The organism is Pseudoxanthomonas sp. UTMC 1351 (assembly GCF_040948865.1).
In the GTDB taxonomy this organism is placed as follows: domain Bacteria; phylum Pseudomonadota; class Gammaproteobacteria; order Xanthomonadales; family Xanthomonadaceae; genus Pseudoxanthomonas_A.
Genome location: NZ_JAVGJT010000014.1, coordinates 1 through 115,343 on the forward strand (window position 1 = coordinate 1; position 115,343 = coordinate 115,343).

General features: G+C 62.3%; 100 protein-coding genes and 2 tRNA genes (1 of these 102 running past the window's edge). 58 read left to right on the forward strand and 44 right to left on the reverse strand.

The window, feature by feature from the left end:
* Positions 1–297: 297 nt before the first annotated feature.
* The 3 genes from AB6O04_RS11120 to AB6O04_RS11130 are packed head-to-tail and all read right to left on the reverse strand — an operon-like array spanning position 298 to position 3,396.
* A complete protein-coding gene (locus AB6O04_RS11120; protein WP_368563972.1) occupies positions 298–1,560 on the reverse strand; it encodes a heme biosynthesis protein HemY in 1,263 nt (420 codons plus the stop codon).
* Positions 1,557–2,588 (reverse strand): uroporphyrinogen-III C-methyltransferase, encoded by a 1,032-nt coding sequence (locus AB6O04_RS11125; protein WP_368563973.1) that lies wholly within the window; start codon positions 2,586–2,588, stop codon positions 1,557–1,559. Before AB6O04_RS11125 ends, AB6O04_RS11120 begins: the two co-directional genes overlap by 4 nt.
* Before the next feature lie 37 nt (positions 2,589–2,625).
* Complete coding sequence (locus AB6O04_RS11130) at positions 2,626–3,396, reverse strand: uroporphyrinogen-III synthase (protein WP_368563975.1); 771 nt, start codon at positions 3,394–3,396, stop codon at positions 2,626–2,628.
* Positions 3,397–3,412: 16 nt separating this feature from the next.
* Between AB6O04_RS11130 and AB6O04_RS11135 the strand changes: the two genes are divergently transcribed.
* The 5 genes from AB6O04_RS11135 to AB6O04_RS11155 all read left to right on the forward strand — a co-directional run bounded on the left by AB6O04_RS11135 (position 3,413) and on the right by AB6O04_RS11155 (position 6,581).
* Positions 3,413–3,871 carry a YiiD C-terminal domain-containing protein gene (locus AB6O04_RS11135; protein WP_368563976.1) on the forward strand — a complete coding sequence of 153 codons (459 nt, stop codon included), beginning with the start codon at positions 3,413–3,415 and terminating at the stop codon, positions 3,869–3,871.
* A 33-nt stretch (positions 3,872–3,904) separates the two neighbouring features.
* Positions 3,905–4,327: a hypothetical protein gene (locus tag AB6O04_RS11140; protein ID WP_368563978.1), complete on the forward strand. Its 423-nt coding sequence runs from the start codon at positions 3,905–3,907 to the stop codon at positions 4,325–4,327.
* Between the two features lie 104 nt (positions 4,328–4,431).
* Positions 4,432–4,875: a rhodanese-like domain-containing protein gene (locus AB6O04_RS11145; RefSeq protein ID WP_368563980.1), complete on the forward strand. Its 444-nt coding sequence runs from the start codon at positions 4,432–4,434 to the stop codon at positions 4,873–4,875.
* A 113-nt stretch (positions 4,876–4,988) separates the two neighbouring features.
* Positions 4,989–5,507 (forward strand): protein-export chaperone SecB, encoded by a 519-nt coding sequence (secB, locus tag AB6O04_RS11150; protein ID WP_368563981.1) that lies wholly within the window; start codon positions 4,989–4,991, stop codon positions 5,505–5,507.
* Positions 5,508–5,558: 51 nt separating this feature from the next.
* Positions 5,559–6,581, forward strand: coding sequence for an NAD(P)H-dependent glycerol-3-phosphate dehydrogenase (locus AB6O04_RS11155; RefSeq protein ID WP_368563984.1), 1,023 nt, complete (start codon positions 5,559–5,561; stop codon positions 6,579–6,581).
* A 213-nt stretch (positions 6,582–6,794) separates the two neighbouring features.
* Here the strand turns inward: AB6O04_RS11155 and AB6O04_RS11160 are convergent, their stop codons facing one another.
* On the reverse strand, positions 6,795–7,376 hold the full coding sequence (locus AB6O04_RS11160; protein ID WP_368563985.1) for a diffusible signal factor-reguated Ax21 faimly protein: 582 nt from the start codon (positions 7,374–7,376) through the stop codon (positions 6,795–6,797).
* A gap of 502 nt (positions 7,377–7,878) precedes the next feature.
* Between AB6O04_RS11160 and AB6O04_RS11165 the strand changes: the two genes are divergently transcribed.
* Both AB6O04_RS11165 and AB6O04_RS11170 read left to right on the forward strand, forming a co-directional pair.
* Positions 7,879–8,367, forward strand: a complete 489-nt coding sequence (locus AB6O04_RS11165) for a transposase (RefSeq protein ID WP_368563987.1) — start codon at positions 7,879–7,881, stop codon at positions 8,365–8,367.
* Between the two features lie 485 nt (positions 8,368–8,852).
* Entirely contained in the window at positions 8,853–10,931 is a 2,079-nt protein-coding gene (locus AB6O04_RS11170; protein WP_368564150.1) for a TonB-dependent receptor family protein, read from the forward strand.
* Positions 10,932–11,120: 189 nt separating this feature from the next.
* Here the strand turns inward: AB6O04_RS11170 and nhaA are convergent, their stop codons facing one another.
* The 9 genes from nhaA to AB6O04_RS11215 all read right to left on the reverse strand — a co-directional run bounded on the left by nhaA (position 11,121) and on the right by AB6O04_RS11215 (position 22,171).
* Positions 11,121–12,365 (reverse strand): Na+/H+ antiporter NhaA, encoded by a 1,245-nt coding sequence (nhaA, locus tag AB6O04_RS11175; protein WP_368563988.1) that lies wholly within the window; start codon positions 12,363–12,365, stop codon positions 11,121–11,123.
* A 251-nt stretch (positions 12,366–12,616) separates the two neighbouring features.
* Positions 12,617–14,191 carry a BCCT family transporter gene (locus tag AB6O04_RS11180; RefSeq protein WP_368564152.1) on the reverse strand — a complete coding sequence of 525 codons (1,575 nt, stop codon included), beginning with the start codon at positions 14,189–14,191 and terminating at the stop codon, positions 12,617–12,619.
* A 255-nt stretch (positions 14,192–14,446) separates the two neighbouring features.
* A complete protein-coding gene (locus AB6O04_RS11185) occupies positions 14,447–14,956 on the reverse strand; it encodes a hypothetical protein (RefSeq protein ID WP_368563989.1) in 510 nt (169 codons plus the stop codon).
* A 374-nt stretch (positions 14,957–15,330) separates the two neighbouring features.
* Positions 15,331–16,359 (reverse strand): NADP-dependent oxidoreductase, encoded by a 1,029-nt coding sequence (locus tag AB6O04_RS11190; protein ID WP_368563990.1) that lies wholly within the window; start codon positions 16,357–16,359, stop codon positions 15,331–15,333.
* A 319-nt stretch (positions 16,360–16,678) separates the two neighbouring features.
* The gene (locus AB6O04_RS11195) at positions 16,679–17,290 is read right to left on the reverse strand and encodes a TetR/AcrR family transcriptional regulator (RefSeq protein ID WP_368563991.1); all 612 of its coding nucleotides are present in this window, start codon (positions 17,288–17,290) and stop codon (positions 16,679–16,681) included.
* Between the two features lie 525 nt (positions 17,291–17,815).
* A complete protein-coding gene (locus tag AB6O04_RS11200; protein WP_368563992.1) occupies positions 17,816–18,250 on the reverse strand; it encodes an Hsp20/alpha crystallin family protein in 435 nt (144 codons plus the stop codon).
* 752 nt (positions 18,251–19,002) lie between these two features.
* The gene (locus AB6O04_RS11205; protein ID WP_368563993.1) at positions 19,003–20,058 is read right to left on the reverse strand and encodes an ROK family protein; all 1,056 of its coding nucleotides are present in this window, start codon (positions 20,056–20,058) and stop codon (positions 19,003–19,005) included.
* A 485-nt stretch (positions 20,059–20,543) separates the two neighbouring features.
* Entirely contained in the window at positions 20,544–21,584 is a 1,041-nt protein-coding gene (locus AB6O04_RS11210) for a pyridoxal-phosphate dependent enzyme (protein ID WP_368563994.1), read from the reverse strand.
* Positions 21,585–21,694: 110 nt separating this feature from the next.
* Positions 21,695–22,171, reverse strand: coding sequence for an Lrp/AsnC family transcriptional regulator (locus AB6O04_RS11215; RefSeq protein WP_368563995.1), 477 nt, complete (start codon positions 22,169–22,171; stop codon positions 21,695–21,697).
* 134 nt (positions 22,172–22,305) lie between these two features.
* Between AB6O04_RS11215 and AB6O04_RS11220 the strand changes: the two genes are divergently transcribed.
* Complete coding sequence (locus AB6O04_RS11220; protein WP_368563997.1) at positions 22,306–22,938, forward strand: glutathione S-transferase family protein; 633 nt, start codon at positions 22,306–22,308, stop codon at positions 22,936–22,938.
* Positions 22,939–23,194: 256 nt separating this feature from the next.
* Here AB6O04_RS11220 and AB6O04_RS11225 read toward each other — a convergent pair whose 3' ends face one another.
* The 4 genes from AB6O04_RS11225 to AB6O04_RS11240 form a co-directional block, all read right to left on the reverse strand.
* On the reverse strand, positions 23,195–24,136 hold the full coding sequence (locus tag AB6O04_RS11225; protein WP_368563998.1) for a YbhN family protein: 942 nt from the start codon (positions 24,134–24,136) through the stop codon (positions 23,195–23,197).
* Complete coding sequence (gene clsB, locus AB6O04_RS11230; protein ID WP_368563999.1) at positions 24,133–25,380, reverse strand: cardiolipin synthase ClsB; 1,248 nt, start codon at positions 25,378–25,380, stop codon at positions 24,133–24,135. The genes AB6O04_RS11225 and clsB overlap by 4 nt, the downstream gene beginning before the upstream one ends.
* Positions 25,377–26,117 (reverse strand): endonuclease/exonuclease/phosphatase family protein, encoded by a 741-nt coding sequence (locus AB6O04_RS11235; RefSeq protein ID WP_368564000.1) that lies wholly within the window; start codon positions 26,115–26,117, stop codon positions 25,377–25,379. Before AB6O04_RS11235 ends, clsB begins: the two co-directional genes overlap by 4 nt.
* Before the next feature lie 939 nt (positions 26,118–27,056).
* Entirely contained in the window at positions 27,057–29,501 is a 2,445-nt protein-coding gene (locus AB6O04_RS11240) for a vitamin K epoxide reductase family protein (RefSeq protein ID WP_368564002.1), read from the reverse strand.
* Positions 29,502–29,902: 401 nt separating this feature from the next.
* Between AB6O04_RS11240 and AB6O04_RS11245 the strand changes: the two genes are divergently transcribed.
* From AB6O04_RS11245 to AB6O04_RS11255, 3 genes are all read left to right on the forward strand, one after another.
* A complete protein-coding gene (locus tag AB6O04_RS11245) occupies positions 29,903–30,343 on the forward strand; it encodes an EF-hand domain-containing protein (RefSeq protein WP_368564003.1) in 441 nt (146 codons plus the stop codon).
* A gap of 201 nt (positions 30,344–30,544) precedes the next feature.
* A complete protein-coding gene (locus AB6O04_RS11250) occupies positions 30,545–31,087 on the forward strand; it encodes a GIY-YIG nuclease family protein (protein ID WP_368564004.1) in 543 nt (180 codons plus the stop codon).
* Between the two features lie 91 nt (positions 31,088–31,178).
* Positions 31,179–35,522 (forward strand): DEAD/DEAH box helicase, encoded by a 4,344-nt coding sequence (locus tag AB6O04_RS11255; protein WP_368564006.1) that lies wholly within the window; start codon positions 31,179–31,181, stop codon positions 35,520–35,522.
* A 12-nt stretch (positions 35,523–35,534) separates the two neighbouring features.
* Here AB6O04_RS11255 and AB6O04_RS11260 read toward each other — a convergent pair whose 3' ends face one another.
* Complete coding sequence (locus AB6O04_RS11260) at positions 35,535–36,260, reverse strand: helix-turn-helix domain-containing protein (RefSeq protein ID WP_368564007.1); 726 nt, start codon at positions 36,258–36,260, stop codon at positions 35,535–35,537.
* 97 nt (positions 36,261–36,357) lie between these two features.
* Between AB6O04_RS11260 and AB6O04_RS11265 the strand changes: the two genes are divergently transcribed.
* The 20 genes from AB6O04_RS11265 to AB6O04_RS11360 all read left to right on the forward strand — a co-directional run bounded on the left by AB6O04_RS11265 (position 36,358) and on the right by AB6O04_RS11360 (position 65,154).
* Entirely contained in the window at positions 36,358–36,564 is a 207-nt protein-coding gene (locus AB6O04_RS11265; protein WP_368564008.1) for a hypothetical protein, read from the forward strand.
* 9 nt (positions 36,565–36,573) lie between these two features.
* Positions 36,574–37,542, forward strand: a complete 969-nt coding sequence (locus tag AB6O04_RS11270) for a proline racemase family protein (protein ID WP_368564009.1) — start codon at positions 36,574–36,576, stop codon at positions 37,540–37,542.
* Positions 37,539–38,639: an NAD(P)/FAD-dependent oxidoreductase gene (locus AB6O04_RS11275; RefSeq protein WP_368564011.1), complete on the forward strand. Its 1,101-nt coding sequence runs from the start codon at positions 37,539–37,541 to the stop codon at positions 38,637–38,639. The genes AB6O04_RS11270 and AB6O04_RS11275 overlap by 4 nt, the downstream gene beginning before the upstream one ends.
* On the forward strand, positions 38,636–38,887 hold the full coding sequence (locus AB6O04_RS11280; RefSeq protein ID WP_368564013.1) for a (2Fe-2S)-binding protein: 252 nt from the start codon (positions 38,636–38,638) through the stop codon (positions 38,885–38,887). The genes AB6O04_RS11275 and AB6O04_RS11280 overlap by 4 nt, the downstream gene beginning before the upstream one ends.
* A complete protein-coding gene (locus AB6O04_RS11285) occupies positions 38,880–40,202 on the forward strand; it encodes an FAD-dependent oxidoreductase (RefSeq protein WP_368564014.1) in 1,323 nt (440 codons plus the stop codon). The genes AB6O04_RS11280 and AB6O04_RS11285 overlap by 8 nt, the downstream gene beginning before the upstream one ends.
* Positions 40,199–41,104 (forward strand): dihydrodipicolinate synthase family protein, encoded by a 906-nt coding sequence (locus AB6O04_RS11290; RefSeq protein ID WP_368564015.1) that lies wholly within the window; start codon positions 40,199–40,201, stop codon positions 41,102–41,104. Before AB6O04_RS11285 ends, AB6O04_RS11290 begins: the two co-directional genes overlap by 4 nt.
* A gap of 1 nt (position 41,105) precedes the next feature.
* The gene (locus tag AB6O04_RS11295; RefSeq protein ID WP_368564016.1) at positions 41,106–42,704 is read left to right on the forward strand and encodes an aldehyde dehydrogenase family protein; all 1,599 of its coding nucleotides are present in this window, start codon (positions 41,106–41,108) and stop codon (positions 42,702–42,704) included.
* Positions 42,671–43,906 (forward strand): M24 family metallopeptidase, encoded by a 1,236-nt coding sequence (locus tag AB6O04_RS11300; RefSeq protein ID WP_368564017.1) that lies wholly within the window; start codon positions 42,671–42,673, stop codon positions 43,904–43,906. The genes AB6O04_RS11295 and AB6O04_RS11300 overlap by 34 nt, the downstream gene beginning before the upstream one ends.
* An 85-nt stretch (positions 43,907–43,991) precedes the next feature.
* Positions 43,992–45,782, forward strand: coding sequence for a DUF885 family protein (locus AB6O04_RS11305; RefSeq protein ID WP_368564154.1), 1,791 nt, complete (start codon positions 43,992–43,994; stop codon positions 45,780–45,782).
* A 77-nt stretch (positions 45,783–45,859) separates the two neighbouring features.
* Entirely contained in the window at positions 45,860–47,431 is a 1,572-nt protein-coding gene (locus AB6O04_RS11310; RefSeq protein ID WP_368564019.1) for an APC family permease, read from the forward strand.
* 223 nt (positions 47,432–47,654) lie between these two features.
* Positions 47,655–50,012 carry a Tat pathway signal protein gene (locus tag AB6O04_RS11315; RefSeq protein WP_368564020.1) on the forward strand — a complete coding sequence of 786 codons (2,358 nt, stop codon included), beginning with the start codon at positions 47,655–47,657 and terminating at the stop codon, positions 50,010–50,012.
* Positions 50,013–50,648: 636 nt separating this feature from the next.
* Positions 50,649–53,489: a TonB-dependent receptor gene (locus AB6O04_RS11320; RefSeq protein WP_368564155.1), complete on the forward strand. Its 2,841-nt coding sequence runs from the start codon at positions 50,649–50,651 to the stop codon at positions 53,487–53,489.
* A gap of 94 nt (positions 53,490–53,583) precedes the next feature.
* On the forward strand, positions 53,584–55,953 hold the full coding sequence (locus AB6O04_RS11325) for a beta-L-arabinofuranosidase domain-containing protein (protein ID WP_368564021.1): 2,370 nt from the start codon (positions 53,584–53,586) through the stop codon (positions 55,951–55,953).
* 90 nt (positions 55,954–56,043) lie between these two features.
* Positions 56,044–56,664, forward strand: a complete 621-nt coding sequence (lexA, locus tag AB6O04_RS11330; RefSeq protein ID WP_368564022.1) for a transcriptional repressor LexA — start codon at positions 56,044–56,046, stop codon at positions 56,662–56,664.
* Positions 56,664–57,284 carry a translesion DNA synthesis-associated protein ImuA gene (imuA, locus tag AB6O04_RS11335; RefSeq protein WP_368564023.1) on the forward strand — a complete coding sequence of 207 codons (621 nt, stop codon included), beginning with the start codon at positions 56,664–56,666 and terminating at the stop codon, positions 57,282–57,284. The genes lexA and imuA overlap by 1 nt, the downstream gene beginning before the upstream one ends.
* Positions 57,285–57,294: 10 nt before the next feature.
* Complete coding sequence (locus AB6O04_RS11340) at positions 57,295–58,716, forward strand: DNA polymerase Y family protein (protein WP_368564024.1); 1,422 nt, start codon at positions 57,295–57,297, stop codon at positions 58,714–58,716.
* Between the two features lie 388 nt (positions 58,717–59,104).
* Positions 59,105–62,218, forward strand: coding sequence for an error-prone DNA polymerase (locus AB6O04_RS11345; protein WP_368564026.1), 3,114 nt, complete (start codon positions 59,105–59,107; stop codon positions 62,216–62,218).
* Between the two features lie 139 nt (positions 62,219–62,357).
* Entirely contained in the window at positions 62,358–64,049 is a 1,692-nt protein-coding gene (locus AB6O04_RS11350) for an ABC1 kinase family protein (protein ID WP_368564027.1), read from the forward strand.
* Between the two features lie 72 nt (positions 64,050–64,121).
* Positions 64,122–64,703, forward strand: a complete 582-nt coding sequence (locus AB6O04_RS11355) for a hypothetical protein (protein ID WP_368564028.1) — start codon at positions 64,122–64,124, stop codon at positions 64,701–64,703.
* Between the two features lie 184 nt (positions 64,704–64,887).
* Positions 64,888–65,154 (forward strand): GlsB/YeaQ/YmgE family stress response membrane protein, encoded by a 267-nt coding sequence (locus AB6O04_RS11360; protein ID WP_368564029.1) that lies wholly within the window; start codon positions 64,888–64,890, stop codon positions 65,152–65,154.
* Positions 65,155–65,403: 249 nt separating this feature from the next.
* Here the strand turns inward: AB6O04_RS11360 and msrB are convergent, their stop codons facing one another.
* Positions 65,404–65,871 carry a peptide-methionine (R)-S-oxide reductase MsrB gene (msrB, locus tag AB6O04_RS11365; RefSeq protein WP_368564030.1) on the reverse strand — a complete coding sequence of 156 codons (468 nt, stop codon included), beginning with the start codon at positions 65,869–65,871 and terminating at the stop codon, positions 65,404–65,406.
* 366 nt (positions 65,872–66,237) lie between these two features.
* Here msrB and AB6O04_RS11370 point away from each other — a divergent pair, with 366 nt between their 5' ends.
* Positions 66,238–67,023, forward strand: coding sequence for a hypothetical protein (locus AB6O04_RS11370; RefSeq protein WP_368564031.1), 786 nt, complete (start codon positions 66,238–66,240; stop codon positions 67,021–67,023).
* Between the two features lie 44 nt (positions 67,024–67,067).
* Here the strand turns inward: AB6O04_RS11370 and AB6O04_RS11375 are convergent, their stop codons facing one another.
* Both AB6O04_RS11375 and AB6O04_RS11380 read right to left on the reverse strand, forming a co-directional pair.
* A complete protein-coding gene (locus tag AB6O04_RS11375) occupies positions 67,068–67,622 on the reverse strand; it encodes a DUF3016 domain-containing protein (RefSeq protein ID WP_368564033.1) in 555 nt (184 codons plus the stop codon).
* 384 nt (positions 67,623–68,006) lie between these two features.
* On the reverse strand, positions 68,007–68,912 hold the full coding sequence (locus tag AB6O04_RS11380) for an AraC family transcriptional regulator N-terminal domain-containing protein (RefSeq protein WP_368564034.1): 906 nt from the start codon (positions 68,910–68,912) through the stop codon (positions 68,007–68,009).
* 212 nt (positions 68,913–69,124) lie between these two features.
* Here AB6O04_RS11380 and AB6O04_RS11385 point away from each other — a divergent pair, with 212 nt between their 5' ends.
* The 4 genes from AB6O04_RS11385 to AB6O04_RS11400 all read left to right on the forward strand — a co-directional run bounded on the left by AB6O04_RS11385 (position 69,125) and on the right by AB6O04_RS11400 (position 72,739).
* The gene (locus AB6O04_RS11385; RefSeq protein ID WP_368564035.1) at positions 69,125–69,859 is read left to right on the forward strand and encodes an SDR family oxidoreductase; all 735 of its coding nucleotides are present in this window, start codon (positions 69,125–69,127) and stop codon (positions 69,857–69,859) included.
* 184 nt (positions 69,860–70,043) lie between these two features.
* Complete coding sequence (locus tag AB6O04_RS11390) at positions 70,044–70,517, forward strand: carboxymuconolactone decarboxylase family protein (protein WP_368564036.1); 474 nt, start codon at positions 70,044–70,046, stop codon at positions 70,515–70,517.
* 182 nt (positions 70,518–70,699) lie between these two features.
* Complete coding sequence (locus AB6O04_RS11395) at positions 70,700–71,734, forward strand: aldo/keto reductase (RefSeq protein ID WP_368564037.1); 1,035 nt, start codon at positions 70,700–70,702, stop codon at positions 71,732–71,734.
* A 339-nt stretch (positions 71,735–72,073) separates the two neighbouring features.
* The gene (locus AB6O04_RS11400; protein ID WP_368564038.1) at positions 72,074–72,739 is read left to right on the forward strand and encodes a DsbA family oxidoreductase; all 666 of its coding nucleotides are present in this window, start codon (positions 72,074–72,076) and stop codon (positions 72,737–72,739) included.
* A 121-nt stretch (positions 72,740–72,860) separates the two neighbouring features.
* Here AB6O04_RS11400 and AB6O04_RS11405 read toward each other — a convergent pair whose 3' ends face one another.
* Positions 72,861–73,073 (reverse strand): hypothetical protein, encoded by a 213-nt coding sequence (locus tag AB6O04_RS11405; protein WP_368564039.1) that lies wholly within the window; start codon positions 73,071–73,073, stop codon positions 72,861–72,863.
* Positions 73,074–73,219: 146 nt separating this feature from the next.
* Positions 73,220–73,921, reverse strand: coding sequence for an arylesterase (locus tag AB6O04_RS11410; protein WP_368564040.1), 702 nt, complete (start codon positions 73,919–73,921; stop codon positions 73,220–73,222).
* A 48-nt stretch (positions 73,922–73,969) separates the two neighbouring features.
* Between AB6O04_RS11410 and AB6O04_RS11415 the strand changes: the two genes are divergently transcribed.
* Positions 73,970–74,710 carry an ABC transporter ATP-binding protein gene (locus AB6O04_RS11415; RefSeq protein ID WP_368564041.1) on the forward strand — a complete coding sequence of 247 codons (741 nt, stop codon included), beginning with the start codon at positions 73,970–73,972 and terminating at the stop codon, positions 74,708–74,710.
* Entirely contained in the window at positions 74,707–77,208 is a 2,502-nt protein-coding gene (locus AB6O04_RS11420) for an ABC transporter permease (RefSeq protein ID WP_368564042.1), read from the forward strand. Before AB6O04_RS11415 ends, AB6O04_RS11420 begins: the two co-directional genes overlap by 4 nt.
* Before the next feature lie 157 nt (positions 77,209–77,365).
* Here AB6O04_RS11420 and AB6O04_RS11425 read toward each other — a convergent pair whose 3' ends face one another.
* The 6 genes from AB6O04_RS11425 to AB6O04_RS11450 all read right to left on the reverse strand — a co-directional run bounded on the left by AB6O04_RS11425 (position 77,366) and on the right by AB6O04_RS11450 (position 81,561).
* Positions 77,366–77,683 carry a hypothetical protein gene (locus tag AB6O04_RS11425; protein WP_368564043.1) on the reverse strand — a complete coding sequence of 106 codons (318 nt, stop codon included), beginning with the start codon at positions 77,681–77,683 and terminating at the stop codon, positions 77,366–77,368.
* 301 nt (positions 77,684–77,984) lie between these two features.
* Positions 77,985–79,208, reverse strand: a complete 1,224-nt coding sequence (locus AB6O04_RS11430) for an RtcB family protein (protein WP_368564156.1) — start codon at positions 79,206–79,208, stop codon at positions 77,985–77,987.
* A 67-nt stretch (positions 79,209–79,275) separates the two neighbouring features.
* Positions 79,276–80,400 carry a slipin family protein gene (locus tag AB6O04_RS11435; RefSeq protein ID WP_368564157.1) on the reverse strand — a complete coding sequence of 375 codons (1,125 nt, stop codon included), beginning with the start codon at positions 80,398–80,400 and terminating at the stop codon, positions 79,276–79,278.
* Between the two features lie 459 nt (positions 80,401–80,859).
* Positions 80,860–80,931: transfer RNA gene (locus tag AB6O04_RS11440), tRNA-OTHER, on the reverse strand.
* Positions 80,932–81,000 (reverse strand) — tRNA-Phe (locus AB6O04_RS11445).
* Positions 81,001–81,438: 438 nt separating this feature from the next.
* On the reverse strand, positions 81,439–81,561 hold the full coding sequence (locus AB6O04_RS11450; protein ID WP_368564044.1) for a hypothetical protein: 123 nt from the start codon (positions 81,559–81,561) through the stop codon (positions 81,439–81,441).
* 227 nt (positions 81,562–81,788) lie between these two features.
* Here AB6O04_RS11450 and AB6O04_RS11455 point away from each other — a divergent pair, with 227 nt between their 5' ends.
* The 3 genes from AB6O04_RS11455 (at position 81,789) to AB6O04_RS11465 (ending at position 84,260) form a co-directional block, all read left to right on the forward strand.
* The gene (locus AB6O04_RS11455; protein ID WP_368564045.1) at positions 81,789–82,847 is read left to right on the forward strand and encodes a class I SAM-dependent methyltransferase; all 1,059 of its coding nucleotides are present in this window, start codon (positions 81,789–81,791) and stop codon (positions 82,845–82,847) included.
* A gap of 4 nt (positions 82,848–82,851) precedes the next feature.
* Entirely contained in the window at positions 82,852–83,559 is a 708-nt protein-coding gene (locus AB6O04_RS11460) for a pseudouridine synthase (RefSeq protein ID WP_368564046.1), read from the forward strand.
* 248 nt (positions 83,560–83,807) lie between these two features.
* Entirely contained in the window at positions 83,808–84,260 is a 453-nt protein-coding gene (locus AB6O04_RS11465) for a transposase (RefSeq protein ID WP_368564048.1), read from the forward strand.
* Positions 84,261–84,416: 156 nt separating this feature from the next.
* Here AB6O04_RS11465 and AB6O04_RS11470 read toward each other — a convergent pair whose 3' ends face one another.
* Together AB6O04_RS11470 and AB6O04_RS11475 are read right to left on the reverse strand one after the other, a co-directional pair.
* Positions 84,417–84,962, reverse strand: a complete 546-nt coding sequence (locus AB6O04_RS11470) for a DUF1415 domain-containing protein (RefSeq protein WP_368564049.1) — start codon at positions 84,960–84,962, stop codon at positions 84,417–84,419.
* Between the two features lie 2 nt (positions 84,963–84,964).
* Complete coding sequence (locus AB6O04_RS11475; RefSeq protein ID WP_368564050.1) at positions 84,965–85,447, reverse strand: YajQ family cyclic di-GMP-binding protein; 483 nt, start codon at positions 85,445–85,447, stop codon at positions 84,965–84,967.
* Between the two features lie 78 nt (positions 85,448–85,525).
* On the opposite strand from AB6O04_RS11475, the gene AB6O04_RS11480 reads away from it, so the two are divergent.
* On the forward strand, positions 85,526–86,407 hold the full coding sequence (locus AB6O04_RS11480; RefSeq protein ID WP_368564051.1) for a DMT family transporter: 882 nt from the start codon (positions 85,526–85,528) through the stop codon (positions 86,405–86,407).
* A gap of 140 nt (positions 86,408–86,547) precedes the next feature.
* On the forward strand, positions 86,548–87,090 hold the full coding sequence (locus AB6O04_RS11485) for a DUF1453 domain-containing protein (protein ID WP_368564052.1): 543 nt from the start codon (positions 86,548–86,550) through the stop codon (positions 87,088–87,090).
* A gap of 15 nt (positions 87,091–87,105) precedes the next feature.
* On the opposite strand, the gene AB6O04_RS11490 is transcribed toward AB6O04_RS11485, so the two are convergent.
* The 5 genes from AB6O04_RS11490 to otsB all read right to left on the reverse strand — a co-directional run bounded on the left by AB6O04_RS11490 (position 87,106) and on the right by otsB (position 92,530).
* Positions 87,106–87,396 carry a hypothetical protein gene (locus AB6O04_RS11490; RefSeq protein ID WP_368564053.1) on the reverse strand — a complete coding sequence of 97 codons (291 nt, stop codon included), beginning with the start codon at positions 87,394–87,396 and terminating at the stop codon, positions 87,106–87,108.
* 155 nt (positions 87,397–87,551) lie between these two features.
* The gene (locus AB6O04_RS11495; RefSeq protein WP_368564054.1) at positions 87,552–88,181 is read right to left on the reverse strand and encodes an OmpW family protein; all 630 of its coding nucleotides are present in this window, start codon (positions 88,179–88,181) and stop codon (positions 87,552–87,554) included.
* A 379-nt stretch (positions 88,182–88,560) separates the two neighbouring features.
* Entirely contained in the window at positions 88,561–89,931 is a 1,371-nt protein-coding gene (gene otsA, locus AB6O04_RS11500) for an alpha,alpha-trehalose-phosphate synthase (UDP-forming) (protein WP_368564055.1), read from the reverse strand.
* Positions 89,928–91,724 carry a glycoside hydrolase family 15 protein gene (locus AB6O04_RS11505; RefSeq protein WP_368564056.1) on the reverse strand — a complete coding sequence of 599 codons (1,797 nt, stop codon included), beginning with the start codon at positions 91,722–91,724 and terminating at the stop codon, positions 89,928–89,930. Before AB6O04_RS11505 ends, otsA begins: the two co-directional genes overlap by 4 nt.
* Positions 91,721–92,530, reverse strand: coding sequence for a trehalose-phosphatase (gene otsB / locus AB6O04_RS11510; RefSeq protein WP_368564057.1), 810 nt, complete (start codon positions 92,528–92,530; stop codon positions 91,721–91,723). The genes AB6O04_RS11505 and otsB overlap by 4 nt, the downstream gene beginning before the upstream one ends.
* 183 nt (positions 92,531–92,713) lie before the next feature.
* Between otsB and AB6O04_RS11515 the strand changes: the two genes are divergently transcribed.
* From AB6O04_RS11515 to lpdA, 5 genes are all read left to right on the forward strand, one after another.
* Positions 92,714–93,169 carry a DMT family transporter gene (locus AB6O04_RS11515; RefSeq protein ID WP_368564058.1) on the forward strand — a complete coding sequence of 152 codons (456 nt, stop codon included), beginning with the start codon at positions 92,714–92,716 and terminating at the stop codon, positions 93,167–93,169.
* A gap of 2 nt (positions 93,170–93,171) precedes the next feature.
* Complete coding sequence (locus tag AB6O04_RS11520; RefSeq protein ID WP_368564059.1) at positions 93,172–93,690, forward strand: DNA-deoxyinosine glycosylase; 519 nt, start codon at positions 93,172–93,174, stop codon at positions 93,688–93,690.
* Positions 93,691–93,797: 107 nt separating this feature from the next.
* Positions 93,798–94,559 carry a DUF2884 family protein gene (locus AB6O04_RS11525; RefSeq protein ID WP_368564060.1) on the forward strand — a complete coding sequence of 254 codons (762 nt, stop codon included), beginning with the start codon at positions 93,798–93,800 and terminating at the stop codon, positions 94,557–94,559.
* 188 nt (positions 94,560–94,747) lie between these two features.
* Entirely contained in the window at positions 94,748–96,208 is a 1,461-nt protein-coding gene (locus AB6O04_RS11530; protein ID WP_368564061.1) for a dihydrolipoyllysine-residue acetyltransferase, read from the forward strand.
* Positions 96,209–96,297: 89 nt separating this feature from the next.
* Complete coding sequence (gene lpdA / locus AB6O04_RS11535; protein WP_368564062.1) at positions 96,298–98,118, forward strand: dihydrolipoyl dehydrogenase; 1,821 nt, start codon at positions 96,298–96,300, stop codon at positions 98,116–98,118.
* A gap of 181 nt (positions 98,119–98,299) precedes the next feature.
* Here lpdA and AB6O04_RS11540 read toward each other — a convergent pair whose 3' ends face one another.
* Both AB6O04_RS11540 and AB6O04_RS11545 read right to left on the reverse strand, forming a co-directional pair.
* Entirely contained in the window at positions 98,300–98,515 is a 216-nt protein-coding gene (locus tag AB6O04_RS11540; protein ID WP_368564063.1) for a DUF2061 domain-containing protein, read from the reverse strand.
* A gap of 308 nt (positions 98,516–98,823) precedes the next feature.
* Positions 98,824–99,654: a hypothetical protein gene (locus AB6O04_RS11545; RefSeq protein WP_368564064.1), complete on the reverse strand. Its 831-nt coding sequence runs from the start codon at positions 99,652–99,654 to the stop codon at positions 98,824–98,826.
* Positions 99,655–100,268: 614 nt separating this feature from the next.
* Between AB6O04_RS11545 and AB6O04_RS11550 the strand changes: the two genes are divergently transcribed.
* The 9 genes from AB6O04_RS11550 (at position 100,269) to AB6O04_RS11590 (ending at position 107,567) form a co-directional block, all read left to right on the forward strand.
* The gene (locus AB6O04_RS11550) at positions 100,269–100,637 is read left to right on the forward strand and encodes a hypothetical protein (protein ID WP_368564065.1); all 369 of its coding nucleotides are present in this window, start codon (positions 100,269–100,271) and stop codon (positions 100,635–100,637) included.
* 18 nt (positions 100,638–100,655) lie between these two features.
* On the forward strand, positions 100,656–101,450 hold the full coding sequence (gene atpB, locus AB6O04_RS11555; RefSeq protein WP_368564066.1) for a F0F1 ATP synthase subunit A: 795 nt from the start codon (positions 100,656–100,658) through the stop codon (positions 101,448–101,450).
* A 64-nt stretch (positions 101,451–101,514) separates the two neighbouring features.
* On the forward strand, positions 101,515–101,814 hold the full coding sequence (atpE, locus tag AB6O04_RS11560; RefSeq protein WP_368564067.1) for a F0F1 ATP synthase subunit C: 300 nt from the start codon (positions 101,515–101,517) through the stop codon (positions 101,812–101,814).
* A gap of 100 nt (positions 101,815–101,914) precedes the next feature.
* Positions 101,915–102,385 carry a F0F1 ATP synthase subunit B gene (locus AB6O04_RS11565; protein WP_368564068.1) on the forward strand — a complete coding sequence of 157 codons (471 nt, stop codon included), beginning with the start codon at positions 101,915–101,917 and terminating at the stop codon, positions 102,383–102,385.
* A 17-nt stretch (positions 102,386–102,402) separates the two neighbouring features.
* Complete coding sequence (locus tag AB6O04_RS11570; RefSeq protein WP_368564069.1) at positions 102,403–102,930, forward strand: F0F1 ATP synthase subunit delta; 528 nt, start codon at positions 102,403–102,405, stop codon at positions 102,928–102,930.
* A gap of 47 nt (positions 102,931–102,977) precedes the next feature.
* Positions 102,978–104,525: a F0F1 ATP synthase subunit alpha gene (gene atpA, locus AB6O04_RS11575; RefSeq protein WP_368564070.1), complete on the forward strand. Its 1,548-nt coding sequence runs from the start codon at positions 102,978–102,980 to the stop codon at positions 104,523–104,525.
* Between the two features lie 109 nt (positions 104,526–104,634).
* Positions 104,635–105,498, forward strand: a complete 864-nt coding sequence (atpG, locus tag AB6O04_RS11580; protein ID WP_368564072.1) for a F0F1 ATP synthase subunit gamma — start codon at positions 104,635–104,637, stop codon at positions 105,496–105,498.
* A 104-nt stretch (positions 105,499–105,602) separates the two neighbouring features.
* Entirely contained in the window at positions 105,603–107,009 is a 1,407-nt protein-coding gene (atpD, locus tag AB6O04_RS11585) for a F0F1 ATP synthase subunit beta (RefSeq protein ID WP_368564073.1), read from the forward strand.
* Between the two features lie 132 nt (positions 107,010–107,141).
* Positions 107,142–107,567 (forward strand): F0F1 ATP synthase subunit epsilon, encoded by a 426-nt coding sequence (locus AB6O04_RS11590; protein WP_368564075.1) that lies wholly within the window; start codon positions 107,142–107,144, stop codon positions 107,565–107,567.
* Between the two features lie 55 nt (positions 107,568–107,622).
* Here the strand turns inward: AB6O04_RS11590 and AB6O04_RS11595 are convergent, their stop codons facing one another.
* Genes AB6O04_RS11595 through AB6O04_RS11605 form a run of 3 tightly spaced genes read right to left on the reverse strand, consistent with a single transcriptional unit; the run spans position 107,623 to position 111,026 of the window.
* Complete coding sequence (locus AB6O04_RS11595) at positions 107,623–108,615, reverse strand: glycosyltransferase family 2 protein (protein ID WP_368564076.1); 993 nt, start codon at positions 108,613–108,615, stop codon at positions 107,623–107,625.
* Between the two features lie 3 nt (positions 108,616–108,618).
* A complete protein-coding gene (locus AB6O04_RS11600; protein ID WP_368564077.1) occupies positions 108,619–108,999 on the reverse strand; it encodes a GtrA family protein in 381 nt (126 codons plus the stop codon).
* A complete protein-coding gene (locus AB6O04_RS11605) occupies positions 108,996–111,026 on the reverse strand; it encodes a hypothetical protein (RefSeq protein ID WP_368564078.1) in 2,031 nt (676 codons plus the stop codon). Before AB6O04_RS11605 ends, AB6O04_RS11600 begins: the two co-directional genes overlap by 4 nt.
* A 37-nt stretch (positions 111,027–111,063) precedes the next feature.
* On the opposite strand from AB6O04_RS11605, the gene glmU reads away from it, so the two are divergent.
* A complete protein-coding gene (gene glmU, locus AB6O04_RS11610; protein ID WP_368564081.1) occupies positions 111,064–112,428 on the forward strand; it encodes a bifunctional UDP-N-acetylglucosamine diphosphorylase/glucosamine-1-phosphate N-acetyltransferase GlmU in 1,365 nt (454 codons plus the stop codon).
* A gap of 195 nt (positions 112,429–112,623) precedes the next feature.
* Here the strand turns inward: glmU and AB6O04_RS11615 are convergent, their stop codons facing one another.
* The 3 genes in view from AB6O04_RS11615 to AB6O04_RS11625 are tightly spaced (at most 2 nt apart) and all read right to left on the reverse strand, a layout consistent with a single transcriptional unit that may run on beyond the window.
* Positions 112,624–113,958 carry a PAS domain-containing sensor histidine kinase gene (locus AB6O04_RS11615; protein ID WP_368564083.1) on the reverse strand — a complete coding sequence of 445 codons (1,335 nt, stop codon included), beginning with the start codon at positions 113,956–113,958 and terminating at the stop codon, positions 112,624–112,626.
* Entirely contained in the window at positions 113,955–115,292 is a 1,338-nt protein-coding gene (locus AB6O04_RS11620; RefSeq protein WP_368564085.1) for a sigma-54-dependent transcriptional regulator, read from the reverse strand. Before AB6O04_RS11620 ends, AB6O04_RS11615 begins: the two co-directional genes overlap by 4 nt.
* Positions 115,293–115,294: 2 nt before the next feature.
* Positions 115,295–115,343 carry the 3' end of an ABC transporter permease gene (locus AB6O04_RS11625; RefSeq protein WP_368564087.1) on the reverse strand. The gene runs 1,172 nt beyond the window's last position, so only the last 49 of its 1,221 coding nucleotides appear in the window; its start codon lies beyond the right edge, outside the window; its stop codon occupies positions 115,295–115,297.

Consider the following 115,343-nt stretch of genomic DNA (forward strand, 5'->3'; position numbering starts at 1 on the left):
CAACAGCCGAATGGCTGGTCAAGTCGCGACGTTGATGTTTCCGGTCGCGACTTGACCAGCCATTCGGCTGTTGAAAGCCGTCGCTCCCACAAGAGATGCATCCTCGCGTTCCACCTTAAGAGCGCAATCGTGGCACGCCATCGTCGCATTCTTCGACTATGCCTCCGCCGAAGATCTGCTGTCTGGCATCAGGCGTAGAGCGGAGCTTGCTCCGCTGCTCTTGCTTCTATTGCTCTGTTTTCATCGAAGAGCAGCCGAGCAAGCTCGGCTCTACATTAAAAGCACAATCCCGGCACCTTACGAACGCAACCGCGGCACGCCGTGCTCATCACGTTCTTCGATCACAGCTTCGTCGAATATCTTCTGTTTGAGGTCACGCCCTGGCAGCGGCATTCCCGGCTCGCCGCGCGCAGCTTTCAGTGCATTGGCATAGCTGAGGCGCGCCAAGGCATCTTCGCCTGCCGCGGAAAACCCATCGCCCATTTCCTCCCACGCCTCGGCGCCTGCGCCCTGCGCCAACGCGCGGTGCAGGAATTCCTGCGCCTGCCCCCATTGGCCTTGCTGGCGGGCCAAACGCGCCAGCGCTACCAGCAAGCCGGGACTGGCCGGATGGGATTGCAGCCAGCGTTGGGCGCTGGCGCGGCGCGAGTCCAACTTGCCGATCGGCAGGCGCCCGTACAGCGTGATCAACGACTCATCCCATTGGGTATCCAGCGCCTGCTCCAGGCTGCGAGCGGCGGCATCATCCCAGCGCAGAGCGGCGGCGCGCTCGGCGTAAGCTGCGACCACGCTGGGTTCGCTGCGCAGACTTTTGGGCAGAACTTCCCAACGTTCCGCCAGGACATTCGCATCGGCGGCTTCTCGCAATGATTGCGTCGCCAAGCGCGCTTCCAGGCTGGCGAGCGCCGGCGTCGTCAATGTGCGCTGTTGCCGGAGGGGACCCAGCAGCCCGTACGCTTCGCCGGCGCGGCCAACGGCGGCCAAGGCTTCGGTTCGCAGTGCGAGACCGCGCGGCGGCAATGGCTGCACGCCGGCCGCGTCCAATGCGGCCAAGGCGTCAACTGGGCGCGATTGCGTCAACGCGCGATCCGCAGCTGCAACGGCGTGGGCGCCGGCATTGCGCTCCGCTAGCACCTGCAGATGTTGAGCAGCGGCTGCTTCGTCGCCGCGAGCGTCGGCGGCACGGACCGCGGCGATGCGAGCGATCACACTGACTTCGTCGTCTTCGGCGGCGCGCTCCAGCAGCCGCTCAGCGCGCTGCCAATGGCCGCCGTGCAGCGCTTCCAATCCTTCGATCAAACGCGCACGCGCCTGCTTGCGGCGATAACGTCCCCAAGCGCGGAACGGCAGCGTGACGATCTGCCACAACAGCCAAAGCGCAAATCCGGCCAGCAATAGCGCCAACAACGCACGGGGGACGTTCGTTGTCCAATCGTAGCCGCCGAATTGGACGAAGACTTTCCCAAGATCGCGTGCGGAATCCTGCGACAACCATTCCGCGGCCGCGACCCCAGCCAGCAACAGCACCAGCAGAAACACCACGCTACGGAACAGTTTCATGGTTGCAGCTCCGGACCGGCGTTGACGGAAATAGAAGGCGTAGACGGAAAAGTCAGCGGTGTCGCGTTGCGCGCAGCGCGCAACTGTTCCAATGTGCTGCCAAGTACCGGCAGGTCGGGTTGCAACGGCGCGGTGCGTATTTTTTCCAGTTGCAGGCGAATCTGCCGCAACGGCGGCGATTCGGGCCACAACCGCGGCAGCCAAGTGTCCACGCGATTCAGCGCCGTACGAAAGCCTTCCGCATCGTTATGTTCCAACGCGGCACGCGCCAGGCTGATTTCAATCTGCAGGGCGGCCTCGCCCGCGGTGCGATCAGAAGGCGCGACGATCGCGCCTGCCTGCGAAGGGCGGACATCCACCAGCGGCGCGAGCAATCGCTGCCAAGCCGGACGATGCTGAGTGTCCGGTGACGTCGCTTCACGCGGCAGCTTGGTCAAGGCGGCGGCGAGGCGGTCGAGGTCCATCGATAGTGCCGTCTTCGGCAACGCGGAAAGCTCATCGATGGCTGCCCGCTCCTGCGCCAGCACCTGTTTGAGGTTCAGCAGCCGATGATCGTCCACGCCATCGAGCGCGCCGGCTGCCAGTTCATACGCGTGCCGGGCACCCTTCAGATCACCGGCAATGTTCAGACGTTGCGAGGCCTGCGAAAGCAGAAACTCCGCCTCGTCCAAGCGCAGTGCCTGCGGACCATGGCGGTTGGGATCGGTCAGCTTGGCGATGCTTTCTTCCAGCAATGCGCCGCGCTGACTCAGTCCGAGCACTTCATCGCGCAGCACGCGGTTGGTAGCGGCCGCATCTTGGATGCGCTGCGTTTGCGCGCGCTGGTCGCGGCGCAACGCTTCCATGCGTGCCTCCAGCGCACCGATACGTTGCACCGCTTCCGCCTCCGCCTGAGCTTGTGCATCGCGCACCTGCCACCAGACCCAGCCGCGCCAAGCGCCAAAGCCAAGCAGGCCCAGCGCCAGAAGCAACAAGATCAAACCGCCATAGCTGCGCCGGCGGGGAGTGGAAGTGTCGTCGTCGTTCACACTGCGTCCTTGAATCGTCAGGCCGGTTATTCAAATGCTAACGGAAGCGGCGCAAGATCGCGTCCTCGGCGGCGGATAGCATTTGCGCTGGCCGTGGGCCGGCTGCCAGTACAGTGTCGGTGAAACCTGCTTCTTGCGCGTACTGCATCAGGCGGGCACTGGCAGCGATAACGGTGGTTTTCCTGAGCCGTACCGCCAGATCGGCGGGAAGCCGATCCAGGACGTGCGCCAGCGCGCCGCTGCTGCTGAGCAGCAGGCAGGCCGGTGCCGACATGGCGCACAGGGTTTCCACCGCCGCAGGCGCCAGCGCGATAGGTTCGCGCCGATACACCTCGGCGCGCAGCAGTCGGGCGCCGCGTTCAGCCAAGGTGGATGCCAGCAGATCGCGCCCCTCCGGCGCAGTGACCAGGCCCAGTTCTTGTTCGCGAAGCTGCTGTAGCTCGGGCAAATCGAGCAAGCCTTCGCTGTCCATTCGAGCCGGCGCACGCACATCCGCGATACCACAGCGCCGCAATGCCGCTGCGGTGCCGCCGCCTACGGCCAGCCATGTTTGCCCAGCGTCGGCTTTCAAAGGCTGTAGATCGTGAGCAAAACGAACGGCGGCCGGACTGGTGAACAACACAAACTTGGTCCGCAGTGTCTGCCGCAGGCGGGTGCGGGTACCGGGATCGTCCAGCGCTTGCAGCCGCCAAGGAGACAGCGCCAGCAACGTCGCGCCATGACGACGTGCGGCCTGTCGCATGCCCGCGTGCTCGCCTTGTGGGCGAAGCGAGATGACGTACCATGCCGGCGGTCGCTGAAGAGCCATAGACGGATTATGTTCGATGAGTGTTGACGCCGCGCTGCAAACCTTGCGCGATTACTGTCGCAGCATGCCGCCGGTGGCAGCAATGCAGGTCGATGTGGCCAGTTACGACGGCGAGCGCCTTCGGCTTACCGCGCCTTTGTCCGTCAACGTGAACGACAAAGGGAACGCCTTCGGCGGCAGCCTGACATCGCTGATGACGGTGACAGGCTGGGGCTTGGTGACCTTGCGGTTGCAGCTGGCCGGTCTGAAGGCCGAGGTCTATGTGGCCGACAGCGCAATACGTTATCTGGCCCCGTTGCACGCGGACCTGGAAGCGCAAGCCGCTTTTGCGCCCGGCGAATCGTGGGAAATGTTCCTGCAGACGCTGAAGCAGCGCGGTCGTGCCCGGATTCAGGTGGAGGCGCAAGTCCCACTTCCGGACGGCGGCATTGCCACGACGCTGACCGGCCGGTTCGTCGCCATCGTAAAGCGGTAGCATTCGATCTGATCTTCGTAACAGGGGCGGGGCATGGGTAGATTCTTTCGGGTAGTGCTGCTGGCGATGCTGGTAACGGCCGTGACGTCCACTAGTGCGGTGGCTGCCAAGCAAAGCAGCAAGCTGGAACAGGTCCAGAACGCCTATGCCGCGGCGATTCGCTGGGGCGATTTCGAAAACGCCTGGCAGGCGGTCGACCCGGCCTACCGCGAAGAACATCCGATGACCGATCTGGAGCTCGAGCGCTACCAGCAAGTGCAGGTTTCCGGCTACCGCGACATCAGCGCCGGTGTGGAACCGGACGAGACCGTGTTCCGCACCGTCGAATTGCGGGTGATCAACAAGCACACCATGGCCGAACGCACGATGCGCTACCGCGAGCGCTGGCGCTGGGACCCGGAGGCCAAACGCTGGTGGCTGGTCGTCGGGCTGCCGGACTTGTGGGCCGGAGAATAAGCAAGCGCGGGTAGCGCCCTGCTCCGCAGGAGCGCTAGGTGCTTTCTACAGGTCGCCGCGTCCTATGCGACAATCGCCGCCCGTTCCATCGCCCTACATTCCCTGTGAACTTCGAAGAATTGCTGGCCTTCGCCAGCGGTAGCCAATTCACCCTGATTCTCTCGCTGGCGCTCGTGGGCCTGACGCTGGCGATCATCTACACCGAGATCTCCCGTCTGTTTCGCGGCTACAAGGCACTGCGCCCGGCCGAACTGACAAGTCTCATCAATCGTGAGAACGCGCTGGTGGTGGACTTGTCCGCCATCAACGATTTCGAAAAAGGCCACATCGCCGGCAGCAAGAACGTGCTGCCCAGCCAGTTCGACCCGGAAAGCAAGCTGGTCGCTTCGGCCAAGGCATTGCCCGTGGTGCTGGTCTGCCGGACAGGCCAGGCTTCCGCCGGCGCTGCCAAGCGCTTGAAGAAAGCTGGCTTCGAACAGGTCTACTGGCTGGACGGCGGCATCGCCGCTTGGCAACAGGCCGACCTGCCGCTGGTCAAAGGGCGCTGATCACGGCTGTTCCGTCTTCGGCGCGGGCCTTGAACTGCAACGGGTTCGCCGCCATGACATGCGATAATCGATCATTCACCGTTTCATTTTTATATCTAATTCCGGAGTAAGAAATGTCCGACGAAACCACCAACGGCGCGGCTGCGCCGGCCGCCGAAGCCGCGGGTCCCGCTTTCACCGTCGAAAAGATCTACGTCAAGGACGTTTCCTTCGAAGTCCCCGGCGCACCCGCGATCTTCAGCGAAAACGTGCAGCCGGAGCTGCAGCTCAATCTCAACCAGCGCGTACAGCGCTTGAACGAGAACGTATTTGAAGTGGTGCTGGGCGTGACCCTGACCTGCAAGGCCGGCGACAAGACCGCCTACGTGGCGGAAGTGCAGCAGGCCGGCATCTTTGGTCTGGTCGGGTTGGAAGCGCAGGCAGTCGACGTGCTATTGGGCACCCAGTGCCCCAACATCCTGTTCCCCTACATTCGTCAGCTGGTCAGCGATCTGGTCCAGGCCGGTGGTTTCCCGCCGTTCTTCCTGCAGCCGATCAATTTCGAAGCGCTCTACGCCGAAACGCTGCGTCAGCGTGCTTCCCAGACCGACAACGGTGGCCTCGCCACCACGGAACCAGCCGGCAACGCCTGATCCGTGCGGCGCGATCCTGCCATGGCATCCGTGAGTCAAAAGGGCTGACGGATGGCCGATTCGCTGAAAATCGCAGTACTTGGCGCGGGCTCCTGGGGCACCGCGCTGGCGGCACTGATGGCGCGGCACGGCCATCAGATCGTATTGTGGGGAAGAGACCCTAAGATCGCCGCGGCGATCGACCAGCAGCACGAGAACTCCCGCTACCTGCCGGACATTCCACTGCCGGAAAATCTCCGCGCCACGACCGACTTGGTTGCGGCGCTCGCCGATGCGGACCAAGTGCTGGTGGTGGTGCCATCGCATGCTTTCACCCAGACACTGCACATGCTGGCCCCGCTGCGCCCTGCAAAAGCGGGTGTGGCGTGGGCGACCAAAGGCTTCGAGACGGGCTCCGGCCGCTTTCTTCATGAAGTCGCCGAAGACATTCTTGGCGCTGACGTTCCGTTGGCAGTCGTCACCGGTCCTTCGTTCGCCAAGGAAGTTGCGTTGGGCCTGCCAACCGCGGTGACCGTGCATGGCAGCGACGTGGGCTTCGCCCAGTCCGTTGCCGATGCACTGCACGGACCCGCTTTCCGCGCTTACACCGGCGACGACATGGTGGGTGCCGAACTTGGCGGCGCAATGAAGAATGTGCTGGCCGTGGCCACCGGCGTCGCCGATGGCATGCAGCTGGGATTGAATGCGCGCGCTGGCCTGATCACACGTGGCTTGAACGAAATGCTGCGCCTGTCCGCCGCCATTGGCGGCAAGCCAGAGACATTGATGGGCCTGGCCGGATTAGGCGACCTGGTGCTGACGTGCACGGGTGATCTCTCGCGCAACCGGCGTCTTGGCCTGGCGCTGGGCCGCGGACAGAACCTGAGTGATGCCGTGCGCGAGATCGGCCAAGTAGTCGAATCCGTGCAGACGGCCGACGAAGTGATGCGGCAAGCCGAGCGCCACGACATCGACCTGCCTATCTCCAGCGCCGTGCGCGCGGTATTGCACGGCGAACTCGCACCATCCGATGGCCTGCAGCAATTGCTGGCCCGCGAGCAGAAACCGGAATATCCGGAGACGTTGTTCAAGTAAAGCGGGGAACGGTGGAGCGGGAACGGGGAACAGGGAATGAAAGCTCGCCTTGATCTTCGCGCTCCCTTTGCCTTCCAGCTGTCCTGTTCGTCACTCAAGCGCTGAGAGTCCTCCAAAAAAGAAAAGCCCGGCGCATGGCGCCGGGCTTTGGATCGCAACGTGGGGAGAGAGGGACACGTCGCGGAACACCGTTGTTGCGTACTACAAATCTTGTTACCAGCTGAAGCGCGGACCCACGAAATACTGGGTGTCGCCATCGACCAGCTTCACGTCGGCTGATGCGCTCCAGTTCGGGGTGAACTTCACCTGTGCGCCCAAGCGGCCGTAGAACTCGCCATCGTAGTCGTCGCCGTCTTCATAGCCGGCCAGTGCGTAACCATTCAAGCGATTGGTCAGCGCGCTGTTGACTCCTACCTCGACGCTATAGCCGTCCGCGCTGAAACTGGGGACGCGCACGGTACCCACGTTGAAGCTGTCGGTCTTGGCCTTTTCATAAGCGACGCGGGTCAGCAGATCCACGCGCTGCGACAGTTCGTGGTTGTAGCCCAAGCCCACGCGCCATTGATCGAAATCGACGTTGACGTCCTCGACTTCCTGGCTGCTGTAGTCAGCAAAAACGTGAAAGTTCGGAGCAATCGCCACTGAGCCTTTCAGCGCCCAACCATCGGCATCCGGACCGTCGATATTGGTGGCGGTGTAACCACCTTCCACATAGTTGTACGACAGGCCCTCGGCCGCGGACGCGGCGAAAGGAGCAGCAGCAAGCAACGTCAGGGCAAGCAAAGACTTCTTCATGAATGAACCTCTTTCTTGTTGTGTGTTTTTCTGGTCTGGGCGGCGCCATTAACGAAGCGCCGCCGTGGGGTGAAGTATCCGTTTTCAACTGCAATGCGCCCTGAATACCAAACTGACCAGTACATAAATTAGGCCATCGGTTGAGGAACTTTCGGCACATTCCGGGCGCTGCCTAGTGCAACGAGCTCTTCGCGCGTAGAGCGGAGCTTGCTCCGCTGTTTTTCGTCCCGAAGTCAAAGTGCGACCACGTTACGCATGCAAAACGTAGCCGCTTACTCCACTGCTCCGCCATTCAACGAGCTACCGCTCGCCAACCCGCGTTGCGCACGACGACGCTCTTGCATGTTCCGCAACCTCCGGCGGACAGCCGGGCAGAAGTGCGACGAACCATGCGCGCGCCGGCAGCGGTACTCACGTTTCGTATTTCTTGTATTGATCCGATAGCCGTGCGGAGAAGAATGGCCGAGAGCTAAGTCACGTCTTTCGCCTGAAGAGGAGGCGCGTGATTCCGGACTCCATCAACATCCAACGAACTCGCAAGAGGTGCCGCATGGAAATGACCCGCCAAGAAATTGTTCACGACGCATTGGAGCCGCAGCTTCAGTTGAATGAAGCAGTGCTGACTCTGCCTGCGATCAGGCCGATGGATGATGCCTCCTGGGAAAAAATAGCCAAACGGCTCCGCGGCAAGACCAGATCACGAGCGTTGAAAAGCGTGGAAACCCGCCGTTTCATCGAGGTGGTGCTATGGGTGACCGACAACGAGCTCTGCTGGAATCATGTGCCTGCCAGATACGGAAAATGGCACACCGTCTATGTGCGCTTCGGTCGCTGGGCGCTCGCTTGCACCTGGGATCAACTGGCCACGGTAATGGATGACCAGGACAGCGCCGCACGGCTTCAGCGGCGTGTGGCTTCCTACATGGCGTCGCGTCGCGCGCGCAAAATCCCCAAGGGAAACGACTCGTCCTTTGAGGATATGCGGCAGTAGGCAGCTGCTGCAGCTGAGCGGAGACGTCCATGTGCCCGGCCGCGGGGCGACCAAGCTCCAAATCCAGCGGTTATGTTCGGAGCCGATCTGCGGGAAGAAAGCTTCACAAGCACCGCGCGAAGCCGAAGTGCTCGCACTCTCGTTCGAACGGATACGCGCCACGCCGCTGCTGCAACAAACTGTCGTCCGCAGGTACATGCGCATACCTGCCTTCGCGACCTTGAAGGTAAGCTGTCGCATCTTCAGGCGAAGTCGACATCCATATGCCATCACGTCTCCTGCCGTTGCTGGGGTTGCCGCTGACGCTGGCCCTCTGTTCCCAAGTCCGCGCGCAAGTGTTCACCGGCAATGAATCCATGGCCGCGAACCAAGGAGCCGTTTGCGCGCTGGGAAACTGCACGCCGCCCCACGACACCTCGGAATCCGCCGATCGGCCGCCGCCGCACGTGACCAGATACGACAGGCTGCTGGCGCAGAACTCCAATATGCCCACGGTGGTGAGCGCGGGCTCCGAGAGCGCGGTGACGCTTGACCGTGTGATGGTGGAAACGCCGCGTTTGCGCGGTGTCTCCGCTTTCGATACACCCGCTTCCCTCGACGTAATCGATCTGCGTGAGGAAAGCGCCACGGCTGGGACCAATCTCTCCGAACGGCTGGCCCGGGTACCCGGTCTGCTTGCGCGCGATCGGCAGAATTATGCGCAGGACACGCAGCTTTCCATTCGCGGCTTCGGCGCGCGTTCCACCTTTGGCGTGCGCGGCGTGCGCCTGTACGCCGACGGCATCCCCGCCACCATGCCGGATGGGCAGGGGCAGCTGTCGCATTTCAGTTTGGCGGCCAGCGATCGCGTTGAAATCATTCGCGGCCCGTTTTCTGCTTTGTACGGGAATTCATCCGGTGGCGTGGTGCAGTTGTTCAGCGCAGCCGGACAGGAGCCCGATGAGCTGACCTTCCGTGCGACAGCGGCTAGTGACGACACTTATGCCGCCGCCGCGCGCTGGCTGGGCCGGCAGGGGCGGGTAGGATTCAATCTGGCAGCTTCCATCTTTGATACTGGCGGCTACCGAGAGCACAGCGCGGCGCGGCGCGCGTCGGCTAACGCGCGCTTCGACATCGATCTGGGTGGCGATGCAAACCTGACCCTGGTTCTCAATCATCTGGACCTGCCAAAGGCGCAGGACCCTTTGGGATTAACCCGCGCGCAGGTGCGGCAGGATCCGCGTCAGGCGACCGCGGTCGCGGAACAGTTCAATACTCGCAAGACTGTACGCCAGGACCAGGGCGGTGCGGTCTACACGCAAGGCTTCGGTGGCGGACATGAGCTGAAGCTGGTGGGCTATGCCGGTCGACGCGAAGTCGAGCAATTCCTCGCATTGCCGGTTGGCGCCCAAGCCAATCCACTGAATTCAGGCGGCGTGATCGACTTGGACAGCGATTACGGCGGTCTGGATGCGCGCTGGTCGTGGCAGGGGCAGCTGGCAGGACGTCCGTTCGAATGGACGCTCGGCGGCAACGCCGAGCGAATGCGGCAACACCGACGAGGCTATGAAAACTTCGTCGGCACAGCGCTGGGCGTGCGCGGGGCATTGCGTCGCGACGAGCGCAACCAAGTCGAAAACGTGGACCAGTTCGCGCAGGCATGGTGGCAGCTTGCGCCGCATTGGTCGTTGCTGGCCGGCGTGCGTCACAGCGAGGTGCGTTTCCGATCCGACGATAACTACACAAGTGCGCCGAACCCCGATGACAGCGGTCGCGTGCGCTACACCGAAACCACGCCGGTCGCAGGCTTGATGTTTCGCGCTAATGATCAGCTGCGGCTTTATCTGTCCGCCGGCCGCGGTTTCGAAACGCCCACTTTCAACGAACTCAGTTACCGCACCGATGGTGGCGCCGGGTTGGCGTTCGACCTCACGCCGGCCGTCAGCCGCAATGTCGAGCTGGGCATGAAGTGGCGCAACAGTACCGGCGCCGTTTGGGAAGCTGCGCTGTTTCGCGCCGATACCGATGACGAGCTGGCGGTGGCTCGCAATGTGGGCGGGCGCAGCACGTATCGCAACGTCGGCCGCGCGCGACGCCAAGGCTTCGAGACGTCGTACGAAACGGCCTTGGGCGAAGACTGGCGGCTGCAGTTGGCGTACACGCGCCTGATGGCCGAGTTCCGCGACGACTTCCTGATCTGCAACCGCGCTGGCTGCACGGTGCCGGATACGCTGGTCGCTGCCGGCACGCGCATTCCTGGCACTGCCCGTGACCAGTTCTTCGGCCGCCTGCAGTGGCAGGTGCGCGACTGGGAGGCGGCCATGGAGGCGGTGGCGATGAGCGATGTGTCCGTCAACGACATCGGCAGTGAATCGTCACCAGGCTACGCACTACTGCATATGGAGGTGTCGCGCCGCTGGCGATTGGGCGCAGGGTCGCTTCGTGGATTCGCCCGCATCGACAATGCGCTGGATCAGCGCTACATCGGCTCAGTCATCGTCAACGAAGGCAACAGCCGCTTCTACGAACCCGGGCCAGATCGTACCTTCTTGATCGGCGCCGAATGGAAAAGCGCCCACCACTAAAGGCTCGCGGCGAGGGCGCGGCTCTACACAGCCCTTTTTGTAGGAGCGCCGTCCCCGGCGCGAGCTTTTCTTCTGTCCGCACCTTCCGGAAAGGCTCGCGGCGAGACGCCGCTCCTACAACGGCAAACGTACGATCTGATAAGAAGAGCTCGCGCCAACGTAGGCGCTCCTACCGGCTGTAGGCAGCTGCTACAGGGCCGGCGTTTTCAGCGTCAGCCGTAGCCAAACCCAACCCACCAAAGCCGAAACCACCGAAGCACATAGAACGCCCAACACCGCGGCATCGATCAAATGATCACCGACTGGGCCGAATGCCAAATTGGTAATGAAAAGGCTCATGGTGAAACCAACACCGCACAACATGCCCACGCCAAGCATGGCCTTGAAATCCATGCCGGCCGGATACTGCGCCAGACCGACAGCCCTCGCGACAACGGCTGTGACGACGATACCTATCGGCTTGCCCAGTACCAGGCCTAGCAAGATACCCAACGGCACCGGTGCCACGGCGTCGCCGATGCTCAGCCCACTGAGCGCAAGGCCCGCGTTGGTGAAAGCAAACAGCGGCAAGATGAGATAGGCCACCCATGGATGCAGCGCGTGCTCCAGCGTCTCCAGTGGAGATGTCTTTGAATGAGAATCTGAAGAATGAGCTTCCGACGATGATCCGGCGAGGTTGTCCTTGCCTTTGAGCGGAATCATCAACCCGGTCACCACGCCGGCAAGCGTTGCATGCACGCCCGACTTCAGCACGAAAAACCAGACCAATGCGCCCAACAGCAGGTAAGGCCAAAGTCGGGTAACGCCCCGGCGATTAAGCAACAGCATCAGACCAATGCCAGCACCTGCCCAAGCCAGCATGCCGATGGAAAGTTCGTGAGTGTAGAAAATCGCGATGATCAGAATGGCAACCAAATCGTCGACCACGGCTATGGTCGACAGAAGCAGCTTCATGCCCAGCGGCACGCGTGGGCCCAGTAGCGCCAGAATGCCGAGCGCGAACGCAATGTCGGTAGCGGTAGGAATCGCCCAGCCACGCATTGCGGTGACGTCGCCCTGATTGACACCCCAGAACAAAAGCGCCGGCGCTACCACGCCGCCAATGGCGCACAGCACCGGCAGCATCATCTGATCGCGGCTGGACAGCTGGCCACTCAAAGCTTCGCGCTTGATCTCCAGCGCAACCAGCAGAAAAAACACCGCCATCAAGGCGTCGTTGATCCATAGTTCGGCGGCTTTCATCAGGCCAAAACCGCCAATGGAAAACCCAACCGGCATCTGGCGGAACTGTTCGTACATCTCATGCCATGGCGAATTGGCTGCGATCATGGCCAGCGCCGCCGCGCTCATCAGTACAATGCCGGCCGCCGCCTGCAGACGGAAGAACTCGCTCAGTAAGTTGCGCGCACGCGCAATAGGATTAATCGATGCCATGCGGGGGAGTTTAACAGCACTCCCTTGCTGCGAAGCCGAAGTTAATCACTCGCTGAGTCGCTGTCGGGAAGGCTTCATCTTGTTTCCAGCGACAGTCGGCTGTTCCGGTGAATGTCTGCGAAATTTTTCGGAGTAGTTGTATTGAGCTTGGTGGAAGGGAGCGCTCTTGAGAGAACACGAGGGTCGTCCGTCATTCCGGCGCCCTGTAGCAGCGCCGGACGACGGTGACCCGGAAACTGATGCGAACGACTTCAGTGACGTTCGCTTTCTTCTGGCTCCACGCTGGATACCGACTGAGCTGCCTGCTCTTGCCTGATCCACTGCTCAATAGCGTGGCGTTCGCGCTGAATCTTGCGCTTCTGTAGCAGGTGCTCCTGGTTCAAGGCGCGATACAGCGAAACGATCACCAGCAGCATCAGCAATGCGAACGGAAGCGCCGCGATGATGATCATGTTCTGCAGCGCCACCAGTCCGCCTGCCAGCAGCAACGCCACCGAAATGAGCGCCACCGCGACGCCCCAGATCACGCGTCTGCTGATCGGCGGGTCGCCAACCTCGCTGGTCGACATGCTCGAAAGCACCAACACCGCTGAATCGGCTGAGGTAACGAAAAATATCATCAGCAGCAGGAGAGCGATCGTCGTCAGTAGTCCCGGCATCGGCAGGCTGTCGAACAGCGCGAACAATACATTTTCATAGCCCGTGTTCAGAATGCCGGTGAGATCGACATGGCCGAAGGTTTGCGCCCACAAGGCAGTCCCGCCGAATACCGAAAACCACACGAAGCCAAGCAAAGTAGGCGCTACCACCACGCCAAGCACGAACTCGCGTACCGTGCGTCCGCGTGAGACCCGTGCGATGAAGGAGCCAACGAAAGGCGCCCAGGCGATCCACCAGGCCCAGTAAAAGATGGTCCAGTTGGCGACCCACTGATCACCGGAAAATGGCGACATCCGCAGACTCATCTCCACCAATCGGGAGAGATAGCTGCCAAGCGTGGTGGTGAACGTGTCGAAGATGAAGCCGGTCGGGCCCAGGAGCAACATGAGGGCGAGCAGCAGTACTGCCAGTCCCAGATTGATCGTCGACAGCCATTTGACGCCGCGATTGACGCCGCTGAGAGTCGATGCCATGTACAGCAGGAAAGCCACGCTGATGATGCCCATCTGCAAGGATATGGAGTCGGCGACACCCGTCACCCGTTGCAGGCCGGCGGCGATCTGGATCGTGCCCAAGCCCAGCGTGGTCGCCACGCCAATGGCGGTCGCCACGACCGCGGCCACGTTGACCACCCCGCCAATCCAGCCGCGGTGATGCTTGCCGATCACCGGCTGCAGAAGATCGCTGATCTGCCCGCATCCGTTGCGATTGAACTGGAACCACGCCATCGCCAGTCCGATCAGCGCGTAGATCGCCCAAGGATGCAGGCCCCAGTGAAAGAATACGTAACGCATCGAGGCGCGCGAAGCCTGCACGCTCAATGGCGACAAAGCTTCCGGCGGTTTGGCGTAGTGTGAGATCGGCTCGGCCGCTCCCCAGAAAACCAAACCGATGCCCATTCCGGCGGCGAACAGCAATGCCAGCCAGCTACCATTCGAAAATTCCGGCTCGGCGTCCTCGCCGCCAATGCGCAGATTGGCGAAACGTCCAAACGCCAGTGTCAGCAGGAACACCAGCGTTACGAAGACGATCAGCAGATACAGCCAGCCGGCACCGGAAGTGACGTGATGAAGCGTGGTTTGAACCACGTGGTTGAACAGGTCCGGCGCAATGCCAGCGCTCAGGACAAGGATGAATATGATGAAGATGGAAAATCGAAATACCAAAACCGGAGGCCTCATCTAGTTTCAAGCGAGGCGGGCAAGGGTACGGCCGTAATCACGCCAGCGCCACCGAAGATTGCCAGATGAGACTTTTATCTCCTGGGGCCTATCGGCACGTATAACCGTCCCTGTAGGAGCGCCGTCCCGGCCCGAGCTCTTGCTTTTTTGCCACACCGTCCAGCAAGGCTCGCGGCGAGGACGCCGCTCCTGCGATCTTGCGATACCAGCGAACCGCGGACCGGCGATTGCGCGGGACAGTCAAAGAATATCGCCGAGCTGCCAGAGGGAGTTCCTGACCACTCCATCGTGCAACGTCACTACCTGGGTTCCGGGCCGCTGCATCCAGGCAATGATTTCGACGAATCGATCCCACTCCGCAGAGGTCTTGCTCCAATGCAGCAGAATGTCCTCGCTGGTTCTGTAGCACTCGTTGAGGACGTATGTGGTTCTGCCCGTCACGTTGGAGGCGGGGTCAAGAGGATTCTCCCGTTCAACGCCCTTGGTGAGGCTATAGGTGACGACAAATGGCGCGGGTTCGCCGGCCACGAATCGGTGGCTGCTCTTTATATAGGCGTGATGGTCATCCCACAGATCATCTCCATCCACGACGTTCTCGGCGTTGGTGGTGACGACGATAGTGAGCTGGTGATAACCCTCGACGCACGGATTGAGGGTGGCCAGTGCGCTGGCCGAAACCAGCAGTAAAGAAAGGGCAAGAACAGCGGAAATCAACGGCGAGGAAACAAGGCGGGCATACCGAGTAGTCATGGCGAACTTCCTGTTGAGGGGGGGAACTTCCTTGCGTAGCGGTATCCGGTCGGGCCGGCATCCTTGCCGGCCCGGCCGGGCGTGCGAGTGACTACATTGAGGAGGGAAGTCACGCGCTGCCGCAGTTTATTCAGTACCCTCGTTCCGGGTACGCCGTTCGTCGGGTGCGGTGATCATCCTGTAAGAATGGGGATAAGTGCATCGGAGTGTAGTAAATCCGTTTACGAGTGGAATCGCGAAGCAGCAGAGTGTTCTCGGTTCGAATCACGTAATGCATTTACTTGAGGTGCTCGTCGAACACTGCTGAAGCGATCCGATAAACGGTAGATGTTCGGGAAAGCAAGACTCATGATGCATCGGAACTTCCAGCGGATTTACTCCGCGACGCGAACCACCACCTTGCCGAAGTTCTTTCCTTCCAGCAGTCCGATCAACGCGGCGGGTGCATTCTCCAGGCCATCCGCTATGTCTTCGCGCAGCTTTACCTTGCCTTCGGCGACCCATGCGCTCATGTCCCGATAGAACGGCGCGAAGCCATCGGCGTAGTGATCCAAAATGATGAAGCCCTGCGCGCGGATGCGCTTGTAGAGCAATATGTTCATCAGCATCGGCAGGCGATCCGGACCAGGGGGCAGTGCCTTATCGTTGTAATGCGCGATGATTCCGCACACGGGAACGCGCGCGCCGATGTTCAGCAATGGCAACACGGCATCGAACACCGCGCCGCCGACATTTTCGTAATAGACATCGATGCCGCCCGGGCATGCGTTGGCGAGCTGTTGGGCGAACTGCGGATCGTAGCGATCCAGGCAGATGTCGAAGCCGAGCTTCTCGACCACGTAGCGGCACTTGTCGGCACCGCCGGCGATGCCGGCCACGCGCGCGCCCTTGAGCTTGGCTACCTGCCCGACCACCGCGCCAACGGCACCACTGGCGGAAGCCACGACTACCGTTTCGCCCGGCTTGGGTTCGCCGATGTTCAACAGCCCGTGGTACGCGGTGAAGCCCGGCATGCCGAGCACGCTCAGTGCGTAAGAGGGATGTGCGGTGTCGCCGAGCGCCATCAGCTCCTGGCCGTCCGACAGCGTGTAATCCTGCCAGCCCGCAGTGCCCGACACCAAATCGCCTTCGCGGAAATTAGGATGCTTGGAGGCGACCACGCGACTTACCGTACCGCCGACCATTACCTCGCCCAGCGCCAGTGGCGGTGCGTAGGATGGGCGGTCGCTCATGCGGCCGCGCATGTAGGGGTCCAGCGACAGATACACCGTGCGCAACAGCACTTGGCCTTCCGAAGGCGTGGGCACGGGAGCCTCTTCAAGACGGAAATCCTGCAGTGTTGGTGCACCCTGCGGGCGCGCTGCCAGGACGATGCGGCGGTTGGTGCTGGGGCTCTGTGGCATGTCGTTTCTCTTGTCAGGATGGAGTTGAGAAGAAGCGGAGCGTGGGTCGAACAACGGCAGCGGATTGCAGGAGATCGGGTGGATCGGCGGTGAAGCATCCTCGTCCGAGGTAATGAAGGAGCGTCACCCCGGCGAAGGCCGGGGCCCAGCGACTTTGCTGGATGAAGTGCAAGGCTCTGGGTCCCGGCCTACGCCGGGATGACGGCCATTGAGACGAACGTCCACCGTCGGCAATCGCGAGATGTAATTAGACCGGTCGTCTAGGTCTGGGGCAAACGAATGATCAAACGAAATAATCACGTGGACGATCGATCGCGCTTCAAGACAAAACAGGAAGATTCAGCAACTGCCGCGTGCCGGTCATCGCCATATCCAACGGCTCGCGATTGCGGTTGATCTTGGCAAGCAGACTCGCGCCCAGCCACGTCTGATACAACGTCGCCGCCAGTACGTTTGCGTCCTGAACCACCGGTAGCGACCCGTCGGCTTGGCCGTCATCAATGCAACGCGCCAAACGCTGGATGATCCCTTGGATGCCCCGTTGCAAGGTCGTGCGCATGCCTTCGGACAGATCGCAGACTTCGGCGCTTAGCTTGACCGCCAGGCACTTGGCATTCGGATCGTCGCTGGTTTGGGTGACCAACCAATACTGCCAATAGCTCATCAGCCGTTCCGCCGCCGTGCCGGGGCGCCCCAACAGGTCATCCAGGTGGGCCAGTTGGCCGGAGAAATACGAATTCAGCAGCGCATCGCCGAATGCTTCCTTGGAAGGGAAGTAGTGATAGAACGAGCCCTTCGGGATCCGCGCGGCCGCCAACAGTTCCGTCAGGCCGACCGCGGTAAAGCCCTTGCCGACCATCAGGGGTTTGGCGGCATCGAGGATGTGCTGCCGGACATCGGGCTGTCGGACATCAGGGCTGGCGGTGTTCATGGCGCGCATCCTAACTTCGATTAGACCGGTCGTCTAGTCCTCGGATCGACCCCAGCGCGTATTCCCCGGTAAGGCCTGTGGCCGTGCTGAAGGTGCCGCTGCTTTTGTAGGAGCGGCGTCTCGCCGCGAACTCTTCCTGCCAGATCGCGCCAGAAGCGAAAAGCTCTTCAACAGCGAAGCTGGTCAAAGCTCTTCAACAGCGAAGCTGGTCAAGCTCTTCAACAGCGAAGCTGGTCAAAGCTCGCGCCGAGACGGCGCTCCTACAAGAGTTCGCGGAACGTAGGTAGGCCGGAGACCCCACACACGCTTACTGTTCGCCACCTGGACGTGCTGCGACGCGCTCTTGGCTGCGCGCACGGAGCGGCTATCGGGCGCGGATCGGCGTTCCGCCGCGAGCTCTTCCCATCAGATCGCGATAGAAGCGAGAAGCTCGCGCCGAGACAGCGCTCCTACGATAAAAGCCCGGCGCTAAGAAAATCGGCCGCCCGGCAAAGCTAAGGACTGCCGATAGACAATAACCAGCGATTACGAATTCAACACGGAGCCGACTTGTATACGGCGTGGTGTCGTTTCCGGCCGCTTCGGAATGATCATCTGCAAGACACCGTTATGGCCCGATGCGGTGATGCCATCCGGGTCGGCACTGTCCGGCAGCGCGAAGCGGCGATGGAAGCTGCCGTGGCGGCGCTCGATCCGCGAGAAGGTTTCGCCTTCCCTATTTTCCTCCAAGCGCCGTTCGCCCTTGATGGTCAACGTGCCTTTCTCCATCTGTACGTCGATGTCCTGAGGATCGACGCCAGGAATGTCGGCGTAGAGCACGAAGCGGTCGGTCTCCTCCTTGATGTCCACGCGCGGTATCCATTGGCGGGTAACCACCGAGGATTCATCCGTGGATTCATTCTGGAACAAACTCCCCTCAAACAGGCGGTCAAAGACTTGCTTGATCGGATCCTGCGTCAAGCCTTGGCCGGGCTATTGGGGGTGACGAACCATTCTGTTCATGGCGAGGTCTCCAGTTGGCTAAAGGACGATGATTCCGTCCGACGCTGCAGATAAGGCAGCAGCGGAGCATTTCAAGAGAACAAAAATGGCGGGATTATCCGGCATTAAAAAACGATTAATGAAGTTAACCAGAGCCGTGAAGCCGCTAGGAGAATGCCGGAGCACCGGTACCCAATAACTCAAAACACATAACCACCCCTACCAAGATAAGTAGCAGTGCGCTCACAGCGAGCAGCACCAACGAACGGACTCTCAACTGCTTCAGACGCATGGCCGTCTCCTTTTCGGCTTCTATGTGCTGAACGTGACTGAGCAGATGACTAGGGGCAGCTGTTTCTATTTTCAATACTCCGAAGCCTCAGGACGCGTCCGTCCTCGTAGAGCGGAGCAAGCTCCGCTGCTGTTTGCATGGCGACCCGCCGGGAAAGATGTATGGCTGATGTGGCCGCTGTTGTAGGAGCGGCGTCCCCGCCGCGAGCTCTTTCACCGGCGAGGCGAACAAATCAAAAGCTCGCGCCGGGGACGGCGCTCCTACCTAGGTTTGTCGGACCTGGGTCGGCTCCACGCGGCCGACGCGCGCGGTGCTTCGATCGCTCATGAAGCATTCGACACCCCTCGTAGAGCGGAGCTTGCTCCGCTGCTCTTACGCGGTGGCACGGAAAGCAGCGGAGCGAGTTCCGCTCTACAAAAGTCCAACGCGATGAGGCCCTTCACGCATTGGTGTAGCTGGCATTCCCCAAGCCAGTACCGATCGTCAGCACACCCCAGCGACGCGCCTTGCGCATGCGGACGCGTTCGCTCAAGCCTTGCACCACCGCATCGTTGTGCATCACCACGGCGGGCTGGCTATCGCCGATGTGGTCCAGGTGCTCGCTCAGCGCTTGCGGCAGATTGAACGGCGCTTCCCAGTCACCGGGCAGATTCTGTGCGCCATGCAGAATGCTGCCGTCCTCCTGGATCTGGCCCGGGCAGGCAATGCCGACGAAGGGCGCGAGCTTCACGCCCAACGTGCGAGCCTGGGCCGCCAGCCCGTTGAGCATGCCGGCCAGGCGGGTAACCGCTTCCCCACGGTTGGGTTCGTCATCGGCGTGCCGCCACTGCATGTGCTCGATGACGCGCGCCTTCGATCCGTCGTCTTCGCGGCCGAGCCGGTGTTCGACGATCCCACAGCGCAGGTTGGTGCCACCCACATCCACCGCTAGAAAAGCATCGTGATGTTTGCTGGCCTCGCCGGGTAGCAAGTGCACCCACCCCAGCAGGCCGCCTTCGTCGGCGTCGTGCCGCAGGATGTGCAGGTCCACGCCGGCGCGCGATTGCTTGAGCAGGCGCATCGCCCGCCGGATCGCCAAACCCCCGGTCTTGCTTTCCGGAAGACCGCCGCCCAGCACGATCCGCTCCACGCCTTCCCATTCTTTCTGTGCGAGAAAGCAGCGCACCACGTGAGCCAACCGCTGTGCGTACTCTTCCATCGCGATATGTACCAAGTGCGCGGCGTCGGGATCGCCTCCTACCAGCACCAGATCGATGGCCTTCTTGCCGATCTCATTACTCGGCTCTTTGCCGAACGGATCCTTGCCGGTGCGCTGCTTGCGTGCCGCATCCAACAGATCGCGAAATGCCGTCTGGCTGGCGCGGTCGCCAATGAATCCATCACCCTCCGGGTCGTGGATAACCAGGTTGTAGCTGTCGATCGACAGCCCCGGCAGTTGTATGGCGCCATGTTGGCCGCGGGTATCGGTGGGCTGGGGGGATGACCGCTTGGCCATAGAGGTCGGAATCGCAGAGGAGGGAGTTGCATCCTCTGCCAAACGGCCGTTACGTAGCGTCAACAAGAATCCTCAACCACGACCGCCGCTGTAGGAGTGGCCTCTGTCTATGTAGGATCGGCTTTTGTCTATGTAGGAGCGGCGTCCCGCCGCGAGCTCTTTCCATCAGGTCGCGATAAAAGCAAAGAGTAATTGAAGCCCTGTCGTTCGCCATCTGGGCGCGCTGCGGCGTGCTCATGATCGCGCATACCGGAAGGCCGCCGGGGCGCGGAGCGGCGTCCCGCCGCGAGCTCTTTCCATCAGGTCGCGATAAAGCGAAGAGCTCGCGCCGAGACGGCGCTCCTACAAAAAAGGTTTTTGCCTTTGTAAGAGTCGCCTCCAGCTGCGAGCTCTTCATCGTCAGTACGGTAAAGAAAAGCTGGCTCGGTTAACTCATTCTGGTGCCCCGCGAAGGCTGAGGAAACTCCTAACAGAAATAACCGCCTTCAGTCCGGACCTTCCGTCACCACCAGCAGTACATCGCTGGAAGAGTCCAAGCCATGCAACGCGTGCAACTGCGCATCGGCGGCAGCTTTCAAAAAACCAGCAAGCCCCGCCGCACCGGATGCGGTCGTCTCCGGCCCATCGGCTCTGCGCAGCGCATCGACGGCGAACCGCAACTGGTCGTCGGTGACGACGACCGACTGCGCGTGGTGCCGTTGCAAAATAGCCAGCGCCGGCGCTGAAGCGGTGCCGCAGGAAAGCATCTCGGCGACGGTTTCCAGGTCGCCGGTTAAAGAAACCGGTTGCCCGGCTTCCAGGCCGCGCGCGACGCAAGCGGCGCGTTCCGGTTCGACGACGAGAATCCTGCCGGGAGGACGCATTCGCATATGCAAGCCTTCGGCCATCGCCGCCGCCAACCCCCCGACGCCGGCTTGCACGAACAGATGACTGGGCCGCACGCGCGCTTCATCGAGTTGAATCGCCAGTTCCCGAGTGATGATCGAATAACCTCGCATCACATCGGCAACCACGATGTCGTTAAGGTCGGTAGTGGTGTCCGAAACCAGGATGCCCTGACCGTCGGCCGCCGCTGCGGCCGCCTGTCGTACCGCATCGTCATAGCTGCCATCTACCGTAACAACGGCTCCGCCCAGCGAGCGGATCCGATCGACGCGAAACCGGCTGACACTCACCGGCAGGTGAATGGTCGCCGTGGTTCCCGCCCATCGCGCGGCGGCCGCGACGGCCAAGCCGTGATTGCCGTCGCTGGCACACACCAGCTTCGGCAGCAAACGGGCGCGTTTTGGCCGCAAACGTAGCTTCAGAGGTGTCGATACGCCGGCCGCGCGAGCAAGAGCCCATAGCCCCGCCACCATGCCGCCCAGGAGTTTGAAATTGCCGAGCGGTCGCTCGCTTTCGAGTTTTGCGAACACGCGGGCTACCCCGGTCAGCTTGGCCAGAGAAGGCAGCCCGATCAGGCGGGTCGGGCGATAGTCCTCCCAGATATGGGTGATATCGAAATCGTGAAGAGGTGTCTTTGTCATCCCGCCAGTGTGGCGGAGCGAGGCGATGCCAAGCGTCGATTTCAACCGCGCTTATGCGGCGAAACCGCGGAGGACGCCAGCTTGCTGCGGTGAAGATGCGCCTGCGCGGATTATTCTTCCACGTCCAAGGGAACCGGCACCATCAATCCGCGCTTGAGTACGCCCAGCGCCACGTTGGTCGTGAACCGCTTTACGTTCGGGTTCTCGCTCATCAGCCGGTACATCAGGCCATCATAGGTTTCGGTGTCAGGTGCGGTGACGATCAAGACGAAATCGGTTTCGCCGGTGACATAGAAGGCTTGCTGGACGTGCGCCTGCGCGGCCAACCACGTTCGCAGCTGTGCCAGAAGTTCGGGTCGTTCGCGTTCCACGTGCAGCGAGACCACGAAGAACGTCGGGTTACCCACTTTCTTGGCGTCGACCACCGCGACGTCGCGAGCGATCACCCCTTTCTCCCTCAGACGCCTGAGCCGGCGCTGGATAGCTGACGGCGACAATGGCACCAGCTCGGCCAAGCGCTCGGCGGTCTGGCCAGCGTCTTCCTGGACAAGGTTCAGCAGCTGACGATCGAATCGGTCGAGTTCCATGGCCTGCGCATGTTAGAGCGTCTACAACGCGGAATTTAAGCGAACACAGTAGCAATGTTGCGGCTAAAAGCGATGGTGGCGCTCGTACCATTCCTACTTGGCCATTCTCACCGGCGTCCTTCGCTTGGAACCGCATGAAACTTCTCTATCAAACCCACTCGCCTTACGCCCGCAAGGTCCTGGTCTTCGCCCACGAGGCGGGTTTGGCGGACCGCCTGCAGGTCGTCCATCACGAAACCAGCCCGACACGCAGGAACCCGGAAGTGTTCGCGGAGAACCCACTCGGCAAGGTCCCCGTGCTGGTGCGGCCAGGACTGCCATCGCTGTTCGACTCGGACGTGATCTGCGCCTACCTGGATACATTGCACAGGGGCCGGTTGCACGACGGCCGCCGGTTGATTCCTGTGGAAGGCGAGGCGCGTTGGCAGGCCCTGCGTGTGCAATCGGTCACCCAGGGCATTGCCGACGCCGGTATTGCAGTGCGCTGGGAAACCGTCCGGCGGCCCGAACCGCTGCGGTATCCGCCGCTGAGGGACGGCTACGTGGACAAGCTGATCGCGAGCTACGACTGGCTGGAGCAGGAGTTGGATACTGCGGCGCCGGTGCACGTGGGGCATATCGCGGTGGCCACGGCATTGGCGTGGATCGAGTTCCGCGAACTTCCTGATTTTCGTGCCAACCGGCCCAAGCTCGCTGCCTGGTTCGATGAGTTCGAACAGCGCGCCTCGATGTTGGCGACACCTTTGTCGGGTGAAACAGTGGATTGACGGGTGTCTCGTCCTTCTCCCTCCGGGAGAAGGTGCCCAAAGGGCGGATGAGGGAATGGGAATGACTTGCTAGCGGCACTTCGCTACAAACTGATATCTCATTCCCTCATCCGTCGCTGCGCGCCACGTCGCTCTGCGCCCCGGCCCTGCGCAGCGCGCAGGGCGTTCAGGCATGCACGAGCCATGGCTCGTAAGCCGCATGCCCTCACCCCGGAGGGAGAACGGCAATACGAGAGCTTTTCCACTTCCTAGCGCCTTAAGAGACCGCCCCCCGCTTCCCCTTCGCCTCGAACGCCGCATACAACACCACGCCTAGCAACAACGGCACCAGGTAATAAAACGCGCGATAGACCAACAATGCGGCGAACAATTGCGGTTGCGGTACCAAGTGACCCAGCAGTGCCAGAAAAACCGCTTCCAACACGCCAATGCCAGCAGGGATATGCGCGATGGCAGTAGCGACCGCTGAAAGCATCATCACGCCCAACACCACCGGGTAGGCAACCTGTTGCCCCAGCAGGACGAACAAGAGGGCGGCCATGACCGACCAGTTGGCGCTGGCCAATATCAATTGCAACAAAGCCAGACGCAACGACGGCAGGCGAAAGTGGCGACCGCGCACGTGGAACACGCGGCCGTGCGATAGCCGGCACGCGATCAGATAGGCCACCACGATGGCCAGTAGCGTGAATCCCAGCAGCCGCAAGCCGGAGGTGTCGATTTCCCAGTCTGGTGGTGGCGACAGCACGTGTGCGGCGAACACCGTCCCGGCCACGGCGGCGTAGCCGAGCCAGTTGGTTGAAATACTGAAAGCGACGATGCGATTGATGGTGCCGACGTTCAGTCCCGAGCGCGAGTACAGGCGATAGCGGAAGCCGGCGCTTCCAATCATCGCACCAAGATTGAGACTGAAAGCGTAGCTGATCAGGGTGATCACCATCACTCGCCTTGTCGAAAGCGAATGATGGGCGTAAACCCGAGCCGCCAGGTCGTATCCGCAGTAGAGCAGATAGCTGGTCAGTGTCAGTGCCGCCGCGATCATCAGTGTGGTGATGCGATAGCTGGCGATGGCGTCGCCGACATGGGCCCAATCCACAGAGCGCGCGTAGCGGACCAGCAACGCGGTAACGAAGATGAGGAACACGACGAACAGCCACTTCAAAGCACGCCGAAGATGCGGATGGCGCGGCTTCTTCACGGCGCTTTTCCTGCTTGCTGTGTCTGCGCCTCCTGCACCGCAGGCGGGGCCACCAACGCGGTCTTCGGCGTATGTGCCGGCAGCCAGCCCGCCCAATCGGGGAAATGCCGCAGACAGTGGAATACCACCGGCCGCGTGACGGACTGCCAGAAGCGGCTCTGCGGTACCGTCGCCGGATCCACCACGTAGCAGTGCTGCTGCATGAGATTACTCAGGCGTTCGCGCAGATCACGTGCGAAGACCGGGTCGCGGATGAAGACATTGGCCTCAAGATTCAGCGACAGGCTCAAGGGATCCAGGTTGCTGGACCCGACGGTGGTCCAATCGTCATCGATCAGTGCCACCTTGCCGTGGAAAGGCCGCTCGCAATATTCATAGATGCACACGCCCGCATCCAGCATGTGCCGGTATAGCGTACGGGCGGCGGTCAATGCGATTTGCTTATCCGGCTCGCCTTGGAAGATCAGGGAAACCTTGACGCCGCGTTGCGCCGCATGATGAAGATCGCGCAGGAAGCCGTAGCCGGGGAAGAAATAAGCATTGGCGATCAGTACCTCGCGTTGAGCATTGCGGATCGCATTGCGGTATTCGCGCTCGATGGTGTCGGTACGGTGCGCATTGTCGCGCGGCACGAACAGCGCCTGCGTATCTCCCACCAAAGATGCATCCGGAGGTGCTTCCACGGTCTTGGCGGGACGCCACGATTCACCGGTGCCTTTTGAGGCGATGGCCGCTTTGAGAAAGCTATGGATATCCGCTACCACCGGTCCTTCCAGCTCCACGGCATAGTCCTGCTTTGCCGTTGGTCCGAAATCAGCCAGATGATCGGCCGAATAGTTGATACCACCGACAAAGGCCAGGCGCTCATCGATAACCAGCAGCTTCCTGTGCATGCGGCGGAACACATGCAGGCGCATGCCCAGCCATGGCCGATGCTGATCGTACACGCGGAACTTCACGCCGGCGGATATCAACTTCGCCAGGAAATCCTCGGTGAAGCTCGGCGAACCGTAGCCGTCCACCACCAACTCGACGCGCACGCCGCGGTTTGCCGCCTCCAGAAGCCGCTGGTGAAGTTCCAGGCCCACCTTGTCCTCGAACAGGATGAAGGTTTCCAGCAGTACTTCTTGCTGCGCGGCGGAGATCGCCTCGAAGGTGCGCGCGAAGAATTCCTCGCCATTTTCCAGCAAGCGAGCACGGTTGCCCTCTCGCCACAAGCCACCCGAAACCGATACGTTCTTCACAGTGTGATCTCCGCGATCAGCGGCGCATGATCGGACAGGTGCGACCATGGGCGTGCCGAGAGCACGCGCGGTTCACGGGCGGTGGCATTGCGCAGGTAGATGCGGTCCACCGGGAGTAACGGCCAGCTTGCCGGAAACGTGCGCGCCAACCGGCCGTGCGCTCGTTCGAAGACCTCATGCAGACCGCACGCCAGCATCGTCGAGTGGCCGCGTGCCCGCCAATCGTTGAAATCACCGGCGACGATCAGTGGCGCATCGGCCGGCAACGTATCGATGATGCCGCACAGCAAGCCCAATTGCCGTTGGCGGTGTCCCTCACGCAGGCCCAGATGGACGCAAATGGTGTGCAGTTCGTCAGTGTGGCCGGGTAAGCTGACGACCGAATGCAGCAGGCCGCGTTCTTCGTGCCCATCCATCGATACATCGCGGTTCTCATAGCGGAGGATCGGGAACTTGGACAGCAACGCGTTGCCGTGGTGCCCGTGCGGATAGACCGCGTTGCGGCCATACGCGAACTGGGTCCAGATCGTATTGGCCAGGAACTCGTACTGCGGTCCGTCCGGCCAGTTCAGATGACGCTTGGCATGCCGCGCGTGCTCGCCCAGCACTTCCTGCAGGAACACCATGTCCGCGGAGACTTCGCAGATAGCATCGCGTAGCTCCGGCAGTATGAAGCGCCGATTGAGCAGGTTGAAACCCATATGCACATTCACGGTGAGGACGTTTAGCGCAGGCATTGCGGCTGATGGCGGCCCTGTTGGAGGTTCCGGGGGGATTCTGCCAAGGGGTGGGGCTGAGGGGTGTGAGGATGGCGTGTTGGTGGATTTGCGGAGGAGGTTGTGTGATTGCTGGGTAATGGTGGTGTAAGTAAGCCGCAAGTTTTCAGTATTAAAGCTGTTCATCTGATGCTTCATGGGCGGTGGCGCGGACAATCCATCGGAGCAGATGATCTACGCGCCTGCCGCGGGGCCCTACTTTGCTTTGCTCGTGCAAAGAAAGTAGGCAAAGAGGCGCTCTTCAACAGCCGAATGGCTGGTCAACACGCCCCAGGCGGCGCGCCCCTTCGGGGTTCGCAATCGGGCCGGGATTTTCGGAAGGCACTTGCTCGCTTCGCTCCCAAGGCCGGGGCGCACGCCTTCGGCGCTTGCCCGTTCGCCGGGGCAAAGCAGTGCTTTGCCTTTATCCGGCTCACCCATGTGCCTGCCGAAAACGCCGCACATCCTGTGCGCCGCCCCTGCGGGGTTTTACCCGGCCCGCTCGCCGCGCCTAAACGGGGCCCCGAAGATCAAAAGCGGAACGCCAAAGCCACAGCCACAGCCACAGCCACAGCGAACATAGCTGGACGTCGCTGTATCTTTGCTTCTGCTTCTGCTTCTGCTTCTGCTTCTGCTTTTGCCGTTGCTTTTGCTTTCAGGGGTCCCCTTTAAGGCGCGGTGGCGCCGGTGGGTACAACCCCTTGGGGCGCCGCGCAGGACGCGCGGCGTTTTCGGCAGGCACATGGATGTGCCTTCCGAAAATTCCCACCGGCGACACGCACCCGAAGGGCGCGCCGCCAGGGGTGTGCTTTCTTTGGTTACTTTCTTTGCACAAGCAAAGAACAGTGACGCCCGCTGCAAGCGCGTGAACCATCACTGCCCGTGAGCTATCCGCGTAAGCGCATATCAATACTTCCAACCTCAAACCAACCACCTATTCCAGTCCCCATACCGCAACCGCACCACCCCCCGCGGCAAACTAAACCCAATCAACCCAACCCCACAGACCAAACTCGACCACAGCGACAGCGCACCAGCGTCATAGACGAACGGCGTGATCAGCAACGCAACGCCAAGCAAGATGTTCAACAACCGAACCGGTCGCCCCACTTCCGCCAACGCGGTGACCGCCACCGTGATGGCCAGCGAACCGATCAGATGGTCGGCATTGGCCATGCTGCCTTCCGCGCCGACCGTCAGACGCGTTGTCATCAGCCATAAGCCGATGGCGATGCAGACCAGCAGCGTCCACGGATAGTTGACGCCACCTTTGAGTTTCTCGGCTTGTTTCGCGTCTGGCGCGGCACGATCCGCGTCCGAATCCTCATCGGTATCGCCAGTGAAGAAGATCCAGAGCAGGTTCTTCCCGGCGCGCTTCCGCCGCAGCAGGAACTGTCCGGTCGCGACCAGTTCGTCCAGCGAGTAGGGGATCTGCATCACCATGGCTGCCGCGCCGATCAGGCACAGCGTGCACCACGTGCCGATCACGATGGGCTGAATAATGATGAAGGTGATGGAGACTACGCCCAGCGGCACGATCAGGATGCCAAACAACGTCACCAGCCACGGCATCGTGCGCCAGCGCCGTGTCGAGCCGATGGCGCCGGTGATGATTTCCAGGATGTAGACCAGCGCACCCAGTCCGGCATCGGGCACTGGCCAGGCTTCTGACACGCTGGAGGTGATGATGGTTTCTGTGCCGTTCTTGGGTCCGGGTACGTCGAAGAACGGCTCCCAAACCGTGTTGGCGTGACCCAGTTGATACGCGGCCATGTAGCGCGATACCAGCAAGCCAACCAGTGCCAGCAGCATGATGGGTATTCGTTCGGACCAAGCCGAAGGTGAATACTCCCACCCAGGCGGTATGGTCGGTCCCATCGATTCGGCTACCGGCGAAATACCGGGCGTGGGAGGCAGCGCTACCGCCAGCGCGATGGCGGCGGTGCCTACCAAGGTGTCGTTGAGATACGCGGCGGCGTTGTTGGTCCAGAACACCAGTGGTGCGAACAGTACCCATAAGCCGACGATGGCCGTAAGCCAGCGCAACCAGGCCAGGCGCCAGGACAGCGTCAACAAACCGAACAGCAACAGACACGCGCCGGAGATGAGATCGCTCCAGACCAGTGCAGTGGACATCGTTCCCAGTGTCGGCGGGGAGGCGATCAGCCACGCGCCCAGAGCGGCGATCGACCAAGGACCTGCCAGGTTACTCCGATGCGACAGGCGGAACTCCGCTTCGGCCTGTCGCCGTAACTTTTCCGGCCGCGTATCCTCCTCCTCGGCGGCGCTCAGCCACGCGGGCGGGGTGATGCCGTTGGCCCGATACCATGCAGGCGGATCGCGCTTGAGTGCAGCCACCAGCTGCGGCAGCACGTCGGCGATATTGTGTTTCGGCTCCCAGCCCAGCAGTTCGCGCGCACGACGGATGTCCAGCGCGTAATGATCGCTGGCGATTTCGATCATGAAGGGTTGGATAAAGGGTTTCTCGCCGTGATCGATGGCATCCGGCACCAGTGGCTCGGCCGCGCTTTGCAGCCACGCGCCGGCCTTTGCCAGCGGCGGGGGCAGGCTTAGCGTCTTCCACTCCTCGCCATGGATCAGTTCGCCCAACGCTTCCTGCAGCTCCTGATAGCTCATGGCGTCCGGTTCGCCGACCAGCACGGTCAGATCGCCGGAAAGTTGTGCGCGGCGGTCGATGGTACGGCGGAAGGCATCCACCATGTCGTCCTTGTGGATCATCGACTGACCGGCGTCCAGGTCTCCCGCATATAAATAACTTTTGAAATCGCGCTCGTAGATCCGGGCTATCTGCTGCGCCAGCGTAGGGACGGCCACTTGCTCGTCGTAAAGCCCGGCCAGGTGCAACAGCACGTACGGGATGTCGCCGTGCACGGCGATGACGCGCTCGGCAGCAGCTTTGGACTCGGGATAGGCCCAGCGCGGTCGGATCGGCGCGCTTTCGTCGATGCGCGCACCCGGTGCCGTCGCCTGATGGACCAGCATGGTGCCGGAGTAGACGAACTGTTCCACCTTCAATCCGTGCAGCGCCCGCAGCAAGCGCTGGGTGCCTTCCACGTTGACTTGTTCGTACAGCGATTTGCGCTCGCCAGTGAAATCAAAATACGCCGCCAAGTGCACCACGGCAGCGATATGGTCGCCAAAACGATAGCGGAATTCGCGCATCGCATTCGACACGGACGTATCCGAGGTCAGGTCTATCTTGATCCAGTCGCCGCCATCAGCCGGCTCCGAAACATCCATGCCTACCACGTGATAGTCGGCGCTCAGTGCCGCCGACAATGCAGAACCTACGTTCCCGGCAATGCCGGTGATCAGCACGATGGGCTTGCGAATGGGTTGGGGCATTCGGCCTCCGCGATATCGGAGTGGTCACCGGGCAGTGACGGCACGGCAAGGACGACATGGCAAAGCCGTGCATGTCTCGGCTGGAGTGCTGCCGGAGGGGATCGATAAATCGATGACCGGCGCCGTGCCAACACCAAACCTGAGCAGGCGAATATGCGTCGCCGCCGTAATGATGGCGCGACCGCGATTAAACACCGGTGAAGTGCCGGTTAATGTGGCAGAGATGCTCTTCGCATACCCGGCGCGATCCCAGCGCGATGTGGTTCGTCCTGCATGATTAATGCCGGCAGAAAGTGCGTAGAAAGTGAAGAGCACCCATCCTGGCGCGGCGCACAAATTCACTCTTGTATCACCAGCCTGAGCGCAGCCTTCCCATACCCGAAAACACCGGAGAAATCGCTATGAAGATGAAAGTAATTGGCGCCGCCGCCATTGCGTTCGGTCTGTGCGGCGCGGTGGATACATTCGCTGCCGGCGGCAACAAAGGCGCGGGCGCGGACGACAAGTTCGCCAAGATGGACACCAACGGTGATGGCAAGATCACCGCATCGGAACATTCGTCGGGCGCCAGCACGAAGTTCCAGTCCATGGATACCAATAAAGATGGGTCGGTCACCACCGCGGAGATGGATGCTGCACACGCCGGCAAAGCCGGGGGCATGAAGATGTCGTCGGCCGACAAGATCAAGAAGATGGACACCAATGGTGATGGCAAGCTCAGTGCATCCGAGCACGCAACAGGGTCGCAATCCATGTTTGCGCAGTCCGACGCCAACAAGGACGGCAGCCTCACTGCCGACGAAATGAAAGCGGCTCATAAGAAACACATGGCGGATAAGTAGTAGCCGCTCTGCGGTTTGCTGAGCCCTGTGACCGGCGGGCCCTTCTGGGGCCCGCTTTTTTTAAACTGGCTGTCGCACCAAGTGCGGTGCACGTCCACCATCGTTCTGACTATGCCCAGCCGAGTGTCGACACACGAGCCGCTTCACTCTCCCAGCGTGGGCAGGTGCTACCTGTACATTTTCCCATGCGCTTACGAAGACTTGCTGAAATTAGGGATTTCGCGCGATCCGCTGGACAGGATCCAGGCGTTTTCGCGTCGATACTTCGAGTTCTTCGATCTACAGCGCGGCTGGCTGCTGGAAACCGACAGCGTGCGCGAAGCGCAGGGACAGGAAACCCGACTGAGAAGATCATTGCGCCTGCTCAATGCGCCTGCGCCTCTCCTGGTGCCGGGACGTGCCGCCGGCGCGACCGAGTGGTACCGCGGCGCTTCATCGTTGCTGGAGCAAGCACGGGAAGAGTTCGCCAGCCAGGGATATACCGTTCATAAGCCGCTGGAGAACTGGCTACGGTCCCGATTGGAAGCCCGGCGCAGCGACCTGTATGTGTGGACGGAACGGATGCTGTCCGCAGCGGACAGCGAACCCGGCGACGCCCAGCCTGCTGGCGCAGAACCGCCGCTGCCGCATCGGATGCTGCGCGACGCACTGGACGGTTATGCCGCGCTAGGGATACCTCTGGAAGATGCGCTGCCACCCACGGTTTCCGACTGGTACGCACGCGTCGCAGGTTTTCACACGTAGGTCGGGGCCGCGCTAACGAAGGTGAATGAAAAAAGGCAGGTGTTTACATTCCATAAATTGGCTTGACGCGTATTACCCTCATCTTCCTACGATGCCACTAACTACTTTCCATCCTGCTGTCGCCAACTGGTTCCAGCGCACCTTTCCCGCACCGACACCGGCGCAGGCGGCAGCGTGGCCTGCGATCCGTGCTGGCCGCAACACGTTGGTGGCCGCGCCGACGGGTTCAGGCAAAACCCTGACCGCGTTCCTGGCGGCGTTGGACGAGCTGGTGCGGCAGGGACTGGAGCCCGGCGGCTTGCCCGATGAAACCACGGTGATCTACGTATCGCCGCTGAAAGCGCTGTCCAACGATATTCATCTCAACCTGGAAGCGCCGTTGGCCGGCATTCGCGCCGAACTCGCGCGCCTCGGACTACCCGATGTGGAAATCCGTACCGCCGTGCGCACCGGCGATACGCTGCCCAAGGAGCGCCAGCAGAATCTGCGCAAGCCGCCAAACATTCTGGTCACTACGCCGGAGTCGCTGTATGTGCTGTTGGGGTCCGCGTCCGGGCGCGCCATGTTGTCGCCGGTGCGCACCGTCATCGTCGACGAAATCCACGCAGTCGCCGGCAGCAAGCGCGGCAGCCACTTGGCGCTGTCGTTGGAACGGCTGCAGGCGCTGGCGGGACGGTCGCTGACCCGGATCGGTTTGTCCGCCACGCAGAAACCAATCGATGAAGTCGCGCGATTCCTGGTCGGCGCGGGCGGGCTTGCCGAGGGAGCTCCCGATTGCGAGATCGTGGACATCGGCTACGGCAAACAACGCGATCTGGACCTGGAGCTTCCACCCACGCCCTTGAGCGCGGTGATGTCCAATGACCAGTGGGAACAGGTCTACGCACGCGTCGCGGCATTGGTGCGGGAGCACCGCACCACGCTGGTGTTCGTCAACACCCGGCGCATGGCCGAACGCGCCGCGCGTCACCTGGGCGAATTGCTGGGCAAGGAAGCTGTGGCCGCGCATCACGGCAGCCTGGCACGCGAGGCGCGCCTGGACGCCGAACAACGATTGAAGCGTGGCGAACTGGAGGTGCTGGTGGCAACGGCGTCGCTAGAGCTGGGCCTGGACATTGGCGACGTGGATCTGGTGTGCCAGCTGGGGTCGCCACGTTCCATCGCGACGCTCCTGCAACGCGCGGGCCGCTCCGGACATGCGGTGGGCGGCATTCCCAAGGCGCGCCTGTTCCCGCAATCGCGCGACGAACTGATCGAATGCGCCGCGTTGCTGGACTGCGTGCGCCGCGGTGAACTGGACGCGCTGCATATTCCGCCTGCACCGCTCGACGTGCTGGCGCAGCAGATCGTCGCCGAAACCGCCAGCCGCGAATGGGACGAAGACGAACTCTTCGCGCTGGTGCGTCGTGCTTGGCCATACGCACAGCTGTCGCGCGAAGACTATGCGGCGGTGGTGAAGATGCTGGCCGAAGGTTTCACCACACGCCGCGGCCCGCGTGCCGGCTATGTGCACCGCGATGCCGTCCATCATCGCTTGCGTGAACGCAAGGGCGCGCGCATGACCGCGCTGATGTCCGGCGGCACCATTCCGGAGACCGGCGACTACACCGTGGTGCTGGAACCGGAAGCGCAGAAGATCGGCACCGTAAATGAAGACTTCGCGGTGGAGAGCCTGGCCGGCGATATCTTCCAGCTCGGCAATGCGAGTTACCGCATCCTGCGCGTGGAGCCTGGACGGGTGCGGGTGGAAGACGCCAAAGGCGCACCGCCGAATATTCCGTTCTGGCTGGGCGAGGCACCAGGACGCAGCGACGAACTCTCCAGCGGCGTATCGCGCCTGCGCGCGGACATCGCATCACAAATATCTGCGCACGGAACCGACACCGCGATTCAATGGCTGACTGCCGAAGTGGGCCTGGACGAAGAAGCCGCACGCCAGATCGTCGACTATCTGGCCAAGACGGTAGCGGCGTTGGGCGCGCTGCCCACACAGCAGCGCATCGTGATGGAGCGCTTCTTCGACGAATCCGGCGGCACCCAACTGGTAATCCATTCGCCATACGGGAGCCGTCTAAATCGCGCCTGGGGTTTGGCGCTGCGCAAGCGCTTCTGCCGAAAATTCAATTTCGAACTGCAGGCTGCCGCAACGGAAGATGCCATCGTCCTGTCGCTTTCGACCAGCCACAGTTTCCCGCTGATCGAAGTCTCGCGATATCTGCATTCGTCATCGGCGCTGGATGTACTGGTGCAGGCGTTGCTGGACGCACCGCTGTTCGGTGTGCGTTGGCGCTGGAACGCCACCACGTCGTTGGCGCTGCCGCGTTTCGTTGGCGGCAAGAAAGTTCCGCCACAGTTGCAACGCATGAAATCGGAAGATCTGCTGGCGACGGTATTCCCGGATCAGGTCGCCTGCGCCGAGAATCTGGTGGGCGAACGCGAGGTTCCGGACCATCCGCTGGTCGCGCAAACGCTGCACGACTGCTTGTACGAAGCCATGGACGCCGAAGGCTGGCTGCAATTGCTGCGACGCCTGGAAGCCGGCGAAGTGGAAGTGATCGCGCGCGACCTTCCCGCACCTTCGCCGTTGGCGGCCGAAGCATTGAATGCGCGGCCTTACGCTTATCTGGACGACGCGCCGCTGGAAGAGCGCCGCACCCAGGCCGTGCAGAGCCGGCGCTACACCGATCCCGAAAACGCCGATGATCTGGGCCGGTTGGATCCGGAGGCGATCGAAGCCGTGCGTCAAGAAGCCTGGCCGGAGGCCCGTAACGCGGACGAGATGCACGAGGCGCTAACCGGAATCGGTGTGCTCACCGAAGAGGAAGCGGCCCGCCATCCCGATTGGCTCGCTTGGCTGGGCACGCTGGCTGAAAGTGGACGCGCGACCCGGTTGATCCTTGATGCGACCCACAGCTTGTGGGTAACGGCGGAGCAACTTCCGCAGATCACAGTGTTGTATCCCGAGACCAAAGGGCAGCCTGACATCGCGGCGCCTGCCGAGTTCGCGCAAGTTGCTTGGACGCGGGAAGATGCGCTGCGCGAGTTGTTGCGTTCCCGGCTCACCGCGTTGGGACCAACGCCTGTCGCCGAGCTGTCGGATCCGCTGCGATTGTCGAGCGCGGAAGTGGAAGCCGCACTGCTGGCGTTGCAGACCGAAGGCTATGTGATGCAAGGGCGATTCACGCCGGATGCCTCGGCCGAAGAGTGGTGCGAACGTCATCTGCTGGCGCGCATTCACCGCTACACGTTGAAACGTTTGCGGCGCGAAATCGAACCGGTGGAGCCGCGCGATTTCGCCCGCTTCCTGTTCGACTGGCAGCGCGTCAGCGAATCGACACGCGTCAGCGGACCGGAAGCCTTGTCTGGCGTACTGGCACAACTGGAAGGTTTCGAAGCGCCGGCCGCCACCTGGGAAATGGAACTGCTGCCTACGCGCGTCAAGGACTACGCGATCAGCTGGCTGGACGATCTGTGCACCGCCGGCCGCACAATGTGGACGCGATTGCGGCCCAATGTGGGCGACAGCAGCGCGCGTAGCGGAGGTTCGCTGCGCTCCACGCCCATCCTGCTGCTGCCGCGTCGCACCGCTTCGTTATGGACGCGATTGGCGCCGACTTCCAGCGAGGAAGGCGGCGTCAGTTCCCGCGCTCAACGCGTGGCCGATTACCTGGCACAACACGGCGCGTCCTTCTTCGACGAAATCGCCGATGGCGCGCATCTGCTGCGCACCGAGCTGGAAGATGCGCTGGCGGAACTGGTGATCCGCGGACGTGTTCATTGCGACAGTTATGCCGGCCTGCGCGCGTTGCTGGTGCCGGCATCGAAACGTTCTCCTTCGTCTTCGCGTCATCGTCGTCGCGTGGCCTTGTTCGGTATCCAGGATGCCGGACGCTGGGCATTGATTCGTCCGCCCGTGGTCGCTGCTACCGCGGCCGATGGCAACAAAAACCCGGAGGCGATCGAACACATCGCCCGCACCCTGCTGCGCCGCTATGGCGTGGTGTGCTGGCGCCTTCTGGAGCGCGAAGCCACATGGCTGCCGCCCTGGCGCGAACTGGTCCGCGTCTATCACCGCCTGGAAGCGCGCGGAGAAATCCGTGGCGGCCGCTTCATCGCCGGCATTCCTGGCGAGCAGTTCGCCCTGCCCGACGCGGTGGGGCTGATGCGGCAAGTCCGGCGCCAACCGCTCGACGGCGGTTTCGTCCGCCTGTCCGCATCCGACCCGGCCAATCTGCTGGGCACACTGATCCCGGGCACCAAAGTGCCGCGCGTAGCCGGCTCGCGCGTGCTTTATCGCGATGGCGTGCCCATCGCTACTTATATCGGCGGAGAGGTGGAGTTTCTGGTGGCGCTGAATGAAAGCGAACAACAGACCACACAGCGAGCGCTGGTTTCCGATGCGGTCCCGGGCTTCCGGCCCGTGGTTACCGCGTAGCAAGCCCCAATCCTATTCCAGTAACGGTATTGCGCTATTCCGGTTCAACGCCCGGTAGTCTCGCGGCGTCATGCCCACCATGGCTTTGAACTGACGCGCGAACGCGCTCTGATCGGCGAAGCCGCACGTCAGTCCGATGGAAGCGATGGAGTCGCTGCCATGCAGCAGGCGCATCGCCGCCTCAATGCGCAGCTTGGTCAACAGTTGCTGAGGCGTGATCTGGAATACCCGCCGGAAGTGGCGCTCCAACTGCGATACCGAGACTTCCGCCAGGTCAGCCAGCGTCTGCACGCGCAGGCTTTCGCCATAGTGCGTCTGCATGTGTTCCAGAGCGCGACTGAGACGTTCGTAAGTGGGATGGCGACTGTCGGGCTGACCAAGATCGCGCGATATGCCGATTAATCCGCGCACCTCGCCATCGACGCAGAGCGGGCGCTTGAGCGTCAGACACCATCCGGGACTGCGATTCGGGAACAGATGGACTTCCAACTGGTTCTCGATGATTTCCCCGCAAAGCACGTGCCGATCCTGGACCATGTAGCTTCCGCCCAATTTCAGCGGAAACAATTCCAGTGTCGTGCGCCCCACCACGTCGGCGCGATGCTTCAGGCCCAAGCGCGTGACCAGGGTGAGATTGACGTGGGTGTAGCGCCCTTCCCAATCCTTGACGAAGAACACCACGTCAGGCAACGCATCGAACAACGTCTGTAGTTCGTCGGCGGAAATCGCTACATCCATAATTCGGTGTCTCTCTTGCTGCGGCCATGTCTTGCATCGGCCGGTGGCTCATGGGGAAGGTCCTCCTTGAGTTCGAGCGTCCGCGTGCAGACCCGGCATGTGGCGAATCGGCATTTTTCCCGATTTTCCGCCGGCCGGTCAGGACGCCCCTGACGGCATCGCGATCACCGCTTTCCTCTTAGCGTACTTCGCACAAACACGCCAGCCGGCGACGTGTCCGTTTTCCCGCGCCGTGACCGATTATGCAAAATTCCGCATTTGCGTGGACTATCCGTTGCTAGACCGCGACGGTGTCCGACGGTGAGCATGCGCTATGCATACCGTAGACGTAATCGACTCGCATACCGGCGGCGAACCGACCCGGGTCATCGTGACCGGCTTTCCTGATTTGGGTGGCGGCACGCTGGCCGAGCGCCGGCACAAGTTCCATCAGCAGTTCGATGATTGGCGAAGCGCATTGGCCTGCGAGCCACGCGGTTCCGACACCATGGTCGGCGCGCTGCTGCTGCCCGCCGACGATCCGGCCGCTTGCACAGGCGTCATCTTCTTCAACAACGTGGGCTACCTGGGCATGTGCGGCCACGGCACCATCGGTGTCGTGCGCACGTTGGCGGAGTTGGGCCGGATCGGACCTGGCACCCATCGCATCGAAACTCCGGTGGGCACGGTGGGTGTCGAACTGTACGGCGATGGACGGGTCTCGGTCGCCAATGTGGAAAGTTATCGCCACGCTACCGGGATATCCGTCGAGGTGCCCGGATACGGTGCCGTGCGCGGCGATGTCGCCTGGGGCGGAAACTGGTTCTTCATCACCGACCAGACGCCGGTGCCGTTGTCGCTGGCGCGGCAGCGTGAACTGACCGCCTATACGGAAGCGATCCGGCAGGCGCTGGAAGCCGCGGGCATTACCGGCGCCGATGATGGCGAAATCGATCACATCGAAATCAACGGTCCGTCGCCGGCAGCCGATGCGGATGGACGGAACTTCGTTCTATGTCCCGGCTTGGCTTACGACCGCTCGCCTTGCGGTACCGGCACCAGCGCCAAGCTCGCTTGCCTGGCCGCCGACGGCAAGCTCGCCGAAGGGCAGGTATGGCGGCAAGAAGGCATTCTGGGCAGTGTGTTCGAAGGCACCTATACGGCAACTGCTCGCGGCATTTCGCCACGCATCACCGGGCAAGCCTATCTCACCGCGCGTGCGCAGCTGTTGATCGAACCAGGCGATCCCTTCGCCTGGGGTATCCGTCCCGGCGATCATCCCGGTGAGCAACGCACGGGATGAAGACCTACGACCTGACCGTGATCGGTGCCGGCATCATCGGTGCAGCTTGTGCCGAGGCGGCCGCCGGCGCAGGTCTGCGGGTGGCGATCATCGAGTCAGGCGTTATTGGTGGAGGTTCCACCGCCGCGGCGATGGGGCACCTGGTGGCGATGGACGAAGACCCCGCGGAACTGGCGCTATCGACCTATTCGCTGCGGCTGTGGGACGCCTATGCGGAGCTTCCCGAAGCCGAGTTCAGCCGTTGCGGCACGCTGTGGGTCGCGCGCGACGAGCGCGAGATGGCGAGTATTCCAGCAAAGATTGCGCGCCTGGCGGCGGCCGGATTGCAGGCGCACGCAATCGATGCGAAAGAGCTTTACCGGCGGGAACCGGAACTTGCTTCCGGCATGGCGGGAGGCATGCTGGCGCCTGCCGAAGCGGTGGTCTATCCGCCTCGAATGGCGCGCTATCTGGTTGCGCGCGCCTGCGAAAACGGTGCGCAGTTGTTCGCCGGCCGGCGAGCAGTGGCGCTTACCGATGGCGGCGTAACGTTGGACGATAGCAGCCGCTTCGCCGGACCGGTGCTGGTCGCTACCGGGTGCGCGCTGCAGGAACTGGTGCCTGAGTTGCCGATGCGTTCTCGCAAAGGCCAGCTCGTGATCACCGACCGGTATCCAGGGCTGGTACGCCACCAGTTGTTGGAGCTCGGTTATGCCGACAGTGCGCATGGCAATGCCGACAGCAGCGTGGCCTTCAACGTGCAGCCGCGTCCGACCGGGCAGCTCCTGATCGGTTCATCGCGCGAATTCGATAAGGGTGACCGAAACATATCGGGCGCCTTGCTACGCAGCATGCTGGATCGCGCGTTCGCTTTCCTGCCCATGCTGCGCGACCTGCAGGCGATCCGCGTGTGGACCGGCCTGCGCCCCACCACGCCGGATGGGCGCCCCTATCTGGGCGCGTTACCGCATCACCGCCATACCTGGGTGGCCGCAGGCCATGAAGGTCTCGGCATCACCATGGCGTTGGGTAGCGCGCGCCTGTTGATGGATCTGATGCTTGGCCGCGCGCCCGCCATTGATGCGAACCCGTACGCACCTGCGCGGGTGCTGGCATGAGTGCGACCGGCGTCATCCATCTGCACGTCGACGGACGCGCGGTCGAAGTGCCCGTCGGCAGCAACGTCGCCGCGGCCATCGCAAGGGTGGCGCCGCATTTTCGCCGCTCGTGCACGGGTCAGCCGCGTGCGCCGTTGTGCGGCATGGGTGTGTGTTTCGAATGCCGGGTGGCTATTGATGGCATCGATCAGCTGCGCGCATGCGTCATTCCAGCGTGCGAAGGCATGCAGGTGCACACCGATGTCTGAGCCCTCCGCGCACTACGATGTCCTGATCGTCGGTGCGGGTCCGGCCGGTCTTGCCGCGGCGCGCGCGGCGGCGAGCCATGGCGCACGCGTGGGATTGATTGATGCGCAAGCCCGGCCCGGCGGTCAGGTATGGCGCCACGACATCGCGTCGCCGCCGCCGCGTGCGGCGCGCAGGATGATCGAATCGTTGCCGGAAGGGACCGAATTCCTTGCACAGACCCAAGTGCTGATGGCAGCGGAACGCAGCCTGCTCGTCGAAGCTCCACAAGGTGCTCGCCAGCTCTTCTACCGATCGCTGATATTGGCGACGGGTGCGCGCGAACTGCTGCTGCCGTTTCCCGGTTGGACGCTGCTTGGCGTCACGGGTGCCGGCGGTGCGCAGGCACTGCTCAAACAGGGATGGCCGATGGCCGGCCGGCGCGTGCTGGTGGCAGGCAGTGGGCCGTTGCTGTTGGCGGCGGCGGCAACGTTGCGCGCGCATGGCGCGCAGGTGCTGGGCATCCTGGAACAGGCACCGCGCAGTGCGGTGCTTGGTTTCGCCGCAGGCCTGTGGCGCTGGCCCGGCAAGGCGGTACAAGCGCTGGCGTTGCGCGCGCGCTTGCTCGGCATTCCCTATCGCACCGGCGCGATGGTGAGGGCCGCGTTGGGCGAAGAGCAATTGCATGCCGTAGAGATCGAAAGCGCGCGTGGTGTTGAACGGATCGACTGTGATCATTTGGCAGTGGGCTACGGTCTGGTACCGAATGTGGAACTGGCGCAGCTGCTCGGTTGTCGTCTGCAAGCCAACGGTGCGCATGTACAGGTCGCGGTGGACGAGGCGTTACGCACCAGCGTCGAACATATCTACGCCGCCGGTGAAGTTTGTGGCATCGGCGGCCGCGATACCGCGCTGATCGAAGGCGAGATGGCGGGCCTTCACGCGGTGGGCGCCACGGCTGCCGCAGCCGCGCTGCAATCCCGGCGGCAGCATGCGCGTGATTTTTCCGAACACCTGAGCCGTAGTTTCGTGTTGGGAGCGCGCGTGCATGCGTTGGCAACGCCGGAAACATTGGTTTGCCGGTGCGAAGACGTGCCGCTGTCGGCATTGCGCGGCTTCGCCAGCCTGCGCGCAGCCAAGCTGGCCACGCGTTGCGGCATGGGCGCGTGCCAGGGCCGCATCTGCGGTGCGGCGCTCGCCGAACTGGGCTTGTTCGCTTCCAACGACAAATACGACGACGACGGCCGCGACGGCGGTCGGCGACCGCCGCTGTTTCCCTTACGGCTGGCGACGCTGGCCGAATCTTTTCCCATCGACTCGCAAGGTGCACATTCATGAGCAATGCTTCCTTCTGGCGCGGCGTCCTGCCTGCCATCACCACTCCCTTCACTGCCGACGGCCAGATCGATCACGTCTTTCTTGCCCAGCATGCGCGCACGATGATCGATGTCGGCTGCACTGCCATCGTGCCGCTGGGTTCCCTGGGCGAAGCGGCCACGCTCAGCTTCGACGACAAAGCGGCGATCCTGAAGACGCTGGTGAAGGCGCTGGATGGCCGCGCGCCGGTGGTTCCGGGTATCGCTGCGCTTTCCACCGACGAGGCTGTGCGCCTGGCGAAGGCGGCCAAGGAAATCGGCTGCGGCGGATTGATGGTGCTGCCACCGTATGTGTACTCCACCGACTGGCGCGAGATGGGCGCGCACGTGTGTGCCGTGATCGGTGCCACCGATTTGCCGGTGATCCTGTACAACAATCCCGTTGCTTACAAGACCGACTTCAGCGCGACGAACATCGCCGAGTTGGCTGCTGAATTTCCGAACCTCCAAGCGGTCAAGGAATCTTCCGCCGACGTGCGTCGTTTCGCCGCCATCCAGGAACTCATCGGCGACCGACTGGAACTGTTGGTCGGCATGGACGACGCCATCGTCGAAGGCCTGGGCATGGGCGCGGTGGGTTGGATCGCCGGCTTGGTCAATGCCTATCCCAAGGAGTCGGTGCGGCTATTCGAACTCGCGCGCGACGGCGGCTATCCGGCGGCGAAGAAGCTCTACGACTGGTTCCTGCCGTTGTTGCGCCTGGACACCGTGCCGAAGTTCGTGCAACTCATCAAGCTTGTACAGGAAAAGGTGGGCATGGGCAGCGAACGCGTGCGTGCCCCACGACTGGTGCTGGAAGGCAGCGAGCGCGAAGCCGCGTTGAAGATCATCGACCGCGCCATCGCGGCTCATCCGGGTCGTTGAGATGAGCATCATCGCCGAGCCGCTGCTGATCGCCGGCCAATGGCAGCTTGCACGGGAATCGCTCGGCGCATTTCGTGCCCGTGAACCCGGCACCGGCGATGAGATCGGTCCATCGTTCCCGGTGTGCGGCGCTGCCGACGTCGAAGCTGCGTTGTCCGCGGCGGCGAGCGTCGCCGATGAGTTGGCAGCCGCGGCCCCGGAGCGGATCGCAGCCTTCCTCGAAATTTACGCCGATGCGATCGATGCCGATGCCGACAAGCTGGTGGCGTTGGCGCATGCGGAAACCGCGTTGCCGGCGCCCACGCGTTTGCGTGGCAACGAACTGCCGCGCACCAGCGGTCAACTACGGCAAGCAGCCAAAGCCGTGCGTGGTTATCGATGGACGCAACCGGTTATCGACACTGGCGCCGGACTGCGCTCGCATCTGGCGCCGCTATCCAAACCGGTGCTGATCTTCGGGCCCAACAATTTTCCGTTTGCGTTCAACGCCATCGCCGGTAGCGATTTCGCCTCGGCCATCGCCGCGCGCAATCCGGTGATCGCTAAAGCGCATCCCTCCCATCCGGGCACCAGCCAGCGGCTGGCGCAACTGGCGCACCAGGCACTCATCGACGCGGGCTTGCCGGCCGCCGCCGTGCAGATGCTCTATCACTTCGACAACGCATTGGGATTGGCGCTGGCCGGGGACACGCGCCTGGGCGCGATCGGTTTCACCGGCAGCCGCGGCGGTGGGCTGGCGCTGAAGGCCGCGGCGGATCGCGCCGGCGTGCTGTGCTACGCAGAACTGTCCAGCGTCAATCCGGTGTTCCTGCTGCCGGGCGCACTGGCCGAGCGCGGCGAAGCACTGGCGCAGGAATTCTTTGCTTCATGCACGATGGGCAGCGGACAGTTCTGCACCCATCCCGGCGTGGTGATCGTGCCCCAGGGCGCAGCGGGAGATGCATTCGTCGCCGCGGCGTGCGCGCACATCGCGGCGGCTGGCAGCAGTGTGTTGTTCTCGCAAGGCGTACTCGATCACTTGCATCAGGGTCTTTCGATATTGCGCGAAGCAGGCGCTCGCGTACTAGCGGAAGGCGATGCAGGCGAAGCAGCAGGGTATCGCCACGCACCGACATTGCTCGGCGTGGACGCGGCGACCTTCCTGGCGAATCCGCGCGCGCTGCAAACCGAGGTGTTCGGCCCAGTTAGCTTGCTGGTGCGCGCGTCGGGCAGCGAGGAAATGGCGCAGTTGGCGCGCGCATTCGAAGGCAGTCTGACGGGCACGCTCTACCGCGCGGCCGACGGCAGCGACGATGCGGCATGGTCGCTGATTGCCACGGCGCTACGTCCGCGCGTGGGCCGTTTGATCGCCAACAAGATGCCGACCGGCGTGGCCGTCAGTCCGGCGATGAACCATGGTGGCCCTTTCCCCAGCACTGGTCACCCTGGCTTTACCGCCGTCGGAATGCCGGCCGCGATCCATCGCTTCGCGGCGCTGCACAGCTACGACGGGGTGCCCGATGCGCTGCTGCCGCGGGAACTTCACGATCGTAATCCTGGTGGCGTCCCGCGCCTTGTCGATGGCGAATGGACGACCGCCGATGTGGGAGATTCACTGTGAGCGCTTCGCAGATCGGCGGACTGACGCAACAGCATGCGCTGGCGCAGTTAACGCCCTGGTCGCATCACGCGCCGCCGATCCAGTCCGACGAGTATCAACAGCGCTTGGAAAAAGCACGACGCTTGCTGCATGCGCAGGGCATGGACGCGTTGCTGATCGGCGCGGGTACCTCGCTGCGCTATTTCACCGGTGTGCCCTGGGGTGCGAGCGAGCGACTGGTCGCGATGCTGCTGACACGGACCGGCGATCCGGTGCTGATCTGCCCGGCATTCGAGGAAGGTTCGCTGGACGCGGTACTGAAAATTCCCGTCGAAAAAATGCTTTGGGAAGAGCATGAGGATCCTTACGCATCAGTTGCGCATTCGATGAGTGCGCGCCGCGCCCGCACGCTGGCGCTGGATCCGGTCGCCACGTTCGCGATCGCCAGCGGGCTCGCTGGCCATCTGGGTACCGCCAGCATCGCCGATGCAAGCGCCATCGTCGACGGTTGCCGCATGTGCAAGTCGCCGGCCGAATTGGCGCTGATGCAACAGGCCTGCGACATGACGCTGCATGTGCACCGTCTGGCGGCAGGGCTTGCGCGCGAAGGTCTAGGTACCGATGAGCTGGTGCGTTTCATCGATACCGCGCACCGTGCACTCGGCGCCGACAATGGTTCCACCTTCTGCATCGTCCAGTACGGCCACGCCACCGCGTTCCCACATGGGATTCCCGGCGTACAACACCTGCGTGACGGCGAATTGGTGCTGATCGACACCGGTTGCAGTGTGCAAGGCTATCAGTCGGATATCACGCGGACCTGGATCTTCGGCAAGCCCGATGCCGAACAGCAGCGGATATGGTCGCTTGAACAGGCCGCGCAACAGGCAGCATTCGTCGCCGTGCGTCCGGGCGCTACCTGCGGATCGGTCGACCGCGCCGCGCGCGATGTGCTGGAGCGCGCCGGCCTGGGGCCGGATTACCGCTTGCCGGGGCTGCCGCATCGCACGGGCCATGGTTGCGGCATGAGCGTCCACGAAGCGCCGTACCTGGTCCGCGGCAATACGACGGCGTTGGCGCCGGGCATGTGTTGCAGCAATGAACCGATGATCGTCGTGCCGGAACGTTTCGGTGTGCGCCTGGAGGATCACTTCCATGTCACCGAAGACGGCGCGGCATGGTTCACGCCGCCATCGCCAGCAATCGATCAGCCGTTCGCGTGATGGAGTTGCGTCTATGGGAGTCCACACCATGAACCCGTCGCTACACCCGAACATGCATCGTTGCGTCCGCCGCTATCACGACACGATGACGCATCTCGTCGGCCGCTGCTTGTTGGCGGCCATCATGACAGTGACCGCGACCACTATCCTTGCCCCTGTTTCCGCCGCCGAGCTTTCCACCGGCACGCCGTCCGCCGGCGCTCGCTTCAAGGCCCTTTACGAACGCGAATGGGAGTGGCGCCGCAACGAGTTCGCGGGCGCCGACGACGAGGACAGCCAGGGAAAGCCGGCCGATCATCTGCCGCGTGTCGGTCCTGATGCGCAAGCCGCGCGCGAACGCTACTGGAGCCAGGTGCTGGCGGAGCTGGATGCGATATCGCCGTCCGAGCTCAGCGGCGAAGACCCGGTCAACTACGCGGTCTATCGCCAGCAGGTGGAAAGCCTGCTGACAGACCAGCGCCTGCGCGATTGGGAGATGCCTTTCAACAGCGACACCGCGTTCTGGACCGATCTGGGTTTCACCGCGCGCCGGCCCTTCAACGATGCCGACAGCTATCGCCGCTACCTGGCTCAGCTGGCGGATGTCCCGCGCTACTTCGACGAGCAGATCGCCAACATGCGCGCGGGCCTGGCGCGTGGCTTCAGCGTGCCGCGAGTAACCCTGGCCGGCCGTGATGTCTCGATTGCGGAAGTGGCTGATGCGGCGCCGGAAGACAACCTGTTCTACACGCCATTCAAGCAAATGCCCGCCACCATCCCGGCCACCGAACAAGCACGGTTGCGCGCGGAGGCGATCCAGGCCATTACCGGTTCGGTGCAGCCTGCCTATCGCAAGCTGCTGGTGTTCTTCCGCAATGAATACATGCCGCAAGCACGCAGCACCCTGGCCGCGAAAGCCATGCCGGATGGAGCCGCTTACTACCGGGCGCAGATCCGTAAATTCACCACGTTGGACATGGAGCCGGACGCAGTCCATGCGTTGGGCCTGGAAGAAGTAGCCGAGATCCGCGCGCAGATGGAGCAGACCATCCGCGAAACCGGGTTCAAGGGCAGCTTCGCCGAGTTCCTGCATTTCCTGCGCACCGATCCGCAGTTCTATCCCAAGAGCGCGGACGAACTGTTGATGCGCGCCGCCTGGATAGCCAAGCGCGTTGACAGCAAGATCGGGCGCTACGTTGGTCTGTTGCCGCGCCAGCGTTTCGGGATCCAGCCGGTGCCGCCCGATCTGGCGCCGTTCTATACCGGCGGTCGCGGTGGCCTGGATACTTATTGGCTCAACACCTACAACCTGCCGTCGCGGCCGCTGTACACACTGCCGGCGCTGACGCTGCATGAATCCTCGCCCGGCCATTCGTTGCAGATGTCGCTGGCGGCCGAGCACGAGGGCCTGCCGGATTTTCGTCGCTACACCTACATCTCCGCGTACGGCGAAGGCTGGGCGTTGTATAGCGAGAAACTTGGCGTTGAAATGGGCCTGTACGACACGCCGTACGAGACCTTCGGCTATCTGACCTACCAGATGTGGCGTGCGTGCCGGCTGGTCGTGGACACCGGCATCCATCACCAAGGCTGGACGCGCGAACAGGCCGTGGCCTTCATGCGCGACAACACCGCGTTGAGCGAACACGAAATCGGCACCGAGGTGGATCGCTACATCGCCTGGCCGGGGCAGGCACTGTCGTATTACCTCGGTCAGATCGCGATCGAACGCGCACGCGCCAAAGCCGAAACCGAACTGGGCAGTCGCTTCGACCTGCGCAGCTTCCATGACGCCGTGCTGGCGCTGGGCTCGGTGCCGCTGCCGGTATTGGAGGAACGCATAGACCGCTACATTGACGAGCACCGCAAGTCGCTGACGAACGCAGACGGGCGCTGACTGACGCGAACGATTACTACAGACGTGCAACATCCGGTTGCAGCGCTGTTGACCGTGACCTTTCCACCGGAGGAACCATGGCTCTACAAGGTAAGTTCCAGAAGCGCCTCAGCCTGACCGACCTGACTTTCATCGGGCTCGGTTCGATTTTCGGTTCGGGATGGTTGTTCGCGGCCAGCCACGTCTCGGCCATCGCCGGTCCCGCCGGCATCATCTCCTGGATTGTCGGCGGCGTGGCCGTGCTGCTTCTGGGGCTGGTCTATTGCGAACTGGGTGCGGCGCTGCCGCGCGCGGGCGGCGTGGTGCGCTACCCCGAGTATTCGCATGGCAGCCTGCTCGGCTGGATGATGGGATTCATCACCCTGATCGCGTTTTCCAGCCTGATCGCGATCGAGGTCGAGGCCTGCCGCCAATATGCCGCGGCCTGGTTCCCAACGCTCAACCAGGCAGGCAGCACGCATCCCAGCGTGAGTGGCTGGTTGCTGCAGTTCGTGCTGCTGGTGGTGTTCTTTCTGCTCAACTACTTCAGCGTCAGGACCTTCGCCACCGCCAACAACATCATCAGCGTGTTCAAGTTCCTGGTACCGGTGTTGGTGATCGTGATGTTGATGCTGCACTTCAACACGGACAACTTGCATGTGCAGGGGTTCGCACCTTCGGGCGCGACCGGCGTGGCGGCGGCGATCTCGGCCGGCGGCATCATCTTCGCCTACCTCGGTCTGACTCCCATCGTGTCGGTGGCCAGCGAAGTGCGCGAGCCGCAGCGAAACATTCCGATAGCGCTGATCCTGTCGGTGGTGCTGTCGACGATCATCTACCTGCTGCTGCAGCTGGCGTTCCTGGGTGGCATCCCGACCGAGCAGCTGGCGCAGGGCTGGGGGAGCATCAGCAAGCTCTACTCGCTGCCATACCACGACATCGCGCTGGTGCTGGGCATGGGCTGGCTGGCGGCACTGGTGATCTGCGATGCGATGGTCTCACCCAGCGGCACCGGCAATATCTACATGAACGCAACGCCGCGCGTGATCTATGGCTGGGCGCGCAGCGGTGGTTTCCTGCCGGTGCTGACGCGAGTCGACGCAAAATCCGGCATCCCGCGCCCGGCGCTGTGGCTGAGCTTCGCATTGTCGGTGTTCTGGACCTTGCCATTTCCGTCGTGGGAGACGCTGATACAAGTGGTATCGGCGGCGTTGGTGCTGAGCTATGCGGTGGCCCCGGTCACCGTGGCCGCACTGCGCCGCAGCGCACCGGAACTACCTAGGCCATTCCACCTGCGCGGCATGGCGGTACTCGGTCCGTTGTCTTTCATCGTTGCCGCGCTGATCGTCTACTGGTCCACCTGGAAGACGCTGTCATGGCTGCTCGGCCTGCAGATCGCCATATTCGTGCTCTATGTGCTTTACAAACTGCCCGCACGCGCTGAGCGCGCGCGGCTGTTGCGACAGGTGCACTGCTCGCTGTGGCTGATCGTGTTCTTCGCGCTGGTGCTAGTGGTGTCCTATCTGGGCACCTTTGGCGGCACCGGCTGGATCGCGCACCCATGGGACACGCTGAGCGTGGCGGTGATCGCGTTCTTCATCTATCACTGGGGCGCGCGCACCGGGTTGCGTTCTGACGAACTGGCGTTGGAGGAAGACGATGGCGAGTAGGCAGCGCACGATTAACATTGCGGAAGCGACTACGTGTGGTCCACGGCAATCCGTCATGACCAAAACGCGGAGATGGGCGCCGTGGTCAAGGCCTTTCCTGCGTGCCGGCGCCGCCTAGCAGAGCCATCTATGCGGAATTCCACACTCATGCGCGGCTGCGCCGACAAGACATCGTCGGGTGCGCGTGGTCGCATAGCGCAACCCACGTCCGGGAGCATGGCAAGTGGATAGACGACAGTTCCTGCAGCATGGACTGGCTGCGACCGCGGCAACAGCTGTCGGTGCCGACGGCCTGACGGTGGCCGCGACCGCCGCCACGGCCGCGAAAGTTCCGAAGCCGACGTTGCAAACGCCCACGGAGAACGCACTCCAGGGCCACACACGTCTGTGCGCATTCCAGGAAGACGGCGTCGACTGGGTCGTGTACGAGGACCTGCGCACGTCGGAAGGCGCCATCAGCTTTGTGTGTTCGCAGGGCGTGCTGACGCTGGGCAAACGGACCGAAGCCGCTTTTCCCAGCGACAAGCCGCCGTACTTCGACATGAAGCTCGCTGAGGTGGCGTTGGCCGATGCCGATTTGCTGGCTGACCGTCTGCTGCGCAACGGCGATCCCTCCTTCGAGGAGGTCCGCGACGTCGCGCCTCCTCCGGCTTCGTTGCTGGATCCCAAGGACCACGATGGACGTTGGCCATGGACAACCTTCGTCGGCACCCGGGAAGCCATCGATACCATGCCGATCCTGCCCAACGGCCGCAGCCGCACCTGGCGTCCGGAGCATGCGTTCGCCGAACTCGGCGAGGTTCCGCTCATCAAGCGCCGGCATGAAGGCTTGCTGGGCGGATGGATGCCGGCGGTGCACAAGGTGATGCCGGTGTCGTCGACCCGCCATTACGACCTGCTGGTGTTCGCCGATGTGAATGCGGATGATCGCTTTATTGTTCAAACCTGGCACCGCACTGTGCTGGTGGAAAACGGCAAGGCAACGAAGACGGTTTACACCCACAGCTATCCCGACTATCCACCGCGACGCGGCGGCGCGACCGCCGAGGATTTCTATCGCGGGCTGCTGGCATTCGCCGGCTATTGGCAACATCTGCTGAGCGATACCGTCGAGGCCAGCGTGCCGGATGCGAGCTGGAACGACATGGCTCGCTTCGCCTTCGCGCGCGAGCTGGTGGTGCGCCCGGGCGGCACGTATCCGAAGTACGGCGCGGTGGATCGCGACTATTACGGCAACGAGTACGACGGCTTCCAGGACACCTTCACCAGTTCGCTGTACGCCAATCTTGAGTGGGGTCGTTTCGAACAAGCCGCGGCGGTGCTGGACGGATATTTCACTGATTTCGTGCAACCGGACGGCATGCCCAACATGCGCGGGCCGGAGACCGGACAGTTTGGCCTGACCCTGTCGCTGATGGCGCGCTATCTTCACTACACCGGCGATGTCGCGCTGTTGCGCAAGCATCGCAACAAGATCGAAGCTACCGCGCACATCCTCGAAGAACTGCACGAGCAAAGTCTCAAGTTGCCGCCCAGTGCGCCCGGCCACGGCCTGATCCATGGCTGGAACGAATCGGACGCCTGTCTTTTCCCCGATCCAACGTTGTGGTGGAAACCGTACTACGCCAATAGCGCGATGGCGGCACGCGGACTGGCGGACATCGCGCCGGTATGGGCGCGCGTTGGCGGCGCCGACGCGGCGGCCACCGCAAGACGCTGGCGCGAGCGTGCGCAACAGCTGACTGCTCAGACCGAGCGCACGCTACGTGCCAACGTTCGCCACGATTTGAAGCCTCCATATATCGGCCCGCTGCCGGGCGTGAAACTGACCTTCCGGCAGTCCCTGCTGCGGGAAAAACCGAGCGAGCAAGGATGGCCGCACCGTGTCTATGCGGAACTGCTGCAGGCCGACGTGCTGGCGGACGACCTGGCGAACCTGGTGATCGATTGCGTGCGCGGCCATGGCGGCACCAGCCTGGGCGTGGTCGCCAACATCGCTCCGCCCAGCGCCGACGCGCGCGACCTGCTCGGCTTCATTTCCTACGGCTATGCGCAACAGCTGCTGCGCTTGGACCGGATCGAGGAATATCTGCTGTTCCTGTACGCGCATCGCTGCCACGTGCACACCCGCGGTGGTTGGACTGCGGGCGAGGTAAGCGGCATCACAGGCGGCATGCCATTGTTCTGCATGCCGGCGCAGATGACGATTCCGCTGCTGCTGCGCTGGATGCTGGTGTTCGAAGACAGCGCGGGCGGGCAACTATATCTGGGGCGCGGGGTGCCGCGTGAATGGCTGGGCAGCGGCGAGGCCATCGCCATCGCCGATGCGCCGACACGGTGGGGCAAGGTCGGCTTTCATCTACGTGCCGATACACAAGCGCACCGCATCGATGGCCACGTCGATCTGCCCGCGGCGGCGCCCGATGACATCTGGCTTAGTCTGCGTCTTCCTATCGGAAAGCGCCTGGTCCGTGCGCTGGTGAACGGCGTGGAAGTGCCGCCGGGTGGCCGGCACGGCGATGCGCTGCCGATTGCCGGACGTCCTGGGAAGCGCATTGAGTTGCAGGCTTTTTATGCGTGAATGTGCCGGTATGCGCCGTGGGGAGCTAGCCCGTGGTGGCCGCGGACCGGAAAACATGCCGTATTCCGCATCCAACGGTGATATTTGCGACAAGACGCGTGGCCATCGTGCATGCACGATGAGATTAACGTGAGCCCATGACGCACGCGTGACGTTCACGCGCTGTCGGGACCGTGTAGCCCAAGCCACCCACCTAAGCTGGAGGTGCGATACGAAAGCGAATGCCTGTTGGGAAACAACCATCGAGGTAGCCGGCGAATCATTCCAGCGGTAGTCGGCGATAGTTCGGCGGCAACTTCGATAGCAACTTCGATATATGAGAGCAGTCGGTCGTGGCGTATCCACGCTGGTGATCGGCTATGCGGCCTTCGCGCGCAAAGACGCGGCAGGCCGGCGACAGGATGTTTTTCCCCGCATCGCCATTGAAGGATGCGATGGAATTCCAGGCGTTTTTTCTTGTGCTGGCGCAAGCCGGTAGGGGCGCCTTTTGCCAAAAAAATCCCAAACAACCGAGTCGTCGAGGAGATATCCATGCGGTCCGCCGAAGTAGTTTCGTCTTCCCCCACGTGCTTTAGTGATGCGTGCTTTAGTGATGAATTCTCCTCCTGGTCGGCTTCGCTCACCCGCGCACCGCTGATGAAGGCCATTACAGTTGTTCTGTCGCTGGCGTCTGCCTGCGCGGCGCAAGCACAGGAAACGCCACCGGCCGACAGCGCCGATACCACCCAGACCTTGGACAGCGTCACGGTCACCGGTTCGCGCATCCGCCGCGTGGATACCGAAACGGCCAATCCGGTGACCACCATCAACCGTGAAATGATCGAAGCCACGGGCAAGGCGACACTGGGCGATCTGATCCAGGAGCTACCCGCCATCGCCGGCAATGCCACCAACCCCAACGTCAACAATGGCGGCGGTACCGGCGCATCGGCGATTTCGCTGCGCGGCCTGGGTGAGAAGCGAACGTTGGTATTGGTCAACGGCATCCGGTTGGCTTACAACGATGTCAACAGCATTCCGGCCACCATGGTGGAACGCGTCGAAGTGCTGGGCGACGGCGCATCGGCCGTCTATGGTTCCGATGCCATCGGCGGCGTGGTCAACTTCATTCTTCGTGATCGCTTTGAAGGCGTGCAGGTCAGCGCCGACTACGGCCAGACCACGCGCGGCGATGGGGCTCGGCGCAACTATTCATTGACGGCCGGCCACGCCTGGGACCGCGCCAGCCTGGTGGGCGGCGTGTCGTACCACAAGATCGATGAGGTATCAGCGGCGCAACGCGCGTTCTCCCGGGATGCGCTGAACCTGGTGAACGGCGAGGCGGTCAAGCAGGGCTCCTCGGCAACACCCTACGGCACCATCAGCTTCAATGACGGTTCCGCGGAAGCCGCTGCCCTGGCCGCGGCCGCGGGTTGTTCACGGGTCACGCTGGACAGCGCCACCGGTGCCGGCTCGACAACGCCAGGCGACTACCACTGCTACGACGCCACTGCCGATTCCTACAACTACCAGCCCTTCAACCTGCTGCAGACGCCGCAGGAGCGCACCAACGCGTTCGTGCTGGGAAGTTATCGGTTGACCGACAACATCGAGGCCTACGCCAACGCGTACTTCACCAAGACCCAGTCGGCATCGATCATCGCGCCGGTGCCGATCTTCGCCATCGGCGACAATTTCCTGGTCTCGGAGAACAGCTACTACAACCCGTTCGGCATCAACTTCGGCGCCGATCGGACCACCGGCCAAACCTACAACACCTTCAATACCCGGCTGGTGTCGCTGGGAAATCGCCAATACGAATACAACACCTACAACCTCCAGACCAATGTCGGCCTGCGTGGCAGTTTCGGCGACAGCTCCTGGCAGTGGGACGCCAACTACAACTATGGGCGGGTCCGGCAGAAATCGGTCAACAACGGCTTCCTGAACTATGCCGCGTTCAATCAAGCGGTGGGGCCGTCGTTCCTCGACAGTGACGGTGTGGTCAAATGCGGCACGGCAGGCAATGCCATCGCCGGCTGCACGCCCATCAACATCTTCAACACCAACGACCCGGATACGGTGGAGGCGTTGCAGGCCATCGTGGTCAACCCAATCAGCACCAGTACCTACACCGTCAAGCAATTCGAGGCCAATGCCAACGGCAATCTGTTCGAGCTACCCGCCGGTACCGTCAATCTGGCGGTAGGTGTGTCCTATCGCAAGGAAAGTACATCGACCCGGACCGACGAACTGGCGGTGGCCAACCTGGAAGGGCTGTGTGGCATCGTCGAATTCTGCACCACGGTGTTGACGGGTAGTTTCGAAGTGAAGGAGGTCTATGCGGAAACACTGATCCCGCTGCTGGCCGACATGCCCTTCGTGCATTCGCTGAACCTGTCGGTCGGCACACGCTTCTCCGACTACGATTCGGTCGGCAGCACCACCAACAGCAAGCTGGCGGTGGAATGGCGCCCGATCGAGAACCTGCTGCTGCGCGGCACCGTGTCGGAAGTGTTCCGCGCGCCCAACATCAACGAGCTGTACGCGGGCATCGGCGGCGATGCGGCTTCGGCCATCGATCCCTGCAACGGCTATACCGGTGGCAACGACGTGGCCTGCGAGAACGTGCCGACCGACGGCAGCTACCAGCAAGCCGATCCGCAGGTATCAGGGCGTACTTCGGGTGCGTTGGTGGCTGGCTACGATGGCCTGAAGCCAGAAACCGGAAAATCCTACGACTTCGGCGTGGTCTACGATCCTTCCTGGGCGGAAGGCTTGTCGTTAAGCGCCGACGTTTGGCGCATCAATCTGGAGGACACCATCGCCACGGTGTCGGCGCAGACCGTGCTCAACCAGTGCTACGCGAACTCCGCCAGCGCGTTCTGCCCGCTGATCCACCGCAACGGCAACGGCACCATCTACTACATCAGCGAGCCGACCGTGAACCTGGGCAAGCTGTGGACCAAGGGCGTGGATTTCGGCGTCCATTACCGGCTGCCGGAAACCGCTTGGGGCAATTTCAACGCCAGTTTCAACGGGACCTATGTCGCCCGTTACGACATCAATCCCGATCCGACCGACGCAGGCACGGTGGTGATCCACAGCGCCGGCAAGTACACCTACTCTTACGGCAACTTTCCGCGGATACGCGCGTTGGCCGCTTTGAACTGGAGCCAGGGGCCCTGGAGCGCCGCCTGGCGCACCCGTTATGTCGGGCATACGTCGATAGGCAGTACCGATGCACGCCAGAATCTCTCAGCCGATTCCGCGCTGCCCGCTGTCGAACGCGCGGTTGGCTCGCATGTCTATCACAGCCTGCAGGGAGGTTACGATTTCAGCGACTGGCATACCCGCGTCGATGTGGGCGTGGATAATCTGAGCGACAAGCAACCGCCTTTGTTCTACAACAACAACGCCAACAACGGTAATACCGATGTGATGACCTATGACGTGCTGGGCCGCTTTGTATGGGCGCGTGTCACCGTGACGTTCTAGCGTCTATGGCCGGCGTTTGCTTCAGGCCATGTCGGATTCACCCGCCGTCCGCGCGTATCGTGCGGACGGCGTTCTAGCTGGGGAACAGATTGCGATGAACCTTCATCTTTCGCGCCGCCGCTTCATGGCCTGGAGCGCGCTTACCGCCGCCGCCGGATTCGCCAGATTTCCTGTGGATGCCGCCGCATCGACGCCGCAACGCGTCAAGCCGCTGCCGTTGCGCGACATACGCTTGAAACCATCGATGTTCCTGGACTCGCTGGAAACCAATCGCCGCTATCTGCATGCGCTGGAGCCGGACCGGCTGCTGCATAACTTCCGCCAACACGCCGGCCTGGAACCGAAGGCACCGGTATACGGCGGATGGGAAGCGGACACCATCGCCGGGCATACGCTGGGACACTATCTGAGCGCTTTGTCGCTGATGCATGCGCAGACCGGGGACCCGGAATGCCGGCGCCGCGCCGACTACATCGTCGGCGAGCTGGCGCTGTGCCAGGCGCGCAGCGGCGATGGCTACGTGGCCGGCTTCACCCGCAAGACCGATGCGGGCGAAATCGAGGACGGTCGCGCGCTGTTCGAAGAAATCATGCGCGGCGACATCCAGGCCGCGCCGTTCTATCTCAATGGCAGCTGGGCGCCGTTGTACACCTGGCACAAGCTGTTCGCCGGGCTGCTGGACGCTCACGTCCATTGCGGCAACGTGCAGGCGTTGTCCGTGGCCGAAAAACTGGGAGGCTATGTCGACGGCGTCTTCGCACAGTTGAACGACGATCAGGTGCAGCAAGTGCTCGGTTGCGAATTCGGCGGGCTCAACGAATCTTTCGTCGAATTGCACGCACGCACCGGCGAGGCTCGCTGGCTCAAACTGGCGGAACGCCTGCGTCACCGCGAGGTGCTGGATCCTCTGGTCGCCCAGCAAGACCGCCTGGCACGGCTGCATGCCAATACCCAGATACCCAAGCTGATCGGCATGGCCCGCCAGTTCGAACTGACCGGCGATCCGGAACCCGCCGCCGCGGCGCGATTCTTCTGGCATACCGTGGTCGCGCATCACACCTATGTGATCGGTGGCAATTCCGACCGGGAATATTTCCAGACGCCGGATTCGATTTCCCAGTTCGTGACCGAACAAACCTGCGAGCACTGCAACAGCTACAACATGCTGAAGCTCACCCGGCACTTGTATCAATGGACGCCGCAGGCTTCCTACTTCGACTACTACGAACGCGCGCTGCTCAACCACGTCATGGCGCAACAGCATCCCGGAACCGGCATGTTCGCCTACATGATGCCGTTGATGTCGGGCGAGGCGCGCAGCTTCTCCAAGCCCTTCGACGATTTCTGGTGCTGCGTCGGTTCCGGAATGGAAAGCCATGCGCAGTTTGGCGACTCGATCTACTGGCACGGCGACGACGCATTGTTCGTCAATCTCTATATCCCTTCAAGACTTAATTGGGCCGAACATGGCCTGATATTGGAGCTGGATAGCACGCTGCCATTGGGCGGCGCGGTCGGGCTACGAGTAATGGAGGCATCGGCACGGGTACCGACGCGCATCGCATTACGGATCCCGGGGTGGGCATCAGCCTGGACGTTGAAACTCAATGGTCGCGCCGTAAAAGCAAACCTTGCCGACGGCTATGTCAGCGTTGAACGACGCTGGCGAACTGGCGATACGCTGAGTCTGGAGCTACCGGTGGAGTTGCGGTTGGAAGCGACGGCGGACGATCCGCATACCGTCGCGATTCTGCGCGGTCCGTTGGTGATGGCTGCCGACCTGGGCGCTTCGGCGCAACCCTACGACGCACCGGATCCGGTCCTGGTCGCCGACGGCGACGTGCTGGAGGGATTCCAGCTTCAGGATGAAACGGGACGTTACTCGGCACCCGCGGTGGCGCGGCCGGGACCACTGACCTTCGCGCCGTTCTATGCCCAACACGATCGCCGCAGTGCGGTCTATTTCAAGTTGCTGGATCCAGCCGGATGGGAAGAAGCGCTGGCGGCAAGGCAGGCGGAAGCCGATGCGCTCGAACGATTGAACGCGCAGGCCCTGGACCGCATCCAGTTGGGCGATGAACCTTCGGAGCAAGCGCATGGACTGCGCAGCGAGAGTTCCTACAGCGTGTCCTATCGTCGCCGCAGTGGGCGCGATGCCCGCACCGGCGGCTACGTTGAATTCGATCTGCGCTCCGCGTCCGGCCCGCTGTCTCTACGGCTGCGCTACTGGGGTGCGGAATACCGGCGCCGGTTCCGGATCTTGGCCAACGGTCAATCAGTGGCGAACGAAGTGCTGGATGGAAACCGGGGCAGCAAGTTCGTCGACGTGGACTACCCGATTCCCGCCGCCGCGTTGACCGGCAAAACCCTGCGCATCCGCATCGAGCCGGAGAAGGGCTATAGCGCCGGCCCGGTGTTCGGCTGCTGGCTGTTGCCCGCGCCCGCGACATCTCAGGTGGGTTAAGGGCAGCGAAAACGGCGAAACGAACCGGCTTCCGACCGGCTCTCGATAGAGCTCGCCAAGTCCCGGCGCATGGTGTACAAATGTACACCCATGATAGAACTCACTCCTAAACGTGCCGCGGTACTGGCTTTCATCCGCCATCGGGTGGAAGTGCTTGGCCTGCCGCCCAGTCTGGCGGAGATCGCCGGGGAGTTCGGCTTCGCGTCGCGCAATGCGGCGCAGAAGCATGTGCAGGCGCTCGCCGAGGCTGGCCTGATCGAGCTGGCGCCGCACCAGAAGCGCGGCATCCGCTTGGCGGGTGGGCAGGGGCGTGCCGACCTGTTGACCCTGCCGGTGCTGGGCCGGGTGGCGGCGGGTACGCCCATCGGGGCGGATATTGGGTTAGGCAGCGGGTTGGACCCGCAGTGGGTGCTGGACCGCCGGTTGTTCTCGCTGACGCCCGATTACCTACTGAAGGTGCAGGGCGATTCGATGATTGGCGACGGCATCCTGGACGGCGACTTGGTCGGCGTCCATCGCACCGCGGAAGCGCGCAACGGGCAAGTAGTAGTGGCGCGGGTGGATGGCGAGATCACCATCAAGCGGCTGGAGCGCGGGCGCCAGCGTATCCGTCTGCTGCCGCGCAATCCCGAACATGCGCCGATCCTGATAGAACCGGATCAGGACTTCGCCATCGAAGGCGTCTACTGTGGCCTGGTACGCCGGGGCTGATGGGCGCCGTTGTTGCCATCGATACCTTGCTGCAGGAGCGGCGGGTATGGAAAGGCCAGCCGGCGGCGCTGCCGCCCAGCGCGCAGCCAACCGGCTACGCCGCGCTGGATGCGGCATTGCCCACAACGGGTTGGCCCGAACATGCATTGACCGAACTACTGATCCCCGCCGATGGCATCGGCGAGCTGCGCCTGCTCTGGCCCAGCCTGTCGCGGCTGACCCGCGCCGGCCAGCGGGTGGTGCTGGTGGCGCCGCCGTACATCCCTTATCCCCAGGCCTGGCGAACCGCGGGCGTGGACCTGCGGCAGCTGCAGATCGTCAAGGCGCAAGGCCGCGATGCCTTGTGGGCGAGCGAACAATGCCTGCGCTCGGGCAGTTGCGCAGCGGTGGTGTGCTGGCCGCAGAATGTGGACGATCGTGCACTGCGACGCCTGCAAGTGGCGGCCGAATCCGGCCAGGCGCTGGGCTTCGCCTTCCGGCCGTTGAAGGCTTCATTGAATCCTTCGCCGGCAGCGCTGCGTTTGGCGCTCGATCTGCATCCGCCACAACTGCGGGTGCTGAAATGCCGGGGCGGCATGGCACCGCCGCGCCCCATTCCCTTTACTGCCTTCGCCGCGTGAGGATGACGCCGTGCGCTGGGCTTGTATTCTGCTGCCGCAACTGGCGCTGGACGGTGTCCTCCGCCGCCAGTCCGACCCGTCCGCGCCGCTGGCGCTGATAGCAGGCACGCCGCAGCGGCGCGTGCTGCATGCGGTCAATCCGTCGGCGCGCGCACTGGGTCTGCGTCCGGGCATGTCGCTGACCGCCGCGCAGGTAATAGCACCGGGTTTCGCCACGGTGGAATACGACGCTGATGAAGCGCAACGCGGACACGTCTTGCTTGCTGCCTGGGCTTATCGTTTCAGTTCGCTGGTCAGTACACAGTACGCACACGCGTTGGTGTTGGAAGTCGAAGCCAGCCTGCGCCTGTTCGGGCCGTGGCCGCGCTTTGAAGCGCGCCTGCGCGAAGAATTGAGCGAACTGGGTTTCCGCCATCGCATCGTGATGGCACCGAATCCCGCAGCGGCACGCGTGCTGGCCAATGCGCATAACGGCATCGCGCTATTGAGCGACGAAGCCCTGCGTAATGCCTTGGGCCAACTGCCGGTGGAACGTGCAGGCTTTGCGCGCGAAGTAGCGGTGGCCTTCGAGCGCATGGGCCTGCGCAAGCTGCGGCAGGTCATGGCGCTGCCGCGAGACACACTGGTCCGGCGGTTCCCGAAAGACGTGCCGCAGCACCTCGACGAACTGTTGGGCGAACGCCAAGTGCCGTTGCACTACTACGCGCCACCGGATCGCTTCGATACACGCATCGAGCTCGGTTACGAAGTCGAATCGCATCAGGCCCTGTTGTTCCCGCTTAAGCGGCTGACCTCCGATCTGGCCGCCTTCCTGGCCGGCCGCGATGGCGGCGTGCAGCGGTTCGAGCTGCGATTGGAGCACGAAGACCATGCCGACACCGCCGTTGCGGTGGGACTGCTATCGGCCGAGCGCGATCCGGGGATGTTGTTCGAACTGGCGCGTGGCCGTTTGGAGCAGGCGCAGGTACCCGCACCAGTACGTGCCGTGCGGTTGGTGGCCGAGGAGTTGCCGCCGTTCGTGCCGGCGCATCGCGAGTTGTTCGACGAACGTCCTCAGCAGGCGATGCCGTGGGAACAGTTACGCGAACGCCTGCGCGCGCGCCTGGGCGATGATGCGGTGCATGGCCTGCGCGTGCATGCCGACCATCGTCCCGAGTTCGCCTGGCGCGCCGAGGAAGGCAAGGGACAGGAAGACGCACCATCGCCGCCGCGTCCTGGCTGGTTGTTGGAACGGCCTATGCCGTTGCGCGACGTCGCACCGCGCATCGTCGCCGGTCCGGAGCGCGTGGAATCGGGTTGGTGGGACGACGGCGATGTGCGCCGCGACTACTACATGTTGGAGACGCGGCTGGGACAGCGTGCCTGGGCATTCCGCGTGGCGGGCGAGGAAGGCGCCGATGCTCCCTTCATGCTGCATGGGTGGTTCGCATGAAGTCTTATGCCCTCACCTCAGTTTTCTCCTATGGAGAAAAAGCAGCGGAGCGAGCTCCGCTTTATGTAGAGCCGAGCTTGCTCGGCTGCTGTTCGCACGGCTTACGTAAAGCAAAGGCAGCGGAGCAAGCTCCGCTCTACGTGGGGCTGGGCTTGTTGCATCCCTTTGAAGGGCTCGGCTGTTGTTTGTGCGGTGCACGTAAAGAACAAGCTGCGGCGCGAGTTCTGCTTTGCGTAGAGCCGAGCTTGCTCGGCTGCTGTTCGTGGGGTGCACATAAAGCGAAAGCAGCGGAGCAAGCTCCGCTCTACGTAGCGCCGAGCTTGTTGCATCCCCTTGGGAGATTCGGCTGCTGTTCGCGCGATGCACGTAAACCGGGGAGGAGGCGTTCTTGCGCAGCATGAATCCCGACTATGCCGAACTGCATTGCCTGTCCACCTTCAGTTTCCAGCGCGGAGCTTCCAGTGCGCAGGAGTTGTTCGAACGCGCCAAGCGCCATGGTTACCAGGCGCTGGCGATCACCGACGAATGCACGCTGGCCGGTATCGTGCGTGCCTGGCAGGCCGCTGGGGAAACGGGTTTGAAGCTGATCGTCGGCAGCGAGATGCAGATCGAGAACGGCCCCAAAGTCGTGCTGCTGGTGGAAAACCGCACCGGCTATCAAGCGCTGTGCCAGATCATCACGCGTGCGCGCCGTCGCGCCAAGAAGGGCGAGTACCGCCTGCTGCGCGAGGACTTCGATGATATGCATGCCGGACTGCTGTGCCTGTGGATACCCGAGTCCGTGCCGGACAGGAACCACGGCGAATGGCTGAAGGCGACCTTTCCGCAGCGCCTGTGGCTGGCGATAGAACTGCATCTTGGCCCGGATGACGCAGCGCGCTCCACGCAATTGCAGTCGCTTGCTACGCAGCTGGAAATTCCCGCCGTCGCCAGCGGCGACGTGCACATGCATGCACGCGGCCGGCGCGCCCTGCAGGACGTGATGACCGCCATTCGCCACCGCGCCACGGTAGCCGAATGCGGGCATCGGCTGTTCCCCAACGGCGAACGCCACCTGCGCACGCGACAGACATTGGCGAAGCTTTATCCATCGGAGTTGATGCAGGAAACGCTGCGCATCATGAAGCGCTGCACGTTCGACCTGAAGGAAGACATCAAGTACGAATACCCGCGCGAACTGGTGGCGCCGGGACATACGCCGGCATCCTGGCTGCGCGAACTGGCCAGGCAGGGCATCCATGCGCGCTGGCCCGATGAGCCGCCCGAGAAGCGCCAGGAACTGATCGGCAAGGCGCAGGTACTGATCGAAAAAGAACTTGGCATCATCGCCGAGCTCAACTACGAGTCTTTTTTCCTCACCGTGCACGATGTGGTTCGCTTTGCGCGCGGCCAGGGCATTCTGTGTCAGGGGCGCGGTTCGGCGGCCAATTCGGCGGTGTGCTATGCGCTGGGCATTACCAAGATCGACCCGGCCCGAATGAATCTGCTGTTCGAGCGGTTCCTGTCGGTGGAACGCAAGGAACCACCGGACATCGATGTGGATTTCGAACATGAGCGCCGCGAAGAAGTCCTGCAATACGTGTTCGATCACTACGGACGCGACCGCGCGGCGTTGGCGGCGGTCGCCACTACTTATGGCGGACGCGGCGCACTGCGCGATGTCGCGCGCACGCTGGGGCTGCCGATGGATGCGGTGAAGCAGCTGACCGGCACGGTCGGCCATTGGAGCGACAGCATTCCGGCGCCCGAGCGTCTGCGCGAAGCGGGCTTCGATCCTGAAAGCCCTTTGCTGCGCAAGATACTCATCCTGGCCAGCGAACTGATCGGCTTTCCGCATTACCTGTCTCAACACCCGGGCGGCTTCGTCATTTCCGAGCATCCGCTGCATACGCTGGTGCCGGTGGAGAACGCCGCCATGGACAACCGCACGGTGATCCAATGGGACAAGGACGACCTGGAAATGCTGGGCCTGATCAAGGTCGACGTGCTGGCGCTGGGCATGCTCACGGCAGTGAGCAAAACGTTGGAACTGATCAAGCGGCACCGCGGTCGCGAACTGACGCTGGCGACCATTCCGGCCGAAGATGAAGAAACGTACAAGATGATCCAGGCTGCCGACACCATCGGCGTGTTCCAGATCGAATCGCGTGCGCAGATGGCGATGCTGCCACGCCTGAAGCCAAAGAATTTCTACGACCTGGTCATCGAAGTCGCCATCGTGCGGCCTGGCCCTATCCAGGGCGACATGGTGCATCCGTATCTGCGCCGGCGCGACGGACTGGAGCCGGTGACTTATCCGAAAGAGGAGTTGCGCAAGGTATTGGGGCGCACGCTGGGCGTGCCGCTGTTCCAGGAACAGGTGATGGAACTGGCCATCGTCGCGGGCGGCTACAAACCGGGTGAGGCCGATCAGTTGCGCCGCTCGATGGCGGCATGGAAGCGCCATGGCGGGCTGGAACACCACCGCAGCAAACTCATCGATGGCATGTTGGGCAACGGCTATGAGCTTGAGTTCGCCGAGCGCATCTTCGAACAGATCAAAGGCTTCGGCGATTATGGATTTCCAGAAAGCCACGCCGCCAGTTTCGCGCTGATCACCTATGCCAGCTGTTGGCTCAAGCGGCACGAACCGGCGGCCTTCGCTTGCGCCCTCATCAACAGTCAGCCGATGGGTTTCTACAGCCCGGACCAGCTGTTGCAAGACGCGCGCCGGAATGGCGTCCCGGTGCGGCCTGTGGATGTGCGCTACAGCGACTGGAATTGCACACTGGAAGAAGACGGCCGCAGCCGGAAGCTCGCGCTTCGCCTGGGACTTCGCATGGTGCGCGGATTCGACGAAGCAGCGGCACAACGCATCGAACAGGCACGGGCGCAGCGTTCGCTTTCAGATGTCACCGATCTCTGCCAGCGCGCCGATCTGGACGCGCGCGATCGCAATCTGTTGGCCGATGCTGGTGCACTGAAAGGATTGGCGGGGCACCGGCACCGCGCCCGCTGGGAGGTGGCTGGCGTGGAAGCGCGGCGGCCTTTGTTCGACGGCCTGGCCGGCACTTCGGAAGTCCAGGTGCGCTTGCCGCTGCCTTCCGTGGGCGAAGACCTGCTGACCGATTACGCCATGATCGGCACCACGTTGGGACGGCATCCGATGTCGCTGCTGCGTAGCCGCCTGCGCGCGCGGCGCCTGCGTGATTCGCGCGAGTTGGCGCAGATAGCGCATGGGACGCAGGTCGCGGTTGCCGGTATTGTCACCGGTCGCCAGCGGCCGCAAACCGCAAGCGGCATCACCTTCGTCACGCTGGAAGACGAGCACGGCATGGTCAACGTGGTGGTGTGGCATCACCTGGCCGAGCGCCAGCGGCGGGTGCTGATCGAATCTCAGCTGATGGAAGTCCGCGGACGACTGGAAGCGGTGGACGGCGTTCGCCATCTGATTGCGCAGCGATTGCAGGACTTGACGCCCTGGTTGGGGGGGCTGGACTCGCGCAGCCGGGATTTCAAGTAACGGCGATATCGAAAAGAACTTCTAGCGGTGTGGCGTTTGCGTTGCTCCCCAAGGCCTGTGTCTTGATCTAAACAAACGTTTCACCGAGTTCTCACTCTTTCATGCCGAGAATCCAGACCTACCGTCGGAATTTTCGATTATGGATAGAGCGGACGAAGATCGCCGGGCCAACTCCGCTACGCAGGGATTGAGCCGGAGGGCCAACATCCTCCGCTTTTTATTCCGCTATCGGAACTCTGGGGTTTTCGCCGGTTTGACGCTGGATCCGACCGTGGTCAGCGAAGACATCGGCGAAGGCAGCCCCGATCAATTCGCGCGCGATCTCGAAGCGCTGGGCCCCACGTTCGTCAAGCTTGGACAGTTGTTGTCCACGCGTCCCGACATCGTGCCTCCCGCCTACGCAAGTGCGTTGGAACGCATGCAGGAACATGCGGCTCCGATCGATTACGAACGGGTCAGAGAAGTCGTGGAGAGCGATCTTGGTGTCCGCTTGAGCAAGGCGTTCGTCGAGTTCGACACCACGCCGCTCGGCTCCGCTTCGCTCGCCCAAGTGCATCGCGCCGTATTGCATGACGGCACCGAAGTTGCGGTCAAGGTACAGAAGCCGGACATCCGCCGGCAGCTGATGTCGGACCTGGAAGTGCTGCGCGGTATCGCCAACGCCGCCGACCGCCTTACCAAGGTGGGGCGCCATGTGCTTTTCGCCGATTGGTTGACGGAATTCAGCAAGATCATGATGGCCGAACTGGATTACGTCGCCGAAGCGGAAAATCTGGAACGGTTCGGCGATCATCTGGCGCCGTTTCCCGAGCTGTGGGTGCCGCAGCCGATCTGGGACCTGACCAGTCGACGCGTGCTGACGATGGAGCTGGTGGTCGGTACCAAGGTCAACCAGATCTCCGGCGTGCGCCGCACCGAAGAATCGATGGAGCCACTGGCCGCTGCGCTGATATGCGGCTATCTGGACCAGGTGTTCGTGCATGGCGAGATCCACGCCGATCCGCATCCAGGCAATCTTCGCGTGACGCACGATGACCGGTTGGCTATCTTCGACCTGGGCATGATCGCGCATGTGCCGCCGCGGCAGCGCGATCGCTTGCTCAAGCTGCTGTTCGCAGCGGTGGACGGACGTGGCGAGCAAGTGGCCGAGGAAGCCATCTCCTTGAGCACGCGCTTGGATGACTATGACGAGCAGCGCTTCCTGCGCGAAATCGGGCAGCTGATCAGCCGTTATGCCGCCCATGCGGCTTCCACTTCCGAAGGTACCGTAGTGACGGAGCTGGTCCGGATAGCCACCGCCTGCGGGCTGCGCACTCCGCCGGAACTTAGCTTGCTGGGCAAGACGTTGCTGAACCTGGATACGGTATCGCGTTCGCTATCTCCGGGGCTGCCGGTCAAGCCCTTGTTGGAGGAACACCTGCAGCGGGTGATGCGCGCACGGCTGCGCAAATCGCTGTCGTCGGCCAATATCGCCAGCGAGCTGATGGAACTGCAGACACTGATGCGCGATGGGCCGCGCAAGCTGACCGACATCCTGTCGCTGATCGCCTCCAATCGTCTGCAGGTGCGCATGATGGGGTTGGAGGAATCCCGTCTGATGGAAAACCTGCAGAAGATCGCCAACCGGATTTCCGCCGGTGTCGTCACCGCCGCGTTGATCCTGGCCTCGGCGCAGATGATGCGCATCGAAACCCAAAGCCGGCTATGGGGTTATCCCACCATCGCCCTGCTGTTGTTCCTACTGGCGGTCGGCCTGGGCCTTGGCATCGTTATCAGCGCCTGGCTCAGGGACCGCCGGGTGGGTAAGCAGGAGGAGCGCGGCCCGCAATGATCCGGACCCTCGCGATCTGGAAACCCATCGCCAACCCGAGGCATCGCGCCTCGCTTAGCCGGAGAAATCATCATGTCCACGTCCACCCGGATCCTGTTGCTCGTTCTCCTGAGCGGCGCCGTCAGTGCCTGCCGCCAGGATTCGCCCACTGAGCCGGCGGCACCCGGTGGATCGGGCACCGCCGCGGTGCAGGATGCGCCCGCCCGCAGCGATGCGGTGGAAGGTACTGGCATGGAAACCGTGCCATCTGGCGAGGTCATGGTGAAGTTGCATGCCGATGGCAGCCATCTGGTCGACGGGGCGGACAACGCGCTGTACTTCCTGGAAGGCAACTATGACGGGAGTAAATGCGATCCCGCCTGCCAGGAAGTCTGGCCGCCGATGCTGGCCACGGGCCAGCAGCCTGTCGCGGGTCCGGGTGTGCCGGGCGAGAAACTCGGTGTTTCGCCGACCGGGCAAGGCGCCCGCCATGTGAACTACAACGGCCATCCGCTTTATCGCTATTCCGGCGACCAAGGCGCAAGGCGCACGGCTGGCCATGGCGTATCCGACCGCTGGGGAAAGTGGGGCCTGATCAGCAAAGAGGGCGACGCCGCGCAAGACTCCGCATCAAAAATCCCAACGGATGAAACCGCGCCGAAGCCGCCGCGCTGATTACGTGTTGATTCGTAGGATGGGTCGAGTGCAGCGACACCCATCATCCGCGATGGGTGTCGCTGCGCTCGACCCATCCTACGAAGCGGCTTCACTTTGCCCTCACGTGATCCGTACGCGTTATCGACACTGCCCCGGATAACGTACCGGCACCTGACATATGCTGCATAGGCAGGAGGGAACCGTGGGTATTGTCGTTTGGTTGATCGTAGGTGGCATCGTCGGCTGGCTGGCCAGCCTCATCATGAAGACCGATGCCCAGCAGGGCATCATCTTGAACATCGTGGTCGGAATCGTCGGCGCATTGATAGGCGGATGGCTCATTGGTCCGCTGTTGGGATCCGGATCCATCAACGAAGGTTTCAGCATCATGAGCGTCGTGGTGTCGCTGATCGGCGCCATCATCCTGCTGGCCATCGTCAACCTGTTCCGCCGCGGCAGGGCGCGTTGATTGCGTAGGATGGGTCGAGCGCAGCGACACCCATCACCGCGGACGATGGGTGTCGCTGCGCTCGACCCGTACTACGTAGGAGCGCTGTCCCGGCGCGAGCTTTTGCCTTTTGCGTTGTAGCGATCGAAGCATCCGCGATCTGACAGAAAGAGCTCGCGCCGGGACGGCGCTCCTACAAAAACAGACGCGGTCTACGAAACAGAGGCGTCTACGCGCTCAACTATCCGAAGACTCCGTGCCTCGGAGCTTTTAACCCGCCGGCTGTGCTTCCGCGCCTCCGCGATCTAGACGGTCGGGAAGCGGTTCGCCGCGTTCGGTGAAATCCAGCGAAACCGAGTTCAAGCAATGGCGTTCGCCGGTCGGCGGAGGACCATCAGGAAATACGTGGCCCAGATGACTGCCACAACGCGCGCACACGATTTCGGTGCGAATCATGCCGTGGCTGGTGTCGCGGATTTCACGCACATGGGCCGGGTCGTAGGGGGCGAAGAAGCTCGGCCAACCCGTGCCGGAATCGAACTTGGCACTGGAGCGGAACAGCGGCAACCCACAGAAGCGGCAGGTGTAGACACCCTCCAGCTTGTTATCCAGGAACACGCCGCAGAAAGGCGCTTCAGTGCCATGCTGCAGAAGTACCCGGCGTTCTGCTTCGTTCAACGCCGATGTCAGCGCCTGGCGCTGCGCGTCGGTAGGCGGGGTAAGGTCGAAAGCGCTCATGGCGGACTCCAGTTCGGAAGATAAAGTGCGGCCGGCGATACAAATGACCGAATGCGAATTCCACACTGCCGTTATCGCTACATAGTGCCGCCGTGCGCCGTAAGCAAGCCCAAGTCCGTTCAAGGTGGGAGCTGGTGCACGAGGGCGTCGCCGGCAGGCTGGGCATCGCATCGAAGCCGGCCTGCATTATTATGATTTGGACTACACGCTGCCGGCAGCGCTAGGGCGGGAGGGGAAGGCGGGAAGGGGAGCTGATCCGCCATCGATCCGCTTTATTGCTGAAGAACGCTTGCGGCCGGCACCGGTGGGCGGTTGTCATGAGCTGACACCAGAATGCTCCAAACACGGATTCCACAGGAACTTTGCATGATGCATGCCCGCGCCGCGGCTTCTCTACTACTGGCGATCGCCACAATTCCCGTATCAGCGCAGACCCGCAGCCCGTCGCCTTCGCCCGATTGCCTGGATGCGCGCCGGATGCAGGAAGTCCGGCAGGTCGAACCGCGGGCGCTGACGGTGCTGACCCAGGACGATCGGCGGTTCCGTGTGGACTTGGCGAGCGATTGCCCGGTCGGAACCGGCGACGCCATTTTGCTGGCGCAAGAAGGATGGGTCTGCGGACGGGCGCGCGAGTTCGTCCGTACGGGCGAGCGGCTGTGCCCCATCAGTGGCCTGCAAACAATCGACGCCCGCGAATACGCCGCCTTGGCGCGCGCGGGCGATCGCGATCAAGCCGGTATCGCCACGCTGGATGCAGTGCAGGTGCGCGCGGAGCGACGGCAGGGGTTTGCCGGCTCCTACAGTTACTGCTTCAATCCCCGCTACATGCGGGCCTGGTCAGAAGACAGCGAGGGCCTGCTGGTGGAAATGTCGCCCCGACGCGCAGGCGGCAACCGTTACTATCGCGTGGAGCTGTCGCAGAGTTGTCCTGATCTGTATTCGGCACCTGCCGTCATCTTCCAATCGGGCGTGGGTATCGGTTTGATATGCGGAAACCCAGGTGATCAGGTGCTCGCCCAGACCGAACGCGAAGACGTGGAACGCGCCTATTTGCAGGGCAATGGCATCACGCCGAACTTCAATCCGCGACGCGCAAGGGCCACACGTTGCGCAGTGACCGCTGTGTACCCGCATCAACCCGGGCAAAAGTAAGCGCTAGGTCCGCTGCATTGCGGCGGACCCAGCTCAGCAGCCCATCACACGCCTGGTTTGAACTCGTTGCGCAACCAGTCGTCGATCATCCGCTTTTCATAACGCAGCAGGTCGGTGTTGGTGACGCCGGCATTCAACAAAAAGGAGTGGTCCACCAACTTTCGCTCGCCTTCGACCACCACTTGGCCGTTCGAGTCCAGCACCGTGAAATTCAGCGACATCCGCGGTGGATAGATGTCCTTGACGATACGGATATCGTTCATTCGGATATTGGCGGTGGGTTCGTAGCGGCCGGCCCGGGCGATGTCGGTGATGGTGATCTGCATCGTCTGCCCCGGCGCGAGTTTTTTAGCGGCTTGGCTTTGCAGATACCTGGCCAGATCGGTGACCCAGGTGCCGCGCTGAGCTTCCCAGCGGTTGCCGCTGAACTTCAGCTCGGTGAACTGCGTGGGGTCGGTCCAGGAGACGGTGACGGGGCTGTTATCGCTGGGCAACGCACGTGGTAGCCCCGGGTCGGTCACGCTCGGCTGGCGGGCGTATCCGGTGCCGGCCAGGGTTAGTCCCAGCACGGCTGCGAGCAGAAGGGACAAGGTTTTCATGATGTTTCTCCGACGGCATATTGCCTCACTCGATTCTGCGCGTCGGTTGGGGCACCGGCAATCGGGTGGGGTGGCCGGTTCGGCTGGCTGTCAGGAAGCGTTCATTGCGGGTTGAGACTTGGCGATTGTTTTGTGCCATATGTGACAGGTAGCTCTAGTTCTTGGTCCTCGGCGCTTCGCGGTTAGTACCCACGAGAGTGATGGTCTACGCGCCTGCCGCGGGCGTCACTTGTTCTTTGCTCGAGCAAAGAAAGTAGGGCCTCGCGGCAGGCGCGTAGAACATCCGTGTCAATGAGCTAACCGCGCCAGCGCTAAGAGCTAAGAATCAACATACTCAAACTCTTCCAGTCCGAGCTAAAGAAACGATCCATCACGACTAAAAACCTATGCATAACGCAACCGCTCCACATCCCGCAGCGGCGGCGCCCCAAACATCCGGCTGTACTCGCGACTGAACTGAGAAGGACTTTCATAACCCACCCGATGACCCGCGGTAGCCGCATCCACCACCTCGCTCAACATCAGCCGGCGCGCTTCCTGCAACCGCAATTGCTTCTGGTACTGCAACGGACTCATCGCGGTCACCGCTTTGAAATGATGATGCAATGCCGAAGGACTCATATGCACCTCGCGGGCAATATGCTCGATCCGCAGCGGCTGGTGGTAGTTGCTTCGCAACCAACCAATCGCCTTGGCCACCCGATGGCCCTGGCTGTCGGCGACGGCGATGTGGCGCAGCATGCCGCCCTGTCCGCTGCGCAACAGCCGGTAAAGGATTTCACGGACGATCAATGGCGACAGCAGCGGGATGTCCTGCGGCGCCTCCAGTAGGCGTGCCAGGCGCAGCGCCGCATCGAGCAGTTCGGGATCGCACTGGCTGACCGAAAGTCCGCGGGAAGGGGGCGGCAACGGCGCCGATGCGGTTTCCGCCTGTGTGACCAGACTGGCGATATCGGTCGGCGAAAGCCTCAACACAAAGCAAAGGTACGGCGATTCCGGACTGGCCACGGTGACGCGGCCGGTAATAGGCAGATCCACTGATGCGACCAGGTAGCGCGATGCGTCGTACTCGTACACCTCATTGCCCAGCATCGCCTGTTTGGCGCCCTGCACGATCAAGCAAAGCGAGGGTTCCTGCACACCGCACATCGGCTTGCTGGGCGTCGCCCAGCGGGCGAAGCGCAGGCCTTCCACCGAGGTTTCGTGGATACCGTCTTCGCCGGTGAATCGTTCAATCAGTTCGGCCAGGTTGCCACGCTTTGCGGCTATGGCTTCGTCTTCGTGTGTCATGGATCTGTCCGGTAATCCGTGGGAAGCGCGGGGTTCGTTCATGGCCGGAAGTCTACGCCCGCCCGCCATCGAAAAAAGTGCCAGCCCGGTGCCTGTGCAGGATCGGGCAATAACCGTGGAGGAACCGGATATCGGCGATTGGGATACGACGCCCAGACTGGCACCACTCCGGCGCAGCCCGCGTCGGATCCATCCCCCACGAGGAAATCATCATGTCCGGAATCGAAGGAAAGGTCGTCGCCGTGACCGGTGCCAGCAGCGGCATCGGCGAAGCCACCGCGCGGCTGCTGGCCCAGCGCGGCGCCCGTGTCGTACTGGGTGCGCGACGCACCGATCGCCTGCAGAAGCTGACTGAGGAAATCGAAGCCCAAGGCGGCACTGCCCGCTACAGCGCGGTCGATGTGACCCGCCTGGAAGACGTGCAAGACTTCATCGCATTCGCCCAGGAGCAATTCGGCCGCGTCGACGTCATCGTCAACAACGCTGGCGTCATGCCGCTGTCGGCGCTGGAAGCGCTGAAGGTGGACGAATGGAACCGCATGATCGACGTCAACATCCGCGGCGTACTGCACGGTATCGCTGCCGGCCTGCCGCTGCTGAAGGCACAGGGCAGCGGCCAGTTCGTCAACGTGTCGTCGATCGCTGGCCACGCGGTCTTTCCCACCGCCGCCGTCTATTGCGCCACCAAATACGCGGTGCTGGCCATTTCCGAAGGCCTGCGCCAGGAAAGCACGGATATCCGCGTTACCGTGATCTCGCCCGGCGTCACCACATCGGAACTGGCCGACACCATCACCGACCCCACCGCTAAGCAGGGCATGGAAGAATTCCGCAAGACCGCCATCCCAGCCGAAGCGATCGCCCGCGCTATCGCCTACGCGATCGAGCAGCCGGAGGACGTGGACGTCAGCGAAATCATTGTTCGCCCCACCGCAAGTCCTTACTGATCGACTCAGAAACTTATCTGTATCCATGCCTGTCCAGTAGGAGCGGTCCTTTGCGCTTGTAGGAGCGGCGTCCCGCCGCGAGCTCTTCCTTTCAGGTCGCAACAGAAGCGAACAGCTCGCGCCGGGACGGTGCTCCTACCCTTGTTGTCGACCATCCTGTTTCTTTACCCATAAGGACACCGCCATGAATCCGATTCCACCTCTGAAGACCTGGCTTGTCGCTGCCGTACTGGTTGCGATTGCGTCCGGCGTTCAGGCTGAAAACAATGAAGAGGCCACTCATCGGCCAAGCGGCCCAGCATCGGCATACGCCTGTGATGCTGGTCCCTCGCAACATGCACCAGACGCGTCGTCCGAAGACTTTCCCTCGTTTATCGACGCGGCAGCAGGCTACGCTTTGGGTGAAGTATGGGGGCGGCCCGTACAGGACCCGCGTACCCGGCAACTGGTTGCCATTTCTGCGTTTCTCGCACAGGGAAGCATCGACCACCTGAAGACCGCTGCGCGTCGTGCGCTTGAACTGGGTGCAACGGAAGAGCAGTTGAGGGAGGTGGTGTATTTGACGCTTTCGCGTGCCGGTGTGGCGAGCAGTGCGGATACTGCTGGTGTAATCAGTGAAGTTCTTTCAGACACCAAGAGTCGTGTTTTGATCGAGTAGATCAAAAGCTCGCGGCGGGACGCCGCTCCTACAGAACCCGTCGGAGCGATGTAGGAGCGGCGTCCCGCCGCGAGCTCCTGCTTCACCACAGCAAAAAACAACAAAGCTTTCCATCAACACGGTTGAGGGAAATCCCACATTGAAGTGCAATAGCCATTCTCCTACCCCACAGGAACATCATCATGGAACATCGCTATCTCGGCGCATCCGGTTTTCGCGTTCCCGCGCTCAGCCTGGGTACCGGCACATTTGGCGGGCAGGGCGAGTTGTTCAGTGCATGGGGCCAAACCGACGTGGCCGAAGCGCGTCGCCTGGTCGATATCTGCCTGGAGGCCGGGCTCACCATGTTCGACAGCGCCGACGTTTATTCCAAAGGCGCAGCCGAATCGATCCTGGGCGAAGCAATCAAGGGCCGTCCGCGCGATCAGCTGATCATTTCCACCAAGGCGACTTTCCGCTTCGGGCCGGGCGAGAACGAGGTTGGCTCATCGCGCTATCACTTGGTGGCCGCTGTCGATGCCGCGCTGAAGCGGCTGGGCACCGACTATATCGATCTGTTCCAGCTGCACGGTTTCGATGCACGCACGCCCGTGGAAGAAACGTTGTCCACGCTCAACGATCTGGTACGTGCCGGCAAGCTCCGCTACCTGGGTGTGTCCAATTTCTCCGGCTGGCACCTGATGAAATCGCTGGCCCTCGCGGACCGTTACGGTTGGTCGCGTTATGTTGCCAATCAGACTTACTACTCGTTGATCGGCCGCGACTACGAGTGGGAACTGATGCCGCTGGCCGCCGACCAGGGCGTCGGTGCGGTGGTGTGGAGCCCGTTGGGATGGGGCCGGCTAACCGGCAAGATCCGCCGCGGGCAGCCGCTGCCGGAAACCAGCCGCTTGCACGCAAAAGCCAGCATTGATGCCGGTCCGCCGGTGCAGGATGAGCTGCTGTACCGTGTTGTCGATGCGCTGGAAGAAATTGCAAAGGAAACCGGCAAGACCATCCCGCAGGTGGCGTTGAACTGGCTGTTGCAACGTCCCACGGTTTCGACGATTGTGATTGGCGCACGTAACGAAGAGCAGTTGCGACAGAACCTGGGTGCGGTAGGTTGGAATCTGAGCGCCGAGCAAGTGGCGAAGCTGGACGAAGCCAGTACCACGGTGAAACCGTATCCGTATTGGCATCAAGCGGGATTCAAGTATCGGAATCCAACGCCGGTATAAGTTGTTTGCTTGTGCTTTTGTAGAGCCGAGATCCTATGCTGGCCTGCCAACCCGTTATGGCAGCAGTGCCGGCATAGAATCCTTGTGGGAGCGACGTGAGTCGCGACCGGAAACATTAACGTCGCGACTCACCGGTGCCGGCATGCCGGCACCACTCCCACAAGGAACTCCCCCTTGTAGAGCCGAGCTTGCTCGGCTGCTCTTCAATCCGGAATGCGGTGGAAAAAAGCAGCGGAGCAAGCTCCGCTCTACGTCAAAGCGAAATCTACCAGGAACGCTGGATTCAACTCGCTCCTCGGTCCCATTCAAACATCACCCCGCCACATCGGAAACCACGCAATGTCAAAACCCGTCAAGATCGATTTCGTCTCCGATGTGGTCTGTCCTTGGTGCGCCGTCGGTCTGAGCGCGTTGGAGCAGGCGATCGCGCGCGTTGGCGATGAACTGCAGGTGGAGCTTCACTTTCAGCCGTTCGAACTCAACCCGCAAATGGCGGCCGAAGGCGAAGACGTGACCGAACACCTCACACGCAAGTACGGCATCGGTGAGGCGCAAGTCGCGCAGAACGGTGAGGCCATTCGCGCGCGCGGCGAAGCGCTAGGTTTCACTTTCGATATGGCACGCCGCCGCCGTATCTACAACACCTTCGATGCGCATCGCCTGCTGCATTGGGCTGGCGAACAGAGCGCACAACAGCAGCGGGAACTGAAACACGCATTGCTGCGCGCCTACTTCACCGAAGGCGAAGACGTGTCTTCGTCGGAAGTCCTGGTGAAATCCGCCGAAGAAGTCGGATTGGACGGCGCGCGCGCCCAAGCCATCTTGTCCTCGGACGAATACGCCGAAGCGGTACGTGCGCAAGAGGCGTTCTATCGCCAGCAAGGCATCCAGGCGGTGCCTTCGGTGATCTTCAATGATCGCCACCTCGTCCAGGGCGGACAGCCGGTGGAGTTATTCGAGCAGGCGTTGCGGCAGTTGTCGGGGATTGCCGCACCGGCGGCGTAATGCCTGCCTTGTAGGGCGTGCTTCGGTAGGAGCGGCGTCCCGCCGCGAGCTCTTCGCTTGCATGGCGATCTGACAGGAAGAGCTCGCGGCGGGACGCCGCTCCTACACAACAAATTGCCGATCAACCATGGCTGGCCAGCAACACCGCCTCGTTACCCATCATCTCCATGACCACGGCAGTGGGAATGCCATGGTGCTGATGCAGCGTAGCCGCAAGAAGCTCGGCGTTCTCGCGCGCATCGCCAAGGGTCTCAAACCAGGAGCGACCGTACTCCCCTTCATAGAGTTGCCAGCCGTTGGCGGCGGAAACAATGGTGAACAGTAGGCGTGGCATGGCCGGTTCTCTCCGTAGATGCAAGCCAGACGAAATGGCGCGCCGGGCGAGACATCAGAGTGAACCTTAGTAAAGAAAATCACATTAAGGAGATCCCGCCCCGTGGCGTAGGAAAATTCCTACCCCACAAAGCGTTCATCAGCGAGTTACTTCAACAAAGGCTCCAGCGCCTTCCACACGTGGTCACGCAGCTTGGGTTGCGCGGTGGCGACCGGGTGCAGGTTGTCGGCCTGGAAGGCGTTCCGGTCCAGTGCGATCGGTTCCAGCAGGAATGGCAACAGCGGCACTTTGTACTGCGTGGCCAGCGCCGTGTAGTTGTTCTCGAAACCCCGGGTGTAGTCGGGGCCGTAGTTCGGCGGAATGCGCATGCCGATCAGCAACACCTTGGCGTTGGCCTTCTGCGCGGCCTGGATCATCTTCTCCAGATTGGCGCGGGTTTGTTGCAGTTGCAAACCACGCAAGCCATCGTTGGCGCCAAGTTCGATCACCACCACGGCAGGACGATGGCGTTGCAGTTCCCCTGTGACGCGTGAGGCGCCGCCAGCGGTGGTTTCGCCGCTGACGCTGGCATTGACGACCCGCCAGCCGGGCTTGGTCTTGGTGAGGCGGTCCGCGGTCAAGGCCACCCAGCCCTGCGCGGAGCTCAATCCGTAGGCTGCCGAAAGCGAGTCGCCCATCACCAGAATGGTGCGCGGCGATTTTGCAGGTGCGGCCAAGGCGGTTTGCGCTGAAACCGGCAAAACCGCCAGTGCGGCCAGGGCGGCGGCCAGCAACCAGCCAATGGCCCAACTTATGGCATGTTGCGCGCGGGAGCGGCTGCCCCCATACCGAACATTATTAAAGAACATTTAATCCGTTCTCCCGATGATTTAATCAGACTGACATTAAGGAACATCATGGCCGATTCAAGTGGATTGCGTGCTGAACTTCCCAAACCAATCGTGAACCCTGCCCTGCAGGTATCAGGATTGGGCAAGCATGTGCCGTTGCCGACCGGCGAGCTGACCATCCTGGAAGAGGTCGGCTTCCAGATCGCCCATGGCGACACGGTCGCCATCGTCGGAGCCTCCGGCTCGGGCAAGAGCACGCTGCTATCGCTGCTGGCCGGATTGGATACGCCCAGCAACGGCCAAGTGATGCTGGATGGTGAAGCGCTGTCGTCGCTGGACGAAGATGGCCGCGCGCGCGTACGCGGTGAAAAAGTCGGCTTCGTATTCCAAAGCTTCCAACTGCTGCCTTCGCTCACGGCGCTGGAGAACGTCATGCTGCCGCTGGAACTGCGTGGCGACGCGGACGCGGAAACGCCCGCTCGGCAGATTCTGGAAAAAGTAGGGTTGGCGCAGCGCCTGGGTCATTATCCACGGCAGCTGTCCGGCGGCGAACAGCAGCGCGTGGCGCTTGCGCGTGCGTTCGTGACGCGGCCGTCGCTGCTGTTCGCCGATGAACCCACCGGCAATCTGGACACGCACACCGGTCAGGCGATCATCGAACTGCTGTTTGCACTGAATACCGAAGCGGGCACCACCTTGGTGCTGGTCACCCATGACGAGCATTTGGCTGTGCGTTGTGGCCGCATCCTGCGATTGGACAGTGGCCGGTTGGTGTCCACGTCGGATTCGCCAGGTGCGCAGTTGTGAAGACGCTGGGCTTGGCTTGGCGGCAGCTACGCCGCGATCTCGCCGCCGGCGATATCCGCATCCTGCTCGCCGCATTGGTGTTGGCGGTCGTGGCGGTGACCTCCGTTGGTTTCGTGACGGACCGCGCCGAACGCGCGCTGGCGATCGAAGCCAACCGTCTGCTTGGCGGCGATGTGGTGATTCGCGCCGATGCGCCCATCACCGGCACCGTGCGTGAAGCCGCCGCCGCGCCCGGCTTGAAGCACACCGAGACGCAGGAATTCCAAAGCATGATCCGCGCCGGCGAAGAGCTGAAGCTGGGCGATCTGCATGCGCTGGGAGAAGGCTTTCCGTTGCGCGGCAGCTTCCGCATCATCGAAGCGCCCAACGGCCGCGAACATGACGCCGCCGGCATTCCCGCGCCGGGCACGGTGTGGATGAGCCAGGCTGGCGCCGACACGCTGGACGCACAACTGGGCGACAACATCGGCATTGGTTCGTCGCAGTTGCGCCTGTCCGCATTGGTGGTGCAGGAACCGGATGCGGCGCTGGATTACTTCAACGTGGCGCCCAAGGTATTCATCAATATCCGTGATCTTCCCGCGACTGGTTTGGTCCAGGAAGGCAGCCGCATTCGCTACCGGCTGGTGATCGCGGGAGACGCGGGCGCGGTGGAGAAGTTCACCGACGCAGCGCGCCCTGCGCTGGAGCGCGGTCAGCGGCTGGAAACCATCCAGGATGCGCGCCCGGAAATACGCTCCGCACTCGACCGTGCCGGACGTTTTCTCGGGTTGGCGGCGCTGGTGTCGGTGGTGCTGGCGGCGGTCGCAGTGGCGATGGCAGCGCGACGGCACAGCGAACGGCATCTCTCCGGCACCGCAGTGATGCGCTGCCTGGGCGCCAGCCAGCGGACGCTGGTGGGCATCCATGTGGGCGAACTGATCCTGCTAGGTTTGACTGCGTGCACCATCGGCGTCGCTATCGCTTTCGCGCTGCAATGGGGCATCGGCAGCTGGTTGCAGCAGACGCTCGGAATTTCAATTCCGCCGGCGGGTTGGATCCCCGCGCTGCAAGGCTATGGCGTCGGCATGATCGTGCTGCTGGCGTTCGGTGCACCGCCGGTGCTCGCTCTGCGTCGCGTACCGGCGTTGCGGGTGCTGCGCCGCGATCTGGATCCTACCGAACCCAGTGCGTGGTTGGTGGCGCTGGCCGGATTCGCGGGGTTGGCTGCGTTGCTGTGGTGGAAAGCGGGATCGGCGGTGCTTGGTACCGCGATGCTGGCCGGCATCATCATCACGCTGGCGGTGTTGGCCGGATTGGCCTGGCTGCTGATCGTGGTGGTGCGGCGCCTGCGTTCGCGCTTGCGCGGCAGTCTGCGATATGGCCTCGCTAACGTCAGCAGGCGCGCGAGCACCAGCGTGGCGCAGATATCGGCGCTGGGTTTGGGTTTGATGGCGCTGTTGTTGCTGACCTTTGTGCGGACCGATCTGCTGGACCGCTGGCAGCTTTCGCTGGCCGCCGATGCGCCCAATCGTTTCATCATCAATGTGCAGCAGGATCAGTTGCGGCCGGTGCGTGCTTTCATGCAGACGCAGGGCTTGGGCGAACCGACGCTATATCCGATGATTCGTGGCCGATTGGTCGAGCGCAACGGTAAGCCGACCAGCGGCGAGGACTATGCCGATCAGGATTCGAGAAGCCAGCGCAGGGCGGACCGAGAATTCAACTTGTCGGTGGTCGATACGTTGCGTGAAGACAACCAGGTGACCGCGGGCGAATTCTGGAACGGCCGCAAGCCGGCGTCGCCGGAGTTGTCGGTGGAGGAAGGCTTCGCCGAATCGCTGGGCTGGAAACTGGGCGACCGCATCGCCTTCGATATTGCCGGGCGGAAATTCGAAGGACGCATCACCAGCTTCCGCAGCGTGGACTGGGAAAGCTTCCGTCCCAACTTCTTCGTCATCGCCTCGCCGGGTGCGCTGGACGGCTACGCGGCCAGCTATATCACCGCGGTCAGCGTGCCGCCGGAGCAGACCCGTTTCACCGCGCAGTTAGTGGGGCAGTTCCCCAACTTGTCGGTGATTGATGTGGACGCGGTGCTGAAGCAGGTACGCAGCACCGCTGATCAGGTTTCCACCGTGGTGCAGGTGGTGTTCTGGTTCTCGCTGGCGGCGGGCGTGCTGGTGCTGTTGGCGGCGATCAGCGCCAGCCAGGACGAGCGATTGCTGGAAGGCGGCGTGATGCGCGTACTGGGCGGCAGCCGTCGCCAACTGCGTCTGGCACAGGCATCGGAGTTCGCTGCCATTGGTCTATTGTCCGGACTGGTCGCGGCGGTGGCCGCTTCGGTGCTGGCGGGCGTCATTGCCACACAGGTATTCGATCTACCGTGGAACGCGAATTGGCAGCTTGCGGCGGTCGGCGGTGGCTTGGGCATGTTGGCGGCACTGGCGGCCGGTTTGTTCGCCACGCGCCGGGTGCTCGACGCGCCGCCTTCGGTGACGCTGAGGGAGCTGCAGGGTTGACGATTTTCATTGGGATGTGACGCTGCTGGTATTGAGCGCTTTTGTGAAGGCGCCGGTTGACCTATCGGCGCCGATAAAAAAGCAGCGGAGCAAGCTCCGCTCTACGAAGGCCCACGGCCGGCGAGAGCTCGCAGGCCTGCACCTAGCGGATATCCCGTTACTCCCGTCTTCGGTTGACTACCGATTTCGGCGTGTCGGCGGGCACTGATCCGGCCTTCGGCGGCCGTTCCGGCTGCGCATTGAACCGACGAGCATAGGCGCGTTCCTCGGCGATCTGCTCCACCATTTCGTCCGCCAGGTCCGGCGCTCCATAGACGACATAGGCGATACGGCCATCCGTTTGTTTGCCAGTCTGATGCAGGCGGTAACGCGGCTGGCCACCGCCGGTGTTCTCGGGGTAATGGATCGATGGCTCCCCGTCTTCCAGGTCCATCTCGTTGTTGTCTATCGTGCCGCCGACGAACAGCGCTCTCATGGAGACACCTCCTGCTTGTGGGGAGCAAACAGCATGGCAGCGCGCATGTTTGCTGCCGATAAAGCAATTGTTGTGGTGGTGCGAAGAAAAGCTTGCTCTTGTGGGAGTGGTGCCGGCATGCCGGCACCGGTAAGTCGCGACCGGGAGAACCAAATCATTCAGGACGGTTTTACGTGAAGCAAGGCTCACAAGGCGAATGAACGCTTTATCCGCTTACTCGCTTCAGCTCATCGGAGCTTTTTACTTCAGGTCGCGACTCACGTCGCTCCTGCAGGTAAAGAGAAAAGGAGTGAGCCGAAGCTCACCCCTTGATGCAAACCACCTGGCGAAGCGTATGCACCACTTCCACCAGATCGCTCTGCGCTGCCATGACGGCATCGATCGGCTTGTACGCCGCCGGCGATTCGTCGATGACCGCCGCGTCCTTGCGGCATTCCACGTGGGCAGTGGCTTCACGGTGCTGCGCCAGCGTGATCCGCTGCCGCGCTGCGGTACGGCTCATCACGCGGCCCGCGCCGTGGCTGCAGCTGTGGAAGCTGTCCTGGTTGCCTTTGCCGCGCACGATGTAGCTCTGCGTGCCCATGCTGCCCGGGATGATGCCAAGCTCGCCTTCGCGCGCGCTGACGGCACCCTTGCGGGTGACCAGCAGCTCCTCACCGCCGTGCGTTTCCTTCTGCACGTAGTTGTGGTGGCAGTTGACCGCCAGTTTCTCCAACTGGAACTTCGGCAGGCGGTGACGCATTTCCGCCAGCACCCGCGCCATCATCGCTTCACGATTCGCGCGAGCGTAGTCCTGTGCCCACGACACCGCCTCCACGTAATCGTCGAACAACGGCTCGCCTTCCATGAAGAAAGCCAGGTCCTTGTCCGGCAGGTGGAAGCCGAGTACGCGGTGCGCCAACTGCTCGCGCGCCTGCTCGATGAAGTAGGTGCCGATCAAGTTGCCGGTACCGCGCGAGCCGCTGTGCAGCATCACCCAGACCGCGCCGGTTTCATCCAGGCAGATCTCGATGAAGTGGTTGCCGCCACCCAAGGTGCCGATCTGCCGATCGAGCTTGTCAGTGCGGATCCTGCGGTGCTTGGCCTTGATGGCTTCCAGTCGCGCCACCAAGCCCGACTGCACCAGCCTCGTTTCATGGCTGTCGGGCAGACGGCGGTGTTCGCCACCCGGGCCATTCCCCACCGGCACGCTGCGCTCGATGCTGGAACGCAGTTGCGCCAGGTTGTCCGGCAGATCGCTGGCGCGCAGCGTGGTGCGCACCGCAGCCATGCCGCAGCCGATGTCCACGCCTACAGCTGCCGGGATGATCGCGCCACGGGTCGGAATGACCGAACCCACGGTGGCGCCCTTGCCCAGATGCACGTCGGGCATCACCGCGACCCACGGTCCGACGAAGGGAATGGACGCGATATTGCGCAACTGTTCGTGCGCCTGCGCTTCCAGCGGCACGCCGTGCACCCAGCCCTTGATGGGCGTGGCGCTGCCTTCGGCGTGCAGCAGTTCGAAATGTTGTGTGTTCATGATGCTTCTTCCATTGAAATAAAATTGCCCCCTCTCCCGTGCACGCGGGGTGAGCGGGGAAGGGGCAGGGTTACTGCTTCAAACTCACCAACTGCTTCAGCACGCCATCCAGGCCGCCGAACACGGTCAGCTTGTCGATCTTCTCGGTGACCTTCTCCAGCGCCTCCAGTTCCTTGAGGCGCATCAGCACCGGGCTCTCCTCGATCAGACGCGCGGTGTTGAGCAGCGAACGTGTGGCGTTCGCTTCCTCACGACGACGGATCACGTTGGCCTGAGCCGTCTTTTCCGCCTGCACCACACCGTTGAGGATGTCCTTCATCTCACCCGGCAGGATCACGTCCTTCACGCCGACGCCCAGCACTTCGATACCCAGGCCACCGATCTGGCCACGCACGTACGCGAAAATGTCCGCATCCAGCGAAGCCTTGTCGCCCAACAGCTCGTCCAGCGTTTTGGCGGAAACCGCCTTGCGCAGGCCGTACTGCAGTTCGCGATACAGGTGATCGCCGTACTTGGCTACTTTGGTACGCGCGGCGACCGGGTCGGTCACGCGCATGCTGGCCGCCAGGTTGACGCGCAGCGACACCTTGTCCTTGGTCAGCAGCTCCTGGCCTGAGACTTCCAGCGACTGCACGCGCAAGTCGATCACTTCGGCGAACACGTTCTTCTGGAAGTTCCAGAAGGCGTACGCACCCGCATCCAGCGTACTTGTCAGCTTGCCGTCGATGAACAGAAGACCGGCCGCTTCCGCCGGCACGTCGACCGCCACCGCGACCTTCGCCAGCAAACCCAGCTGACGCAGACGCTTGACCACTGCGGCATCGACTTCCAGCGTGTCGACGAGCGATACGGTCTGTACGTCGACCTGCACCAGGCCCTTCCAGTACAGCTTGCGGGTACCCGGTGCCAGCACGTCCTCAAGCTTGCCGTTCTTCGACACCAGACCGAACTGCTGCATGCCGATATCCGCCAGCACGAAGCGCGTGGACAAACCTGCACCCAGCTGTGCGATCAGCACATCCGCGTCGTTGCCGGCGTATTCCGGCTTGGTCAGGTTGTGCACGGTGACGACGCTTCGATCCAGCGGATCGAAGAATGTGTAGACGCCGGGCGCGAGCAAGCGCTCGAACCGACGGTTGCGATACACCAGGCCGCGTTCGCCGTCACCGATCACGACCCTCTTGGTCCAGAACATGCTCTTTAGAGTCATGGCTATATTTCCTTGTTGGCTCTGGTGGTCCGATCCATTGATTGAAGTTGCACGCGGAGGATCGGTTGCCGCGCTGTTAGCCCCTCCCCCTGTGAAGACAGGGGGAGGTTGGGAGGGGGTGCTGTGGCATCTCATGAACCCACACAACCCCTCCCCAACCCTCCCCTGCCTTCGCAGGGGAGGGGGTAATAGGTGGAAACGCCCCTTGACGCCGATGCCGCGGGAATCGCGCGCTGTCCCCGGGGAGTCCGGCATACCTGTCGAAGTTCGCGATGTTCTGCCCGCTTCGACTTCGATGCCGTCCCGCCCGCTTCGAGGGCGTGGCTCCGGCCGCACCACCGCTGCTTTGCTCCGTGCCACACCGTCCTTGGCGCGAGCACAAAACGCCGCACGGGGCGTTTCCTGGTTGGGACTTTCGTCCCGATGTCATGACGTAACAGGTCATGGTTTGGAGCGGGATTCGAACCCGCGACTCGCAGATAAAAATCTGCTGCTCTACCCAACTGAGCTATCCAGTGGTGGACGAACCGGATTCGAACCGGCGCCAACGACTTTCGCCGCTGCTCGACCGCTGAGCTTTCGTCCGCTCGCGAAACACCTTCTCCCACGCTTCGGCATACGCCCCGGCAAAGCCGCGCGCACCGGACGGGACACAAGCCCGTACCGCTGAAACGTGTTCGATCGATGTTCCGTATTGCCGGCTGTCGCCAACCGGCAATTCGTGCAGGCGCATCGCGCCTTGTCTTTTCTGCAACCCATTCCGCGCCGCTCGCGTCGAAGCATCACAACGCGGCGCACATGCGCCCGTTGCCGCTGCGCCCCTGCTTCGGCGTGCGATCAGGCACGCCGGATGCTTCAGGGCGGAAACTAAATTCCGTTGACTGGATTGACTGAACTCTTTCGATGCATACGCATCCCTTGCGAACGCTAAAAACAAAACGCCCCCGGGACTTGCGACCCGAGGGCGTTCGCGTTGCCTCGGGAGATCGGGGTGGCCGATCTCCCAGGGAGTTCAGCCGTAGATTAGGTGTCCATGTACCGGTTGCATTCGCCACGCAGGCCGTCGCAGGCCAGGCGCGCACGCGCGTCCGCGCCGTGGCATGGCCACAGGGCAAACAGGATCGCGGTGACGAAGTTCGGTTTCATGGAGGTGTCTTTTGAAAAGCGTTCGTTGAAAAGCGTTAGCTGAAAAAATCGCCAACAGAGGCGAAGGCCGCGCACGATACTCGGGTTGTTTTGTTCGCGCAACTATTTTTTAACAAGATAATCGCCATCCCGACAAACGGTCGCATGCCGTTGCCGAGCGCAAGAAGACGTGTGTCGATGCACTGGCAGGTAGAATCGCGACCGCCTTTCCTTTTTCGTGATGTCTCTTGGCCGCTCCCTATTCCGACCCCGCGCTCGATACGCTGTTCCTGCCCTTCTCGAATGGACCGCTGACCTGGCCCGCAGGGGATGTGCTGTTTCTGCGCGCCCGCGATGGCGCCGGATTGCGGCAGTTTCCGCTTGCGCGGCTGGTATGCGAGCAGAGCTTCAAGCCGTTTGCCGATGAGCTTTCGCGCGCGGGTCTGCAAGTGGTGGCCGAAGCTTCGCCTGCGACCACAGACGCACGTTACCCATTGGTGCTGGTGCTGCCGCCTCGGCAACGCGACGAAGCGCGTGCCCTGTTCGCGCGCGCTGTCGCGCTGACGGCACCGGGCGGCATCGTGGTGGCGAGCATGACCAACAACGAAGGCGCAAAGTCCGGTGAGGGCGATCTGAAGCAGTTGACCGGGTTGGGCGGCAGCCTGACCAAGCATCATTGCCGAGCCTTCTGGACGCGACCGCTCGACGGTGGCATCGACGCCGCACTGCGCGACAAGTGGTTGGCGCTGGATGCGCCACGGACCATTCTGGACGGGCGCTTTATCAGCCGGCCCGGCGTATTCGCCTGGGACCGTATCGACCCGGCCTCATCGCTGCTGGTTGAAAAGCTACCATCGGATCTTGCTGGGCACGGCGCGGATCTGGGCGCCGGATTTGGCTACTTGTCGGCTGAGGTCCTGTCGCGCTGCCCCAAGGTGCAGGCACTCGACTTGTACGAAGCCGAAGCGCGTGCATTGGATCTCGCAAAACAGAATCTGGCTAAGCAAGCATCGCCTGCGCAACTGGAATATCTGTGGCATGACGTCACCACCGGCCTCCCGAAGCGCTACGACTTCATCATCAGCAATCCGCCTTTCCACACGCAAAGCCGCGCCGACCGGCCGGATATCGGTCGCCGGTTTATCGCGGTGGCGGCAGAAGCATTGAAGCCTGGTGGCCGACTATGGCTGGTCGCCAATCGCCATCTACCTTACGAAGAGACGCTCAATGCCAGCTTCGGTCAAGTGCGCGTAGCGGGTGAACGCGATGGCTTCAAAGTGATCGAAGCGATCAAGGCCAGACGCTGAAGCAATGAAGATCGTCAAGCATATCGCCAATCTCGGTTACGGCAGCCGTAAGCAGGTCGCGCTCATGTTCCGCGAAGGACGCGTCACCGACGCCGCGGGTGAGGTGCTGTACGCCGATGATCCGGTCGATCATGACAATATCCGCATCGACGGCGAGCCACTGGATCCGCCGCCGGGCTTGATCCTGCTGCTGCACAAGCCGGTCGGCTACACCTGTTCCACCAAGGACCCTGGCCGCATCATCTACGACCTCCTACCGCCACGATTCCGGCTGCGTTCTCCGTTGTTGTCGCCGGTGGGCCGGTTGGATCGCGACACCAGCGGCTTGTTGTTGATGACGGACGATGGCGCGCTGCTGCATCGCATCGTGTCACCCAAGTCGAAGCTGCCCAAGATCTACGAAGCAACACTGGCGCAGGATCTGCGCGGCGACGAAAGCGCGCTCTTCGCCAGCGGCACCTTGATGCTCGAAACCGAGCAGACACCGTTGGCACCTGCGGGCCTGGAAGTGCTCGGCCCCCGTCATGCACGGCTGACATTGACTGAAGGCCGTTACCACCAGGTCCGTCGCATGTTTGCGGCTGTCGGCAACCATGTGGAGGCGCTGCATCGTAGTCGAGTGGGAGGGCTGGACTTGGGAGATTTGCCAGCTGGGCAGTGGCGGCCGTTGGAGGAAGTCGATCTGCGGAAGCTTTTTGGCGTTGGCCATTGATACGGTCGCGACTCACGTCGCTCCCACACGTTCAGCAGCATCGTGGAAGTGGTGCCGGCATACCGACACCGATACGTTGCGACAGTTCAGGACATCTCGACACTTGACAGCTCTCACATGCTCAACGTGTGGGAGCGACGTGAGTCGCGACAGCTCCAGAACCTTCTGACAACGGAGACCGCAATTCCCCGATAGCAGTGGGAGATGTAGCGGTGAACCATGCATGCTCCAGATCGGAGATCGCATGCATGTTGGGCTACGCCACACTAAGAAAAGGCCGGACTTCCATCACCAGCCAGATATATCTGGTGACGTTCACCACCGCGAGCCGCGTCAGGCTCTTTGAAGATCATGACCTCGCGCGCCTGGCGGCCCAAGCCATGACCGACCGGCGACTCTGGTATCGCTCGCAATTGTTGGCTTGGGTGTTGATGCCGGATCATTGGCACGGCTTGATCGAGCTGGGAGCCATGGACAGTCTTTCAATCATCGTGCAGAAGCTGAAGAGCAACAGCGCCCGCCGCATGCGGGCAGAACATCCGGCAACAGGAGCGATTTGGGAAAAGGGATTTCATGATCGCGCTATCCGCACTGAATCCACCATCAAGCCTGCGGCCAGATACATCGTCGCCAACCCTCTTCGTGCAGGTCTTGTGGAGGACCCAGGCGAATATCCGTATTGGCATTCGGTATGGTTGTAAGACAAAAGAGATGCTTCTTCTTTCGGGGCCGCGAGCGATGTGGATGGGTGGCCAACGGGTCGCTTACGAGTTGTCGCGACTCACCGGTGCCGGCATGCCGGCACCACTCCCACAAGTGAAGATCTCTTCATCGGCGCATCTTGCGCATCACGAAACTCAATCGGGGAACAGCTTGCGCCAGCCTTCTGTGCCTAGCTTCTCAAGCGTCTCCAGATTTCTTTCGACGATCACATCGGGATCGGGAAACACTTCCACAGCGCGATCGATGCTGGCTTCGCGCAACAAGTGCAGCGTGGGATAGGGCGAGCGGTTGCTGTAGTTGCCGATATCGTCATCGGCGGTGCCGGCGAACCGGTAGTCGGGGTGGAAGCTGGCCACCTGCAGAACCCCTTGCAGATCCAATGCCTCGACAGCGGCATCGGCGTTGTCCAGGAAGTCGTTGTAATCCAGGAAGTCCGTCAGCACGTCCGGATGGATGATCAGCGTGGTGTCGGTTTGTTCGGGATCGGCGTCGCGCAGGTACACCAGTTCTTCCGCCAACTGCTCCAGCAGGGCTTCGGGCGTTGTCGCATCGCTCAGCACGAAACGCACCTGCTGCTTCACGTACACCGCCTTGGCGAACGGGCAGAGATTCAGGCCGATCACCGCCCGCTCGAGCCAGCGCCGGGTGGCTGCGATCGGCTCTTCGGCGATCGGATCCATGTTCAATCGCGGAAGTTGTCGAACTGCAGCGGCAGCTCGAACTCGCTCTTCTTCAGCAGGGCGATGGCGTCCTGCAGATCGTCGCGCTTCTTGCCGTTGACCCGCAGCTTGTCGCCGTTGATCTGGCTTTCCACCTTGAGCTTGGCTTCCTTCAAAGTAGCGGCGATCTTCTTGGCGATCTTCTGCTCGATGCCCTGCTTGACCGTGACCTTCTGGCGCGCACCGGCCAGGTTGGTTTCCACATCGCCTTCTTCCAGGCAGCGTACGTCGATGCCGCGCGCAATCAGGCGTGCGCGCAGGATGTCGGACATCTGCTTGAGCTGGAAATCGCTGGGCGCGGACAGGCTGATCACGTTTTCTTCCAACACGAACTTGGCGTCCACGCCCTTGAAGTCGAAGCGGGTGGACAGTTCACGGTTGGCTTGATCGACCGCGTTGGTCAGTTCGTGGCGGTCGACTTCGGAAATGACGTCGAAAGAAGGCATGGCGGGGATTCCATCGGGCTAGCTGGCGATTTTACGCCGTCCGGCTGCGCTGCGCCCGTGAGCAAGGGATAATGCCGCATGACCCCCCGCCATCCCCAACTTCCCGCCATCGGCTTGATGCTGCTGGCGGTGCTGATGTTCGCGCTGATGGACGCAGGCTTGAAGCTGCTTTCATCGCACTATCCATCCTTGCAGGTATCCGCATTGCGTGGGCTTTCTTCGCTGCCTATCGTGGCGATATGGGTGTTCGCCACGGTCACGCCGGGCAGCCTGCTGCGGGTGCATTGGCCACTGCATCTGCTGCGCGGCGCATTGGGTATCGCAATGATGGTCGGCTTCGTTTACGGCCTGCGAACGCTGCCACTGTCCACCGTCTACGCCATCACGTTCGTTGCGCCGCTGTTGGTAACCGCGATGGCAGGGCCGCTGTTGAAGGAAAAAGTCGGCCCGGGGCGTTGGGTGGCGATCATCGTCGGCCTGGTGGGTGTGCTGGTGGTCTTGCGGCCGACCGGGGCGGGGATGCTGACCGCGGGCGGGTTGGCGATATTGGGCGCGGCGGTCTGCTACGCGGCCGGCGCGATCACCGTGCGCATGCTGGCGCAGCGCGACAGTACGCAGTCGATGGTGTTCTGGTTCATGGTGCTGCTGTCGCTGGGCGCCTGGCTGTTGGCGCTCCCCGGATGGAAGCCGCTCCTTGCCGGCGACATATGGATCATCATCGGCGTGGGAGTGGCGGGCTCGCTGGCCCAGGTGGCGTTGACGGAGGCCTTCCGCCGCGGCGAGGCGTCGTTGATCGCCCCGCTGGAATACAGCGCGTTGCTTTGGGGCGTGATACTGGACGTCGCCTTGTGGGGCGTTTTGCCGGACAGCATTACTTGGGTAGGCGCAGCGATTATCGTGGCCAGCGGCTTGTATTTGTTGCGCCGGGAAAAGGTGCATGTGGAAGCTGAGCGGCCGTGACTGCCATGGCAAAAAGCAAATCCCCCTCAATCCCCCTTTAAAAAGGGGGAAGCAAAGCTAGAGCCTTGCCCGCTTGCCCGCTTGCCCGCTTGCCCGCTTTCCCCATTCCCCATTCCCCTTAATACGGCATGATGCCGGGCATGCCCTTCCTGATCATTCCCTTATTGCTGATCGCGATGCTGGTGCTTTGGCTGGTGTTGCTGCCGCTATCGCTTTGGCAGCGCTATCGTTATGGCAAGGCGCGCAGGATGGCACGTCCCTGGCTGGTGACCTTCAATGCCTGGGGCCTGCTGCTGTCGGTGATTGTGTTTTTTGTGATCAGCGCCATCAGTGAGGTCTGGTGGCCCGCTAGCCTGAGTTACGCCGCGGCCGGGGCCGGGATAGGTGTAATCGTCGGTGGACTGGGCCTTGCGATCACTCGCTTCGACATCACGCCGCAGGGTCTGTTCTATCGTCCCAATCCATGGCTGACATTGGCACTGACGCTGTTGATCGCCGGGCGCATCGTCATGGGGTTCGTGCAGGTGTATCGGCAATGGCCGGGAGGCGAAGCGGAGAGGTTTCTCGCGGCGCTGGATCACGCCAGCCTGCTGTCGGTGGCGGGTTTATTGCTTGGCTACTATCTGGCCTACGCCTGGGGATTGAGATGGCGACTGACACGGCTGGCGCGGTTGCTGCGGTAGGCGCGCGCGGCTGATTCAGAACTCGTCCACGATCTCGATCGCACCGTCGAGGTCGTCGGCGGCTCGTTCCACTAGCGCATTGACGCGGCGAACCCCTTCCTCGTTGGAGGCTTCGATCTCCAATTGATGAAAGCCAGGTGAGGTATCGTCCGGTAACCCGGCCGAGCTGGAGTCATCGTCATCGCCATGCGGCATCAGGTCGCCCACTTCCTCCACGTGCTCAATCCCTTCAATGGATTGCAGGGCGGTCATCAACGCACGGTTCTGATCTTCGTTGGCGCTCACACGTAGTCGGACGGTAGGCATGGCGTTGTCTCCTTAGGTTCCACCTGCACGCTACCCGGCGCCTTGCTAACGCCGCGTATTGGCAGAATTTGGATTCCATAAAGAGGGAATCCCATAGAAAAAGGCGGCGGATCCGTGAGGATCCGCCGCCCTTGGATATCGCAGCAACCGTTTGATCAGAAGCGTGCGCCGATGCCGACACCCACCGTCCACGGGTCGATGGTCAGCTCTTCACCGGTGTCCTGGCCGGCGATCCGCATTTCCGAGTCGCCCTTCATGTAGCGAGCGTCGGCGCGGGCGAACCAGCGGCTGGTGATGTTGAAGTCGACACCGGCCGTGGCGATAGCGCCCTTGGCGGTGTCCAGGCCCACGTGCAGGCCGTCGCCGCCAATGTTCTCGTTGCTGAAGTTGGACTCGTAGTAGCCCAGGCCCACGAACGGACGGATGACCTTGTCCGGCGCACCGAAGTGATACTGACCGCTCAGCGCGATCGGCTGCTGCTCGATGCTGCCGATCTTGCCCTGGTCGCCGCGTACGCGATGGTTGAACTTGTCAGCCGCGCCCCAGAGTTCGATGGCGATGTTGTCGGTGGCGTACCAGCTGGCGCTCAGCGTCGGCGCGGTGCCGCCATCGACGTCGATGCGTGCGCCCGGCAGGGGATCGGAGTCGGGCTGCAGGATGGCAGCGCCGCCTACGACGGCAAAACGCTTGCCGGCAGCGGTATCAGTAGTGTCCTGCGCGAAAGCGGCAGGTGCGACAGCCAGCATAGAGGCCATGGCGAGAGTCAAAGTACGAATGGAATTCATGTGGGGGAGCTCCTTAATTTTCTGTTATGTGCCCGAAGGGCGAGCGCACGGTAACCAAACCGGCATGAACCACGGCCCGTTCGCGAAATGAATCGATTGCAGAAAATCCAGCGGAGGTTAAGTTTCGTTCTGATTCGAACGGATTTCTATCGTATGCGCGCGTTTGTGGAACTCGCACTGGGCGACCGTTGCCAGGATATTTCCTTCTAGGACCATTTGCCCTTGTAAGACCGTTCGCTCTTGTAGGAGCCTTCGCTCTTGTAGGAGCGGCGTCCCGCCGCGAGCTCTTCTTGCCAGACCTTCGCGAAAAGCGAAAAGCTCGCGCCGAGACGGCGCTCCTACAGGAGCAACGTCGCTCCTACACGAAGAATGGTGGCTCTTATTCAGCCGATTCCAATTCGCCCAAATAGCGCTTGCGCCAGGTATTGATGTCGTTGCTGCGCAGGTTCTGCATCATCGCCTGCCAGCGCTCGATGCGTTTGGCTTTGGGCATGGTGGCGGCGGTTGCGATGGCGTCAGCCACACCGTCCAGGTCATAAGGATTGATCATTAGCGCTTCAGTCATTTCATCGGCCGCGCCGGCGAACAGTGAAAGCACCAGCACGCCGGGATCTTCGGGATCCTGCGCAGCGACAAACTCCTTGGCCACCAGATTCATGCCATCGCGCAGCGGCGTCACCAGCGCCACCCGCGCCATGCGATAGAAGCCGGTCAAGGTGGAATGGGCAAAGTTGCGATTGACGTAGCGCAGCGGCGTCCAGTCGGGTTCGGCGTGGTTGCCGTTGATGTGGCCGGCGATCTGTTCCAGCTGATTGCGCAACGTCTGGTATTCGGCGACGTCGCCGCGCGATATCGGCGCGATCTGCAGGTAGGTCAGATGGCCTTTCTGGTCCGGATGGCGTTCCAGATAACGCTCATAGCCATGGAAACGTTCCGGAAGACCCTTGGAATAGTCCAGTCGATCCACGCCAATCGCCAGCTGTCGCGGTTGCAGGCTGGCGCGCAGCGACTTGACCGCAGGCTTGCTCACCGCGGCGCGTGCCTGGTTGGCGATCAATTCGGTGTCGATGCTGATCGGAAACGCGCCGGTGCGCACCCGCCGCCCGCCCGGCACTTCGAACCAGCCGTCCTTCAACAGCTTGCCGCCACCGAATAGCCGCACATAAGCCAGGAACCGGTCGACGTCGCGCTGGGTCTGGAAACCGACCAGATCATAGGCATAGAGGCTGCGGAACAGGATTTCGTGTTCCGGCAGCGCCACCATCAGATCGCACGAAGGCATGGGGACGTGCAGGAAGAAGCCCATGCGGCAGCCGACGCCACGCTCGCGCAGCATCGATGCGAGGGGAATCAGGTGGTAGTCGTGGATCCAGACGATGTCGTCTTCGCGCAGCAGCGGCGCGAGTTTTTCGGCGAACAGGGCATTGACCCGGCGATAACCCTCGCGGGTGGCGCGGTCGTAGTCCACCAGGTCCAGACGGAAATGCAGCAGCGGCCAGAGTGTGCGATTGGCGAAGCCGTTGTAGTACGCGTCGTGATCGCGGCGGTTGAGATCCATCGTGACGAAGCGGATGCCGCCATCGCTCTGGTCATGCAGGCGGCCGCTTTCCTCGCGCGTGACCTTGCCGCTCCAGCCGAACCACAAACCGCCGCGCTCGCGCAGCGCAGCCAGCAAACCGACCGCCAATCCGCCCGCACGACTTTCTCCGGGTAGCGCCACCCGGTTGGATACCACCACCAGGCGGCTCACGAAGCCTCCTGCCAGGAGCGCGACAGGCGCATGGCAGCGATGATCAGGCCTACATGCGAATACGTCTGCGGGAAATTCCCCCACGCCTCGCCGTCCTCGAACGCGAGGTCCTCTGACAGCAAACCCAGATGGTTCCTGCGCGCCAGGATGCGTTCGAACAGCTCGCGCGCTTCTTCCTTGCGTCCTATCGCGGCGAGTGCGTCGATGTACCAGAACGTGCACAAGGTGAAGCTGGTTTCTGGGGTGCCGAAATCGTCCGGCGCGATGTAGCGGAACAGCGCGTCACCGCGCCGCAGGATACGCCCGATGGCGTCCACGGTGCCGATGAAGCGTGGATCGTCCGCCGCGATGAAGCCGATGTCCGACAACAGCAACAGCGACGCATCCAAGCGTTCTCCTCCGAAGGTGTCGGTGAAGTGCCCGCGTTCTTCGCTCCAGGCTTCCGCCAACACCCGTGCCTTCACCGTATCGGCACGTTGGCGCCAGTGCTCGGCGCGGCCGTCCAGTTGCAGGCGCGTGGCGATTTTGGCCAGGCGGTCGCAGGCGGCCCAGCACATCACGCTGGTGTAGGTGTGCACCTCAGCGCGGCTGCGGAATTCCCACAGGCCGGCGTCGGGTTGATCATGCAAGGCGAATGCCCGCTCGCCCAAAGGCTCCAGGCGCTTGAAAGTATCTTCGGTGCCGGGGTCGACCAAACGCTGATCGAAGAAAAGCTGGGTCGACGCCAACACCACGCTGCCATACACGTCGTGCTGTTTCTGGATCCATGCCAGGTTGCCGCGCCGGACCGGACCCATGCCGCGGTAACCGGAGAGCGTCTCCACCTCATGCTCGTGCAGTTGTTCCTCAAAACCGATGCCATACAACGGTTGCAGCGTGCCGTCGCCCGTGGCGATGTTGAAGATGTAGCGCAGGAAGCCCTCCATGGTGCGCGTGGCGCCCAGGCGGTTAAGTGCCCTGACCACGAAGGCCGCATCGCGCAGCCAGCAGTAGCGATAGTCCCAGTTGCGCGAGGTGTTGGGCGCCTCGGGTATGGAGGTGGTCATCGCGGCAATGATCGCACCGCTCTCTTCGTACTGGCAAAGCTTCAACGTGATGGCGCTGCGGATGACGGCGTCCTGCCACTCCAGCGGTATGGACAGATAACGGACCCATTCGTACCAGTAATCGGCGGTGTGCTCGCGCGCTTCCCGCACGAAACCCGCAACGCCGCGGGTCAGCGATTCGTCCGGGCCCAGCACCAGGTTCATCGGATGGCTCAGGACGAAAGACGACTCGTCGCGAAGGAACCGCACCGGCACGTCGCCGGTCAATCGCAAGGTGAAGTCGGGCAGCAGCCAGCGGATGTGGTTGCTGCCCCAGGTGGAGTCGGGCACGCGTCCGCCCCAATCCGCCAGCGGCCGTACGCGCACGCGGATGCGCGGGCTGCCCGAGAGCGGAGTCACCTGCCGGATCAGCATGACCGGACGGTAGAAGCGGTCGTAGCGACGCCAGCGCGGTGCGAAGTCGATGATCTCCACCGCGCCGCCATGACGGTCGCGCAGAACGGTGCGCAGGATGGCGGTGTTCTTGAGGTAGCTCTGCTCGCTGTCGACGAAATCTTCCAGCTCGATGGAGAAATCACCGTCATCGTGATCGCGCGGCGAGAGCAGCGCGCAGAACGCCGGATCGCCGTCGAACGCGGGCAGGCAACTCCACACCACGCGCCCCTTCTTGTCGACCAAGGCGCCAAAGCTGCCGTTGCCGATTACCCCCAAGTCGAGGCTGGCCAGATCGAGGCTGGCTTGATTCATGCGGTTTCTCCGTCGTCGGATGCGGGAAAGGGGGCGCCTGCAGGGGGAATGTCCGCAGGGCATTGAGCGCGCAGCCAGACGTGCACCGCAGCTGGATCGGCCAAGGCGTACGTGGCGTGGCTGGTTTCACGCCCGCCCACCAGCACGCCCCAGCCGCCCAGCTTGCGCACCGCTTCAAAGCCGTATTCGTCGGTCAGGTCGTCACCGACGAATACCGGCGTGCGACCTTGGAAGGGTGGTTGCCGCATCATCGTCACCACGGCGCGGCCTTTGTCGACATGCGCCGGGACCAGTTCAATGACGTGGTCGCCCGGCTGCAGGCGATAACCTTCGATATTGCCGATAAGGGTTTCGGCGAAGGCGCGAACGTAGTCCGCCGCCTGCGGTGCCGCGCGCCAATGCAAGGCCACGTGGCTGCCTTTGTCTTCGACCGCCACGCCGGGGTAATCGCCCGCAAAACGCGCTGCTTCCCGCTTGAAGCGGTCGAGCGCCGGCGAGGTTTCCTGGGGCCCATTCGCAGTCGTGATCGCCCCACGGAACTGGTGGCCGTGCAGTCCGGCGGCTGGCAGTTGCAGCGGTGCGAACAAACGGTCCAATTGTTCCAGCGGGCGTCCACTGACCAGCGCCAATGCGCCCTGCAGCCGGTCGCTGATGGCCTGGATGATAGGTAGCGCGCCTGCGGGCAAACTGACGCGATCCGGTTGGACCGCGAAGTCGAGCAATGTGCCGTCCACATCCAGGAACAATGCGCAAGCGTCGTTCAACGAAGGTGGCGGCGGGCGGCGAAGGGGGGTCGCAGCGGCCATGCCGGACATTGTGCCTGATGAAGAATGAGCGTTTCGTTGGTGGGTGAACGGGGGCGCTTTGCGTCGCATTCGCGGCATTGCACGGTGCCGGATGTGAAGAACCAGTGCTTTTGCCGCCAACCCACACCAACCCCTGATGCCGCTTCCCGTATCGTGGCGAGTTTCTGCGCACGGAGAATCGGAATGAATGCGGCAAGCTTGGGTCTGGCGATTCTTATCGGTACGTTGTTGCCGTTGCAGGCGCTGATCAATGCGGCGTTGGGAAAGCAGACATTCGGTGCGGTGTTCGCTTCGTTGGTCTCATTCTCCGTTGGCACCGGCGTGCTGGTGTTGTGGTGGCTGGCGTCGCGGCCGGCGTTCGAGGCCACCGTGTTGGCGAAGGTGCCGTGGTGGGCGTGGACCGGCGGAGCCATTGGCGCGGTCTACGTTGCCGCTTCCACATTGCTCATTCCGCGTATGGGCGCGGCCGCCTTGATCTGCCTGGTGGTATTCGGACAGCTGCTGGGATCGATCTTGCTCGATCATTTCGGTGTGCTGCACACACGCCAGCCCGTCGATCTGCTGCGAGTCGTGGGTGCCGTACTGGTGGCGGTCGGTGCGTTGCTGGTGGTCCGTCCCTGGGCTGCGCAAGGCGGTTGAAAGTGTCCGCCACCTTGCGCGGACTACCGCCGCAGATCGCCCCTGGCTGCCGTGCGTTGGTACTGGGCTCGATGCCGGGCGACGCATCGCTGAGCGCGGGCCAGTACTACGCGCATCCGCGCAACCGCTTCTGGCAGCTTATGGGTCGCTTGTGCGGTGTCGATGCCGGGCAATCCTATGAATCGCGGTTGCATGCGTTGCACGCGGCTGGAATCGGCTTATGGGACGTGATCGGGGAGTGCCAGCGTAGCGGCAGCCTGGACGCCGCTATCGTGCGCGGTACTGAAATACCGAATCCGATCGCGGAGCGCCTGTCCGATTGGCCGGAGCTGCGTGTCATAGCCTTCAACGGCGGCAAGGCAGCCGAAGCTTTTCGCCGCCATCTGCAGCCTCGGCTGGGTCTGGTTCTCGATCGTCGACGAATCGCCCTGTTGCCGCTGCCCTCGACCAGTCCCGCCAACGCCGCCTTTGGGCTGGAACGGTTAGCTGAAGCATGGACGCCATTGCGGGACTGTTTCTGAGCGGTGAGCGATGGGGGCATGACGAAGGTCATACCGCCGTTCGGCAGGCGGCCGCAGCCCTCAGCGGTGGCATGCTAAGGCCCATCTGATACTGCGGGAGTGCTCTGATGATCCATCGCTACATGCGCCGTACTATCGCCTCGCTGGGATTGATGCTGCTGGCCGCCGGCGCGCAAGCTGGAACCCGCTGCAACATCAAGAGCGACTACGACCTCACCATTGATGAGCGCAGCGTGATCTTCACTCGCGACAGTGGTCAGCCCAAGTGGGTGGTGATGCGCCAGGGGCGCTTGTTCCTGGATGATCGATGGGTGGCTTTAAGCAAGGAAGACACCCAGCGCGTTGCCGAGTTCGAAAGCAACGCGCGCAAAACCATGCCACTGGCGAGCGAGATCGCGCGCGACGCGACCGAAATCGCTTTCGCCGCGCTGACTGAAGTCGCGGCGGGTTTCAGCAGCGATCCCGCCAATACCCGCACTTCGCTGGATAAGGCGCGCAAGACGATCGACAGGCGCCTCGCACGCTCGATCAGTACCAATCGTTTCAGCAGCGATGAAATGGGCGAGGCTATCGGCCAGACAGTGGGGGAGGTGGTGCCCTTGATCATCGGTGACATCGTAGGTGGCGCAGTGCGCAGCGCTTTCACCGGCGATACCGAGCAGCTGAAGAAAATGGAAAACCTCGACAAGCAGATCGAGACCCAGGTGGAGCCGCGCGCCAAGCAGCTGGAAGCCCGCGCCGAAAAGCTCTGCGAGCATCTGCAGGAACTCGATCGGCTGGACGATGCGCTGGCGTATCGTATGCCCGGCGGCGGCCGCTTGAACCTGCTGGAAAACAAGCCGGACCAAAGCGATACCACTACCGAGTAACGCTTAAGTAACGCTGTCTGTTCGAGCTTTTCCTGCGCGCCCGCAGTCCACAAGACTGCGGGCGCCGTCGTTTTCGCGGCGCGATGTCCTGTGCCGGGACAAAAATAATCACCGTCAGAGGTTGGCGCATCGCGCGCGTATGGCCACAATAGGGGTTCCCCTTTCGAATCGAATCGCTGGAGTTCCGCATGGCCGACATCAAGGAAGCACGAGTTCCCGACATCGGTGACTACAGCGATGTACCCGTCATTGAAATACTGGTGGCCGTTGGCGACACCGTCGCCAAGGATCAGGGGTTGGTCACGCTGGAGTCGGACAAGGCCACGCTGGAAGTGCCTTCGCCGTTTGCCGGCGTGGTCAAGGAGCTGAAGGTCAAGCTGGGCGATGAGCTCTCCGAGGGCGGGGTGGTTGCGCTGATCGAGACTGGCGATGCGGCTGAAGTCAAACCAGCCGCCGCCGCCGCGCCGAAGGAAGCAGCGAAGGAGCCGCCGAAGGAGCCGTTGCCGAAGAGCCCGGAAAACCGCACCGCTGAAACCGCCACCCGGGTAGAACCTGTCGCGATGCCGGTTGTCCCGGACAAGATCGCTCAGCGCGAGGTCGCACAGGGCGCCTCGACCGCGCCAGCGGCATCGCGCGTGTTGGACGACCGCCCCGGCATCGATCCGGAAGCCTCGCCGCCGCGTTCGCCGCCGGTCGAGTTCAATGCGGATCGCGTAATGCCAGAGAAAGTGCCGCACGCCAGTCCGTCCGTGCGCCTGTTCGCGCGCGAATTGGGCGTGGATCTGAATCAGGTCAAAGGTACTGAACACGCTGGCCGCATCAGCAAGGAAGACGTGCAGCGTTACGTGAAAACCGCCCTGGCCGGTGGCGGCACGGCCGGCGCGGTTGCCCCGGCAGCCGCGGGTGGCGGACTCAATCTGCTGCCCTGGCCGAAGGTCGACTTCGCCAAGTTCGGCGAAATCGAGACCCAGCCGCTGTCGCGCATCAAGAAGATTTCCGGCGCCAACCTGGCGCGCAACTGGGCGATGATCCCGCACGTCACCCAGCATGACCTGGCCGACATCACCGACCTGGAAGCGCTGCGCGTGGCGCTGAACAAGGAGAACGAGAAAGCCGGCATCAAGCTGACCATGCTCGCGTTCCTGATGAAAGCCAGTGTGGCTGCGTTGAAGAAATTCCCGGACTTCAACTCGTCCCTGGATGCCAGCGGCGAAAACCTTACGCTGAAGAAATACTTCCATGTCGGCTTCGCCGCCGATACGCCCAACGGGCTTGTGGTGCCGGTCATCCGCGATGTCGACAAGAAAGGCGTGGTGGAGCTGGCGCAGGAAACCGGAGAGCTGGCCAAGAAAGCGCGCGAAGGGAAGCTGGGCCCGGCCGAAATGTCCGGCGGCTGCTTCTCCATTTCTTCGCTGGGCGGGATCGGCGGCACTGCGTTCACGCCGATCGTCAATGCGCCGGAAGTGGCCATTCTGGGTGTGTCCAAGTCGTCCATCCAGCCGGTGTGGGACGGCAAGCAGTTCCAGCCGCGCTTGATGCTGCCGCTGTCGTTGAGCTACGACCACCGTGTCATCGATGGCGCTTCCGCCGCTCGCTTCGCCGCGTACCTGGCACAGCTGCTGGCCGATATGCGCCGCGTGCTGTTGTGAGTTCTGTAGGGCGGGTCTAGACCCGCCGCCTACCGTCGTCCTGAAAGCCAATAGCGGGCCAAGCCCCGCCCACACGAAAGAGAGTTGCGATGGCGAATACCATTGAAGTCAAGGTCCCCGACATCGGCGATTACACCGACGTGCCGGTCATCGAAATCCTGGTCGCCGTGGGCGATACGGTGAAGAAGGACCAGGGTTTGGTGACGCTGGAATCGGACAAGGCGACGCTGGAAGTACCGTCTTCCGCGGCAGGCGTGTTGAAGGAGCTGAAGGTCAAACTGGGCGATACGTTGTCCGAAGGCAGTGTCGTAGCCATCCTGGAAGCCGAAGGCGTCGGAGACGCGCCGGCTGCGAAGCCCACGGCCGCCGCGGCGACTACCGAAGCGCCCAAGCCTGCACCGGTAACGCCGTCGCCCGCAGCTCCAGCCGCTCCCGCAACCTCTGCGCCCAAGCCGGCGCTGGGTACCGGCAAGCCCGCCGATATCGAATGCCGGATGGTGGTGCTGGGCGCCGGTCCGGGGGGGTACACCGCAGCGTTCCGTGCTGCCGACGTCAGCCTGGACACCGTGCTGATCGAACGCTATTCCACCCTGGGCGGTGTCTGTCTCAACGTGGGCTGCATTCCGTCCAAGGCGCTGCTGCATGCCGCGGCGCTGATCGAGGAGGCCTCGCATTCGGCCGACATCGGTGTGGATTTCGGCAAGCCCAAGATCGACCTGGCCAAGCTGCGCGATTTCAAGCAGAACAAAGTGGTCGGTCAGTTCACCAAAGGTCTGGCCGGCATGGCCAAGCAGCGCAAGGTGCGCACCGTGCAGGGCGTGGCGAAATTCGTTTCCGCCAATGAACTGGAAATCACCGGCGACGATGGCAAGACGCAGTTGCTGCGTTTCGAGCAATGCATCATCGCCGCTGGTTCGCAGGCCGTGAAGCTGCCCAATTTCCCGTGGGACGACAAACGCATCATGGATTCCACCGATGCGCTGCAACTGGAGGACGTGCCGAAGAAACTGCTGGTGGTCGGTGGCGGCATCATCGGCCTGGAAATGGCCACGGTGTATCGCGCGCTGGGCAGTGAAGTGACGGTGGTCGAGTTCATGGACCAGCTGATGCCGGGTGCCGACAAGGACCTGGTCAAGCCGTTGGCGGATCGTCTGAAGAAGCAGGGCGTGGCCGTGCACCTGAAGACCAAGGCCGCCAAGGTGGAAGCCTCCAAGCAGGGCATCACCGTCTCGTTCGAGAGCGCAGACGAGGGCCAGAAGCCGGCGCTGGAGTCGGGCACCTGGGATCGCGTGCTGGTGGCGGTAGGCCGTGCGCCCAACGGCGGCAAACTCGACGCGGACAAGGCGGGCGTGCAGGTCACCGAGCGCGGTTTCATTCCCGTCGACAAGCAGATGCGCACCAACGTGCCGCACATTTTTGCCATTGGTGATCTGGTCGGTCAGCCGATGTTGGCGCACAAAGCCACGCACGAAGGCAAGCTGGCCGCGGAAGTCGCCGCCGGGCAGAAGAAGGAGTGGGTGGCGCGGGTGATTCCGTCCGTGGCCTACACCGATCCCGAGATCGCCTGGGTCGGCGTGACCGAAACCGAAGCCAAGGCGAAAGGCCTGAAAGTAGGCGTGGGCAAGTTCCCCTGGGTGGCATCGGCGCGCGCGGTAGGCATTGGCCGCGGCGAAGGTTTCACCAAGCTGATCTTCGATGAGGACACCCACCGCGTCATCGGCGGCGCCATCGTCGGCGTGCACGCTGGCGACCTGATCGCGGAAATCGGGCTGGCGATCGAGATGGGCGCGGAAGCCGAAGACATCGGCCACACCATCCATCCGCATCCTACGCTGGGCGAATCGGTGGGCATGGCGGCCGAGGTCTACGACGGCACCATCACCGATTTGTACATTCCGAAGAAGAAGTAGGGACTGCGCTGCGTTGCAGCGTCAGCCATAACAACGCCGCCTCATTTCGAGGCGGCTTTTTTATGTGCAGCTCATGCATGCCTATCCTTGTGGGAGCGATGTGAGTCGCGACGAAGCTTTGCCGGTAAAGCCCGTCGCGACTCACATCGCTCCCACAAAAGAGCACCCTTCCTTTGTAGCTTCACAACGCCATCGCGGCAGGGGCCTGCGCGCTACGCCGCGCCCGCCGCCGTTCAATCCGCTTCCAAACCTTTTCATGGAAATGGAACACCACCGTGTTGCACGCCGGTTCGACCAATGCGAGGGCACCGCCCACCAGCAGGCTGCCGGTAAACAGCCAGCCCAGCAGGAAGGCGACGGTGAAATGCAGTGCGGCGAAGCTGAGAGTCTTGTTCACGACCGCCTCCAAATGAGAATTGATCTCATTATGGAGGCGAGTTGCTGTAAGTCCAATGCAATAGAGCGACTGTTTCAATAGCTGCTATCTATCGATCTAGCGGGACCATGAGCTCTATGCTCGACGTATTCACCATCAGCCCCGCTATGTGGCTGTCGCCATCAACAGCCGAAACGGCTGATCAGCCAACCAGCGACAAGCACAAGGCGCTGGGTCCCGACGTACGCCGGGATGACGATGAATTTGGTTGGGGAGTGAACACGAGACTCTTTGGCTGTGCCCGTTGCCGTTCCGGGCTCTCCCTGGCATCAGAACGCCAAAGTCACGCCCGCGATAGGACCCTTGAATCGCTGATCCAATCCCAGCAATCCATCCCTGCCGCTTTTCTCAACATCCAGCTTGAACCAGTCGTAGCCGACAAATACGCCGAAAGTTTCGTTGAAGCGATATTCGGCCAGGGCATTGGCGCGGGTGACGCTGCCTTCGTAATCGCCGAAATCGCCCCAGTCCGTGTCCAGGTACTGGCCTTGTAAGTTGAACAGCCATTTCTCGCTGGGTGTGGCGGTCAAACGCAGCCCCACCACGGGTGCGTAGCCGTCGTCGCTGGAGCGCGCGCTGAAGCTGTCTTCACCGGCCTCGGCGTAGACCTCACCTTCCAGCTTGGCCCATTGGGCGCCTACCTGCAGTCCGACGTCAAAACTTGGCGTATCGACCACCGCATAGTCGTACATCAGACTGGCCAGGTGGAATTTCACCTCGCCCTTGGCGAAGCTGCCTGCCGGGATGGTGATGTCGTCGTAGGAAAGATCGCTGCCCAGTGTCGCCCGCCGGTCTTTGTCGTACTGGAAATAGTCGAATACCAAGCGATTGCGCGGACTGATGCGGAATACACCGTCGATGCGCGGCACCAGCTCATCGCCGCCAAAATCGAAGTCTTCCGAGAATCGGAAATCCTGATCCAAATAGCGGGTGGCGCCATTCAACTCGCCCTGCGCGCTTACGTTCATCGCGCCTAAGCGGAGCGTGAAACGATCGTCTTGTTGTTCTTGAGAATGCGCTGGTCCGGCGACGGTGGCGATGGCGATCAGCGCGAGGGGGATCAGTCCGCGAACGGGTAGGGCACGGCTCGATTTGATCATCGTAAGGTCACTCCTTTTTTGACGTGCGGCTTCCTGGCCCGCCTTACAGATGCGGCACTTCAAAACCGTTTGAGTGCCTTCCCTTTTCCTTTCCTCGCGGAAGGAGGCTGGAGAGGGAGATTGATCCGGTCGGTTCAACGGAACCGTTCCGACTCAGTAGCCGCGTGTGGGGGAGCGGGCCAGGAGTTAGGAAGCACCTTGTCGGCTGTCCGGTCGAGGGCCGGTGAAAAATCGGCTTGGAGCGGACCGTGCGTGTGGAATTGCCAACCGTGTCGCAAAGTGGGAGGCGTCCGCAAAAAAGAAGCCCCGGACGGCCGGGGCTTCGGTGAGGTCTGCAGAGCGGAGCATCGGACGAGGAAGTTTAAGCGGCAGACCTTGCAGTCACTGACCGGGTCATTTCGTCAAAGTTCCAGAAAATTTGCGATAAAAAAATGAACAGGGCGCGTGATGTAAGAACCGTGACGCCCGCCCGCGTGGGGGCGCAGGCGCGAAAGCGTCCCAGATCATGGACCGCACTTTTGCCGGTTGTCGGTCAAATTGGGCGCCTGCTATACTTTTGCGGCTCGGCGAGGCGCTTTCAGGCCTTGTACCCCGCCAATCCGTAGGGCTTTCACGTGCTTAATTCCGTCGCTGTGGGCCGGCGGCTAGCGTTGCGCGCCGTTGTCTACCAACTGGCAGCGGTACTGCTGGTCGCGCTGGTCTTCCTGATCTGGGGCCTTCCGCAGGCTCTGGCTGCGGCGGTCGGAGGGTTGGCGGTGGTGGCGGGTGGCCTGGCGGCAGCCAGGGTGGCTTTCGGTGGCGGCGTCGTGCCGGCCGGGGCGGCCATGCTGCGTTTGCTGGCCAGCGTTGTATTGAAGTGGGTCGTGGTGTTTGCGGTGCTGCTGCTAGGGATTGGGGTGTGCAAATTGGCGCCCCTGCCGTTGATGGCGGGCATGCTCACCGGATTGATAGCACAAATGCTGGCTGCGGCCAGGCGTCTCTAAAACGAATAAGGTCCAAACATGGCGGGCGAGGCACTGACTCCCACCGGTTACATCCAGCACCACCTTCAGAACCTGACTTTCCAGGTTCAGCAAGGTGGCTTCTGGACTATCCACGTGGACACCATCGTCACCTCCATCCTGATGGGCTTGGTGATGGTTTTCGCCTTCTGGATGGCGACACGCAAAGCCACCGCAGGCGTGCCCGGCAAGTGGCAGGCGTTCGTCGAGATCATGCTTGAATTCGTCGACAAGCAGGCCCGCGATACCTATCACGGCACCAGCAAGCTGGTCACGCCGATCGCGATCACGCTGTTCTTCTGGATCCTGCTGATGAATCTGCTGAAGATGATTCCAGCGGATTTCATCGCCAAGCCGCTCGAGTTGATGGGCGTGCACTATTGGAAGCCGGTACCCACCGCTGACGTCAACGCCACGCTGGGCATGTCCATCAGCGTGTTCTTCCTGATGCTGTTCTTCGCCCTGCGCTCCAAAGGCCTGGGCGGTTTCACCAAGGAATTCCTGACCGCGCCATTCGGCAAGTGGATGGTGCCTTTCAACCTCATCCTCAATATCGTCGAGTGGATCAGCAAGCCCATTTCGCTGGCGATGCGACTGTTCGGCAACATGTTCGGCGGCGAGATCGTCTTCCTGCTGATCTGGGTCCTGGGCGGCGCCGGCATCCTGGGCGCCTTGGCAGGCGGTGCGTTCGGCCTTGGCTGGATGCTGTTCCACCTGCTGGTCATTCCGCTGCAGGCTTTCATCTTCATGATGCTGTCCATCGTGTACCTGAGCCTGTCGGAAGACAGCCACTAAGTTTCAGTTTCACCTTCACCTAAGCGTTTCACTCACTTAAGCACTCATAGTTCCGGAGATAACCATGGAAACCATCCTGTCCAACCTCGCCCAGATTCAGGGTTCCACCGTCCTCGCCGTCGGCATCATGATCGGCCTGGCCGCTCTGGGCGCCGGCTTGGGTCTGGCCATCATGGCCGGCAAGTTCCTGGAGTCGGCTGCACGTCAGCCGGAACTGATCCCGGTACTGCAGGTCCGCATGTTCATCACCGCCGGCCTGATCGACGCGGCGTTCATCATCACCGTCGCTGTGGCCCTGTTGCTGGCGTTCGCCAACCCGCTGGCTGCTGCGTTCCTGGAGCAGGCGAAGGTCCTGGCCGGCTGATTTAGCGGAATTGCGGCGGACGGCCACCGGTCGTTCGCCGCGATGATGACGGGCGCGCACATCGGCGCGCCCGGCTTACACCACAGGCAGAGCGTATCCCATGAACATTGGTCTGACTCTTTTCGCCCAGGCGCTGGCGTTTGCCGGTCTGATCTGGATCATTGCGACAAAAATCTGGCCGCCCCTGTTGAGCGCCATCGAAGAGCGCCAGCAGAAAATCGCCGAAGGTCTGGCTGCCGCCGACCGTAGTCAGAAGGATCTGGCGCAGGCGCAGGAGAAGGTCAATGAGGCGCTCAAGGAAGCGCGTCTGAAGGCCAACGACATCATCGATCAGGCGCATGCCCGCGCCAACCAGATCGTCGATGCGGCCAAGAACGAAGCGATCGTCGAAGCCAACCGCCAGAAGGCGGCGGCCGAAGCCGAAATCGAAGCGGCGGCGACCCGTGCCCGCGAGGAACTGCGCAAGCAGGTGTCCATGCTGGCCGTAAGCGGCGCCGAGAAGCTGTTGAAGCGCGAGATCGATGCCAACGCCCACAAGGCGCTGCTCGACGAACTCGCTGCCGAAATCTGACCGGGACCCGCTGACCGATGAGCCAGGCTCTAACCGTCGCCCGCCCTTATGCTCGCGCTGCTTTTTCGGTAGCGCGCGAAGAAGGCAACTTCACCGTTTGGTCGGAGGCACTGGGATTCGCGGCGACCGCCGCTGTCGATCCGCGCCTGGCTGCGTTGCTGCCCAATCCGCAGTTGTCCCAAGCCGATGCGGTGGCATTGCTGGCACCGGAAGGCGCCAGCGAATCGTTCGTTCGTTTTCTGGCGTTGCTGGCGGACGGTCGCCGCTTGGCGCAGTTGCCGGAGATCGCCGGACTGTACGAAGAGTTGCGCGCTGAAGCCGAGCGCGTGGTCAAGGCCAGAGTCACTTCCGCCACTGCGTTGCCGGCTGGCGAAATCGACGTCATCAAGGCCGCACTGGAAAAACGCTTCGGTCGCCAGGTCGAGATCGCCACCGCGATCGACGAATCGCTGATCGGCGGTGCGGTGATCGATGCCGGCGATGTCGTCATCGATGGCTCGCTGAAAGGCAAGCTGACCCGCCTGCAGACCGCGCTTACGCACTGAATTCATTTAAACCGTGGCCGGCAACGGCTGCACAAGGGAACCAAGAAATGGCCACCACGCTCAACCCCTCCGAAATCAGCGAACTGATCAAGACCCGCATCGAGAAGGTCAAGCTGGCCGCCGAGTCGCGCAACGAAGGCACCGTGACCAGCGTGTCCGACGGTATCGTGCGCGTATTCGGTCTGGCCGACGTCATGCAGGGCGAAATGATCGAACTGCCGAACGACACCTACGCTCTGGCGCTGAACCTGGAGCGCGACTCCGTTGGTGCGGTGGTACTGGGCGACTACGAGCAGTTGCGCGAAGGCGACGTGGCCAAGACCACTGGCCGCATCCTGGAAGTGCCGGTCGGCCCCGAACTGCTGGGCCGCGTGGTGAATGCGCTGGGCGAGCCGATCGACGGCAAGGGCCCGATCGACGCCAAGCAGACTGCGCCGGTGGAACGCGTGGCGCCGGGCGTGATTTGGCGCAAATCGGTCGACCAGCCGGTGCAGACCGGTTACAAGTCGGTCGACGCCATGATCCCGATCGGTCGCGGCCAACGCGAACTGATCATCGGCGACCGCCAGACCGGCAAGACCGCGCTGGCCATCGACGCCATCATCAACCAGAAAGGCACCGGCATTAAGTGCGTGTACGTGGCGATCGGGCAGAAGGCCTCGTCCGTCGCGAACGTTGTGCGCCGGCTGGAAGAAAACGGCGCGCTGGCGCACACGATCGTGGTTGCCGCCACCGCGTCGGAATCGGCTGCGATGCAGTACATCAGCGCCTACTCCGGCTGCACCATGGGCGAATACTTCCTGGATCGCGGCGAAGACGCGCTGATCGTGTACGACGATCTGTCCAAGCAGGCCGTGGCCTACCGCCAGATCTCGCTGCTGTTGAAGCGCCCGCCGGGCCGCGAAGCCTATCCGGGCGACGTGTTCTACCTGCATAGCCGCCTGCTGGAGCGCGCCGCGCGCGTGTCCGAGGACTACGTGGAGAAATTCACCAACGGCCAGGTGAAGGGCAAGACCGGCTCGCTGACCGCACTGCCGATCATCGAAACCCAGGCCGGCGATGTATCCGCGTTCGTGCCGACCAACGTGATCTCGATCACCGACGGCCAGATCTTCTTGGAAACCGATCTGTTCAACGCCGGTATCCGTCCCGCCGTCAACGCGGGTATCTCGGTGTCGCGCGTCGGCGGTGCCGCGCAGACCAAGATCATCAAGAAACTGTCCGGCGGCATCCGCATCTCGCTGGCCCAGTACCGCGAGCTGGCCGCGTTTGCGCAGTTTGCCTCGGACCTGGATGAAGCCACCCGCAAGCAGCTGGAACGCGGTCAGCGCGTCACCGAGCTGATGAAGCAGAAGCAGTACAAGCCGATGTCCATCGCCGACCAGGCATTGTCGATCTACGCCGTCAACGAAGGCTATCTGGACGACGTGCCGGTGAACAAGGTCCTGGCGTTCGAAGAAGGCCTGCACGCCCACTTCGCCAATACCGCCGGCGACCTGATCAACACGATCAACGCCACCGGCAATTGGAACGACGATATCGAAGGTGCCTTCAAGAAGGGCATCTCCGAGTTCAAGCAGACGGGTACCTGGTAAGAGCCGGGAATAGAGAATCGGGAATAGGGAATCGTAAGAACGAAGAACCGGACGGCTTTGCCGATTCCCGGTTCTCCATTCCCGATTCCCGCGAGCAGAGCGAGCAGAGATGGCAGGCGGACGCGAAATCAAAACCAAGATCAAGAGCGTGCAGAACACTCGCAAGGTGACGCGCGCGCTCGAGATGGTCTCGGCCTCCAAGATCCGCAAGGCGCAGGAGCGGATGAAGACTTCGCGCCCTTACGCGCGGGCCATGAAACAGGTGATCGGTCATCTGGCCCAGGCCAATACCGACTATCAGCATCCTTTCATGGTCGAGCGCAAGGACGTCAAGCGCGTCGGTTATATCGTCATCTCTTCTGATCGCGGTTTGGCTGGCGGCTTGAACAACAACCTGTTCCGCAAGGCGCTGGGTGAAGTGCGTCAGTGGCAGGACAAAGGCGCCGAAGTCGATGTGGTGACGATCGGCCAGAAGGCATCGGTGTTCTTCCGCCGGATCAAGGTCGACATGCTGGGCAGCGTGTCGCACCTGGGCGACAACCCCAAGCTGGACCAGCTGATCGGTGTGATCAAGGTGATGCTGGATGCGTACACCGAAGGCAGGCTGGACCGCGTTTATCTGGTCTACAACGGCTTCGTCAACACCATGACGCAGAAAGCCAGCTTCGATCAGCTGCTGCCGTTGCCGGCCGCCGACACCCAGGTCGCCCACCACGACTGGGACTACATCTACGAACCCGATGCCGCGACCGTGCTGGATCACGTGATCACGCGCTACATCGAGTCACTGGTGTACCAAGCGGTGTTGGAAAACATCGCATCGGAACATGCCGCACGCATGGTGGCGATGAAGGCCGCCAGCGACAACGCCAACAAACTGATCGAAACACTGCAGCTGGTCTACAACAAAGCCCGCCAAGCGGCGATCACTCAGGAAATTTCCGAGATCGTCGGCGGTGCGGCAGCGGTTTAGCCAAATTCCTGTAGGAGCGGCGTGAGCCGCGGCCCTGCAATCCAAACAAGCGGTCGCGGCTCACGCCGCTCCTACAAACAGATTAGAGTTCAGAGGAAATCAACATGAGTCAGGGCAAGATCGTTCAGATCATCGGCGCAGTCGTCGACGTCGAATTCCCGCGTACCGAAGTGCCGAAGATCTACGACGCGTTGCAGGTGGAAAACACCGCCATCACGTTGGAAGTACAGCAGCAGCTCGGCGACGGCGTGGTGCGCACCATCGCCCTCGGTTCCACCGACGGTTTGAAGCGCAACTTGGTGGCCAACAACACCGGCCGCGCGATTTCCGTGCCGGTGGGCGCAGGCACGCTGGGCCGCATCATGGACGTGCTGGGTCGCCCGATCGACGAAGCCGGCGAAGTGCAGGCCACCGATCACTGGGAGATCCACCGCGCTGCACCGAGCTACGAAGATCAGTCCTCAACCAATGAGCTGCTGGAAACCGGCATCAAGGTGATCGACCTGATGTGTCCGTTCGCCAAGGGCGGCAAGGTCGGCCTGTTCGGCGGCGCCGGCGTCGGCAAGACCGTCAACATGATGGAACTGATCAACAACATCGCCAAGGCGCACAGCGGTCTGTCGGTGTTCGCCGGCGTGGGTGAGCGTACCCGTGAGGGCAACGACTTCTACCACGAGATGAAGGACTCCAACGTCCTCGACAAAGTGGCGATGGTGTACGGCCAGATGAACGAACCGCCGGGCAACCGTCTGCGCGTGGCGCTGACGGGTCTGACCATGGCCGAATACTTCCGCGACGAGAAAGACGCCTCCGGCAAGGGCAAGGACGTGCTGCTGTTCGTCGACAACATCTATCGCTACACGCTGGCCGGTACCGAAGTGTCGGCGTTGCTGGGCCGCATGCCGTCGGCGGTGGGTTATCAGCCGACGCTGGCCGAGGAAATGGGCGTGTTGCAGGAGCGCATCACCTCCACCAAGACCGGTTCGATCACCTCGATCCAGGCCGTGTACGTGCCCGCGGACGACCTGACCGACCCGTCGCCGGCCACCACGTTCGCCCACTTGGATGCGACCGTCGTGCTGAGCCGTAACATCGCTTCGCTGGGTATCTACCCGGCGGTGGATCCGCTGGACTCCACCAGCCGCCAGTTGGACCCGAACGTCATCGGCCACGAGCACTACGACACCGCGCGCCGCGTGCAGGCGACGCTGCAGAAGTACAAGGAACTGAAGGACATCATCGCCATCCTGGGTATGGATGAGTTGTCCGAAGAAGACAAGCAGTCCGTGTCGCGCGCCCGCAAGATCGAGCGCTTCTTCAGCCAGCCATTCCACGTGGCCGAAGTGTTCACCGGTTCGCCTGGTAAGTACGTCTCGCTGAAGGATACGATCCGCGGCTTCAAGGCGATCGTCGACGGCGAATACGACCACCTGCCGGAGCAGGCGTTCTACATGGTCGGCAGCATCGAAGAAGCCGTCGAGAAGGCCAAGAAGATGGCCGAGAAGGCGTAAGAAAAAAGCTGGAGCGGGAACAGGGATCGGGGAACAGGGAATGAAACTTTCCTGGTTCCGGGAACCATCAAACTGCGATGATTCCGCATTCCCTGTTCCCCGTTCCCCGTTCCCGCTTTTGAGAACCGAACCATGACAAGCACCATCCGTTGCGACATCGTCAGCGCCGAGCAGGAAATCTTCCATGGTGAAGCGATCCTGGTAGTCGCCACGGGCGAACTGGGCGAGCTGGGCATCGCGCCCAAGCACGCACCGCTGATCACCCGTTTGAAGCCGGGCAAGGTAGTGGTGACGCTGCCCAACGGCGAACAGCTGGACTTCGCGATCTCCGGCGGCATTCTGGAAGTGCAGCCGCAGGTCGTGACCGTGCTGGCCGACACGGCCATCCGCGCCCAGGACATCGACGAAGCTTCGGTCCGCAAGGCGAAAGAGGAAGCCGAGCGCGTCCTGTCTCACCGCGACCCGAAGATGAGCGCCGAAGAAGCCCAAGCCCAGCTTGCCATGAGCATCGCCCAGCTGAGCGCCCTGGAGCGTCTGCGGAAGAACTTGAAGCACTGAGTTCCGCGCTACATCGCAGCTGCATTAGAACGCCGGCCTCGCGCCGGCGTTCTGTTTAGTCCCGCTGCGAAGTCGGCGTTTGCCGGTCGCGCAGCATTGGGTGAACCGGGTGTCGTGGCTCGCTGGCGACATCGAAATTCAGCCACGACAACAACATCTGCATACCCAGGATGATCGGCAGCGCGGCCAGCATCACCGTGCCGGACGTGGCGGGAATCCCGCTTTCGGACGAGATGTGCCATTGCCACAGACCGAAGCCGCCGCCCGCAACCAGCAGAATCGAACCAAGCAGTAATTCGATACTGGCTACTGAGAATCCACGCAGGAAGTAGGTGTAGCAGATTCGTCGCAAGCCGTTCCGCAGATGTCCCAACAAGAAAGGCCAGAACACTTTCATTGGCTGCAGGCTGCTGGGCTCGTTCTCGTAGCGAGCTTTCATAGGAATATCGATCACCAGTGCACGCGCCTGATTGAGGTGATACAGCAAGTCCGACTCAAAGAAATAGCGGCGGGCCAACCGTTCCAGCTCCAACTCGGTGAGCAGCTCGCGACGGATCGCCGTGTAACCGTTGGTCGGGTCGGAAAGCTGCCAGTAGCCACTGGACAACTTGGAAAAAAACGATAGTCCGGCATTGCCAAGCAAACGGAGAGCGGGCATGCCTTGAGCGTAGCTGACGCGATGGAAGCGATTGCCTTTGGAGTAGTCGGCTTGCCCGGCCAGCAGCGGCCCCGCAATGCGGCCGATCTGTGCGGGGTCCATCTGGCCGTCACCATCCAGCTTGATGACCACCTCGGCAGGAGTGGCGAGCGCCCGCCGATATCCGGTTACTACCGCGCCACCCACACCGAGGTTGCCGGAATGGGTCAGCACGGTAACTCGGGGATCGGCACATTGCTCCTTCACCCAATCGCCGGTCTGTTCCGGGCAAGCATCGTCAATGACAAATATCCAGCCCACTTCGGGTCCGATCGCCCCAATGACTTGCAGAATCTGGGCGCGTACCCGATAGCATGGGACTACAACGGCAATGCGCGCGATGGTGGTCATAGTTCAGCGGTAGATCCAATGGCGTGAAATAAAAAAACTGGCAACTGCGAGAATGGCCTCGATCACCGGCTTGGCCAGCCAAGCCGCCTGAAGTGTGGCATGGCGCCCTATGGCGCCGATGGCCATCGTGCTGATCAGTGTCAGCGCCAGCCACGCAAGCAAGAAACGTAGCAGTTGCTTTCGTCCAAGGGCGACATCAGGGTTGGCGAAGGTAATTCGGCCGTTTAGCCAGAAGCCCAGCATCGCTCCACACACTCTTCCAACGATATTTGCCATTTCCAAATGCATGCCACTTTGGCTGAGCAGAACAGTGACTATCCAATCCACGATCCATTGCAGAAACCCCATCAGCAGAAAGGCTCTGCCCTGCTTCGCGATGCTCATCGCACAGGATTCTCCGGCCGGGTCGGCAGGCTCCACCACTCTGCGTCGCCTACCGACATCCTTTTGGTTGCTCTCAACGAGCGCAACGCTTCCGCTTGCGCCGGTGACAGCTTTTGTGGGTACAAGATCACTTCGTCTACGCCGTGCCGCCCCAGCAGCTCGACCCACGCAGAACCACTGATGTCGCGATCGGCGACGTCGGCATCGGTTTGCAATCCCGGGGCGTACCAGGCTGGGGACCGCCCCCTGGTACCGAGTTCAGCGAAATAGGGTTTGGAAAGTTCCAGTAGAAGCACGTTCCCACTTGCCGGAGCCTTATCCCGGATCGCGGCAGCCAACAGCCTTTCCGGCGCGTAGTGCTCGAGCAATGGCGAATCTTTTCCCAGGCTTTTCACGCTGGCCTTGAGCGCCCCAGTCCGCAGCATCCAATGGCTGTTGGACTGAAATAAAAAATTCAGCACGCATAAGCCAACTACCAACCAGGTGGAATATCGGGAAGACCGGTGGAATGCCGCGGCAACCAATGCGGGTGAAAGCAATACCAGGCCGGGATAGGCATAGCGAAGATACTGCATCTGCAACAACGGCAGCAGGAAAATGGCCGTGGCGATCACAGACAGTGCACGCGTATGCTTATAAAAAAGGCCGAGCAGCCATGCTCCCGCCAATGCGATGAGCAAGAAGCCACCACCACCGTCGTACGCTTCCAGATACCGATCAGTATCGAACGTCATGTCCCAAGGCAGTCGAAGGTTGAACCCGGCATGCCAGCGCGGATCGATCCTGTTGGTCAGGGGGAAGTAATCGGATTGGAACCAGCCGTTGAATAGCGGCAGCACCGGATTGCCTGAAACGGCCAACGCGTAGACGTAACTGGGCGCGGCGATGAAGGCGGCCATCACCATCACAATCAATATGCGTGGCACGGATGGCCAGGGGTGGCGAACCAATGCCCACAAAAGCAAAACGCCTGCCATCGCGGCAGCGGTAAGCTTCACCGCGATCAAAAGCCCGATCAGCATGGCCAAAGCCAGCCACCAACGCAGCTCCCGTGTCTTGGGGTCCATCACCATTGCCGCCGTCCAGGCCAACGCTGCCGCTGTGGGTAACTCGGTCTGCATGCCGCCGGCCAACGGAGCGGTAAGCGGTATGCTGGCGACCAGTGCGACTGAAAGCCAGCATGCAGCTGCCGGACTACCCATTCGAGATGCCAGCCGCCAAACACCCGCAGCGGTTGCCATCAGCCAAAAGGCATTGACCGCCCCTCTCGCCTCGGATCCTGATATGAGCTGCGGAATCGCATGCAACACGTCCGATGCCCAAGGAGCCAGCGCCCAGATCTGGAAGCGCGGATCCAGCGAATAGAAACCTTGGTCCTGCAGCTCCCAAGGCAGTCGCAAATGGTAGGCGAGATCGTCAAACTGCAAGGTGGGTAACCAGCAGGCAGTGCTGGCCAGCCCCAGCGCGGTCACCGCGAAACCAGCGGCGCGGGGCGCCAACGCAACAGCATCAGCCCATTGATGGCGCGCTGCGCGGAATGCTTGCTCCAGCGCCCTGTATCGGTATGCGATTGCGGCCACGCATACACACGCGTAGATCCAACCATGGTGCAGTGGCAGGGGCAGCAGCCAACCCACCACGGCAGAAAATAACGCGCCACCGAGCAGTCCCTGCAGTGCAACGTGCTCTCGCGGCAGAACCATCCCACCCACAGCCACAGCCGCGATAACGAATATCACGGTAGCCGATGTGGGCAGTAAACCAGCGAACCATAGAAGCGCAACGATCCAGAGCAGCGCCATGGAGCTGGCTAGGGACCAGCGCATCAGCTTGGCCACCAGCGCAGCGAATCCCAGCAGCACGCCTGCGATCAACAGAAGCTCGCCCGCGCGCCCGGAATGCCACTGTTCCCATGAGCGATGAATCACCAGTCCCGCTAACAATGCAGCGGCCCCCGACCAGAGCAGTATGGTGCGCGGGCCTATGTCCTGGGTCGATGTCTCTGCAGTTGCGGATTCGAACGTCATTTCAAATATCCTATCAGCACAGACCTAGGAGCCCGACATGGCAAATGCCCTACACGTGATCATCCTCGCCGCGGGCGAGGGTAAGCGAATGAAGTCTGCCTTGCCCAAGGTGCTGCAGCCTATCGCCGGCCGGCCAATGCTGGGCCATGTGATCGCCGCGGCGCGCGCGCTGAATCCGGCGGGTATCCATGTGGTCCATGGCCACGGCGGTGATCAGGTGCGGGCGGCGTTCGCGGGTCAGACCGATCTGCAATGGGCCGAGCAGGCTCAACAACTCGGCACGGGGCATGCGGTAGCGCAGGCGATGCCGCAGGTGCCGGATGCGGCTACCGTGCTGGTGCTGTACGGCGATGTGCCGCTGACCCGGACCGAGAGTCTGCAGCGCTTGCTGGATGTGCCTGGCCGCTTGGCGGTGCTGGCGGCGGAACCGGCAGACCCCAGTGGCTATGGCCGGATCGTCCGCAATTCCGAAGGCCGAGTCGCCGCCATCGTCGAGCACAAGGACGCCGACGATGAGCAGCGCCGCATCCGCACCATCAATACCGGCATCATCGCCGCGGAATCGACCGCGCTGCGCCGCTGGTTATCGGCGCTGTCCAACGACAACGCACAGGGCGAGTACTACCTCACCGACGTCTTCGCTTCAGCCGCTGAAGAATTCGCTCCGGCCGAGCTGGTCGTGATCGCCGACCCCATGGAAGCCGAAGGCGCCAATGATCCCTGGCAGCTGGCGCAACTGGAGCGCGCGTATCAACGCCAAGCCGCGCGCGAGCTATGCGCGCAGGGCGCACGCCTGCTGGACCCGGCGCGTTACGACCAGCGCGGCACGGTCACCGTGGGCCGCGACGTGCAGATCGATGTGGACGTGGTGCTGGAAGGCACGATTGAACTGGGCGATGGCGTCAGCATTGGTCCGTTCTCTCGCTTGAAGGACGTCAAGCTGGCGGCGGGCACGCAGGTACGTGCGCATTGCGACCTGGAAGGCGTGGTGACCGAAGGCGCCGCCCAGATCGGCCCCTACGCCAGGCTGCGTCCCGGCACTGTGCTTGCCGACGGCGTGCATATCGGCAACTTCGTCGAAACCAAGAAGGCCACGCTGGGCGTCGGCAGCAAGGCGAACCACCTGACCTATCTCGGCGATGCCGTGATCGGCAGCGGCGTCAACATCGGCGCCGGCACCATCACCTGCAACTACGACGGCGTGAACAAGTCGGTGACCACTATCGAGGACGGCGTGTTCGTCGGTTCCAACTCTGCGCTGGTAGCGCCGGTGACATTGGGAAGGAATGCGACGATCGGTGCGGGGTCGGTCATCACCAAGCATGCGCCGCCAGACGAGCTGACCATCGCGCGCGGGCGGCAGATGAGCGTTGAAGGTTGGCAGCGGCCGAAGAAGAAATAACGCGCAACGAAGAAGGCCGTTCAACGAACAAGACTTTTGTAGGAGCGCCGTCCTGGCGCGAGCTCTTCCCGTCAGATCGCGATAGAAACGAAGAGCTCGCGCCGAGACGGCGCTCCTACACCAACATCCGAAGCGAAGCCAAGATGGGCCTGCCGCGTGTCTTCAACGGAGGTCCGGCCGCGCCTACAGCGCACGCTACACATCGGCTTCCGGCAACTGGATCGCCACGCACAGGCCGCCGCCTTCGCGGTTATGCAGCGACAGCCGGCCGCCATGTGCTTCCACGATTTCGCGAGTCAGCGCCAGGCCCAGACCGGTACCATTGCGCTTGGTGGAATAGAACGGCACCAGCGCGTTCTGCAGCACGGCATCGTTCATGCCGCTGCCTCGGTCCATGACCTCGATACGCAGCCATCCCGGTAGCCGGGTCAGGCGAACACTGACGCCCTCGCTGCCAGAACCGGACTCGTGCGCGTTCTTCAACAGATTCAGCAACGCCTGTTCGATCTGCGACGGGTCGATGCGGCCTTCCAGCTCCGACGACGGCATTTCCAACTCGAAACCGATCTGACGTTGCAGGCTACTCAGGAACGCCATCCATTGGATAGTTTGCAATTGCGGTTGCGGCAGTTTGGCAAACCGCGCATAGCCGCGAATAAAACCTTCCAGGTGACGTGCGCGCTCTTCAATGGTGCCGAACACTTCCTCCAGCCGGTCATAACGGCCGCGCCGCACCAACTCTGCGCCGGAATGCGCCAGCGACGCTACCGGTGCCAGCGAGTTGTTCAACTCATGACTGATGACGCGGATGACCTTCTTCCACGTCTGCACTTCCTGGCGGCGCAGCTCGTTGGTCAGCAGGCGCAGCAGCAGCAGTTCGTGGTGGCGTCCGTTCAAACGGAACTGCCGCCGCGCCAGGTGGTAGACCTGCTCCTCTTCGTCTTCTTCCTCATTACCGACCGCGAACAAGCTATCGCCGCCACGCGCCATGGCTTCGCGCATCTCGACCGGTGCCTGCGCCAACAGCGTATCGAAATCCTGTCCTTCCAGCTTCCAGCCGCCGTGCAGCAGCTTGCGCGCAGCGATATTGGCGAACACCACCCGCCGCACGCCTTCACCGCTCGAGGAAATCAGCAGCATGGCTACCGGCGTGTTCTGCACCATCGCGTCCAGCAGCAATTCGCGATGGACAAGGCCCTGTCGCTGCTCGCGCAATACGTCGCCAAGCTCGCGGTGCGCCTGCACCAACTCGCCCAGTTCGCCCTGGCCGCGCCAATGGATGCCGAAGTTGTATTCGCCGTCGCGATAGCTGTTGACGCTGCCGGCAAGCGCACGGAAAAGCGACCGTGCGGGTGCCAGTGCACGATGGATCGTCCACATGGCGACTGGCAGCACGATCAAGGCTGAGATCAAAATCACCAGACGTATATCTGGAAGCCATTGGAACAGCAGCAACGGCAGCGCGACCGCCAGCAACAGCAGCGGCAGCAACCAGGTCAACAGGCGACCATTGAGCGAGCGGCGCATCATTCGCGTGGGATGCCGAACCGGTCCATGCGCCGGTATAACGCTTGGCGGCTCAGACCAAGTTCCGCCGCCGCCTGTGCAATGACGCCGCGGGCCCGAGCCAACGCCGCCTCAAGATCGGCACGGTCCGGCTCTTCCACGGTGGAGGATTTCGCTGGGACAGGCTTGGGCAGATTCAGATCAGACGCTTCAATGCGTTCGCCGGCGGCCAGCAAACCGGCGCGCTGGACCACATTGCGCAGCTCGCGCACATTGCCTGGCCATGCATGGCGAAGCAGCGCACTGCGCGCGCTTTCCGCGAATGTTTTGTCGTCGGGGCAGAAACGTTCGGCAAGCGGCAGGATATCGCCGGGCCGTTCCGCCAACGGCGGCAAATTCAGTTCGATCGCGTTGAGCCGGTAGTACAAATCCTCGCGGAACTGTCCCTCGCGGATCATGGCGGGCAGATCGGCATTGGTGGCGCTGATCACTCGCACAGTGACATGGCGTTCGCGGTTGGAACCCAACCGTTCGAAGCGCCCGGTTTCCAGCACCCGCAACAGTTTCATCTGCCCGGCCAGCGGCAGGTTGCCGATCTCATCGAGGAACAACGTGCCACCGTCCGCGGCTTCGAACTTGCCCTCGCGCGCTTTGTTGGCACCGGTATAGGCGCCTGCGTCGGCGCCGAACAGCTCGGCCTCGATCAGCTCGGAAGGCAGCGCGCCGCAGTTCAACGTCACGAACGGCCCCTGCTTCACACTGGAGTTGGCCTGGATGATCTCCGCGATCTTCTCCTTGCCGGCACCGTTGGGACCGGTGATCAGCACCGGCAAGTCGGAGCGCGCGACCTGGCAGGCCAGCGCGACGATGCGCTCGCTGGCCGGATCCTCGAATACCAGGTTGCGCAAATCGTAGCGCTGCGAAAGCTGATCGCGGCTGCGGCGCTCCCGGCTGCGGCGCCGATCCAGTTCGCTGCGCGCTTCGGCGAACTCCAAAAGATTATTGACTGTCGCCAACAGCTTGCGATCGTTCCATGGCTTGGCCACGTAATCGGCCGCGCCGGCCTTGATCAGGCCAACAGCATTTTCCAGGTGCGTCCATGCGGTCAGCAGAATCACCGGCAAGTCGGGATGGCGCGTGCGGATCGCCGCGAACAGCGCTTCGCCTTCGTCTCCGGAAGTGGTATCGGCGGTGAAGTTCATATCCTGGATCACCAGGTCCACGGGTTCATGTTGCAGCAGGGCCAGGCCGGCTTCCGGTGATTCGGCGCGTAGGGTAGCGATGTCGTGCAGCGAGAACAGGACTTCCAGCGCGGTGCTGACGGCGGGGTTGTCGTCGATAACAAGAATGGTCGGCATGGCTATAGCCTAACCGGCTTGCGGGTGACTCGGTAAGGCGAAACCCGCGCA

What these genes read in the sequence shown, in the direction of transcription:
- otsB (WP_368564057.1), bottom strand. Translation starts at nt 92,530, where the DNA reads ATGGCCGCTGCGACCCCCCTTCGCCGCCCGCCGCCACCTTCGTTGAAC.
- AB6O04_RS11595 (WP_368564076.1), bottom strand. Translation starts at nt 108,615, where the DNA reads ATGACCACCATCGCGCGCATTGCCGTTGTAGTCCCATGCTATCGGGTA.
- AB6O04_RS11135 (WP_368563976.1), top strand. Translation starts at nt 3,413, where the DNA reads ATGAGTGTTGACGCCGCGCTGCAAACCTTGCGCGATTACTGTCGCAGC.
- nhaA (WP_368563988.1), bottom strand. Translation starts at nt 12,365, where the DNA reads ATGGCATCGATTAATCCTATTGCGCGTGCGCGCAACTTACTGAGCGAG.
- AB6O04_RS11385 (WP_368564035.1), top strand. Translation starts at nt 69,125, where the DNA reads ATGTCCGGAATCGAAGGAAAGGTCGTCGCCGTGACCGGTGCCAGCAGC.
- AB6O04_RS11370 (WP_368564031.1), top strand. Translation starts at nt 66,238, where the DNA reads ATGATGCATGCCCGCGCCGCGGCTTCTCTACTACTGGCGATCGCCACA.
- AB6O04_RS11285 (WP_368564014.1), top strand. Translation starts at nt 38,880, where the DNA reads ATGTCTGAGCCCTCCGCGCACTACGATGTCCTGATCGTCGGTGCGGGT.
- atpD (WP_368564073.1), top strand. Translation starts at nt 105,603, where the DNA reads ATGAGTCAGGGCAAGATCGTTCAGATCATCGGCGCAGTCGTCGACGTC.
- AB6O04_RS11185 (WP_368563989.1), bottom strand. Translation starts at nt 14,956, where the DNA reads ATGACTACTCGGTATGCCCGCCTTGTTTCCTCGCCGTTGATTTCCGCT.
- AB6O04_RS11160 (WP_368563985.1), bottom strand. Translation starts at nt 7,376, where the DNA reads ATGAAGAAGTCTTTGCTTGCCCTGACGTTGCTTGCTGCTGCTCCTTTC.
- AB6O04_RS11300 (WP_368564017.1), top strand. Translation starts at nt 42,671, where the DNA reads ATGGACGACCGCCGATGTGGGAGATTCACTGTGAGCGCTTCGCAGATC.
- AB6O04_RS11195 (WP_368563991.1), bottom strand. Translation starts at nt 17,290, where the DNA reads ATGAACACCGCCAGCCCTGATGTCCGACAGCCCGATGTCCGGCAGCAC.
- AB6O04_RS11220 (WP_368563997.1), top strand. Translation starts at nt 22,306, where the DNA reads ATGAAACTTCTCTATCAAACCCACTCGCCTTACGCCCGCAAGGTCCTG.
- AB6O04_RS11350 (WP_368564027.1), top strand. Translation starts at nt 62,358, where the DNA reads ATGGATAGAGCGGACGAAGATCGCCGGGCCAACTCCGCTACGCAGGGA.
- AB6O04_RS11120 (WP_368563972.1), bottom strand. Translation starts at nt 1,560, where the DNA reads ATGAAACTGTTCCGTAGCGTGGTGTTTCTGCTGGTGCTGTTGCTGGCT.
- AB6O04_RS11320 (WP_368564155.1), top strand. Translation starts at nt 50,649, where the DNA reads ATGAAGGCCATTACAGTTGTTCTGTCGCTGGCGTCTGCCTGCGCGGCG.
- AB6O04_RS11290 (WP_368564015.1), top strand. Translation starts at nt 40,199, where the DNA reads ATGAGCAATGCTTCCTTCTGGCGCGGCGTCCTGCCTGCCATCACCACT.
- AB6O04_RS11310 (WP_368564019.1), top strand. Translation starts at nt 45,860, where the DNA reads ATGGCTCTACAAGGTAAGTTCCAGAAGCGCCTCAGCCTGACCGACCTG.
- atpE (WP_368564067.1), top strand. Translation starts at nt 101,515, where the DNA reads ATGGAAACCATCCTGTCCAACCTCGCCCAGATTCAGGGTTCCACCGTC.
- AB6O04_RS11205 (WP_368563993.1), bottom strand. Translation starts at nt 20,058, where the DNA reads ATGGCCAAGCGGTCATCCCCCCAGCCCACCGATACCCGCGGCCAACAT.
- AB6O04_RS11470 (WP_368564049.1), bottom strand. Translation starts at nt 84,962, where the DNA reads ATGGATCCGATCGCCGAAGAGCCGATCGCAGCCACCCGGCGCTGGCTC.
- glmU (WP_368564081.1), top strand. Translation starts at nt 111,064, where the DNA reads ATGGCAAATGCCCTACACGTGATCATCCTCGCCGCGGGCGAGGGTAAG.
- AB6O04_RS11190 (WP_368563990.1), bottom strand. Translation starts at nt 16,359, where the DNA reads ATGCCACAGAGCCCCAGCACCAACCGCCGCATCGTCCTGGCAGCGCGC.
- AB6O04_RS11275 (WP_368564011.1), top strand. Translation starts at nt 37,539, where the DNA reads ATGAAGACCTACGACCTGACCGTGATCGGTGCCGGCATCATCGGTGCA.
- AB6O04_RS11620 (WP_368564085.1), bottom strand. Translation starts at nt 115,292, where the DNA reads ATGCCGACCATTCTTGTTATCGACGACAACCCCGCCGTCAGCACCGCG.
- AB6O04_RS11600 (WP_368564077.1), bottom strand. Translation starts at nt 108,999, where the DNA reads ATGAGCATCGCGAAGCAGGGCAGAGCCTTTCTGCTGATGGGGTTTCTG.
- AB6O04_RS11240 (WP_368564002.1), bottom strand. Translation starts at nt 29,501, where the DNA reads ATGCCCCAACCCATTCGCAAGCCCATCGTGCTGATCACCGGCATTGCC.
- lexA (WP_368564022.1), top strand. Translation starts at nt 56,044, where the DNA reads ATGATAGAACTCACTCCTAAACGTGCCGCGGTACTGGCTTTCATCCGC.
- AB6O04_RS11485 (WP_368564052.1), top strand. Translation starts at nt 86,548, where the DNA reads ATGCCCTTCCTGATCATTCCCTTATTGCTGATCGCGATGCTGGTGCTT.
- AB6O04_RS11570 (WP_368564069.1), top strand. Translation starts at nt 102,403, where the DNA reads ATGAGCCAGGCTCTAACCGTCGCCCGCCCTTATGCTCGCGCTGCTTTT.
- AB6O04_RS11490 (WP_368564053.1), bottom strand. Translation starts at nt 87,396, where the DNA reads ATGCCTACCGTCCGACTACGTGTGAGCGCCAACGAAGATCAGAACCGT.
- AB6O04_RS11155 (WP_368563984.1), top strand. Translation starts at nt 5,559, where the DNA reads ATGGCCGATTCGCTGAAAATCGCAGTACTTGGCGCGGGCTCCTGGGGC.
- AB6O04_RS11460 (WP_368564046.1), top strand. Translation starts at nt 82,852, where the DNA reads ATGAAGATCGTCAAGCATATCGCCAATCTCGGTTACGGCAGCCGTAAG.
- AB6O04_RS11210 (WP_368563994.1), bottom strand. Translation starts at nt 21,584, where the DNA reads ATGACAAAGACACCTCTTCACGATTTCGATATCACCCATATCTGGGAG.
- AB6O04_RS11395 (WP_368564037.1), top strand. Translation starts at nt 70,700, where the DNA reads ATGGAACATCGCTATCTCGGCGCATCCGGTTTTCGCGTTCCCGCGCTC.
- AB6O04_RS11270 (WP_368564009.1), top strand. Translation starts at nt 36,574, where the DNA reads ATGCATACCGTAGACGTAATCGACTCGCATACCGGCGGCGAACCGACC.
- imuA (WP_368564023.1), top strand. Translation starts at nt 56,664, where the DNA reads ATGGGCGCCGTTGTTGCCATCGATACCTTGCTGCAGGAGCGGCGGGTA.
- atpA (WP_368564070.1), top strand. Translation starts at nt 102,978, where the DNA reads ATGGCCACCACGCTCAACCCCTCCGAAATCAGCGAACTGATCAAGACC.
- AB6O04_RS11410 (WP_368564040.1), bottom strand. Translation starts at nt 73,921, where the DNA reads ATGTTCTTTAATAATGTTCGGTATGGGGGCAGCCGCTCCCGCGCGCAA.
- AB6O04_RS11505 (WP_368564056.1), bottom strand. Translation starts at nt 91,724, where the DNA reads ATGAATCAAGCCAGCCTCGATCTGGCCAGCCTCGACTTGGGGGTAATC.
- AB6O04_RS11325 (WP_368564021.1), top strand. Translation starts at nt 53,584, where the DNA reads ATGAACCTTCATCTTTCGCGCCGCCGCTTCATGGCCTGGAGCGCGCTT.
- AB6O04_RS11415 (WP_368564041.1), top strand. Translation starts at nt 73,970, where the DNA reads ATGGCCGATTCAAGTGGATTGCGTGCTGAACTTCCCAAACCAATCGTG.
- AB6O04_RS11295 (WP_368564016.1), top strand. Translation starts at nt 41,106, where the DNA reads ATGAGCATCATCGCCGAGCCGCTGCTGATCGCCGGCCAATGGCAGCTT.
- AB6O04_RS11380 (WP_368564034.1), bottom strand. Translation starts at nt 68,912, where the DNA reads ATGACACACGAAGACGAAGCCATAGCCGCAAAGCGTGGCAACCTGGCC.
- AB6O04_RS11375 (WP_368564033.1), bottom strand. Translation starts at nt 67,622, where the DNA reads ATGAAAACCTTGTCCCTTCTGCTCGCAGCCGTGCTGGGACTAACCCTG.
- AB6O04_RS11255 (WP_368564006.1), top strand. Translation starts at nt 31,179, where the DNA reads ATGCCACTAACTACTTTCCATCCTGCTGTCGCCAACTGGTTCCAGCGC.
- AB6O04_RS11245 (WP_368564003.1), top strand. Translation starts at nt 29,903, where the DNA reads ATGAAGATGAAAGTAATTGGCGCCGCCGCCATTGCGTTCGGTCTGTGC.
- AB6O04_RS11260 (WP_368564007.1), bottom strand. Translation starts at nt 36,260, where the DNA reads ATGGATGTAGCGATTTCCGCCGACGAACTACAGACGTTGTTCGATGCG.
- AB6O04_RS11405 (WP_368564039.1), bottom strand. Translation starts at nt 73,073, where the DNA reads ATGCCACGCCTACTGTTCACCATTGTTTCCGCCGCCAACGGCTGGCAA.
- AB6O04_RS11140 (WP_368563978.1), top strand. Translation starts at nt 3,905, where the DNA reads ATGGGTAGATTCTTTCGGGTAGTGCTGCTGGCGATGCTGGTAACGGCC.
- AB6O04_RS11280 (WP_368564013.1), top strand. Translation starts at nt 38,636, where the DNA reads ATGAGTGCGACCGGCGTCATCCATCTGCACGTCGACGGACGCGCGGTC.
- AB6O04_RS11530 (WP_368564061.1), top strand. Translation starts at nt 94,748, where the DNA reads ATGGCCGACATCAAGGAAGCACGAGTTCCCGACATCGGTGACTACAGC.
- AB6O04_RS11495 (WP_368564054.1), bottom strand. Translation starts at nt 88,181, where the DNA reads ATGAATTCCATTCGTACTTTGACTCTCGCCATGGCCTCTATGCTGGCT.
- AB6O04_RS11400 (WP_368564038.1), top strand. Translation starts at nt 72,074, where the DNA reads ATGTCAAAACCCGTCAAGATCGATTTCGTCTCCGATGTGGTCTGTCCT.
- AB6O04_RS11605 (WP_368564078.1), bottom strand. Translation starts at nt 111,026, where the DNA reads ATGACGTTCGAATCCGCAACTGCAGAGACATCGACCCAGGACATAGGC.
- AB6O04_RS11390 (WP_368564036.1), top strand. Translation starts at nt 70,044, where the DNA reads ATGAATCCGATTCCACCTCTGAAGACCTGGCTTGTCGCTGCCGTACTG.
- AB6O04_RS11545 (WP_368564064.1), bottom strand. Translation starts at nt 99,654, where the DNA reads ATGATCAAATCGAGCCGTGCCCTACCCGTTCGCGGACTGATCCCCCTC.
- atpG (WP_368564072.1), top strand. Translation starts at nt 104,635, where the DNA reads ATGGCAGGCGGACGCGAAATCAAAACCAAGATCAAGAGCGTGCAGAAC.
- AB6O04_RS11235 (WP_368564000.1), bottom strand. Translation starts at nt 26,117, where the DNA reads ATGCCTGCGCTAAACGTCCTCACCGTGAATGTGCATATGGGTTTCAAC.
- AB6O04_RS11305 (WP_368564154.1), top strand. Translation starts at nt 43,992, where the DNA reads ATGACGCATCTCGTCGGCCGCTGCTTGTTGGCGGCCATCATGACAGTG.
- AB6O04_RS11355 (WP_368564028.1), top strand. Translation starts at nt 64,122, where the DNA reads ATGTCCACGTCCACCCGGATCCTGTTGCTCGTTCTCCTGAGCGGCGCC.
- AB6O04_RS11525 (WP_368564060.1), top strand. Translation starts at nt 93,798, where the DNA reads ATGATCCATCGCTACATGCGCCGTACTATCGCCTCGCTGGGATTGATG.
- lpdA (WP_368564062.1), top strand. Translation starts at nt 96,298, where the DNA reads ATGGCGAATACCATTGAAGTCAAGGTCCCCGACATCGGCGATTACACC.
- AB6O04_RS11565 (WP_368564068.1), top strand. Translation starts at nt 101,915, where the DNA reads ATGAACATTGGTCTGACTCTTTTCGCCCAGGCGCTGGCGTTTGCCGGT.
- atpB (WP_368564066.1), top strand. Translation starts at nt 100,656, where the DNA reads ATGGCGGGCGAGGCACTGACTCCCACCGGTTACATCCAGCACCACCTT.
- AB6O04_RS11480 (WP_368564051.1), top strand. Translation starts at nt 85,526, where the DNA reads ATGACCCCCCGCCATCCCCAACTTCCCGCCATCGGCTTGATGCTGCTG.
- AB6O04_RS11475 (WP_368564050.1), bottom strand. Translation starts at nt 85,447, where the DNA reads ATGCCTTCTTTCGACGTCATTTCCGAAGTCGACCGCCACGAACTGACC.
- AB6O04_RS11615 (WP_368564083.1), bottom strand. Translation starts at nt 113,958, where the DNA reads ATGATGCGCCGCTCGCTCAATGGTCGCCTGTTGACCTGGTTGCTGCCG.
- AB6O04_RS11130 (WP_368563975.1), bottom strand. Translation starts at nt 3,396, where the DNA reads ATGGCTCTTCAGCGACCGCCGGCATGGTACGTCATCTCGCTTCGCCCA.
- AB6O04_RS11435 (WP_368564157.1), bottom strand. Translation starts at nt 80,400, where the DNA reads ATGTTCTGGACCAAGAGGGTCGTGATCGGTGACGGCGAACGCGGCCTG.
- msrB (WP_368564030.1), bottom strand. Translation starts at nt 65,871, where the DNA reads ATGAGCGCTTTCGACCTTACCCCGCCTACCGACGCGCAGCGCCAGGCG.
- AB6O04_RS11215 (WP_368563995.1), bottom strand. Translation starts at nt 22,171, where the DNA reads ATGGAACTCGACCGATTCGATCGTCAGCTGCTGAACCTTGTCCAGGAA.
- AB6O04_RS11450 (WP_368564044.1), bottom strand. Translation starts at nt 81,561, where the DNA reads ATGAAACCGAACTTCGTCACCGCGATCCTGTTTGCCCTGTGGCCATGC.
- AB6O04_RS11170 (WP_368564150.1), top strand. Translation starts at nt 8,853, where the DNA reads ATGCCCACGGTGGTGAGCGCGGGCTCCGAGAGCGCGGTGACGCTTGAC.
- AB6O04_RS11590 (WP_368564075.1), top strand. Translation starts at nt 107,142, where the DNA reads ATGACAAGCACCATCCGTTGCGACATCGTCAGCGCCGAGCAGGAAATC.
- AB6O04_RS11425 (WP_368564043.1), bottom strand. Translation starts at nt 77,683, where the DNA reads ATGAGAGCGCTGTTCGTCGGCGGCACGATAGACAACAACGAGATGGAC.
- AB6O04_RS11465 (WP_368564048.1), top strand. Translation starts at nt 83,808, where the DNA reads ATGTTGGGCTACGCCACACTAAGAAAAGGCCGGACTTCCATCACCAGC.
- secB (WP_368563981.1), top strand. Translation starts at nt 4,989, where the DNA reads ATGTCCGACGAAACCACCAACGGCGCGGCTGCGCCGGCCGCCGAAGCC.
- AB6O04_RS11265 (WP_368564008.1), top strand. Translation starts at nt 36,358, where the DNA reads ATGTGGCGAATCGGCATTTTTCCCGATTTTCCGCCGGCCGGTCAGGAC.
- AB6O04_RS11515 (WP_368564058.1), top strand. Translation starts at nt 92,714, where the DNA reads ATGAATGCGGCAAGCTTGGGTCTGGCGATTCTTATCGGTACGTTGTTG.